This is a genomic window from Arthrobacter zhangbolii (assembly GCF_022869865.1).
GTDB lineage: Bacteria > Actinomycetota > Actinomycetes > Actinomycetales > Micrococcaceae > Arthrobacter_B > Arthrobacter_B zhangbolii.
In genome coordinates, this window is sequence record NZ_CP094984.1 from 1,203,672 (window position 1) to 1,319,014 (window position 115,343).

The window sequence follows — 115,343 nt, forward strand, 5'->3', positions numbered from 1 at the left end:
GGCCGGTGAACAGCACCACGGTGGCCCCGGTGCCGCGCAGCCTGGCGATGGCGCCGTCCATGCGTTCGGCGAGCTTGTCCGGATCCCCTCCGGGCCTGATCACGTCGTTGCCGCCGGCGCAGATGGTGATGAGGTCCGGTTTCAGGGACAGCGCAGGTTCCAGCTGTTCGTCAATGATCTGGTTCAGCAGCCGGCCGCGAATGGCGAGATTGGCGTAAGCGAAGTCCGGGTGTCCTGCCGCGAGTTCCTCGGCTACACGGTCCGCCCAGCCGCGGTTCCCGCCGGGGCTGTCAGGATTCGGATCCCCAATGCCCTCTGTGAAGGAATCTCCGAGTGCCACGAACCGGCTCCAAGGATGAGGCGGGACCTCCGGTGTGGCAGATTCAGCCTGGATGTCCGGGGTATGCGGTGTCGAATTTGTACTCACCGGTCAATACTCGCAAACGGGGTCCGGGCTACGCGACCGTAGGTTGCGCATTCCGGCCGCGGGGACCAAAAGTGCCAGAATAAGGAAATGACTGAACCGAATCCCGTAGTCCTCTGGTCCAAGCCCGAAGCCGAACGCGCCGGCACGCCGCTCCTTGTGCTGTTCCACGGGTATCTGGCCAACGAAGAGGACCTTATGGGGCTGGCGGACTATCTGCCGGAGGACTTCACCATCGCATCGGTGCGGGCCCCGCAGGCCATGGGACCGGGATACACCTGGTTCCCGCTGATGAGCGACGCCGACTACAGCGTGGAATCCGTGGTGGACTCCGTGACTGATGTATCAGCCTGGCTCGACGGCGTCAGCGGCGCCCATTCCAGTGTGAGCCTGCTCGGATTTTCCATGGGCATGGCCGTAGCCACCACCCTGCTGCGGCACCGCCCGCAGGACTTCGCCGCCGTCGTCGGCCTCTCCGGTTTTGTGGTGCCCGCTGAGGAGAATCCGTTCTTCCATGACGGGGAGCTGGCGCAGCACAAGGTGCCGTTCTTCTGGGGCCGGGACCAGGCTGACCCGGTTATCGATCCGCAGCGGATCGAATACACGCATGCCTGGCTCAACGGGCACACGGCTCTGACCAAGATTCTTTACTCAAACATGGGCCACGGCATCAACATGCAGGAACTGGGCCATGTGAAGGAGTTCCTGGCGCACACGGTGCTGCGCGGCGCGCAGAAAGCCTGATCGGGCCGCCGGGGCGGGACATCAGCCTTCGCGGGTAATCCGGACCGTCTCGCCGTTCACGGAAACTTCGTCGCCGGCGTGCAGCTGGCGGCCGCGGCGCTCTTCGATCTCGCCGTTTACCTTCACCAGCCCGTCCTCGATGAGCTGTTTGGCATGGATGCCGTCCTCTGCCAGATTGGCGAGCTTGAGCAGTTGGCCCAGGCGGATCATGTCGTCACGGATGGGCAGGTCTTGGGCCTCGGTAGAACTCATGCCTCCATTCTGCCCGACTTCGGCTGCCGCCCGGCGCAGCACCCCTGCCGCCCGGCGCAGCACCCCTGCCGCCCGGCGCCGATGCGCCCCTGCCGCCCGGCGCCGATGCGCCGGCTGCGGCATGGCGGCGCCGGGGACGGCGGGAGGCAACGGTAGGGTGGTCGGGTGCCAAATGCTGTGCGGATGTCCCCGCTGATCGGTCTGCCCCTGTCCCTGCTTGCCGGCGTCGCCATTCCCTCCCAGGCCCGTGTCAACGGTGCCCTGGGCGAACGCCTGGGCGACGGCCTTGGCGCCGCGCTCATCAGCTTTATCGTCGGGCTTGTGGTGATGGTGGTGATCAGTGCGGCCCTCCCGCGCGGACGTGCCGGCGCAGGCCAGCTGATTCCCGCCCTGAGGGAACGGCGTTTCCCGCGTTATTACGTGCTGGCCGGAATGATCGGCGGGTACTTCGTCCTGTCGCAGACCCTCACCGTGGCGGTTCTCGGCGTGGCTGTGTTTACAGTGGCCACCGTCGCAGGACAGACGCTGACCGGACTCGTGGTGGACCGGCTCGGGATCGGGCCGGCGGGGAAGAAGGCGCTGACCATCATGCGCGTGGTGGGCGCAGTGCTGACCATCGCCGCCGTGGCGTGGGCAGTCAGTCCGAAACTGGGCGCCGGGACAGAGCCCTCTGAATGGCTGCTGCCGGTGCTGCTGCCCCTGACCGCCGGCATGCTGATGAGTTTCCAGCAGGCCATGAACGGCACCACCGGAATGCATTACGGCACGCCGATCACGGCGACCCTGGTGAACTTCATCTCCGGCACCGTCCTGCTGGCAGTGCTCTGGGGCATCAAAGTAGCGGTCTCCGGGCTGGGAAACCCGCTGCCCACAGAATGGTGGCTCTACCTGGGCGGACCGCTGGGCTGCGTTTTCATCGGCGTGGGCGCCCTGCTGGTGCGCAGCCTGGGCGTCCTGCTGACCAGCCTGGGCCTGATCGGCGGACAGCTGATCGGCTCCCTGCTGCTGGACATCGTGTTCCCGGCACCCGGGTCCACCGTGGTCGCAGCCACCGTGCTCGGAACGCTGCTCACGCTGCTGGCCATCGTGGTGGCAACCCTGCCATGGAATATGCCCGGCGCACGCCCGTGGCGCTCCAGAACACCGCGCTAAGGATTGCCTGTTAACAGCAGGGGCCACAGCGGTAGAGACAGCCGAACAGGCTGATCCGGCACCGGTAGCGGGCTTTTACGGTCGTGACCTTAAGCTGGTATCTATAGGTTTTGCCCTCCACAGGCTCCCGGACGTTCATTCGAGCGGGGACACGCGTGGCAGGGATCAGAAGCGGACCGCACCCAGCGGCCTGCGCGACACGAAAAGAACGGCGGTACCATTCCATGGCTTCGACCAAATCCAAGCTGGATCCCATCATCTCCCTGGCCAAGCGCAGGGGGTTTGTCTTCCAGTCGGGTGAGATTTACGGCGGGTCGCGGTCCGCATGGGATTACGGCCCCCTGGGTGTCGAGCTCAAGGAAAACATCAAGAAGCAGTGGTGGCAGCACATGGTCCGCGGCCGCGACGACGTCGTCGGCCTGGACTCCGCCGTGATCCTGCCGCGCCAGGTCTGGGAGGCCTCCGGACACGTGGAGGTCTTCTCCGATCCGCTGGTGGAGTGCCTGAGCTGCCACAAGCGTTACCGTGCAGACCACCTCGAGGAGGCATACGAGGAAAAGAAGGGCCACGCCCCGGAGAACGGCCTGGCCGACATTGCCTGCGCCAACTGCGGCACCAAGGGCCAGTGGACCGAGCCGCAGGAATTCTCCGGCCTGCTCAAGACCTTCCTTGGTCCGGTGGCCAATGAAGAAGGCATGCACTACCTGCGCCCGGAGACGGCACAGGGCATCTTCGTGAACTTCAACAACGTGCTGACCACCTCGCGCAAGAAGCCGCCGTTCGGCATCGGCCAGATCGGAAAGAGCTTCCGCAACGAAATCACCCCGGGCAACTTCATCTTCCGCACCCGTGAGTTCGAGCAGATGGAAATGGAATTCTTCGTCGAGCCGGGCACGGACGAGGAATGGCACAAGTACTGGATCGAAAACCGGTTTAACTGGTACGTGAACCTGGGCATCGACCCGGAGAACCTGCGCCTGTTCGAACACCCGCTGGAAAAGCTCAGCCACTACTCCAAGGGCACCACCGACGTCGAATACCGCTTCGGTTTCCAGGGCAGCGAGTGGGGCGAGCTCGAAGGCATCGCCAACCGCACCGACTTTGACCTCGGCACGCACTCCAAGCACTCCGGCACGGACCTGAGCTACTTCAACCAGGCCACCAACGAGCGCTTCACCCCGTACGTGATTGAACCCGCGGCCGGCCTGACCCGCTCCTTCATGGCGTTCCTGGTGGATTCCTACACCGAGGATGAGGCCCCCAACGCCAAGGGCGGCGTGGACAAGCGCACCGTGCTGAAGCTGGACCCGCGCCTGGCCCCGGTCAAGGCCGCCGTACTGCCGCTGAGCCGCAACGAGGACCTCTCGCCCAAGGCCAAGGACCTCGCCGCGCAGCTGCGCCGGAACTGGAACATCGACTTCGACGACGCCGGTGCCATTGGCCGCCGCTACCGCCGCCAGGACGAGATCGGCACCCCGTTCTGCATCACCGTGGACTTTGACACCCTCGAGGATCAGGCCGTCACCGTGCGCGAACGCGACACGATGGCCCAGGAGCGGGTGAGCCTGGACAAGGTTGAGGGCTACCTCGCGGAAAGGCTGATCGGCGCGTAATGGCTTTGACGTTCCGCGAATGGCGCGAAGACGACGACCTCAAGCTGAACCAGCTCTGGGGCGATCCGGAAGGGGTGCAGGCCGGGCAGTTCCGTGCCGTCCTGCGGCCCTCCTCGGATGAGCCGTGGAGCCGCTGCATTGTGGCCGAGGATGACGGAATTCCGGTAGCGGCCGGGGTGGTCTACGAGACCAGCCTGCACCCGGACCGGCTCTGGGCCTACGTGGAGGTGGCCCGGGAAAACCGGCGCACCGGACTGGGCACCACCCTGCTGGATATGTTGCGCAAGGAAGCCGAAGCCGCGCCGTCGGGCGTCCGGAAGCTGCGGGCCAAGGTGGAGCCGGGAACCCCGGCCGCCGCCTTCGCCGAGGCCGCCGGGCTTTCCCCGATCCAGCGGTCCGCCGTGATTGTGGTGGAGCCGGGCAAGCTCAAGCTGCCCGTCTTCAACGACGACGGTCCCCAGCTGGACGAGGCAGCCACCGGATCGGTGGAACTCACGCAGGCGGTTACCGCGTTCTACAACGCGGTCCACGGCTGGGACCGCGCCGAAATGAGCCTGGGCAAGGCCCAGCAAATGCTGCTCAACGAGGCAACCGGCGCGGCCGGAGCCATTGTCCTGCGGGATAAGCCGAAGAAGGACGGCGGAAAGATCGCAGCCTTCGCGGTGAGCTACACGCAGGAACGCACCGACGAGCCGGCCGATGTGCTGGTGGGCTATGACACGGAGCTGGACGACGCCGAGGCGCAGGCCGCGGTCGAGTCACTGATCGCGATGCTGGCCTACCAGTACCCGGTCCAGCTGGAAGTGGATGAATCCATGACCGCCGTGGTCCGCGCGCTGGAACCACTGATCAGGGCGGGTGTTGCCCGGCAGGCGGGCAGCGAGACGCTGATCCTCAGCGACTAGGGCGCTCAACAAAGAGGCGGTTCCGGCACGGTATTCACGGTGCGAGCCGCCTCTTTTGCATGCCAGGGAGCGTCAGGTATTCAGCCGCCCGGACAGTGCATAAAGCACGGACGAGGCCACGTCCTCGACGGGCCTCTCCGGATCAAAGACCAGCCAGTCCAGGGCCCCCATCAAGGTTGCCCCGAAAACACTGCCGGCAATCAGGGTCAGGCGGTCCGGCCCACCGGCGTCCACCGCATTCCAGCCGCCGGTCTGCCGGATTGGTTCAACAAATTCGGCCAGCGCCTCCTGCCGGAGCAGATGCAGGGAGTGCTGCCAGGTGCGGTCGGTCCGCAGGATTTCCGCGGCCATCAGCTTGGCCAGCGCCCGGTTCTCGGAAAGCAGCTCCAGCAGCGCCCGCACCATGGACTCAATGGCAGTCCACCCTTCCAGACCGCTGCGTGCCGTGCGCAGGCACTGCGTCAGTGCGCCCACGCCTTCGAGCAGGAGGGTTTCGAAGAGCTTGTCCTTCGCGGAAAAGTTGTAGTAGAGGCTGCCCTTGGCCACCCCGGCGCGTTCGGCAACGTCATCCATGGTGGTGCCGGAAATGCCGTTGGCTGCAGCAAGTTCCAGCGCGGCGTCCAGAATGGCCCGCTTGGTACCGGATTCGCGTGGCATGCGGCAATACGTCCTTAGAACCGATGGAAAACTCTCTCCCTCTGATCTTAGATGCCGCCGCGGCAGGTCCCGGCGCCCGGTGATGCCTGGCTCCGTCAGGGGGCGGGTGCTTCCGCCGGGATGACGGGCGGTTCGAAGGTGAAAGTCATGCCCAGGAGCCAGACCAGCAGCAGCACTATGGGCAGATGGATGGTGAACTGCAGGAAGGTGAATCCCACCAGGTCCCTCGCCCGGAGCTTCAACACGGCGAGCAGGGGGAGCATAAAGAACGGGTTGATCAGGTTTGGCAGTGCCTCGGCAACGTTGTAGATCTGTACAGTCCAGCCAAGATTCATTTGCACGTCGGTGGCGGACTGCATGACGTAGGGTGCCTCCACCAGCCATTTTCCGCCGCCGGAAGGGACAAAAATGCCCAGAATTGCGGTGTAAATGGCGATGATCACGGCAAAGCCGCCGCCGGAACCAATGCTGGTGAAGAACTCGGCCAGGTGCGAGGAGATGGTCATCCCGTTGGCTCCCTCAGCCTTGGTGAGGATGGCGGCCATCGCGGCGTACAGCGGGAACTGCACCAGGATCCCGGCTGTGGCGGGAACAGCCTTGGTGACGGCCTGCAGGAACTTGCGCGGAGTACCGTGCAGCACCAAGCCCAGCATCAGGAAAACCAAAAGGTATCCGTTCAGGCTCGAGATGACACTCAGGAACGGTTTGCTGACGAATTGTGAGATCAGCCAGCCGACGGTCAGCAGGCCCAGCAGCGCGGGCAGGATGCGGCTGTATTCCAGCCATTCGCCCGGACGCTCCCGCTTGGCTGCAGGCTCCGGGGCGTCGTTGAGGTCCACATCCAGGTCCTGCGCCGTGCGGATGGCCAGCCCGCGCGGGGCGGAGAAGTGGGCGATTAGGGTGGTGAGGACAATCAGGATGGCGCAGGTCAGCAGGGACTGCCAGGTGAAGATGGTCTTGCCGAAGTCCAGCACGCCGGTGACCTGCAGCAATGCCGGCGGGATTGAGGCCGTCGTCGCCTGCAGTTGAGCTGCGGAGGAGGAGAGCCCCAGTGCCCACACGGCGCCAAGCCCCATAAACGCCGCAGCGCCCAGTGCCCGGTAATCCACCCGCATATCCTGCCTGCGGGCAATGGCCCGGGCCAGCAGGCCGCCGAAGACAAGGCTGAGTCCCCAGTTCAGGAACGAAACGGACATGGACAGGAACGCCACAAAGCTCACCGCTGTGGCGGCGGTTTGCGGAACCAGGGCAAGCCGGGCGATCAGCCGGGCCACCGGCGGGGACGTGGCCACTGTGTAACCCGTCAGCACCACCATGGCCATCTGCAGCGTGAATGCGGTCAGGTCCCAGAAGCCGTTGCCGAAGGAATCAACCACCGCCTGCGGTGAGGAGCCGTTGAGCAGTGCCGCGAGGGCGACAATAACCACACCGCCCAAGGCAAAGACGTAGGCATCCGGAAACCATTTTTCCGTCCAGCGCGCCATGACCTGGGCAACACGGGCCAGGCCTTTCTCGGCAGGGGCAGCGGTACTTGGGGCAGCGGTGGTCATGGGGAAACCTCGTATCTTCGGTTGCGACAGTGAAACCGATGGGCGGCGGTGCGAAAGCCGGAAAAGTGATGCAGGTCACCTGCACGCTAGGGTGTGCAGGGAATCGTGTCAATTTCCCTCACGGGCCGGGCAGGACAGGATTTGCACCGGCTTGCGAGAATAGGGGAGTGACTGTTTTATCTCCGGAACTCAAGCTCGAGCTTCCCCCGCTGCAACTAGGCCCGATCACCGTGGACACGCCGGTGATCCTGGCACCCATGGCCGGCATCACCAACAAGGCGTTCCGCCGGCTCTGCCGTGAATACGGCGGCGGGTTGTACGTGACCGAAATGGTCACCTCCCGCGCCCTGGTGGAACGTTCGCCGGAATCTATGCGGATCATCAAGCACGACGACGACGAAAAAGTGCGTTCCGTCCAGCTCTACGGTGTGGACCCCAAGACCGTCGGTGCTGCCGTCCGCCTGCTGGTGGAGGAGGACCGCGCCGACCACATTGACCTGAACTTCGGCTGCCCCGTTCCCAAGGTCACCCGCAAGGGCGGCGGCTCGGCCCTGCCCTGGAAGCTGGACCTGTTCACCGCCATTGTGCAGACCGCCGTGAAGGAGGCCTCCCGCGGCAACGTCCCGCTGACCATCAAGATGCGCAAGGGTATTGACGAGGACCACCTGACCTTCCTGGATGCCGGGAAGATCGCCCGGGATTCGGGTGTGGCCGCGGTGACCCTCCATGGCCGCACCGCCTCGCAGTTCTACTCCGGCAAGGCCGACTGGTCCGCCATCGCGGAACTGCGCGAAGCCCTGCCGGATATGCCGGTGCTGGGCAACGGCGACATCTGGTCCGCCGAGGACGCCATCCGCATGGTGCGCGAAACCGGTGTGGACGGCGTCGTCATCGGCCGCGGGTGCCAGGGCCGCCCGTGGCTGTTCGGCGACCTCGAAGCAGCCTTCGAAGGCAGTGCCGAACGGCACCGGCCGGGCTTGAAGCAGGTCTCGGACAGTGTCTACCGGCACGCCGAGCTGCTGGTGGAAACCTTCGGCGATGAAGTGATTGCCCTGCGGGACATCCGCAAGCACATGGCGTGGTACTTCAAGGGCTACGTAGTGGGCGGAGACCTCCGCGCTAAACTGGCCACGGTGCCGTCCCTGGCGGTGCTCCGTGAACTGCTGGACCAGCTCGATCCCGAAGCTCCGTACCCCGGCACAGACGCCGAGGGGCCGCGCGGACGGGCCGGCACACCAAAAAAGACAGCTCTGCCGGAAGGCTGGCTGGACGGGCGGGAACTGAACGCCGCCCAGAAGGCCATCATTTCGGCAGCCGAACTCGACGTATCAGGCGGCTAAAGCAACCCATGAGTTTCCCGCAGGCAGTCTCCACCGCAGGCTATACAGAAGTCGATCTGTCCCGCTGGGTTACGGAACCGGCGAAAAACACCAACCGAACCCAGTTCGGCCGTGACCGTGCCCGCGTGCTGCATTCCTCCGCACTGCGCCGGCTGGGCGCCAAAACGCAGGTGGTTGCCCCGGACACGGATGACTTTGTACGCACCCGCCTGACGCACAGCCTGGAAGTGGCGCAGGTGGGACGCGAGCTGGGCAACGCGCTGGGCTGTGATCCCGACGTCGTCGACGCGGCCTGCCTCTCGCATGACCTGGGGCACCCGCCCTTCGGGCACAACGGGGAAACCGCCCTGAACGACATTGCGCACGCGATCGGCGGTTTCGAGGGCAATGCCCAGACGCTGCGCCTGCTCACCCGGCTGGAACCGAAGATCATTGCCCCGGACGGCACCCCGGCCGGCCTGAACCTGACCCGGGCCAGCCTGGATGCCGCCTGCAAATACCCGTGGTCCATCACCGACGCGCCGCTGGTCAACGGGCACCGGACCACCAAGTTCGGCGTCTACGAGGATGACCTGCCGGTCTTTACCTGGCTGCGCGACGGCGCTCCGGCCGGCCGCTCCTGCCTCGAAGCCCAGGTCATGGACCTGGCCGATGATATTTCCTACTCCGTGCATGACGTGGAGGACGCCATCGTCGCCGGCCATGTGCAGCTCAAGTGGCTGGACAATCCGGACCAGCGGGCCCGCGTGGTGGGTTACACCCAGCAGTGGTACCTGCCCGGCGTTGACGCGGCCGCCATCGAAGCAGCTCTTGCCCGCCTCGAGGCCACAGCAGTCTGGGTGCGCGAGTCCGATGGCAGCCGCAAGTCCATGGCTGCCCTGAAGGACATGACCAGCCAGCTGATCGGCCGGTTCTGCAACAGCGCACTGGAAGCCACCCGCGTCATCTACGGCACCGACCCGCTGACACGGTACAACGCGGAAATGGTGGTGCCGGAGGATACGACACTGGAAATCGCCGTGATGAAGGGACTGGCCACCACCTTCGTGATGACCACCGACCAGCGCCAGCCGCTGTACGAACGCCAGCGTGAAATCCTCACTGCCTTGGTCGCCCAGCTGTCCGCCACCGGGGATCGGCACCTCGAGCCGATGTTCGCCGCCGATTGGCGGGATGCAGCCGACGACGGCGCCCGGCTGCGCGTGGTTGTTGACCAGGTCGCCTCGCTGACGGACGGTTCGGCACTGGCACTGCACGAACGGCTGGTGGGGCCGGTTCCGGCGCTCTGGTAGGAGCGGTGTGTGGGCTGAATGAGCGTTTTTCGGGCTGCTCTCTGGCAGGGGACGGCACCGACCGTTAGCGTGTGGCGTTCACAGTCTCCCGGGTCACTCCCGGGGGATGCCGGCCGAACGAGCGCACCTGAGGATCCTGATGAGCCGCCAGCAATCCCGCGTAAACCGTCCCCGCCACCGATTCGGATCCGCTGCCTGGATCCGTAGCCCCCGTTTTCGGAGCGCCCTGGTGTTCCTTATGGGCCTGCTTCTGATGGCGGTCCCGTTGGCAGCACCGGCCCGGGCGGCCGTGGATCCGGAACCGACGCGCAACGAGCTTCCGGCCTCCGACGCCGGAACCGACATTGTGATCACCTCCCTTGGCGAAGGGCGCCGGAACGTCCCCGGGGCGCTGCCGCCGGCCGGGACCACCTGGCCCATCAATGCTTATCCCGCCTCCATTCCACCCGGCTACGAGTCCGAGACTGTCGGTTTTGCGGGGGTTATCAATACCCAGGAAGTGGACGGGACCACCACCGCGCAGATGTACTGCATCGATCTGCGGACGGAGACCCGTGTTGGCATTGGGTATGAAAACGGGACCTGGGACGAGTCCAACGTCCCGAACATCGGATATGTGAACCGGATCCTGAATACCTACTATCCGAGTACCAACCTGCCGCCCGGCACGAACAACAACACGAAGGCAGCGGCGGTGCAGGCGGCCATCTGGTTCTTTACCGACGGCTACGTGGTCAATCCGAACAACAACCTCTATTCCACCGTCGCATCGATCGTGAACTCCACTATCGCGGCCGGGCCGCTTGAGGAACCGGACGCCCCGGACATTTCGATTACCCCCGCCACGGCAGAAGCAGCGGTCACCGGAGTGGCCGGACCATACACGGTGACCTCTGAAGCTGATGAAATCACCGTGACTGTCGACGACGGCTTTGGACTTTTTGCGGACGCCGCAGGAACCATCCCGCTTACCAACCCGGTGGCCAGCGGCACTCAGGTCTGGGTACGGAGCGAGACCGGCGGCACCGGTCCGGCATCCATCAGTGCACGGGCGGTGGTGACCGTTCCCACGGGGAGCGTGTACCTCTACGACGGCGCGACACCGGGAGTGGACGCCGCCCAGAAACTGATCCTGGCGGACACCCGCGAACTGAGTTCCGCAGCCAGTGCCACGGCAAGCTTCTTCGAGGTGGGGTCCCTGACGGTTACCAAGTCGATTGAGGGACCGGCCGCCGGCAGCCAGGACGCGGTGGTCATCAGCATAGACTGCGGGCCCGGATACCAGTTCACGTTCAATATCCCCGCCGGTTCCACCGGGACGCCGTCGGAGACCTTCAACGACATCCCGGCCGGAACGGTCTGCACCATCGCCGAGCCCACCGACGGCACCAATGCAAGTGTCGCGGTCAGCACAACCATTGTGCCCACGGCAGTGACCATCCCCTCGGGTACCGCGGCGACGGCGACCGTTACGGACACGTACACTTTCACCTCCGGGACACTGGTGGTTACCAAAACCAATACCGGAGAGGCAGCCGGCGCCCAGGGCGAGGTGACGATCTCCGTGGTCTGCACTCTGGACGGCGCCACGGTACTGAATGAAACGGTGACTATCCCTGAGGGGACGCTTACGCCGGAGGCAGCGGAATTCCCCAACATCGCCGTAGGCTCCAGCTGTGCGGTGACGGAAACCGCCAGGGGTGAGAGCACTGCCGTGGCGGTCACTGTCGAAGGCGAGGGGACCGTCGTCGTTCCGCCGACAGGCAGCGTTACTGCCGCACTGACCAACACCTACACGTTCAACCCAGGGACCCTTGCGGTGCGCAAGGACATCACCGGGGCCGGGGCCGGGCGACAGGGTGTGGTCACCCTGCAGGTCACCTGCAGTTCCGGCGCTAGCCGAACCATCACCATTCCGGCCGGCACCACCGAACCCACCACGGAGGAAATCTCGGGGCTTCCCGCCGGGACCACCTGCACGGTCACGGAGACCGCCGACGGTGCCACCACGGAGGTCAGCGTCAGCACGGTGATCGATCCGGCCGGGGGAGCAATAACCATCCCCGCGGGCGACGGCGTGGAGGTCACGGTCACGGACACGTACACGGTGAACCCGGGGGCACTGCTGGTGAACAAGAGCATTGCCGGCCCGGGAGCGGGCCAGCAGGGCGAGGTCACCCTTGAGGTGACCTGCACCCTGGAGAGCGCGGTTGTCGCAGAGGGAAGCTTCACCGTCACAGCCGGCACCACCGGAACTGTTCCGGCAGGCACCCTCACGGGGATCCCGGAAGGGGCGAGCTGCGCGGTCACCGAACCCGTCACCGGCGAGAGCACCGAAATAGGCGTGGTGGTGGATCTGCCCGATTCCGTGACCATCGCCGCAGGTGCCACCGCCACGGCAACTGTGACGGATACCTACAGCCAAAACCCGGGGCTCCTGCGGGTGACGAAGGTGATCGCAGGTGAGGCGGCGGGAAACCAGGACGCCGTGGAAGTTGACGTCCTGTGCACCCTGGGCGGCGAAACGGTCTTCTTCGAAACCTCCCAGATCCCGGCCGGCGAGACCGGCGAGGTAGGGGCGCAGTTCCTAAATATTCCAGCGGGCGCCAGCTGTGCCATTACTGAACCGGTCACAGGGGCCACCGAGTTTGTCCAGGTCAGCACCGACCTGCCGGCAGAGGTCACCATCACTCCCGGTGGCATCCAGGACGCCACGGTGACCAATACCTACACCTTCACCCCCGGAACGCTGGCAGTCACCAAGGAGTTTGCCGGCGAGGCCGCAGGAGAGCAGGGCGAGGTGGTGCTGCAGGTGACCTGCGGCCCGGACGGGTCGGTCCTGGATGAAACCGTGACCATCCCCGCCGGAACTGCCGAGACAGTGACCCGGAATTTCGAGGACCTGCCCGCCGGCACGGAATGCACCGTCACTGAAACGGAGAACGGAGCCACAACAACGGTATCCGTGGAAACCGTCATTACGGACCCGGTCACCATCCCGGCCGCAGGCGGTGCGGAAGTGACAGTCACCAACACGTACAGTTTCGTGCCCGGCGCCCTGGCGGTGACCAAGGCCTTCGCCGGCGAGGCGGTCGGCCAGCAGGGCGAGGTTGTCCTGCAGGTCACCTGCGGACCGGACGGATCGGTACTGAATGAAACGGTGACCATTGCGGCAGGCACTGAGGAGAACGTAACCACTACGTTCGAGGACCTGCCGGTGGGCACGGAATGCGCTGTCACTGAAACGGCCACCGGAGCAACCACCGAAGTTTCCGTGACCACGGAGGCGGCGGAGCCGGTCACAGTCCTGGCTGCGCAAACCGTCACCGCCACTGTCACCAACACGTACTCGTTCACCCCGGGAACCCTGGTGGTGACCAAGGTGATCACCGGAGAAGCAGCCGGCCGCCAGGGCGAGGTTGTGCTGCGGGTCCAGTGCGGTCCGGAGGGAACGGTCCTGGATGAGACGGTCAGTATTCCGGCAGGATCACAGGGCGACGTCAGCACCGGCTTTGAGGGCCTGCCCACCGGAACCGAGTGCACGGTTGCCGAAACAGCGGGCGGGGAAAGCAGCACCGTCACTGTGGTGGCGGACCTGCCGGATCCGGTAACCATTCCTGCCGGTGGCGGGGCAGAAGCAACCGTTACCAATACCTACGCACCTGTGGTGCAGCCGAAACCGCAGCCGGCTCCCGCCCCGGCCGGGCCGGACCGCCCCAACCTTCCGTCCACAGGTGCCAACGGTGCCCTCGGCTGGCTCTACGCCGGTGCCGGGCTGCTGCTGGCAGGAGGACTTGCCATGGCGGTCAGCCGCCGCAGGTCAGGCAGCGCGGAGGAAGAGGCTAAACCTCAGGAGTAAAGGGGAGTAGCTGTTCAGAAGGATCCCGTGCGGCCCGACGGCTGCACGGGATCCTCTCTGTGCGGGCCCCGACAGCGCGGCGTCGGCGGGGAAGAATAGACTGGGAGGTATGGCCGGACTGATCAAGCGTGAAGACATCGATGAAGTGCGGCTGCGCACGGACATCAAAGCCGTGGTCGACGGTTATGTAACCCTCAAATCGGCGGGGCTTGGGTCCTTCAAGGGTCTGTGCCCCTTCCATGACGAGCGCTCGCCGTCCTTCCATGTACGGCCACAGGTGGGTACCTACCACTGCTTCGGTTGCGGGGAGAGCGGCGACGTCATCTCCTTCGTGCAGAAAATGGACCACGGTTCCTTCTCTGAGACGGTGGAAAAGCTTGCGGCACGGCTCGGCTACGAACTGCACTACGAGGACGGCGGCACCGGGCCCCGGCGTGAGGATGTGGGTAAACGCCAGCGCCTGCTGGACGCCCACAAGGTGGCTGCGGAGTTCTTCCGGAGCCAGTTGGGCACGCAGGGTGCCGCCGCTGCCCGCAGTTTCCTCCAGGAGCGCGGTTTCGACCCCGCCGCTGCCGAACACTTCGGTGTCGGATACGCCCCGCAGGGCTGGGACTCGCTGCTGAAACACCTTACGGGCAAGGGCTTCACCCGTGCCGAGCTGGCCGAGACCGGCATGTTCTCCACCGGATCGGATGCCTCCCGGTTCTATGACCGGTTCCGCGGCCGGCTCATCTGGCCCATCCGCGACCTCACCGGATCCGTTATCGGCTTCGGTGCCCGGAAGCTCTACGAGGATGACCAGGGGCCCAAATACCTGAACACTCCCGAGACCCCGCTCTACAAGAAGTCCCAAGTGCTGTACGGCATCGACCTGGCCAAACGCGACATCGCCAAAACCCGGCAGATAGTGGTGGTGGAGGGGTACACCGATGTGATGGCCTGCCATCTGGCCGGGATCACCACCGCCGTCGCCACGTGTGGTACCGCCTTTGGCACCGACCACATCAAAATTGCCCGGCGTCTGCTTTCCGACGACGGCACCGGGGGAGAGGTGATCTTCACTTTCGACGGCGACGCCGCCGGGCAGAAAGCCGCCCTGCGTGCCTTTGAGGAGGACCAGCGCTTTACCGCGCAAACCTACGTTGCTGTGGACCCCAACGGCATGGATCCCTGCGACATCCGCCAGACTCACGGCGACGCCGCCGTGGCCGAGCTGATCCATTCGCGCCGGCCGCTGTTCGAATTCGCCATCCGATCCACGCTGCGCAAATTCGACCTGAACACCGTTGAAGGCCGCATTTCGGCGCTGCGGGCGGCAGCCCCGGTGGTGGCGGACATCAGAGACCCCGCGATGCGTCCGGCCTACGCCCGCGAGCTGGCAGGCTGGCTGGGTACCGACGTCGACGACGTCACCCGGGCAGTCAACGCCGCGTCCAAGCGCCAGCATGCCGCCGGGACCGCCAACAGTCCTTCCGGGCAGCCGTCCACCGGCCAGCGCCGGCAGGACGGTGCACAGCAGGGCAGGCCCCCGTATGGCCAGCAGCAGGACCGGCAGCAGCGCGGCGGCCAGCAGCAATACGGCCGGCAGGACCACAGCCGGCAGGAGTACGGCCAGCAGCAATACGGCCGGCAGGAAGCTGTCCCCGACGCCGCACCGCCCGCCTACAGCCGTCCGGACCCCAATGACCCCGCCGCGCGGATGGAGCGCCAGGCATTGGAAGTGGCCCTGCAGCAGCCCGGCCTGCTCGACGCCGGCCAGTGGGAGCGGTTCAAAGCGGCCAGATTCACTGTGCCGGCCTACGTTGCGGTCCATGATGCCATTCGTGCCGCCGGCGACGCCGGAACCGCCCCGGCGGCCTGGGTGGAGCGCGTGCGGCAGGAGCTGCCGGACGCACTGCGCGGTTTTGTGAGCGAGCTTGCCGTGACACCGCTGCCGGCGCGCGATGCCGATGCTTTGTTCCTGTACTGCAGGGACATCCTGAACCGGCTCTTCGAGCTGCAGGTGACGCACTTGAAGGCTGAGAAGCTCGGTCAGCTGCAGCGCCTGGATCCCAACGCCGATCCGGAGCTTTTCCACCAGCTGAACCGGGAGCTGATGGAACTGGAGATGCAGCGCAGGGCCCTGCGGGGAGACCAGTAGCTCGGCGAGCCTGACGGCAGGGCGCCGATTTCGTTTCGGCGGGAAATCTCTGTAAAGTAAAACCTGCCGCTTTCCCCCGTAGCTCAATTGGCAGAGCATTCGACTGTTAATCGAAGGGTTACTGGTTCGAGTCCAGTCGGGGGAGCAAACAGGAAGCCCCTGACCTGCATTACCGCAGGTCAGGGGCTTCTTTTATGCCCGGACAGGCGGTCCGTCCGCTTATCCTGTCCTGGGACTGGCAGGGGAAGGCGGCCCCGTGGCTCCGCCCGGCCCCGGCTTTTGGTTCGGGCCCCTCCTGTCGCCACCGCCGCGACGAAGGCTGCGCTGGCCGTCTGTGCCTGTTCCACCGGAGCGGCGGCGGCTGCTGGTTCGTTAGCACCGCAAACTTGCTGTATAGTTGAGGACGCCGCTTTCCCCCGTAGCTCAATTGGCAGAGCATTCGACTGTTAATCGAAGGGTTACTGGTTCGAGTCCAGTCGGGGGAGCCAGCAAAGGGTCTGCATCCGGGTTTCTGCCGGATGCAGGCCCTTTTTGTTTGGCCGGCCGGCCCGGTTCCCGGCGGCCGCTACATGTAGTCAGGTGTTGCACAGCGGAAACACCCGCGAAACCCCCGCTTCCTAGGGTGGAGCCATGACAGAGCCGATAAGTCCGAAACGCCCTACATTCCTTCACTCGAAGATTTACAAATCGTTATTTGTGCAATTGCTTATTGCCGTAATCCTGGGTGTGGTTGTGGGGTATGTCTGGCCGGATGTCGGTGCTGCCTTCAAAGTCCTGGGTGACGGCTTTATCCGGCTGATTAAAATGATCATTGCGCCTTTGATCTTCCTGGTGATTGTCACCGGTATCGCCCGGATCAGCGATGTGAAGGCAGTGGGGCGCGTCGGCGTGAAGGCACTTGCCTACTTCCTGGCCGCGTCCAGCTTCGCCCTCCTCTTCGGGATGGTGGTGGGCAACGTGGTCCGGCCGGGCGCGGGGCTGAACATTGACCCGTCCGGCCTGGACACGTCGGACCTGGATGCAAAAACCTCAGCCGAAGTGGCATCGCCGGCCGAATTTATCCTGAATATCATTCCGGTCAGCGTCTTTGACGCTTTCGCATCCAATTCCCTGTTGCAGGTTCTTTTCTTCTCAGTCTTTTTTGGCGCGGCAGCCGTGGTTATCGGGCGAGAGACCTGCGAACCGGTCCTGCGGGTGATGGAAGGGACCCTGGAGATTATTTTCAAGGTGATGTCCTGGATCATGCGGCTGGCCCCCATCGGTGCCTTTGGTGCGATGGCCTTCATCATCGGCCAGTACGGCCTTTCAACACTGGGCACCTACGCCAAACTCATTGCCGCCTGCTATGGCGCTGCCCTGCTCTTCATCGGTGTCCTGTTTGTGATCGCCCGGGTTTTCGCCGGGGTGCCGCTCTGGCAGTTCATTAAGTACACCCGGGAAGAGTTCCTCCTTGCCCTCGGGACCGCATCCACGGAGTCCGTGATGCCGAGGATCATGACCAAACTGACCAACGCCGGATGCTCGCGCGCAACCACCGGCCTGGTCATCCCCACCGGATACTCCTTCAACCTGGACGGCGCGGCCATTTATCTGTCCATTTCGGTCGTGTTCCTGGCACAGGCCTTCAACATCGACCTCAGTTTCGAACAGCAGCTTGGCGCTTTGGGGATTCTGCTCCTGACGTCCAAAGGCATGGCAGGGGTTCCCGGCTCATCCTTCCTGGCCCTCTCCGCCACGGCAGCTGCCCTGGGGCTGTTCCCTGTGGCCGGCGTTGCCCTGCTCCTCGGCGCGGACCGGCTGATGGATTCCATGCGGGTGGTGGTGAACCTGTTGGGAAACTGCGTGGCGACGTTTGTCGTGGCTAAGTGGGAAGGGCAGCTGGACCGGCAGGCAATGCTGGAGGCGTTCGCCGGACACGGAACAGCGGTGCCCGCGGGTCTTGCTCTGCATACGGAGGAAGAACCGGCGGCGGCTGAGCGGGCTTCTTCCGCAAAGCTCCCGTAACCCTTCGACGCACAGGTGTCTTTTAGGCAGGCCCGGGCGTGCCGGACTTGCCCGCAGGCCGTGCCGTGCGTTTACACTTTCACTAATCGCACCCGGCAGGGCGGTCCCGGCATCACCGGACCTCCGCCTCTCCGGGTGGAAAAGGCATCCCATCCTGTTGCCTCTGGCCCGGAGCCCTAAGGCTCCCGGTATCCGTTGCCAGCGTGCCCGTGTATCCGAAGGGCAGCCAGCGGACCTTCCATAGGAACCAACAGCAGGAGCACCGCTATGTCCACTACTGAAACGGCCCCCACCATGATGGACGGCAACCCCACCCACGCCAGCGCATCGAACACTGAACCGATCACTACCGACGAGATATTTTCCGCGCACGAAGGCGGGAAGCTTTCGGTGGAAACCCGGCTTCCGCTGGACTCCAAGCGGGCGCTCTCCATTGCTTACACGCCCGGTGTTGCGCAGGTCAGCCGCGCCATCGCAGCTGAACCCGAACTCGCTGCCTCGCATACCTGGGCCTCACGCCTGGTGGTTGTGGTCAGCGACGGCACGGCTGTGCTGGGACTGGGGGACATTGGCCCCGCGGCTTCCCTGCCCGTTATGGAGGGAAAATCCGCACTATTCCGCACTTTCGGCGGCCTGAACTCGATTCCCCTGGTGCTGGACACCACCAACGTGGATGAAATCATCGAAACACTGGTCCGCCTGCGGCCCAGCTACGGGGCGGTGAACCTGGAAGACATTTCGGCGCCGCGCTGCTTCGAGCTTGAGCAGCGCCTGATTGAAGCACTGGATTGCCCGGTTATGCACGATGACCAGCACGGAACCGCCATTGTGGTGCTTGCTGCCCTGCGGAACGCTGCACGGGTAACCGGACGTGAGCTTGCCGGACTGCGCGTGGTGATTTCCGGAGCGGGGGCTGCCGGTGTCGCCTGCGCGAACATCCTGCTCGAAGCGGGGATACCCGACGTCGTGGTGCTGGACTCCAAGGGTGTGGTGGGTTCCGCGCGTACCGACCTGACCAGCGTCAAAGCTGATCTGGCAGCGCGGACAAACCCGCGTGGGGTGGCCGGGGGTGCGGCCGAAGCACTGCAGGATGCAGATGTGTTTATCGGGGTGTCTTCGGGCACTGTCGCTGAAGACATCCTTGCCGGCATGGCTCCCGAAGCCGTCATTTTCGCCCTGTCCAACCCGGATCCCGAAGTGCATCCGGAAACCGCCCGGCGCTATGCCGCCGTCGTTGCAACCGGACGCAGCGATTTCCCGAACCAGATCAACAACGTGCTCGCTTTCCCCGGCGTGTTCCGCGGTGCGCTGGACAGCGGTGCCCGCCGGATCACGGCGGCGATGAAGGTGGCCGCAGCCACCGCCATTGCGGACCTGGTGGGTGAAGATCTGACGGCGGAGTACATCGTGCCCAGCCCGCTGGATCCGCGGGTCGCCCCGGCGGTGGCTGCAGCCGTCGCTGCAGCCGCCACCGCCTAGCGTCAGCCGGCCAGGCCCGCACTTTCACCGGCAAGCCGGAACCGCCGTCCCGGCGGCCGGCCGGCCCTGGAAGGCCTCCGCGGAATGTGATCCGGATTGCTTTTTTACGTACGGCGCCCGCTCCCGCCGCACGTAAAATACCCGGTTTTCCGGGCCGGGCACCCGCTGGAAGGCGGATCGTTAGTCCTGATGCGCCGTCGTTCGCCCCCTTCGGCTACCGTGCTTGAACAAGCATGCTTAGTGTTGTGCGTAGGCTTAAGTGTTTTGACACCAGTCACACGTACGCAGCTAACGGACAGAAATCGAGGAACGGTCGATGGGCGCGACTCAGCCAGGACCTAATCAGGGCGGATCCGAACGGATAGCCCACCCCGGAAAGGTTATCGGCGTTACCGTCGCTGCCGCTGTGGGTGGTTTGCTCTTCGGGTTCGATACCGCGGTTATCAATGGTGCAGTGGATGCCATTGGTGAAGAGTTCACGCTTAGCCCGGGCATCCTCGGCTTCACCGTTGCCATCACTCTGCTGGGCTGTGCCGTCGGCGCATGGTTTGCCGGACAGCTGGCGGATCGGCTCGGACGCAAGCTGGTGATGGTGGGCGCCGCCGTGCTGTTTGCCGCCAACTCCGTTGGTTCAGCCTTCGCCTTCTCCGAGTGGGACCTGATGCTCTGGCGCCTGATCGGCGGCCTCGCCATTGGTACCGCATCCGTCATCGCCCCGGGCTACATTGCAGAAGTTGCCCCGGCCAAGTGGCGCGGCGCCCTGGGCTCCGTGCAGCAGCTGGCCATCACCATCGGTATTTTTGCCGCACTGCTTTCCGACGCGTTCCTGGCCAACAGCGCAGGCAGCGCCCTTGGGGAACTGTGGTGGGGACTGGCTGCCTGGCGCTGGATGCTCCTGGTGGGCGTTCTCCCGGCAATTGTCTACGGTGTGCTGGCACTGACCATCCCCGAATCCCCGCAGTTCCTGGTCCGCCGCAACCGCGACGCCGAGGCGGCAACGGTACTCAGCAGCATCTCCGGGGTGACGGACACTGACCGGAAAATCCGGGAGATCCGGGAAAGCTTCAAGAGCCCCAAACCGACCTTCCATGACCTGCGCGGTCCGAAGTTCGGCCTGCAGCCGATCCTCTGGGTAGGCATGGCCATTGCCGCCTTCCAGCAGCTGGTTGGCATCAACGCGATCTTCTACTACTCCACCACTCTGTGGAAGTCTGTGGGCTTCAGCGAAAGCGATTCATTTACGACGTCGGTCATCACCTCCGTGGTCAACGTGGTGATGACCCTGGTTGCCATCGCCTTCGTGGACCGCATCGGACGGCGCAAGCTGCTGATGATCGGTTCCGCCGGTATGTTCGTGGGCCTGCTCGCTGCCACCGTGTCCTTCTTCCAGGCCGAGGACGTTGCCGGGGAAGTTTCGCTGCCGGGCATCTGGGGCCCGGTGGCCCTGGTGGGTGCGAACCTGTTCGTGGTCTTCTTCGCCGCCACCTGGGGGCCGGTCATGTGGGTCACCCTGGGCGAAGTATTCCCCAACAACATCCGATCCCTCGCCCTCGGGCTGGGGGCCATGGTCAACTGGATCTTCAACTTCATCGTCACCCTTGCCTTCCCGTGGGTAAGCGATAACTTCGGGGTGTGGATCATGTACGGCATCTTTACCGCATTTGCGGTGCTGTCCTTCTGGTTCGTGAAAACCAAGCTTCCCGAACTCTCCGGCCGCGAGCTTGAGGACCGTGAGGGCCTTGAGGCGTCCTGACCGGCGGCTGATACAGATGAGCAGGCTGAGAACACTGAGGAGAATGGTAATTTGGGGTTATGGCTACGGTGAACACTGAACAGGGGACGGAGGCTGGGCGCATGAACCGCTCTGCTAGCACTCGGACACAGCGAACGGCGGGGAGCTCTTCGCTGGTGGGGCTGGCAAAGGTCATGGCTCGCCTGACGCCGCGCCAGTTGAATGACGAGTTTGCCCTCGCCACTGCGGAAATGAAACAGAAGGGCATTAAGGCGGGCATCGCCGCGGCTCTTATGGTGGTGGCCCTCGTGCTGCTCGCAGCCCTGGCCATTTCGCTGCTGGTGGCAGGCATCCTTGCCCTGTCGCTGGTCATGCCCGGCTGGCTGGCGGCACTCCTGGTCGCCGCATTCTTCCTCGTGATCGCGGCAATTGCAGGCCTGATCGGCTTCAGCCGTTTCAAGAAGACCCTGCCGCTGCTGCCCGAAGAGGCCATCCGCGGACTGCGCTACGACGTCGGCGTACTGAAGGAAGGCCGCCGCTTCGATCCGGCCACCTTGGACAAGCCCAAGGAACCGAAGGAGAAGAAGGACAAAAAGGCGGAGAAGGCTGACAAGCCTGAAGGCCCGAAGCAGCCGACCCCTGAGGAACTGCGGACCCGTGCACGCCAGCGGCGCGAACACCTTGCCGCAGTCCGTGACGGACTGGGCGAAAAGGTGGACGTCAAGGCCCGTATCCAGGAGCTGAAGTCCCGCCGTGCGGCAGGCTCCCGCTCCACCGCCAACACCGGCGCCGGTTCCGGCTCCGGGCAGGCAGACGATGTACTGGCCATGATCAGGGAACGCTGGCAGCCGCTGGCGGTCATGGGCGCTTCCCTGCTCGCCATGGTCATAATGTTCCGCCGGCTCGCCCAAAAGTAAGCTGTACTCGTACATCTTTTTGAACGAGGGGAACGGACCGTGATCAAACTCATCGGTGCCGGAACACGTCCCGACATGGAACTGACCGTGTCGGAGAGGTTCTGGACCATACCGAATCTGGTCACGGTCCTTCGCTTTCTGGGCATTCCGCTGTTTGTTTTTTTCATTGCCCAGGACCGCTACGGCAGCGCCTTCCTCACACTGGTCATTGTGGGATCCACCGACTGGATTGACGGCTATCTGGCCCGCCGGCTCAACCAGGTTTCCACCACCGGCCAGTGGCTTGATCCGGTAGCGGACCGGCTGGCCCTGATAATCGTCTCGGCCACGTTTGTGCTGGACGGCATCGCCCCGGCCTGGCTGATCCTCAGCATTGCCGTTCCGGATGCTGTCCTGATCCTCAACGCATTGGTGCTCTTCCGTGGCAGCCCGGACCTTCCGGTGAGTACCATCGGCAAGGTCCGAACCGCCCTTCTGCTGGTGGGCGCCCCGTTGCTGCTGCTGAACCGGGTCCCTGGATTCGACTCACCCGGGCTCGCCGCGGCCGGCACCATCGTGCTGGTCCTTGGCTGCCTCGGGCACATTGCAGCGGCGGGTGGCTATCTCGCTGCCGCCTGGCGAAAATACCAGCACCTGCAGGAGCAGGTCCCGGCCGGAACCGGAACCGGCCATGTTCCCTAGAACCATCCGGGTGCCCGCCGGATTGGGCGCTTCCCGGGCCGGAACTGCGGCAGGACGCTGCTGATGGTAGGGATCGCCGTCGCCTGCGCCCTGGCCAGCGCCTTCTTCCTCGCCTTTGGCGCCCAGCGCCAGGGCAGCGCCGTCCGCGCCGACACCGGCGGACTGGCATTGAACTCTTCCCAGCTCAGCAGGCTGCTGCGCAATCCGCGATGGCTTTTCGGCCTTCTGCTGCTGGGTACGGGCATGGCCCTGAACGTGGCCGCACTCTCCATGGCCCCGCTCACCGTGGTGCAGCCGATCGGTTCGATTGCCCTGGTGATCACCACGGTGGTGAACTCGCGCGACCAGGGGCTGCGGATGAACCGCATCACTGTCGCCGCCATCACCGCCTGCGTCACGGGCAGCATGCTGTTTGTGTCGCTGGCCATCCTGGTCACCCGCAGCCAGCAGGAGGTGGAGCCGGCCCAGGAAGTGACCATTGTGCTGATCCTCGCCGTCGTGGTGGCGTTCTTCGGCACCCTGAACCTGGTGTTCGGCAAGCGGCTCGGCGCCATTGCGCACATCCTCGGGGCGGGGATCCTGTTCGGTTTTGTGGCCGTGCTGACCAAGATCATCGCCGGGGACCTGCTCAACCCCAACGGCCGTTTCCTGCTGAACGTGCCGTGGTACACCATCGTGGGCATCGCTGCGGCCGGCGCACTGGGTTCATGGTTTGTGCAGAACGCATATTCCAGCGGCCCTCCGGACCTGGTGATCGCCGGCCTGACCGTTATTGATCCGATGGTGGGGATCGCCATCGGCATCTCCGTGCTGCATGAATTGCGCCCCGACGTGCCCGCAGTGGCCGCCGTTGCCATGGCTGTTGCAGCCCTGATTGCTATTGTTGGGGTCATAGCCCTCTCGAGGTACCACCCTGATGTTATCCAGCGGCGGAATGAAGAGCGGAGGCGGCAGAAGCTGGCCTCAAAGAATCCGAAACACCGATAAGGACCTCCAACGTGACCGAAACGCCGGTACAAAAACCGCTGACGATCCTGATTGCCTGTGACACCTATCCTCCGCATCTGAACGGCGCTGCACAGTTCGGCTACCGGCTGGCGCGGGGCATGCACGGGCGGGGCCACAACGTGCACGTCCTGGCCCCGAACGACGTCGACGGCGGCAGCCGCACCGATCTTGACGGTGAGTGGGCGGTCCACCGGCTCCGCTCGCACGGCGTCCCGACCCATGAATACTGGCGCATTTGCCTGCCATGGGAGATCAAGAAGGAAATCGCACTGCTCTTTGACCGGGTGCAGCCGGACGTGGTGCACATCCAGTGCCACTACATGGTGGGGGAGTACACGCTCTACGAAGCACGCAAGCGCGGCATCCGGGTCATCGCCACCAACCACTTCATGCCCGAGAACCTGGACCCGTTCCTTCCGTTCCCCAAATGGGTCAAACGGATTGTGGCGAAGAACTCCTGGAAGGACATGGGCAAGGTCATGGGGCAGGCGCAGGTGGTCACCACGCCCACCCCGCTGGCCGCCGAGGCCATGTACCGCCACGCCTTCCTGCATGACGTCATGCCGCTCTCCAACGGCATTGACGCGTCGGTCTATGAACCCCGCCCGGGGGAGCAGATTGAGCCGCATCCGGGACCCACAGTGCTGTTTGTCGGCCGGCTGGCTGAGGAAAAGCACGTGGACGTATTGATCGATGCCGTGGCCAAGACACCGCCGGAGCTGGGCATACGTGCCGAAATTGTCGGCGGCGGGGAAGTCAAGCCTGCCCTGCAGGCACAGGCGCAGCGGCTGGGGCTGGGGGACCGGGTGGTGTTCCGCGGCTTGGTCTCGGACGAGGAACTTCGCCAGGCGTACCTGAAGGCGGACCTGTTCTGCCAGCCGGGCACCGCTGAACTGCAGTCCCTGGTAACGCTGGAGGCCATGTCCGCGTCCAAGCCCGTGCTGCTGGCCGATGCCATGGCACTGCCGCACCTGGTGGAAAAGGGCCGTAACGGGTACCTGTTTACGCCCGGAGACAGTGACGAACTCGCCGGGCGCATTACGGAGATCCTGGAACTCGCGCCGGAGGACCGTCAGGCGATGGGCAGTTACAGCCGGGAGATGGTGGACCGGCACAGCCTGGAGGCCACATTGGCCACCTTTGAGGGTCTGTACCGCGGTGTGCCCGTGGAAGGCATTCCCGCCCGGTGACAAACTGCTGAATTGGTTCCGCGGCGTCCGTACACACTAGGATGGCAACGTTGCCCGTAAGGCGCACCGGTACCTAAGGGGCTGTAGCTCAGCTGGTCAGAGCAGCGGACTCATAATCCGTGGGTCGTGGGTTCAAGCCCCACCAGCCCTACCGGTGGTGATGCGAGTCGTCCGTATGTGACGCATCGGATTGCCGCAAACACACCCTGGTCTTCGGGCCGGGGTGTGTTTGTTTTAATCGACGTTGTGATCCTTGTTACTGATGGGTAACATTGGCTCAGCGGGTTCCCCACGGGGGCCGGCAGATCACCGATGATCAGCAGCGAAGGATATTTCCATGGCAACTATCGACGTCGACAACCTTCCGTACCCGGACGGCGACTTCTACGCATTCGAGGACCTGCTCACTGACAAGGAGCGCGACCGTCTGCATGAAATCCGGACCTGGCTTGCCGCGGAGGTCAAACCGCACGCCGCTGACTGGTGGAACGCCGGTGAATTCCCGCACCACATGATCCCCAAGATCGCCGAACTTGACGTAATGAGCCCGGTTTACCGCCAGGGCTACTCCAACCTCTTCGCCGGCCTCTGCCACGCTGAGGTCACCCGCGCGGACACCTCGTTCGCCACGTTCCTGGGTGTGCATGACGGCCTCTTCACCGGTTCCATTGAGGCACTGGCCTCCGAAGAGCAGAAGGCAGCCTGGCTGCCGGATATCTACGCCATGAAGAAGATCGGCGCCTTCGGCCTGACGGAGCCGCTCGGCGGTTCCGACGTCGCCGGCGGCACCCGCACCACCGCACGCCGCGACGGGGACAACTGGATCCTCAACGGCGAAAAGCGCTGGATCGGCAACGCCACGTTCTCCGACTGGGTTGTCATCTACGCCCGCGACGTTGAAGACAACCAGGTCAAGGGTTTCCTCGTGGACACCAAGACCCCCGGTTACCGCGCCACGAAGATCGAAAACAAGATTGCGCTCCGCACCGTGCAGAACGCGGACATCGTGCTGGACAACGTGGTGGTCAGCGACGATTTCCACCTCAAGGGCGCAAACAGCTTCCGCGACACCAACAAGGTGCTGAAGGTTACCCGCCTTGCCGTAGCCTGGCAGGCCGTGGGCCAGCAGATGGCTGCCTTTGATGTTGCCCGCAAGTACGCGGTGGAACGCCACCAGTTCGGCAAGCCGCTGGCATCCTTCCAGCTGGTGCAGGAACAGCTGGTAAAGATCCTGGGCAACACGGTCAGCTCGCTGGGCATGATGGTCCGCCTGGCCCAGCTGGAAGACCTCGGCCAGGCCAAGGATGAGCAGTCCGCACTTGCCAAGGCTTTCACCACCGCCCGTATGCGCGAATCCGTTGCCCTCGGCCGCAGTATCCTGGGTGGCAACGGCATTGTCACCGACTACGGCATGGCGAAGATCTTCGCCGATGCCGAGGCAATCTACTCGTATGAAGGCACCTACGAGATCAATACTCTGGTTACCGGCCGTGCGATCACGGGTGTAGCCGCGTTCGTCTAAGTAACGCCGCATCCCGTCTTCGGGACCAGTAAAGAACCCCGGCCGGGTCCTGCATAGGACCCGGCCGGGACGTTTAAAACCGGAAACGCGGGATCCGGAACAGCGGCCCGCGTCCCACTGCCGCCGAATTACCGACGGGCAGCAGCACGGACGGCCGCCGGTCCAGGACGTAGTCCAGAGGATTGACGTACTCCTTCTCCAGCCGCACACCCCAGTGAAGGCAGTTGCCGCTGCAGTGCACTTCCGGACTGGACGCCACCGTGCCGACCTCGGTTCCCCGCGCCACGAAGGTACCCGTGCCCACAGACGCTGTCACCGACTCAAAACTGGATTTCAGTCCGCTGCCGTGGTCAATGGTGAGCACCGGGCGGTTCACCACCACGCCGGCGAAAACAACGTAGCCGTCCGCCGGGGCGAGAACCGGAGCGGCCGGCGTCGCTGCCAGGTCAACACCCCGGTGCCCGGCGAGCCACGGCTGGGCGGGTTTATCGAAGTATCTGATCGGTGCGGGATCCGGACTCAGGGGCCACGACCACGGCGCGGCAAACCGGGCACCGCCCACCCGCCCTGTGGAGACAGGGACAGCCGGTGCCGGCTCAGGCGGGGCCGGTAGGAGCACTGCCACCAGAAGGAGCGCCACCAGCGGCAGGGACGGGAATATCCTCATGGGGCCAGCATGCTGTCCAGGTGCAGATAACGTCGCCGGAACCCTCCCCGGGTGGAGCGCGCACCATTGCCGCTGCCATGGGGAGGAATGGTCCGGGACCGTGCGTTTGGTCCCCGGCGCTGTAGTACACTTGACGGAGCAGCTTGCTGTGCCATGTGGCCTGCGTGGATTGAAACCAACGGACTTGTTCTGTTCACTCCGCGGGCTGTCCGGGATCATTGTCCGGGGCAGCACCCATACGCACGGGAATCTGACTACGCGTATCCCAACTATCCCCGTCACGGGGGTGCATCTCCAACGGTCCGGCAATGCCGGCAGGGGAGGCACGCTGGAAGCCCTCACAGGAATTCGGCTGATGGATACCAGGAGCTCCGCCCGCCCGGGCGTACAGCTAAAACCGTCAATAGGCAGTAGGACCAGTGCGCCGTGCGCACGGCTGCTGCCGGAAGGAGTGACGACATGCCCGTCGTTACAATGCGCCAGCTGCTCGACAGCGGCGTCCACTTTGGTCACCAGACCCGCCGTTGGAACCCGAAGATGAAGCGTTTCATCTTCACCGAGCGCAACGGCATCTACATCATCGATCTGCAGCAGTCGCTGTCCTACATCGACCGTGCCTACGAGTTCGTCAAGGCCACCGTTGCCCACGGCGGAACCGTCCTGTTCGTCGGTACCAAGAAGCAGGCCCAGGAAGCCATCGCCGAGCAGGCCACCCGTGTTGGCCAGCCGTACGTCAACCAGCGCTGGCTCGGTGGCATGCTCACCAACTTCCAGACCGTTGCCAAGCGTATCCAGCGCATGAAGGAACTCGAAGAGATCAACTTCGAGGACGTTGCTTCCTCCGGCCACACCAAGAAGGAGCTCCTGCTCCTCAAGCGTGAACTGACCAAGCTGCAGAACAACCTCGGTGGTATCCGCAACCTGACCAAGGCACCGTCCCTGCTCTGGGTTGTTGACACCCCGAAGGAACACCTGGCCATTGACGAGGCCAAGAAGCTGAACATCCCCGTTGTTGCCATCCTGGACAGCAACTGCGATCCCGACGACGTCGACTTCCCGATCCCGGGCAACGACGACGCCATCCGCTCCGTAAACCTGCTGACCCGCGTCATCGCCGATGCCGTTGCGGAAGGCCTGATGGTCCGCCACAACAAGTCCGGGAACACCGAAGCCGCGGCCGAGCCGCTGGCCGAGTGGGAGCGCGAACTGCTTGAAGGCGCTGCAGAGACACCCGCAGCCGAAGCCGCTGCAGAGGCCCCCGCCGCTGAAGCAACAGGAGTCGACGCCGTCGTAGACGCTCCGGCCGCCGAAGTAACTGAGAAGTAAAGAACGAATTCCTTGGTCCGGGTGATCTAACGCCGGGACCGGGTATCTGTTGGTGCGGCTGGCCGGGATTCCCGACCAGCCGCACTGGCGGAACCGCACCAATACTTATAACGGGAGGACTGGAGTCCAAATGGCGAACTACACCGCTGCTGATATCAAGGCACTGCGCGAGCGCACCGGCGCCGGCATGATGGATGTAAAGAAAGCTCTGGACGAGGCCAACGGCGATGCCGACAAGGCCATGGAGCTCATCCGCATCAAGGGCCTGAAGGGCGCTACCAAGCGTGAAGGCCGTTCCACCGCTGAGGGCCTGGTTGCTGCCAAGGTCATCGACGGCACCGTTGGTGTCATGATCGAACTGAACTGCGAAACCGACTTCGTTGCCAAGTCCGCCAAGTTCATCGAACTGGCTGACAAGGTGCTGGCCGCCGCTGTTGAGTCCGCTGCTGCCGACGCCGAAACCCTCCTTGCCTACAACGTTGACGGCAAGCCGCTGTCCGAGGTTGTCGTCGAGGAAGGCGCCATCCTGGGCGAGAAGGTTGTTGTCCGCCGCGTGGCACGCATCGAAGGCAAGACCGTTGATGCCTACCTGCACAAGACCTCCAAGGATCTTCCGGCACAGGTCGGCGTGCTGTTCGCCGTCGACGGCGAAGGCGCAGACGCTGCCACGGCCGCCCACGACGTCGCTGTGCACACCGCTGCCTACGCTCCGACCTACCTGACCCGTGACGAAGTTCCGGCAGAGACCGTCGAGAACGAACGCCGCATCGCCGACGAGACCGCACGTGCGGAAGGCAAGCCCGAAGGCGCGCTGACCAAGATCGTTGAAGGCCGTCTGACCGGTTTCTTCAAGGAAATCGTCCTGCTGGACCAGCCGTTCGCCAAGGACGCCAAGAAGACCGTCGGCAAGGTGCTCGAAGAAGCCGGGGTTGCTCCCGTTGGATTCGCCCGTTTCCGTGTAGGCGCCTAATTCCTTAGGCCATAACGGTTCCGACGAAAACGTCATCATGACAGAGGGGGTGGTCACCACGGGTGACCACCCCTTTTGCCTGTCCAGAACAGCTAACTAGTCTTAAAAGCAGCATCAGCATCTATGCCCGGGAGGCACAATGGCCCACGTATTGAAAGACACCGATTCCCCGCGACGACGCGTCCTGCTGAAACTTTCGGGCGAGGTGTTCGGCGGCGGGAAGCTCGGTGTTGATCCGGATACCGTGCGTGCCGTGGCCAAACAGATCGCGGCAACCGTCGGTGAAGTTGAAGTCGCCATTGTGGTGGGCGGAGGGAACTTCTTCCGCGGCGCGGAACTGTCCACCAGCGGCATGGACCGCTCCCGCGCGGATTACATGGGCATGCTCGGCACGGTTATGAACTGCCTCGCGCTGCAGGATTTCCTGGAGCAGGCCGGCGTCGAGACCCGGGTGCAGAGCGCCATCACCATGGGCCAGGTTGCTGAAGCGTACATTCCCCGGCGGGCCATCCGGCACCTGGAGAAGGGCCGTGTAGTGATCTTCGGTGCGGGCGCGGGCCTGCCCTACTTCTCCACCGATACGGTGGCCGCACAGCGTGCCCTGGAGGTCCACGCAGATGAGGTCCTGATGGCCAAGAGCGGCGTGGACGGTGTCTACACTGCGGACCCCAACAAGGACCCCAACGCGCGGCGCCTTGAGACCCTGACCTACGACGACGCCCTGCGCCAGGACATCCGCGTGATGGACCAGACGGCCATGACCATGTGCAAGGACAATGACCTGGACATGGTGGTCTTCGGCATGGAGGGCGAGGGTAACGTGACCCGCGCGATCCGTGGCGAGAAGATCGGCACCATCGTTTCCAACTAGCTGTGAATGACGGCCCTGCGGCACCTGGAACGGCGGCAACGAAATTCCCTCGGCCGCAGGCGGCCTCCGGAATTTAAAGCCGCCTTCCTCCAGGTCCCGCAGGGCGGGAGAACCGCCCCGGCTGTTGGGACCTGCACCGTAGCGGGTGGATGCCGGGGCGCCGCACCTTGCCACCTGCGTGTTGTGGTCGCTGCGCTCGGTGCAGGGAACCCGCACCCTTGGCTTAGGATGATATAAGAGCCCGGCCGCCAGGCAATATTGCCTGCGGACACTGTTTTATGAGGAGAGACCGTGATTGAAGACACCTTGAAAGAGGCCGCCGACAAAATGGACAAGGCGGTGGAAGTTGCTAAGGAAGACTTCTCCTCCGTCCGGACCGGCCGCGCCAACCCGGCACTCTTTTCCCGGGTGCTGGTGGACTACTACGGTTCCCCGACGCAGCTTCAGCAGCTGGCATCCTTTGCCACGCCGGATGCCCGCACCCTGCTGATCACTCCGTACGACGTAACCGCACTGCGTGCCATTGAGCGTGCGCTCAGCGACTCCGAGGTGGGTGCCAACCCGTCTAACGACGGCAAGGTCATCCGGGTCATCATGCCCGAACTTACCCAGGACCGCCGCAAGGAATACGTCAAGATTGTCCGCGGCAAGGCAGAGGACGCCAAGGTCTCCGTCCGGAACATCCGCCGCAAGGCAAAGGACGGGATTGACCGTCTGGTGAAGGACAGCGAAGTCGGCGAGGATGACGGTGCCCGCGCCGAAAAGGACCTTGATGCCCTGACCAAGGCACACACGGATTCCATCGACGAGCTCCTCAAGCGCAAGGAAGCCGAGCTTCTCGAGGTCTGATGAGTGACACCCAGCCTTCCACCCAGGCTGGCGGGTCACCGTCCGTCGAGACAGTTCCGGCAGCAAAGGCCCAGGATATGAGCGCACCGGAGTCCAGCCAGGCCGGCGGACGCCGCGCCCGCAACCGGAGCGGTAAGGATGCCAAACCGGCCAAAGTGTCACGGGCCGGACGCAACCTGCCCGCTGCCATCGCCGTCGGCGTTATTCTCCTGGGATCTCTGCTTGTAGGCCTGCTGTTCCTGCCGTTCGCCATCGTGGTGATAGCGGTGGCCTTCGCCGCCGTCGGCGTCTGGGAAGTCAGCCGGGCCCTGGAGGTGCGGGGCATGAAGGTGCCCCTGGTGCCCGTACTCGTCGGATCCGTGGGCCTGCCTTTCGCCGCCTACTTCGGCGGTACGGAGGCGCTGGCCTTTGCCACGGTTGCCACGGCAGTGGCGATTCTGCTCTGGCGCAGCATTGATACCGCTGCCGAAGCGATCCAGAGCATCCTCGCCGGCATCTTCGTGGTGCTCTGGGTTCCCTTCCTGCTCAGCTTCGCCCTGCTGCTGCTGCGCGAGCCGGACGGGCAGATCCGGGTGGCCGTGCTGCTTCTGCTGGTGGTAGCCAATGACACCTTCGGTTACCTGGTGGGTGCCTTCTTCGGAAAGCATCCCATGGCCCCGAAGATCAGCCCGAAGAAATCCTGGGAGGGATTCGCCGGGTCGGCGGCCGGCGCTGCCATTGTCGGAGTGGGGGCAGCGGTGCTGTTCCTGGACCAGCCCTGGTGGTTCGGCGTGGCACTGGCGGTCGCAACCGTGGCCGCGGCAACGGCGGGGGACTTCTCCGAATCCATGGTTAAACGTGAACTCGGCGTCAAGGACATGTCCAACCTCCTGCCCGGACACGGCGGGGTGATGGACCGCCTGGACTCGGTGGTCTTCGCCTCCCCGGTGGTCTTCCTTCTTTCGGTGCTGCTGTCGGCGGTGTCCTGACGGGATTCCCCGCTGGTACCGACCGGCGGCCGCCGCCCGGCCATTGGCAGCCGCTGCGGAAACGCAGTAAGCGTAACGGTCCGGCAACAACCGGTGCGCCTGAACCCGGCCCCGACGGCGGCGTCGTAAGATGTTTCAGAGTTTTTCAGGCGTTGGACGCGGAGTGTCCGGTGCCAACACGGCCTCCAGCGGCAATAGCTCCCGAGGCAATAACCACAGAGGAACAGTACATTCATGGACGATGAGCGGCAGGCCAGTGCCCCTTTCGAGCGCGTGGGACGACGGGACTACGGCTACAACATCCGCCAGGTCGATGAGTTCCTGACCAAGGCACGGAACTACTACAACTCGGAATCCAGGACCGCGAAGCCCGTCACCAGTGCGGATGTCCGGTCCATGGCCTTCGACCCGGCCAAGGGCGGCTACGAACCGCAGGCAGTGGACGCGGCCCTGGACCGCCTCGAGGACGTTTTCGCCCAGCGGGAGCGCGACGAGATGATCACCGAACGCGGTGAGGAAGCGTGGCTGCTGCAGATCGGCCGCATGTCAGCCGTGCTGCGGGCAAGGCTGCACCGGAAGCCGGGGGAGCGGTTCCGCCGTCCGGTCAAGAAGCGTGTCCCCAGTTACAACGTTAAGGACGTGGACGCGCTCTGCAACGAACTTCTCGGTTACTTCGAGCATGACCGTCCGCTGAGTGTCGATGTGGTGCGCCGCGCCGTGTTCCGCGAGGCACGGGGTGCCGACGGTTATGAAGAGACCCAGGTGGATGCCTTCCTGGACCGCGTTGTCGAGCTGATGGCGTCCATAGACTAACGGTTGTCCTCGGTGGGGGACCCGGCGCCGGGACGGGGCCGCTCAAGGGGCTCCGGTGTATGCAGTCGGGCCAGGAATTTCGCCGCTCCGCCGGGCAGGGCGCCGGACGTCAGCTTGGACACGATCACGGTGACGGCAAAGGCAGCCGGCACCGTCCAGGCGGCAGGCTGCTCTATCCACGCCGGAATCGAGGCCCCCATCCGGGGTAGGACGGCACCTGCCACCATTGCGCCGCCGCACAGCAGGGCACCGGTGAACATCCCCGCCCCGGCCCCGGCAGCGGTCAGCGGCCGCCACCAGATGCCCAGCACCAGCAGGGGGCACAGTGTGGAGGCCGTGAAGGCAAAAACCATGCCAATGCTTCCGGCCAGGGCCGATGACTCGGTCAGCAGGGCAATGACCAGCGGGACCACGGCGGCCAGGACGGCAGAGAGCCGGAAGCCGCGCACGCTGCCGCGGAAAAACTCCTGGCTGATGACCCCCGCCAGCGAAACCGTCAGCCCGCTGCTCGTGGAGAGGAACGCTGCGAAGGCCCCGGCAGTCACCAGGGCAGCCAGCAAATCACCGGAGGCGCCGTCGAACACGCGCCCGGGAAGCAGCAGCACCGTGGCATCCGTGTTTCCGTCGGCTGCCAGGTCCGGTGCATAAATCCGGCCCAGAACCCCGTATGTGATGGGGAAAATGTAAAACAGGGACAGCAGGCCGAGCACAATCAGTGTGGTCCGCCGGGCCGAGGCGCCGTCCGGATTCGTGTAGAACCGCACCAGCACATGGGGCAGGCCCAAGGTGCCGCAGAGCAGGGCAATGCTGAGGGAGATGTTGCGGTAGAGCGGTGCATGGGTCTGCGGATCCAGGGCTTCGGCCAGGAGCTGCGCTCCGCCCGGACCGGGCGGACCGTCACCGGCCAGGCGGAAAAGGATGAACAGCACGGGAACGCCGATGGCCACCAGTTTCAGCCAGTATTGGAACGCCTGCACAAACGTAATGGACCGCATCCCGCCGGTCACCACGCTGACGCAGACGACGCCGGTTACCACCAGGCAGCCGATCCAGGCCGGCAGGCCGGTGGTGATGCGCATGGTCAAAGCGGCACCGTGCATCTGGGGGACGATGTACAGCCAGCCGACGGCGATCACCAGGAGGCTGGTGAGCCGCCGGACAGGAAGGGACTCGAGCCGGGCATGGGCAAAGTCCGGTACGGTGTAGGCGCCCGAACGCCGCAGCGGTGCGGCCACAAACAGCAGCAGCATCAGATAGCCGCCGGTATAGCCGATCGGGAACCAGAGGGCATCCACACCGGAGGCAACGATGAGCCCGGCCACGCCGAGGAAACTTGCGGCAGAAAGGTATTCCCCGCCGATAGCCGAGGCATTCCACCACGGCTTAACCGTGCGTGAGGCGACGTAGAAGTCGCTGGTGGTCCGGGAAATACGCAGGCCGTAGAACCCGATCAGCAGGGTGGCGGCAGCCACGAAAGCCAGGGCGGCATAACCGATGCCCGGACTCATGCCGGGGTCCAAAGAAAGATCCACGCCGGCGCCTACCGTCCGTCCACCAGATCGCGGTACCGGTTCTCGTTGCGCTGGGCACTGAGGACGTAGAGCATCCCGCAGCCGATCACCAGCGGGTACACCCCCACACCCAGAAGGATCCACGGTGCAGGAACCCCGAACATGCTCAGGTCTGCAATCACGGGAAGGAAGGCCAGCAGTACCGGGACGCTGAGCAGGATCAGGAGAAACCCGCCGCCGACCACCAGTGCCAGCCGGAGCTGGCTGCGGATCAGGGAGCCGATCACGAGCTCTCCAACCTCGGACTGTTCATCCAGCTCCCGGGACACCGGGAACGGGGCTGCTCCGCCGGAGATGCCGGTGGCAGTCACCCGGACGCGGCGCGGTGCCGGCGCTGCGGGGGTCTCGCCGTTCTTCATGATGTGGGCCGGACGCGTCCGGCCTCCAGCGTGTTGCGGACAGCGGGCAGGTGGCGCCGGCTGACCGGCAGATCAACGTCGCCCAGGCGCACGCTGGCCCGGCCTGCGGTCAGCCGCACCTGGCGCAGATGGTTCCTGGCCACCAGATAGGACCGGTGGATGCGCACGAAACCTGCCTCCGCCCACTGCTCTTCCAGGTCCGCCAGCGGCACCCGGATGAGGTAGGAGGCCTCGGCGGTGTGCAGCCGGGCGTAGTCACCCTGCGCCTGAACGTAGCGGATGTCCGCGCGGGGAATGATTTTCGTTGTCGCGCCCTGCACCACGGTGACGACGTCGGCGTCCGGGGCATCGCTCTCGGCACCTAACTCGCAGATCCGGCGCACCGACTCCGAGAGGCGCTCCGGACGCACCGGTTTGAGCAGATAGTCCAAGGCGGCAAGGTCGAAGGCGCGCAGCGCCTGGTCCTCGTCCGCGGTCACGAACACCACGGCCGGCGGACGTTCCCGGCGCGCCAGGGCCTTGGCGATGTCCAGGCCGGAGAGCGCAGGCATGTGGATGTCCAGGAACACGGCGTCGACGTCGCGTGACTCGATCTCCTGCAGGGCCTGGGCTCCGCTGCCGGCCCGGTGCACGGTACCGATCCGTGCGTCCAGGCCGAGCAGGTAGGCAAGTTCCTCAACGGCGGGCGCTTCGTCGTCGGCCACCACAACGGTCAGGGGGCGGGCAGGTTTACGCATGTGAGACAGATTACGCGTTTGTTGGCCGGTTCTCCGGCTGCGACTTGGGCACCCGCATGGTGATCAGGGTTCCGGCACCCGGCGCGGTGTCGATCACCAGACCGTGCGAGTCCCCGTACACCTGGCGCAGCCGCACGTCCACGTTGCGCAGTCCCACGTGGTCGCCCTCGGCATGTCCGGCCAGAACAGACCGGAGATAACCGGGGTCCATGCCAACACCGTTGTCCTCGATGGTGATCACCGCTTCGGCCCCGGCATCCACGGCGGCAATGGTGATCCGGCCCTGTCCGTCCTTTGCCTCCAGGCCGTGGCGGACGGAATTTTCCACCAGCGGCTGCAGGGATAGGAACGGGATAACGGTCGGCAGCACTTCGGGGGCAATCTGCAGGCTGACCTTCAGCCGTTCCCCGAAACGGGCCCGCTCCAGCAGCAGGTACCGGTCCACCGACTGCAGTTCCTCGGCGATGGTGGTGAAGTTGCCGTGCCGGCGGAAGGAGTAACGGGTGAAGTCGGCAAACTCGACCACCAGCTCCCGGGCACGTGCCGGATCGGTGTTGATGTAGGAAGCAATCGCGTTCAGCGAGTTGTAAATAAAATGCGGACTGATCTGGGCCCGCAGCGCCCGGACCTCGGCCTCCATCAGCTGGGCGCGGGAGGTGTCCAGCTCCGCCAGCTCCACCTGGGTGGCAAGCCATCCGGCCACTTCGTTTGCGGCACGGACCAGACCGGCCCGCACCGTCGGCGCGAAAACGGCCACGGTGCCCACCGTCTGCCCGTTGACCGGGAGCGGGGCCACCAGCAGTTCCCGTCCGGAGTGCTCCAGCCCCAGCGCCCGGAGCGCAGCGCCGCGGAACACCCGGGTGCGGCCGGACTCCAGGACCAGTGCCGCCGCGGACTGCAGCCTCTCCCGCCGTACGGCCGTGTCCGGCACGGTGCCCTCCCAGGCGAGCACCGTGGAGGCATCGGTGATCACCAGGGTGTCGCAGTCCAGCAGGTCGCGCAGGTGCCGGCTGGCCTTGCGCGCCCCGGCCGGCGTCAGGCCGGCGCGCAGGTGCGCCGAGGCCAGGGACGCGGTATGCAGCGTGGCATAGGTGGCCCGTTCGGCGTCGGAACCCAGATCCCGCTGCGAGCGGGTCAGCCGGAAGCCGAGCGCGCCCACCACCGCGATGGTCAGGACCGCAATGGCGCAGACCAGGGCAATATCAACGGCGGGACTGAGCATGGCACCACCCTAGCCTCACACCGGAGCGGGAACCGGCGGGGATGCCGTTCACCGCACGGAACTGACCGTTCACCGACGCTGCGGGGCGTCGGGCGGACACGGCCGCCGGGGTGTAGGAAAGTGATGAGCGTCACAGCTTGCACGGCGTCGTGTCCTGACCTTTTCGAGGTGGGCGCAGCGCGCAGGGCGGGCCCCAACAGAGGAGGAACAATGGCTGAAGAGCAGCCGGTTTCACACGCTGCGCACCCTGACCAGGTGGACTTCCGGGAAGTTCAGAGCTCACCCGAGTTCCAGGAACTACGCAAGCGCCAGCGCAGCTTTATTTTCCCCATGGCCGTGGTTTTCCTGGTCTGGTACTTCGCATACGTCCTGCTGGCCGACTACGCGCATGACTTCATGTCCACTCCGGTGATTGGCAACATCAACATCGGACTGATTCTGGGTCTGCTGCAGTTTGTCAGCACCTTTGGCATCACCATGTGGTACGTCAGTTACGCCAACCGCCGGTTGGACCCCATATCCGCGGAGATCCGCGCCGAACTTGAGGCCAAGGGCGTCAGCCGTCCGGAGGAGAACAAGTGAACACTGTGCAGATAGCTGCAGCCGACATTACGGCCGACTCCATCAAGGACACCGGCCTGCTGAACATGATTATCTTCGGCCTGTTCGTGGCCGTGACCCTGGTAGTGGTGCTGCGGGCCAGCCGCAACAATAAAACCGCCGCTGACTACTACGCCGCCGGCCGCTCGTTCACCGGACCGCAGAACGGCACGGCCATTGCCGGGGACTACCTCTCCGCGGCGTCCTTCCTCGGCATTGTCGGCGCCATTGCCATCAACGGCTATGACGGCTTCCTCTACTCCATCGGCTTCCTCGTCGCCTGGCTGGTAGCCCTGCTGCTGGTCGCTGAAATGCTGCGCAACACCGGCAAGTTCACCATGGCCGATGTGCTCTCCTTCCGCCTCAAGCAGCGTCCGGTCCGCATTGCCGCGGCCATCACCACCCTGGCGGTCTGCTTCTTCTACCTCCTGGCACAGATGGCCGGTGCCGGCGGACTGGTGTCCCTGCTCATGGGTATCGACGGCAAGGTGGGCCAGTCACTGGTGATCACCGTCGTCGGCGGCCTGATGATCATTTACGTACTGATCGGCGGCATGAAGGGCACCACCTGGGTGCAGATCATCAAGGCCTGCCTGCTGATTGCCGGCGCCGCCATCATGACCGTCTGGGTCCTGGCACTGCACGGCTTCAACCTCTCCGAACTGCTGGGGGCTGCCGTGGAAACCTCCGGCAATGCCGCCATCCTGGATCCGGGACTGCAGTACGGCAAGTCTGAAACCTCCAAGCTCGACTTCGTCTCCCTGGGCCTGGCGCTGGTGCTGGGCACTGCGGCACTGCCACACGTGCTGATGCGCTTCTACACCGTCCCCACGGCCAAGGAAGCCCGCCGGTCGGTGGTCTGGGCCATCTGGCTGATCGGCCTGTTCTACCTCTTCACCCTGGTGCTGGGCTACGGTGCAGCAGCACTTATCGGCGCAGACGCGATCAAGTCGGCTCCCGGCGGGGTGAACTCGGCAGCCCCGCTGCTGGCCTTCGCCCTCGGCGGGCCGGTACTCCTGGGCCTGATCTCCGCCGTCGCCTTCGCCACCATTCTTGCAGTGGTGGCCGGCCTGACCATCACCGCAGCGGCGTCCTTCGCCCATGACATCTACGCCAGCGTGATCCGCAAGGACCAGGTCGACGCCGACGGTGAAGTCAAGGTGGCCCGCACCACGGTGGTGGTGATCGGCATCGTCTCCATCCTCGGCGGCATCGGCGCACAGGGACAGAACGTGGCCTTCCTGGTGGCTCTGGCCTTCGCCGTGGCAGCCAGCGCGAACCTGCCGACCATCATCTACTCGCTGTACTGGCGGAAATTCTCCACCCAGGGCGCGGTCTGGAGCATGTACGGCGGCCTTGGCTCGGCGATCCTGCTCATCGCTTTCTCGCCCGTAGTCTCGGGTGCCGAAACCTCGATGATTGCCGGGGCGGACTTCGCCTGGTTCCCGCTGAACAACCCGGGTCTGGTATCCATCCCGCTGGCCTTCTTCCTGGGCTGGCTGGGCACGGTCCTGGATAAGAACACCGAATCCGCCACCAAGCAGGCGGAAATGGAAGTGCGTTCGCTCACCGGTGTCGGCGCTGAAAAGGCGGTTGACCACTAAGGCAGCTGCCGCAGGCATAAAGGCAGGGCCCGCTTCGGCGGGTCCTGCCTTTTGTGTGCCACCTAAAAGCATGCACCGGTAAAACCGGCGAAAGGTGCACGCAAAAAACGGGATTCAGCGTCCCGTATTGGTATTGTGTGTGTCTGTTACCACTGTCTTCATCGCCCCGTTGCCCGAAAGGTTAGCGGAATCCGTGTCAACGGAAATGTTCAGCGGATTTCATCGGGCGGCGGAGCCATTGTCTCTAGAGGGGGAAATCCATATGTCACGCGTGTTGTCCACCGAGCAGGCGAAGTCTGCCATCAACCAGGTGCAGTCCATCATCAACGGCGGGTTCACCGACCAGATTCAGGCGCTGGACGCGCAGGGCAAGATCCTGTCAGACCCGAACGTATGGGACGGCCCGCTGGCCGCCCAGTTCCGCGGTTCAACGTGGCCGGAAACCAAGGCAGCGCTGGATAAGGCCCGCCAGGAGCTCGAAGAGCTGCGTACGCAGCTGCAGAAGATTTCGCAGGACATCTTCTCCGCAGGCGGCGGCGCGTAAGCGAGCCGTTCCCGTCCGCGTTGTAAGGGCCGGATAGCTGTTCCGCTGCCGCGGACGGCTATCCGGCCGGCACGCGCTTTGGACCGGCCGGGCAATCCATTCGCCCCGGCTGTTCGGCCGGTGGTCGCTTCCGGCCGGTTTTGACCGGTTTTCCCTTGACGTTCCGGCGCCGGTGTTTCGTCCCCGCAGGTACGCCCAAGGTTGTTTGATTCTTCTTTTCCAGTTCTTGCAGTGGGGGACCCTGATTTATGTCTGAGTCTAAGTTTGTCGAAGTTCCGTTGTTGCCCGAGGATGCGCAGGGACGGTTTGTCTACTCCGTAGCTGAAGAGATGAAGCAGGCGTTTGAGAACGCGGCGGCACGCCTCGAAGGGCAGGCCGGCTCCCGGGCATCATTCGTGTCCACCGGTATCGAGGATTTCAAGGGCGCGTTCGCGGACATCTTCCAGGAGAACGCCGCTACTGCAGCCGTTGACGCGGCGAACCTGGCAACTGCCCTTCGCACTGTGGCCAAATATGCCGGGCAGATGATTCCGCTGGCACGCGAAGAAGATGCCAGGCGCAGGGAAAACAATGAATGGGTGTGGCGGCACAACAACCGCAGCTGGCTGGAGGAAGTCGGAGACTGGATCTGGGGGGAGGGGGAGCGGCCCAACCAGGAACGGGGACCGGCCCCGACGTTCGCACCCGCCACCGCGGTCACCGGCAGCCGCAGAACCCCGCCGTCCGGGAACGCCGGAGGCAACGGAGGCGGGACGTCCTCGGCGCGGCCGTCGAACCTGCGCAGTTTCGCGGTGGGAGCCCGGGGACTGGACGCTGAGCTGGTCGGTGCTCCCGGCAGCCTGGAAAGCCACCTGTCCACGTTTGCTGCCCAGTGCAACTGGGGCACCATCGAGGCCTCGGGGGTCCTGAGGGCCTACCGTGCGTACCTGACCGCCAACGAAAACGACGCCCGGTGGGCCATCACGGTGGCGGATGCCTTTGCCGCAGCCGGGGGAGACGGGAACGTTTCCACCCTTTCGGATGCAGCTCTTGCCGCAGCCCTGGCCGCAGCCGGTGTGGACACCAGCCGGAGCGCCCTCGCCATCGACCCGCCGACCGCGGCCGGGGCCATCCCTACCACCGGTTACGCCAATGACCCGGTGAACACGGCCACGGGTAACTTCATTGAGCCGGAAACGGACCTGGCCTTCGCCGGCAGGGCTTCCAGCCTGGCGCTGACCCGGATGTATAACTCTCTGCCTTCGGGCCTGGAATCTCCCGGCGTGTTCGGCCCGGGGTGGACGTCCGTCCTGGACCAGCACCTGGTGCTGTCGGATGAGGGCTGCCGCTGGGTCCTGGCTGACGGCCGTGCCGTGGACTTTCCCCGCGAAGGCGAGGGCTGGGGCCGCGCCGTGGGAGAGAACTTCTGGGTTGCCCGCGAACCGGCAACCACTACGCCCCTGACGGACCTGGCCCTGCCCGAGGGCAGTACCGAACTGCTGGTGGTGCGCGACAACCAGGGCGCCTGGTGGGCCTACAGCGTTACCGGCGTGTGGCTTGGCGCCGGCGCCGGTCCGGGCCGCACCATCTCCGTCCACCACGAATCTGCAGCCGACGGCGCCAACGACGCCGGTGCCTCCGCCCGGGTGTCCAGGCTTGCCCACGCCTGCGGCCGTTTCCTCGACGTGGACTACAGCGACGGCCGCGCCGCCGTCGTACGGACCTCAGACGGCCGGCGGGTGGAGTACGGCTACGACGACGCCGGCCGTCTCGTCACCGTCACTACGGAAACCGGCACCCGGACGTACCGGTGGAACGAGGCCGGCCTGATTGACGCGGTGTACTCCGCTGCCGGCGTGCTCGAAGCGGAGAACACCTACGACGAGCAGGGCCGGGTGATCCTGCAGCTGACCCAGCATGGCCGCCGCACCCGCTTCGCGTACCTGCCCGGACGGGTCACGGTTGTCTCGGATGAGGACGGCACACGCTCCAACTCCTGGATCGCCGATAGCAAGGGCCGGCTGGTCGGGGTGCTGGACTCCCACGATCAGCGCCAGTCCATGGCCTATGACCGGCACGGCAATCTGGTCTCCCTGACCGAACGCGACGGATCCGTCACCGTCCACGCCTATGACCTGCGCGGCCGCCGCATCCGTACCGTGACGCCCGAGGGTGCGGACCTGACCTACGGGTGGGACGAGCAGGACCGGATCACCACCCTGGTCACCGAATCAGGGTCCGTCGTTACCTATGAATATGCCGATGACCTTTCCCGGGATCCGTCGGTGATCCTCGATCCGCTGGGCGGTCGGACGGAGCTGACCTGGGACCGGGGGCTGCTGACCCGGGTGACCGACCCGGCCGGGGTAACCGTCGAGTTCGACTACGACAACTACGGCGACCTGATTGCCACCCGCAACGCAGTCGGGGACACGGCAAGGGTCCTCCGCGACGCAGCCGGCCGCCCGGTGGCAGCCATTACCCCCTCGGGTGCTGCCACCCGCTTCACGTACAACGCTGCCGGGCTGCTCATCCGGCGCGAGGAAGCCGACGGTGCAGTCTGGTCCTTTGAGCATGATGCCGCCGGACGGATCACGGCGTCCATCGCCCCCGACGGGGGCCGGACGGAACTGGAATACGCGGCCAATGGGGAACTGGTCCGCACCATCGACCCCCTGGGCCGGGCCATTGAGCGGGAGTTTGACGAACTGGGCAACGTCACCGCAGCCATTCTGCCCGACGGTGCCCGCTGGGGTTTCACCCATGACACCCTCTCCCGGCTCACCGGGATCACCGATCCGGCCGGGCACGACTGGATCCGGGAGTACGACAGGATCGGCAACCTCACCGCCGTCGTCGACCCCACCGGCGTCCGCTCAGAGGCGAGTACGGACCGGAAAACGGGCACGGCCACCCTCGCCAACGCGTTCTCCACCTCCACTTACAGCTTCGATGAGTACGGGCGACCCGTCCGGGCCGAAGCTCCCGACGGCTCCGCTGAGCTGATCACCTATGACGCGGCCGGGAACCCGGTGGAGCTCGTGGACGGGGAAGGCGGGCTGACCCTGCTGGGACGGGACGTCTCCGGAAAAATCACCTCCATCACCTCGCCGTCCGGGGCCGTGACCCGGTACGAGTACGACATTTGCGGACGGCCCTGGAAGACCGTCGATCCGCTGGGCGCGGTCACCGAACTGGTCTACGACGCCGACCAGCGGGTGGCAGCCCGGATTCTGCCCACCGGTGAAGCCGAAATGTTCGAGTACGACGCCGCCGGCCGCCTGGCATTACGCGTCACGCCCGGAAACGGTGCAGCCCGCTACGGCTACGACAAGGCCGGCCGGCTGAATTTCTCCCAGGACTCCTGGTACGGCACACGCCGGTTCAAGTACAACACCGCCGGAGAGCTCATCGAGTCGGTCAACGGCCTGGGCGGACGGACCCGGTTCGAGTACGACCTCCGGGGACGCCTGGTGCGGATCACCGACCCGCTGGGCGGCGTCACCGAACGTACGTACACGGAGACCGACAGCATCGCCTCGGTCCGCGACCCGCTCGGCCGGGTCACAACGTCAACCTATGATCCGGCTGGCCGGCAGCTTTCCCACACCGACCCGGACGGGAACACCACCAGCTGGTCCTATGACCGTTCCGGACAGCAGGTCACTACCTCCTACAACGGGAAGCAGCTCGCCCGCATCGAACGTGACCGGTTGTCCCGTCGGGTGGTCATCGCGGACTCAACGGCCGGGAACGGGCTCACCGTGGAGCACGAACTCGGGTTCAACCGCCGCGGCCAGCTGACCTCCCGCACCCGCGGCGCCCAGGGGCTCTCCTGGAACTACGACGCCGACGGGCACCGAATGTCCTTCACCGACACCTCCGGTACCACCACCACTTACGTTCGGGACGCCGTCGGCCGCGTGAAGACCGTGCACAACCCCCGTCTGGGGGAGGCGGCGTTCACCTATGATCCGGCAGGCCGGCTGGTTGCCGCCACAGCTGGTGCCCTGGTGCAGGAATGGCAATACCGCAACGGGTACTCTGCCGAACACAGCCGCACCGATCGGACGGATGACGGCGCGCCCGACACCACGCTGATCGGCCGGGACGGGGACGGGAGGATCACCGGCCTGACCCGTGCCGGAGCAGTGACCCGCTACGCCTATGACAACGCCGGCCAGCTGGCAGCTGCCGCCACCACCCGCGGTGAGGGAGCGGGGGCCTCCGTCCGTGCGCTGGTCTCGGAATGGCAGTACGACGCCGGCGGCCGCCTGGTGCGGGAGATGACTCCGGCCGGGCCGCGGACGTATGCCTATGACGTTGCCGGGGAACTGACCTCCGTCACGGAGCCGGACGGGGCAAGGACTGAATATGTCTATGACGGTCTCGGCCGCCGGTCGCGGCTGATTGGTCCGGACGGGTCCTGGACCGAATATTCCTGGAGTCCCACCGGTTTCCTCCAAGCGGCAGTGGAACGGGATCGCGACGGGAACGAAACCTCCCGGCATGAGGTATGGGTGGATGCTCTGGGTGAGCTGGCTTCCGTGGACGGGTGCCAGGCGTGGTGGGACACCGCGAACCCGGTCCCCACCTTGGCTGGAATTGACGGCGAGCAGGTGCTGAACCTGCCCGGCGGAATCACGGGTATTGGAGAGGCGTGGACCGCGGCGGGCTGGCGGACGGCACGTCCGACGGACCACGCCGATCCGTGGGCGGTGCTCGGAAGTCCGGTACTGCCCGAACCCGCTGGTGCAGCCGGTGCAGCCGGTGTTGCTCCCGGACTGGCAGGGGTACTCTCCGCAGGGATCCGGCTGACCGGCAACGGCGGCCTGGACATAGCGGGCCTGGAGTGGCTAGGTGCCCGCGCCTACGACCCGGCTACACGCGGTTTCCTGTCCACGGACCCGCTCGCCCCGGTCCTGGGTGCGGGCTGGGACGGCAACCCGTATTCCTATGCGGGCAACAATCCGCTTAACACCACTGACCCGACGGGTCTGCGTCCGCTCACCGATGAGGATCTGAAGGCCTACGACGCCGCGAACGGCGGTGCGCTGGCAGCGGCCTGGGACTTCGTGAAGGAGAACAAGGACTATCTGATCGGCGGTGCCATGGTGGTTGTCGGCGGCGCCCTGATGCTCAGCGGGGTCGGCGGCCCGGCGGGCCTCGCCCTCGTAGCTGCCGGTGCCGACACCATCATCCAAAAGGCAACTACGGGTTCAGTGAACTGGGGCCAGGTGGCAGTGTCCGGGGCCGTCGGCTGGATAGCCGGTCCCATCGCCGGCAAGGCCGGCCACGCCGTCGTCGCGGGTCTGAGCCGCGCAGCGGCAACCCAGGCGGGCAAGGCTGCCATCACCAACGGAGCGATTGGCGGAGTCGTCAACACGGGAATGTACCTTGTAACGAATCCCAAGGAAGACTGGTCGTGGGAGGGTGCCGGAGGTGCTCTTGCCGGTGGTGTGGTGACAGGCATGATAAGCCCGCAGGCGGGATACCTCTCCGCTCCGCTGGCGGGCATTGAAGCCAAGCTTGTCCAGTACGCGGTGGCCAGCGGCGGCGCCGTGCTGGGCGGTGGCCTGGAGAAGTACATCACCGGCGATGATTACACGCTTGCGGATATCGGCTTCGACGTTATTGGAGGAAGCGTCCTCAGCCACTTCCCAGGGGCATCACAGCTGAATCCGGGCGTTCCCGGGTGGGTGGATCATTCCCTGGCCGCCTATGCGGGAGGCCACGCATCGATAATTTCCAGCGGGCTCGAATTTGTGGCCCGTGAGATTGTCCCTTAATAAACCCGCATAGCCGCAGTGTGGGCCCGGTCTGATGTTCCCGGGACCACACACCGTTTCCGCTATTCTTGAAGGCATGAAATCGTCATGGGCAAAGTCAGGAAGTCGCCGTGGAAACTGAGAAGCAACCGGCGCCCGGGCCTGAACGCCCTGCCAGAGAGCTGAGCGAAGTGGATCTGCTGCTGGGGAAGAAAACGGTCAGGGTCATCGAAATCATGTGCCTGGCTGCCATTGCGGTCTGCGCAGGTATTGCGGTTTTTGTTTTTGCGAGCGTCCCGTTGGATACCAAATTGCCGTACAACGGGCAGTTCGGCAGGAACGGAATTCCCATGCCCATCGCGATGCTTGCCGTCTTCCTGGTCCTCACGGGCCTGTGGAGGGCAACGAAGAAGCCGGATGCACACCACCTGAGCAAGGGCGCCCGTGTGAGGGTACCGATCCTCGGAGCTGTGCTCATCCTCGCTTTCGTCGGGGCGCAGTGGGCCATGGCGCATGCAATCCTCGTTGAAGGCGGCGCCCTTCCGGCATAGCCGCCGTCCGGAGGCTAAGGAATGGCACTGAACCAAAAGAATGATGAACCGCCGGGCCATCTGACCCCTCAGGACCTTGTGCTGGGCGCGAAGGCCAGCCGATATCTTGACCTGCTGTGTCTGGCCGCCATAGCGGTCTGCGCGGGCATAGCTGTCTTCGTGGCATTCAGCGTTCCGCTCGGGACACGCATGCCTTACAGCGGGCAGTTCAGCCGGAGCGGTCTTCCCTGGCCCGTCGCTTTGGGTGTGACGCTGCTTGTCCTCTTTGGGCTCTGGCGGTCAGGTAAGAAACCGGACGCGCACCATATGGGAAAGAAGGCGCGTTTCGGCGTGTACACCCTCGGAAGCGCAATGGTGGTCGCCTGCGTTATCGGCCAGTGGATGATGGCCCGGTCGATACTCATTCAAGGCGGCGCCTGGTAAAAACGCAGGCAATGGCCCCGGATGAGAGCCGGGCCAGGGGCTTCCGCCCGATTAGCGCCGGGATCCGGGCTGCAGCAGGGGAGTGGCCCGCAGCGGGATCAGCTCACCCATGGCCAGATTGGTGTCGCAGCGCTGCACGCCGTCCACCGCCAGTATCTGCTTGTTGATCCGGAACAGGTCCTCCGCATCGGCAGCGACCACCCGCAGCAGGATGTCCGCGTCCCCGGTAAGCCCGTGCGCCTCGGTCACTTCAGGAACTTCCGCCAGATCCGCGGTAATCCGGGCCAGCGCCGGCTGATGGACATGCACGTGGACAAACGCCATCAGCGGATATCCCAACGCCGCCGGGTTGATCCGGCGTTCGAACGGCAGGAACGCCCCCTTGCGCTCCAAGCCTGCCAACCGGGCCTGCACAGTGTTGCGGGAGAGGCCAAGCACAGCAGCCAACGCCACCGCTGTGCGTTGGGGATCTTCTGCCAGCGCCAGAAGCAGGCGGCGGTCGGTGGCGTCAAGGAGCATAGTGCGCAACGCTAGCACGCCCCTTGACCGCTTTATAGGGCAGGATGCTCGGTCTTTCGGGAAATGGTTGTGCCACCTGCCGGGTGTGAGTAGGGTCACATTACCCGGGCAATGGAGCGCGGGATCAGTTCGGCCCCGCCAACCCTGGGGCCCAACCCGGAAGGATACGAATCCCAGTGTCCCTGCATACCCCGGTGCGGCACCCGGAAAACTCCGGCAGTTCCCCCACCGACCCCTATGTCCAGCTTGTTACACCGGACGGCATCCGCGTCCCCGATCCGATCTACGACCGCTGGGTCGACGATATTGACGGCGCCCGCCTCCGCGAGCTCTACCTCGACATGGCGGTCATCCGGCGCATCGATACCGAAGCCACCGCCCTGCAGCGCCAGGGTGAGCTGGGCCTGTGGCCGCCGCTGCTCGGGCAGGAAGCGTCGCAGATCGGCTCGGCCCGGGCCCTGCGCCCCTCGGACTTTGTGTTCTCCAGCTACCGCGAAAACGGAGTGGCGTACTGCCGCGGCGTGGGCATGGAGGATCTCATGCGCGTCTGGCGCGGCAACGCCGCCGCCGGCTGGGACCCGTATGCCGTGAACATGGCCCCCACCCAGGTGATCATCGGGGCCCAGGCCCTGCACGCCGCGGGGTTTGCCATGGGCATCACCCGTGACGGCACCGACGACGCCGCCATCAGCTACTTCGGTGACGGTGCCACCAGCCAGGGCGATGTCAACGAAGCCATGGTCTTCGCCGCGAGCTACAGCTCGCCGGTCATTTTCTTCTGCACGAACAACCAGTGGGCCATCTCCGAACCGGTGACCCTGCAGGCACAGGTGCCTATTGCCAACCGTGCCCCCGGATTTGGGATTCCCTCCACCCGGGTAGACGGCAATGACGTCCTGGCCGTCATGGCCGCCACCCGGGAGGCGCTGGAACGTGCGCGCTCCGGACACGGCCCGACCTTCATCGAGGCCGTCACCTACCGGATGGGCCCGCACACCACGGCCGATGACCCCACCCGGTACCGGGACGCAGCCGAGCTGGACGACTGGAAGGCCAAGGACCCGCTGACCCGGATCGAGGCGCTGCTGACGCAGATGGGACTGTTCGGCGCTGACTTCACCGCCGACGTCGCCGCAAAAACGGATGCCGCAGCGGCCGAGCTTCGGGCGGCCTGCCTGGGCATGCCTGACCCGGCGCCTGCCGATGTCTTCGCCCACGTCTATTCCGAGCCCAACTCCTGGCTGGACCGCCAGCAGGAGCAATACTCGCGCTACCTCAACGGTTTCGCGCCAGAGGAGAACCGCGCATGACCACCATGACTTTCGGCAAAGCCATCACAGCGGGTCTCCGGCGCGCGATGGAGAAGGACCCCAAGGTCCTGGTGATGGGCGAAGACGTCGGCAAGCTCGGCGGCGTTTTCCGGATTACCGACGGATTGCAGCAGGATTTCGGGCCCCAGCGCGTAGTGGACACCCCGCTGGCCGAATCCGGCATCATGGGTACCGCCGTCGGACTTGCCTTCCGCGGCTACCGTCCCGTGGTGGAGATTCAGTTCGACGGGTTCATCTATCCGGCCTTTGACCAGATTGTGTCCCAGGTAGCAAAAATGCACTACCGCACCAGGGGCGCCGTCTCACTGCCGCTGACCATCCGGGTGCCCTTCGGCGGCGGCATCGGTTCCCCGGAGCACCACTCGGAATCCCCGGAGGCGTACTTCACCCACACTTCCGGGCTGCGTGTGATCAGTGTGTCCAACCCGCAGGATGCCTACACGATGATCCAGCAGGCCATCGCCTCCAATGACCCGGTGCTCTATTTCGAGCCGAAGCGCCGCTACCACGTTAAGGGAGAAGTGGACCTGGAAGCGGAACCGGAGCTGCCCATGGGCTCGGCCCGGGTACTGACCGCCGGTACCGACGTCACCCTGGTGACCTACGGACCGCTGGTACCCACCGCGCGCGATGCGGCCGTGGCTGCCTCCGACGAGGGTGTGTCAGTGGAGGTCATCGACCTGCGCTCGCTGGCGCCCATCGACTTCGACACAGTGGAGGCCTCCGTACGGAAGACCGGCCGCCTGGTGATCACCCATGAAGCCGCGCAGTCCGGCGGCCTGGGTGCAGAGATTGCCGCCAGCATCACCGAGCGCTGCTTCAACTACCTCGAGCATGCGCCCGTGCGGGTCACCGGCTTCGACATCCCGTATCCGCCGGCACGGCTCGAATCTCACCATCTGCCGGATCTGGACCGGATCCTGGATGGTGTGGACTGTGTGCTGGACCGGCCCAGCTCCCTCTCCGCCCCCATCCTCAGCGCTGTGCCGGCGGTGGGCTGATGCTGCGCGAATTCCGCCTCCCGGATCTGGGGGAGGGGCTCACCGAGTCCGAAATCGTGAACTGGTATGTCGCCGTGGGGGACAGCGTGCAGCTGAACCAGGTGATCGCCGATGTGGAGACAGCCAAGGCAGTGGTCGAACTGCCCTCGCCGTACGCGGGTGTGGTGGCACGGCTGCACGAGCAGCCCGGGACCGTAGTGGAGGTGGGGTCACCGATAGTCTCCTTCGAAGTGCCCGCCGGAGACACTCCCGGGGATACGGACCCTGCGCCGGCAGGTGGAGCCCCCGCCAAGCGGGAGCCGAACCTGGTGGGCTATGGCGCCCTGCCCGACGCGGCCGGACGCCCGGCCCGGCGCCGGCGGTCGGTTCCGGTAGCGGCGGCATCCATGGCGCCGGCTGAACCCGTGGCGCCGGCGGCAGTTGATACGCCGAAGGACGAACCGGCTCCCGCGCCGGTGTCCTTCCCGGCCGCGGCACCCGCCGGGCCGGAGAACCCCGTGCAGGAACGTCCCCGCTCCACCCCGCCGGTCCGCAAGCTGGCCCGGGATCTCTCCGTGGACCTCACCTTGGTGCGCGGAACGGGGCCAGGCGGGCTGGTGGTGCGGGCCGACGTCGTGCGCGCCGCCTCACCGGCAGCCACACCCGACGCCGCTCCCGCCGCCGGAGTGGAGACGGTACCGGCGCCCGTGCAGGCCGTGGAGCCGGGCCGGGAGGAAAGAGTACCGGTCTCAGGTATCCGCAAGCACACCGCCGCGGCCATGGTGGCCAGTGCCTTCACGGCCCCGCACGCAACGGTTTTCCTGACCGTGGATGTCACTCCCAGCATGGAACTGCTGGCCCGGCTCCGTAAGCAACCTGCCTTCGACGGGGTCAAGCTGTCCCCGCTGACCCTTGCAGCCAAGGCTGTCTGCCTGGGATTGAAGCGTTTCCCGGCGCTGAACTCGCGGTGGGATGAGCCGGCCCGGGAGATCATCCGCTACAACTACGTCAACCTGGGTATTGCTGCTGCCACACCGCGGGGGCTGATGGTTCCCAACATCAAGGACGCGCACGCGCTTAGCCTGCACGGGCTCGCCTCAGCGGTGACGGAACTGGCGCAAACGGCACGGGAGGGGAGAACAACGCCTGCCGCGCTGAGCGGCGGAACCATCTCGATCTCCAACGTGGGGGTGTTCGGAGTGGATGCCGGAACCCCGATCCTGAATCCAGGCGAAGCCGCGATTTTGGCACTCGGGGCTGTCCGGCGGCAGCCGTGGGAGTACAACGGAGACATCGCGCTGCGGCAGGTCATGACGCTGAGCCTCTCCTTCGACCACCGGCTGGTGGACGGGGAACAGGGAGCAGGGTTCCTCAGTGAAGTGGGCGCGGTGCTGGCCGAACCGGCGCTGGCACTGGCCATGATGTAACCCGCCGGCACGGCAAAGACGAAGGGTCCGTTCCTGTGCGGAACGGGCCCTTTCGTTTTGCGGGCGCCTGCCCGGGAACTTCGGAACTAGCTCAGTTCGAGCTCGAGTTCGCGGACCACGGTGCCGCGGGCATTCGCGAAACCGCGGGTCTCACCGATAACCGTGAAGCCGTACTTTTCCAGAATGCGGATGGAGCTGACATTGTCCGCCACGGCGCGGGCACGGACCGGGCGCTCGGTGAACTCCTCAAGGAACAGGCCGACGGCGGCCGTGGTGATGCCCTGGCCCCACCGCGCCTTGTCGATCCAATAGCTGATCTCGGGAACGTCACCGTCCCGGTAGGCCAGGATGCTGCCCACTACCTCGCCGTCGGACACGATGGTCCGTACAGTGATGCTCTCGTCATTGAGGATGCTCTGCCAGTGGTGGTCAAAGACCCCGCGGTCCGCCGGGTTCTTGGCGGTGAAAGCCGCCATATGGTTGGCGCTGGGGTCCAGCTGGTGGGAGAAAAACTCCTCCAGGTCGGCGGGAACTACGGCACGAAGCTCGATCACAGCAGGTCTTTCTGCTCGGGGGATTTGTTGTCAGCCTACAAGGAGATGTGCCCGGGGAGGGCGCAAGGAAAACTACTTGGCGTTCAGGGCCGCCCACGCCATCTTATCGAGGAGCGAGCGCAGCTTCGCCGTCTCGCGGGCACCGGTGCGCCCGTGGACGGTGTGGGAGGTGGAATTGATCAGTCCGAACACGCCCTGCGCACGGTGGCGCAGCAACGGCAGGTCCGAACCGGGGTGCAGGGCTGAGAGTGCGTCCACCCACACTTCCACGTACTGGCGCTGCAGGGAACGCACCGTCCGTTCATCATCTTCAGGCAGGCTGCCAAGATCCCGGTCCTGGACCCGGATGACATCCGCCTGGCGGAGTGCAAAGTCCACCTGGAACTCCACCAGCCCGCGGAGGGCGATCTCCGGCGTCGCTGATTCGGCGACCACCGCCTTGCCGCCTTCGAGCAGGTCCCGGCTGACCCCCACCAGCAGGGCGGACAGCACGGCGGGTTTGCCGCTGAAGTGCCGGTACACCGCGGGGCCGCTGACACCGGCTGCGGCGCCCAGCTCCTCAATGGATACGCCGTTGTAGCCGCGCTCCGCAAAGAGGGAAGCAGCCGCATCAAGCATGGCGGCCCGTCGTGAGGCCTTGGCCAGGCTGCGCCCCGTCACGCGGGGCACCTCCTTTTCTGCGTCATTCTTCGCTGCGTCCATTCCCACCCTTCCGATTGGAGCGCACATTTCTTTCCATTCTGGTGGACAGACCAGTTAATAACCAATAACCTAACTTGGGTTAGGGGTTATTAACTTAGGCTTGAGGTCCGGTTGACCCTCGCAACTCGGCAGAAAGACGTCAATGGAGACACTGAAATCCGGGCTCGACACGGCAGGCAGCGGGTTCGCCAAAAACGCCGCTGCACAGCAGGAACTGGCGGCGGAACTGCGCTCGCGGCTGGCAGCGGCAGCGCTGGGCGGACCCGAGCGTTCCAGGGAACGGCATACCGGCCGCGGCAAGCTGCTGCCCCGGGACCGCGTGACCCGGCTGCTGGACCCCGGCAGCCCCTTCCTGGAAATCGCTCCGCTGGCCGCCGAAGACATGTACGACGGCGAGTGCCCCGGTGCCGGGCTGATCGCCGGTATCGGCCGGGTCTCCGGCCAGCAGGTGATGGTGCTCTCCAATGACGCCACGGTCAAGGGCGGCACCTATTACCCGATGACCGTCAAAAAACACCTCCGCGCACAGGAAATTGCGCTGGAGAACCGGCTTCCCTGCATCTATCTGGTGGACTCCGGCGGGGCATTCCTGCCCCGGCAGGACGAGGTTTTCCCGGACCGGGAACATTTCGGCAGGATTTTCTTCAATCAGGCACAGATGTCCGCGCGGAAAATTCCGCAGATTGCGGCTGTGCTGGGGTCCTGCACGGCAGGCGGCGCCTACGTTCCGGCCATGAGCGACGAAACCGTTATTGTGCGCAACCAGGGCACGATCTTCCTGGGCGGGCCTCCGCTGGTCAAGGCAGCCATCGGTGAGATTGTGACGGCAGAGGAGCTGGGCGGCGGCGAGGTGCATTCGCGCACCAGCGGCGTCACCGACCACCTGGCCGAAAACGATGCCCATGCCCTGGAGATCGTCCGCAGCATTGTGGAAACCTTCCCGCAGCAGCGGCCCGCGGAGGATCTTATTGAGACGCGGCCGCCGGCCGAAGATCCGGCCGGGATCTACGGGGCGGTCCCCACCGACCTGCAGACCCCCTACGACGTCCGTGAGCTGATTGCCCGCCTGGTGGATGCCAGCGAGTTCCACGAATTCAAAAAGGAATACGGCACCACACTGGTCACCGGATTCGCCCGGCTGCACGGCCACCGGATCGGCATTGTGGCTAACAACGGCGTGCTGTTCAGTGAATCAGCGCTCAAAGGTGCCCATTTCATCGAGCTCTGCGACCAGCGCGGCATTCCCCTGGTGTTCCTGCAGAATATTTCCGGCTTTATGGTCGGGCGGGATTACGAGGCAGGCGGCATCGCAAAAAACGGCGCCAAAATGGTCACCGCCGTGGCCACGGCCCGGGTGCCGAAGCTGACAGTGGTGGTGGGGGGCTCCTTCGGGGCCGGCAACTATTCCATGTGCGGGCGGGCCTACTCGCCGCGCTTTATGTGGATGTGGCCCGCTGCCCGCATATCCGTAATGGGCGGGGCACAGGCTTCCTCGGTCCTCGCCACGGTCAAACGCGACCAGCTCGAGGCCCGGGGTGAGGACTGGCCCGTGGAGGAAGAGGAAGCCTTCAAGGCCCCCATCCGGGACACTTACGAAACACAGGGGAGCCCGTATTACTCCACTGCGCGTCTTTGGGACGACGGCATTATCGATCCGCTCGACACCCGCACCGTCCTAGGCCTGGCACTTGATGTCTGTGCCAACGCCCCGCTGCCGGAGACCTCCTTCGGCCTGTTCCGGATGTGAGTCCCATGAGACCTCTAGAGAATCCGCTCTTTGACACCGTGCTGGTAGCCAACCGCGGCGAAATTGCCTGCCGCGTGATCCACACCCTCCGGCAGCTGGGCATCCGCTCCGTTGCGGTCTACAGCGACGACGACGCCGGTGCCCGCCACGTCCGAGAGGCAGACACGGCGGTCCGGCTGGGCCCGGCGCCCGCACGGCAAAGCTACCTGTCCGTGGACGCCGTGCTGGCCGCCTGCCGCAGCACCGGGGCGCAGGCCGTGCACCCCGGCTACGGGTTCCTCAGCGAAAACGCCGACTTTGCCCGGGCATTGGAGGACGCCGGCATCACCTTCATCGGCCCGGGAGTCCACTCCCTGGACCTGATGGGGGACAAGATCCGGGCCAAGAACCACGTCCAGGCGCACGGGGTGCCGGTGGTCCCCGGCATCGCTGAGCCGGGCCTGGATGACACCCGGCTGCTGGCAGCCGCAGCCGACGTCGGATATCCGATTCTGATCAAACCCTCCGCAGGCGGGGGAGGCAAGGGCATGCAGGCGGTCGAGCATCCGGAAGACCTGCCGGCGGCCCTGCAAACCGCCCGCCGGGTGGCCGCCTCCGCCTTCGGCGACGACACCCTGTTCCTGGAGCGCCTCGTCTCCTCGCCCCGGCACATCGAAGTGCAGGTCCTTGCGGATACGCACGGCAACGTTATCCACCTGGGCGAGCGGGAATGCTCGCTGCAGCGCCGGCATCAGAAGGTCATCGAGGAAGCTCCCTCGGTGCTGCTGGATCCCGCCACCCGGGAACGCATCGGCCAGGCTGCCTGCGACGCGGCCCGTTCCGTGGACTACACCGGAGCCGGGACCGTGGAATTCCTGGTCTCGGACGCGTCTCCGGACGAGTTCTTTTTTATGGAAATGAACACCCGGCTGCAGGTGGAACACCCGGTAACGGAAATGGTCACCGGGGTGGACCTGGTCGCGGAGCAGGTCAGGATTGCCGCCGGGCGCCCACTGTCACTGAAGCAGGAGGACGTGGTCCTCACCGGGCACGCCGTGGAGGCCCGCATCTACGCAGAGGATCCGGCCCGGGACTTCCTGCCGACGTCGGGCTCCGTGCAGTGGCTCAGCGAACCCTCCGGCGAGGGCATCCGGGTGGATTCCTCCCTGCTGCCCGGACTGGCGGTGTCCTCCAGCTATGACCCGATGCTGGCGAAGGTCATCGCCTGGGGACCGGACCGTGCCGCCGCGCTTGCGCGCCTGGACACGGCCCTGGCCGGCACCGCCGTCCTGGGCATCGGCACCAATGTGGAGTACCTGCGGCTGCTGCTGGCGGACCCTGACGTGCGGGCCGGACGGCTGGACACCACGCTGATCCAGCGCCGCCTGCCCGGGCTCCGCTTCCGCGCTGTGCAGGACCCGGAACTGGCGGCGGCCGCACTGCTGCACCTGCACTCCCTGGCCGGCTCTGCCTCACCGTGGCAGCGGGCCGACGGATGGCGGGTGGGTGGAGCGGTCGAACTTCCACTGACCTTCGCCGCACCGTCTCCGGAGGGCGCGGACGTGGAGGTGGGCGTCACCGGAACTGCGGCACAGGCCCGCCTCCGGATCGCCGGCGGCCCGGTACGCAGCGCCGCGCTGCTGGACGCGCCGGGGACACCGACCTCCCATCCCCTCGCACCGGGCAGCCGGGTGCAGCTGAGCCTGGACGGTGTGCAGCACACCTTCACGGTCGCGGCTGAACCTGGCTCCGGGGCGCTCTGGCTTGCCGGCGACGCAGACACCGGACCGTTCACGGTCCGCCTGCGGGTTCGCTCGCGCCGCGAACAACTGGACCGCCAGCTCGCGGAGGCAGGACGGGAAGCCGGGACAGCGGACCCGGTGGTGCGCTCGCCGATGCCCGGCACCGTGGTGGCCGTCGCCGTGGCAGACGGCACCCGGGTGAGCGCCGGGGACCCGCTGCTGAGCGTGGAGGCCATGAAGATGGAACACCAGCTGCGCGCTCCGGTGGACGGGGTTGTCAGCATCAGCCTCGCTCCGGGGGACCTGGTCAAGGCGGACCAGGTCCTGGCCACCCTCACACCCGAGCCGGTTCCCGCCGGCGACGAACCCAGTACAGGTCCTGCCACGGCCGTAACCCCCGAAGGAGCAGACAATGCCCGACTTTGAACTCAGCGAGGAATACCAGGACCTTTCCGACACGGTGCGTGATTTCGCCGATGAGGTCATAGCTCCCGTCTCCGCCCAGCACGACGCCGAGCACAGCTTCCCCTACAAGGTGGTGGCCCAGATGGGCGAGATGGGCCTGTTCGGGCTTCCCTTCCCGGAGGAGTACGGCGGCATGGACGGCGACTACTTCGCTCTGGCGCTCGCGCTGGAGCAGATTGCCCGGGTGGACCAGTCGGTTGCCATCACCCTGGAAGCCGGAGTGTCGCTCGGCGCGATGCCCATCTACCGCTTCGGCAACGAGGAGCAGAAGCAGCAGTGGCTGCCCCTGCTGGCCAGCGGAGAGGCCCTCGCCGGCTTCGGCCTGACCGAACGTGAAGCCGGGTCCGACGCAGGGGGGACCAAAACCACGGCCCGGCTGGAGAACGGTGAATGGGTAATCAACGGCAGCAAGGAGTTCATTACCAACTCCGGCACCGACATCACCCGGCTGGTCACCGTCACCGCCGTCACGGATACGGTGACGGAAGCGGACGGTACCTTCCGGAAAAAGATCTCCACCATCCTGGTGCCCACCGACACCCCCGGCTTCACCGCTGAAAAGCCGTACAACAAGGTGGGCTGGAATGCCTCGGACACCCACCCGCTGACCCTCACCGACGTCCGGGTCCCCGAAGCGAACCTGCTCGGAGCTCCGGGCCGCGGGTTCGCCAATTTCCTGCAGATCCTCGATGAAGGCCGCATTGCCATTGCCGCGCTGGCCACCGGCGCCGCCCAGGGCTGCGTTGAGGAATCCCTGAAATACGCCAAGGAACGCTCCGCTTTCGGGGCGCCCATCGGCACCTATCAGTCCATCTCCTTCAAGATCGCCCGGATGCAGTCCCGTGCCCACACTGCCCGGCTGGCCTACTATGACGCCGCCGCCCGGATGCTGGCCGGCAAGCCGTTCAAGACCCAGGCCGCCATGGCGAAGATGATCGCCGGCGAAGCGGCCATGGACAATGCCCGCGATGCCACCCAGATTTTCGGCGGCTACGGCTTTATGAATGACTTCCCGGTGGCCCGGCATTACCGGGATTCGAAGATCCTGGAAATCGGCGAAGGAACTACTGAGGTGCAGCTGATGCTGATTGCCCGCAGTATGGGCCTGTGAGGATGAGGAACAAGGAAGGGAACAGGGCATGATCGACAAGGTGTACCCAAGCGCGGCAGCAGCCGTGGCGGACATTCCCGACGGGGCTTCCCTCGCCGTGGGCGGCTTCGGCCTGTGCGGCATCCCGGTGGCGCTGATCGACGCACTGCACCTCCAGGGCACCACGGACCTGGAGACCGTGAGCAACAACTGCGGCGTGGATGACTGGGGCCTGGGCCGGCTGCTCGCAGACCACCGCATCCGCCGTACCGTCAGTTCCTACGTGGGGGAGAACAAGGAGTTCGCCCGTCAGTTCCTCTCCGGGGAGCTTGAAGTGGTCCTCACGCCCCAGGGCACGCTGGCGGAGAAGCTGCGCGCCGGTGGTGCGGGTATCCCGGCGTTCTATACGCCCGCCGGAGTGGGTACGCAGGTTTCCGAAGGCGGCCTGCCGCAGAAGTACGACGCCGAGGGCCTCGTGACGCTCGCCTCGGAACCAAAGGAGGTGCGCAGCTTCAACGGGGCGGACTATGTGCTGGAGGAATCCCTGACCCCGGACTTCGCCCTGGTGCATGCCGCCAAGGGGGACCGGCACGGGAACCTGGTCTTCCACGCCACGGCCATGAACTTCAACCCGCTCTGCGCCACCGCAGGCCGGATCACCATTGCCGAGGTGGAGGAACTGGTGGAACCCGGAGAGCTGGATCCGGAGCACGTTCACGTCCCGGGAATCTTTGTCCAGCGCGTGGTGCTGGCCCCGGACGTGGAGAAGCGCATTGAGAAGCGCACCGTGAGCACCCCGAACAACAAGGAGGCCTGAGATGGCACTGAGCAGGCATGAACTGGCCGCCCGGGTGGCGCGGGAGCTGCACGACGGCGAATACGTCAACCTGGGAATCGGCATGCCCACCCTGATCCCCAACTACATCCCCGACGGCGTCGAGGTGGTGCTGCACTCCGAAAACGGCATCCTCGGCGTCGGCCCCTATCCCTCCGAGGAGGCCCTGGACCCGGACCTGATCAACGCCGGCAAGGAAACAGTCACCGTCAACCGCGGTGCCTCCTTCTTCGATTCGGGTGCCTCCTTCGGCATGGTGCGCGGCGGCCACGTGGATGTGGCTGTGCTCGGAGCCATGGAAGTGGCCGCCAACGGGGACCTGGCCAACTGGATGGTTCCGGGCAAGATGGTCAAGGGCATGGGCGGGGCCATGGACCTGGTCTTCGGCGCCAAGCGGGTGATCGTGATGATGGAACACGTGGACCGGTCCGGCCGGCCCAAGATCGTGTCCGAGTGCTCCCTGCCCCTGACCGGGAAGGGGTGCGTTGACCTGATCGTCACGGACCTGGCCGTCATCGAGGTGGGGCCGGAAGGGCTGGTCCTGCGCGAGACCGCCCCGGGCGTCAGCGTTCAGGACGTGCTGGCCGCCACCGGAGCGCCGCTGGAGGTCAGTCATGGCCTCTGAGCAGACCGCCCGGAACGGCAGCGGCCCCGGGACCCAGCCGAAGGTGGTCATCCAGCGGGGGCTGTTCCTGGACGAACTCGAGGCGGGTACGGTCTATCAGCACCGGCCGGGCCGCACAGTCACCGAGGCGGACAACGTCCTGTTCACCACGCTGACCATGAACACCCAAGGCCTGCACCTGGACGCCGCCTTCAGTGCCACGGCGCCGTTTGGGCAGCGGCTGGTGAACTCCATGCTGACGCTCTCCACCATTGTGGGACAGTCCGTGGGCCAGCTGACCCAGGGCACCCTGGTGGCCCAGCTGGGCATGACGGACATCAGGTTCCCGCATCCGCTGTTCCACGGCGACACCTTGTACGGCGAAACCCTCGTGGCCGGTACCCGGCTTTCCGCCTCCCGGCCCGGGCAGGGGATCGCGGAGTTCGAGCACACCGGGCGGAACCAGGACGGTGAGGTGGTGGCAACCTTCCGCCGAACGGCACTGATGTGGACCTCCGAGGGTTTTGCCGCGCAGGAACAGGCCGCCGGACCGCGATAGGTTGTAAAAGCACAGCCGTGACAGGAGTAACTGCTGTGGAAGAAACCGGTAACCGGAGTATCAAGGAGTTCAGCCAATGACGACCTTCCCCATGGGACCCGCACTGCTTTTCTGCCCGGGGGACCGCCCGGAACGTTTCGGCAAAGCCGCCGAGCGGGCCGACGCCGTCATCGTGGACCTGGAGGACGCCGTGGCGCCGCGGGACAAGGACGCCGCCCGGAAGAACCTGCTGGCTGCGGACCTGAACCCGGCAACCACCATCGTGAGGGTCAACCCGCTGGGTACCGAGGACTTCGCCAAGGACCTTGCCGTCCTGCAGGAAACCCCGTACCGCACCGTCATGCTGGCCAAGGCAGAGGACGCCGCTGCCGTGGCCGAGGCGCTCGCAGGCTTCACCGTGGTGGCACTGCTGGAAACCGCCCTCGGCGTTGTGCGGGCGGCTGAGATCGCTGCCGCGGAGAACGTGGCGGCGCTGATGTGGGGTGCGGAGGATTTGCTGGCCTCCCTCGGCGGGGAGTCCAGCCGCCGGGAGGACGGGTCCTACCGCAGCGTTGCCGTCCAGGCCCGGTCCACCGTGCTGCTGGCCGCCGGGGCCTTCGGTAAGGGTGCCATTGACTCGATCTACGGAAACATCCCGGACGTGGAAGGGCTGGAACTGGAGGCCAGGGACGCCGTCGCCTCGGGCTTCGCTGCCAAGGCCTGCATCCACCCGGGACAGGTCGCGGCAGTACGAGCCGCCTATGCTCCGGACCCCGCGGACGTGACCTACGCCGAACAGGTCCTCGCCGAAGCCAAAAACCACGGAGGAGTCTTTAACTTCCGCGGGAACATGATCGACGGGCCGCTGCTGAAGCAGGCCGAGCAGACACTGCGCCGTGCCCGCCCATAGCGCGCCGCCGGGCGTAGGGAATCATCCGCGGACGGGAGCCGTTGAGTTGTCATGCGCATAGTCATAGCCGGAGCCCACGGAAGGATCGCCCGCGAACTGGGCCGCCTGCTGGCCGCAGACGGCCACGATGTTGCCGGCCTGATCCGCAATCCGGAGCAGGCAGCTGACCTGGAACACGACCACGTTGCCCCGGTTATCCTGGATCTGGAAAACAGCACCCTGGAAGACCTGGTGCAGGTGCTGACCGGTGCTGACGCCGCAGTGTTTGCCGCCGGGGCGGGCCCCGGCAGCGGCGCCGCCCGCAAGGACAGTGTGGACCGTGCAGCTGCCGTGCTGCTGGCTGAAGCCGCGGAGCAGGCCGGTGCCGGCCGTTTCCTTCAGGTGTCCTCCGCCGGACTCGATGCCGTCCGGGACGGCAGGCGCCGGGAGGAGCTGGACGAGGTGATGTATGCGTATCTGGTGGCCAAGCTGGCCGCCGAGGAAGACCTGATGGCACGCAGCCAGCTCGACTGGACCATTGTGCGCCCCGGCATTCTCACCAATGACGCAGGGGAGGGGCTGGTAGAGCTGGCACCGGAGGTGCCGTACGCATCGATCCCGCGCCACGACGTCGCCGCGGTCCTGGCGGAACTGCTGCGCACCGGTGCCGGCGTCCACCAGGCACTGGGCCTGGTCACCGGCACCACTCCCATCCCTGACGCCGTGCAGGCACTGCAGCCCGGCAGATAGGGAAAGGGCCCCGGCAAGCGGCTCGGCGGCCCGGGACCCGGTATCCCGCCCCAGCCGGCCCGCTGGGGGATACTGGAAGCATGCAGCAGACGCCCAGCACCGCATCCAGCACCACATCCAGCCCGGCACCGGCCAGCACGGCCTATGACTACGTGCTTGACCACCGGCCGGCGCCGGACGGCGGAGCTCCCCGGCGGGTGGTGCTGCTCGGGTCCACCGGCTCCATCGGCACGCAGGCCATCGACGTCGCAGACGGTGCACCGGAGCGGTTCCGCATTGTGGCCCTGGCCGCCGGCGGATCCAACCTGGACCTGCTGGCCCGCCAGGCCGTACATACCCGGGCCGAAGCCGTCGGCTGCGCCGCCGTCGACCTGCCCACGCTGCGCCGGCATATCGGCGAGGCCGCTGCAGCCGCCGGCGTCACCGGCTATGACCCGGACCTTTTTGTCGGCGGGTCCGCGGCCACCGCTGTTGCCGCCTGGCCCGCAGCCGACGTCGTCCTGAACGGCATCACCGGCTCCATCGGCCTGGAGCCGACGCTGGCTGCCCTGGCCGCGGGCCACCTGCTGGCCCTGGCCAATAAGGAGTCCCTGATTGTGGGCGGTGAGCTGGTGAAGCGGGCGGCGGCTCCCGGGCAGCTTGTCCCGGTGGACTCCGAGCATTCAGCCCTCGCCCAGGCGCTTCGCTCGGGCACCTATGCGGAGGTGGACCGGCTGGTGGTCACGGCGTCGGGCGGACCCTTCCGGGGACTGAAGCGCAGCGACCTGGCCCATGTCACCCCGGAACAGGCGTTGGCCCATCCCACCTGGAAAATGGGCCGGATGGTGACCACCAACTCGGCCACCATGGTGAACAAGGCACTCGAGGTTATCGAAGCGCATCTGCTCTTCGACATCCCGCTGGAACGGATCGACGTTGTGGTCCATCCGCAGTCGATAGTGCACTCCATGGTCCAGTTCGTGGACGGATCCACCCTTGCCCAGGCATCCCCGCCGGATATGCGGCTGCCGATTGCCCTGGGCATGGGCTGGCCGCACCGCGTGCCCGGCGCTGCCACGCCGTGTGACTGGACCAAAGCCGCTCAGTGGACGTTCGAGCCGCTGGACGAGGAAGCATTCCCCGCCGTCGCCCTGGCCAAACGCGCCGCCGCAGCGGGCGGAACCGGCATGGCGGTCTACAACGCGGCGAACGAGGAAGCCGTGGACGCTTTCCACGACGGACTCATCGGATTCACAGACATAGTTGATACGATCGCCGCCGTGCTGGAAGAGTCCCCGGACTCCGGGCCGCTTACCCTGGAGTCGCTGCTGGCAGCGGAGACGTGGGCACGCGGCGCTGCACGGGCGCGTTGTGGAAGATAGCGACCCTGCGACCTCCCGGCACGCGTTGGAACCAGGTGCAGTTCAAATGAAGGAAGCCCGTTGACCATTCTGCTTTTCATCCTCGGCGTACTCTTCGTGGCGGTGGGCATCGCCGTGTCCATCGCCCTGCACGAGGTAGGACACCTGCTGCCGGCCAAGGCCTTCAAGGTGCGCGTTACGCAGTACATGATCGGCTTCGGGCCCACCGTTTTCTCCCGCACCCGGGGAGAAACCGAATACGGCGTCAAGGCACTGCCGCTGGGCGGCTACGTCTCCATGGTCGGGATGTTCCCGCCCAACAAGGAAGCCGCCGAGGACGGCACCGTGCGTAAATCCAGCACCGGAATGTTCCAGCAGCTGGCCACCGAGGCACGCCAGGCCGAAACGGACCGGCTGGTGGAAGGCGATGAGAACCGGGTCTTCTACAAACTGCCGATCTACAAACGCATCATCATTATGCTTGGCGGGCCGCTGATGAACCTGCTGATCGGCGTCGTGCTCTTTGCGGTGCTGCTGATGGGCTTCGGCACCGCGCAGACCACCACCACCCTGGCCTCCGTGAACCAGTGCGTGATTTCCGCCGAGCAGCAGGCCGCCACCGGGCAGACCGAGTGCACGGCCGAGGACCCTGCAGCCCCGGCTTACGAGGCCGGCCTCCTCCCGGGGGACACCATCACGGTGTTCGACGGCAGGGAAGTCACGTCCTGGGATGAACTCTCATCCTGGATCCGTGACGCCGCCGGGCGGAGCGTCCCGCTCACCTACGTCCGCGACGGTGAGGAACGGCAGACCAGCATTACCCCGCTGCTCACGGAGCGGCCGGTGGTGGGCGAGGACGGCACCGCGCAGACGGACGAGGACGGCAAGTACCTCACGCAGGAGGTCGGGTTCATCGGCGTGGGTGCTGAACAGGCACTTGTAAACCAGCCTGCCAGCGCAGTGCTGCCGGCGGTGGGGGAGAACCTGGTCAACATCGGCGGCGTGGTGATCAACCTTCCGCAGCGGCTGGTGGATGTGGCGCAGGCCGCCTTCTCCTCGGAGGAACGGGACCCGAACGGACCCATGAGCGTGGTGGGCGTTGGACGCATCGCCGGCGAAATCTCCTCGCAGGACGTCATTCCGGTGGAATCCCGGGTGGCGACACTGATCGGGCTGGTGGGCAGCGTGAACCTGGCGCTGTTTGTGTTCAACCTGATTCCGCTGCTGCCCCTGGACGGCGGCCACGTAGCGGGAGCGCTCTGGGAAGGCCTGCGCCGGCGTGTCGCCAAGCTTTTCCACCGGCAGGATCCGGGGCCATTCGATATGGCCAGGATGCTGCCCGTGACCTACGCCGTGGCCGTGCTCCTGATGGGTATGGGGGCACTGCTGATCTATGCGGACATTGTGAAGCCGGTGAGCCTGTTCAACTAGGTGCGTTGGCCGCTTTTCGGCCCCGTCCGCTTCGGTGCCCGGAACGGCGGCAACGAAATCCCTTGCTCGCAGAGTTCGCCGGGATATTAAAGCCGCCTAACCCGGGTGCCTGCGCGGTCCTGTGGGCCTGCTGATAGCGGTGGTGTTCGCTGCCGTCGTGCTATGCCGGCCCGGGTACGGGTGGGACCGACCCGAAAGCGTACAGATCCGGCCGAGCGCCGTGCTGGCGTCCTGCCGGGAACCGGACCGGCCCCTGGCATGCCTGGCCGGGCAGGGAGTACCCACAGGGTAGTCCCCGTCTGCAGGGATCGACCTTGGCGCACAGCGTCCCACTGACTGGGGCTGGAGAGCACGAGCGGGAACTCAAGGGCCACAGCAGCCCCACTGCGTGGGAAGCTGTGTCCGCCTTCCGCCGCCGGGTCCGTCCCCCGATGCACAGCCTATGGTTCAATAGCGAATGAACCCGTAAGAGGTTGCAATTTGAATTACATACGCTTACGGTTGCAAAATGTTTGTCCTCACGATTGATCAGCGCAACAGCCAGGGAAGCGGAGACCGCGTCCCGGATCTTTTGGCTGCCTTGGCGGACCTGCCCATGGTGCTGGGTTTCGAGCGGTCGGTGGGAGATGAGATCCAAGGTATATGCGGCAGCGCTGAAACCGCCGTCGACGCCACACTGCAGGTCCTGCGGTACGGGAACTGGTACGTGGGAATCGGCGTGGGCGCGGTCCACGAACCCTTGCCGCACAGTCCCCGTGAGGCGGGTGGCCCGGCCTTGGTTGCCGCCCGGCGCGCCGTCGACCGGGCCAAGAAAACGGGGGACCGGCCAGCGGTCGCGGTGGAAGGTTCGCCCGGCGCTCCGGAGGCGGAAGCGGTGCTGGTTCTCCTGGGCAGGCTGGTAACCGGGCGCACCGAGGCTGAATGGCGGATCCTGCAACACGTCGAGCCCGGCAAATGGGGAGCTCAGACCGCGGCCGCCCGTATGCTCGGCATCAGCTCCCAGGCGGTGAGCAAGGCGGTAGCGCGCTCCGGCTGGCAGGAAGAATGGGCCGCCCGGCCGGCTGCCGCCGTCCTCCTGCAGCGCGCGGAGGAGCTCGCTGCAGCCCCTGCTGAGAGTTCGGCCGCGGGGCCGACAGGAGACGGAACGGATACGAAGGTGGACAGGCAGTGACTTTCCTGTGGGTGGTACTCGCACTGCTGGCCGCAGCAGCGCTCGGCTGGCCGGTGACTGCCGGCGTGCTCCGGCTTGCCCGCGACGTCGGTAACCCGCCGCCCCCGCCCCCCGCCGTCCTTCGCGGCGGGCTGGCCATCGGCATGCTGGAACGGCTGGCCGTAGCCGCTGCCGTCCTGGCCGACGAACCGGTGGCCATCGCCTACGTCGTGGCGGTCAAGGGCCTGGGGCGCTATGCGGAGCTGAAGGAAACCCCCGCCGCGGCGGAGCGCTTCATTATCGGCACACTGACCTCCATGCTCTGGGCTGCGGCTGTAGCAGTGCCCGTCCGGCTCTTTCTGCTGCAGGCCGCCTGACCGGCACCGGCCCGGGCATCCCTTAGGCTTGTGGCTATGAGTATTTTTGCAGTTGAGTATGTCTACGACGCCGATTCCTCCGAACTGCGGAACGAGCACCGTCCCGCCCACCGTGAGTGGCTGCAGCGGCTGGCAGACGAAGGCCGCGTACTCTCCGCCGGCGCTTTCGAAGACGGCGCCGGTGCGCTGCTGCTGGTGGCAGCTGCAGATGAAGCAGGCCTGCATGAGCTGCTGAAGGAAGATCCGTTTGCCAGCGTGGGAGCCATTTCCGGCATGAAGACCACCGCGTGGAAGCCGGCGATCGGCGCCTTTGCCGATCACGCCTAACCGGGCCGCTAAGCCCTGAGTGATATTCGCCCCTGCACCGCCGTCCCGGTCCGGGCCGGGGTGATAATAGGAAGGGCGCGTTTTTCAACGCGCGTTTCACAGCCAAATACCTGCCGTTTCGGCACATGGAGGACGTTTTGACCTCGGTCAACCTTGGAATGCCAGCTGCACCGCCGCCCACTCTCGCGCCGCGACGCAAAACCCGTCAGATCAAAGTGGGATCGGTAGGAGTTGGCTCGGACTCGCCCATCAGCGTCCAGTCCATGACCACCACCCCCACCACGGACATCAACGCCACGCTGCAGCAGATTGCCGAACTCACGGCATCCGGCTGCGACATTGTCCGGGTGGCCTGCCCGAGCGCCGACGACGCCGCCGCGCTGCCGATCATCGCGAAGAAGTCGCAGATTCCGGTCATTGCGGATATCCACTTCCAGCCGAAGTACGTTTATGCGGCGATCGAAGCCGGCTGCGCCGGTGTCCGCGTGAACCCGGGCAATATCCGCAAGTTCGATGACCAGGTCAAGCAGATCGCCAAAGAGGCCAAGGATGCAGGCGTGTCCATCCGCATCGGCGTCAACGCCGGTTCGCTGGACCCGCGCCTGCTGGCCAAGTACGGCAAGGCCACGCCCGAGGCACTGGTGGAATCCGCCGTCTGGGAAGCGTCCCTGTTCGAGGAACACGACTTCCACGACTTCAAGATTTCGGTCAAGCACAATGACCCGGTGGTCATGGTCCGCGCCTACGAGCTGCTCGCTGAACGCGGCGACTGGCCCCTGCACCTGGGCGTCACGGAAGCCGGCCCCGCCTTCCAGGGCACCATCAAATCCGCCACCGCTTTTGGCGCACTGCTCTCCAAGGGCATCGGGGACACCATCCGCGTGTCCCTCTCCGCTCCGCCGGTGGAGGAGATCAAGGTGGGCAACCAGATTCTGCAGTCGCTGAACCTGCGCCCCCGCAAGCTGGAAATCGTGTCCTGCCCCTCCTGCGGCCGTGCCCAGGTGGACGTGTACACCCTCGCCGAAGAGGTCACCGCCGGCCTCGAAGGGATGACCATCCCGCTGCGCGTCGCCGTGATGGGCTGCGTAGTAAACGGACCGGGTGAGGCACGCGAAGCCGATCTGGGTGTAGCCTCCGGTAACGGCAAGGGACAGATTTTCGTCAAGGGCGAGGTCATCAAGACCGTCCCCGAAGACCAGATTGTGGAAACCCTTATCGAAGAAGCGATGAGGATCGCGGAAGAGATGGGGGAAACCGAAGGTGAGGATGCTGGGACGGGTGGCCCCATGGTTACCGTCAGCTAAGCCGACGAGCGATATCCGCAGCGCCGCCTCCAGTGCGGCGCTGCGGATCCTGCGCGACGAAGACACCGTTGCGCTGTGGGACCTGGCCGCCGCCGACCCGGTGGCCAATATTTTTATGCTCTCCCATTTGGAGACCGCCCGAACCGCAGCACCCACGGCTGCCGGCGGGAAGGTTGTCGGCGTGTTCGACGCCGGCACCCTGATCGGTGCCTGCTGGTTCGGCGTCAATGTGGTGCCTGTGGGCCTGGATGCCGAGACCGGACCCGAAGTAGGACGCTACCTTGCCCGGTCGAGGAACCGCTTCTCATCCATCTTCGGTCCCGCCGAGGCCGTCCTCTCGATCTGGTCCGAGCTGCGGCATTCCTCCGCAGAGCCCTTTGACGTGCGTCCGGACCAGCCGCTGCTGCAGATGACCAGGGCCTCCGATATTCCGCCGGCCCCGGGCCTGCGTCCGGCCCGCCCCGCCGAACTCGACGTCCTGCTTCCCGCCTGCACGGCCATGTTCGAGGAAGAAGTGGGCTACTCGCCGGTCTCGAACGGGGACAGGCACTACCGCCAGCGGGTGAAAGGCCTTATCGAGCGCAGCCAGTCCCTGCTGGACCTCGACGCCGCCGGGCACGTGGTTTTCAAAGCCGAACTGGGCACGGTATCCAGCCAGGCAGTGCAGGTGCAGGGCGTCTGGATGAACCCCGAATACCGCGGACAGGGCCTGAGCCGTTCCTACATGTCGGCAGTGGTGTCCGCAGCCCTCGACGTAGCCCCGGTCACCAGCCTCTACGTGAACTCCTACAACACACCCGCCCGCGCCACCTACGAGGCCGTCGGGTTTGAGCAGGTCGGGACGTTCGCCACCATCCTCTTCTGATCCCCGTTTCTGAAGCCCGTTCCTGAAGTCCGCCGCAGCCGGCCGGCGCTGTGTCGTTATCCTCACCTGTCCGGCCCCGGCAGCGGCACGCGCTAGATTAGTAGGGAATACATCCCCTGAAGATGCAGCCGTACAGCTGCAGAAACGGATTCCTCGCGTGGTCCTTCGACTCTCCACCCTTTTCCTGCGCACCCTGCGCGAAGACCCGGCCGACGCCGACGTCGCCAGCCACCGGCTCCTGGTCCGGGCCGGCTACATCCGCCGCGCTGCTCCGGGCATCTATTCCTGGCTCCCGCTGGGCCTGCGCGTGCTGGGCAAGGTCGAGACCATCATCCGCGAGGAAATGGCAGCGATCGGCGCCCAGGAAGTCCACTTCCCGGCCCTGCTGCCGCGCGAACCCTATGAAGCGACCAACCGGTGGACGGAATACGGCGACAACCTGTTCCGGCTGCAGGACCGCAAGGGCGCCGACTACCTGCTGGCCCCCACGCATGAGGAAATGTTCGCGCTGCTGGTCAAGGACCTGTACAGCTCCTACAAGGACCTGCCCGTCTCCCTGTTCCAGATCCAGAACAAGTACCGCGACGAAGCGCGCCCCCGCGCCGGCCTGCTCCGCGGCCGCGAATTCATCATGAAGGACTCCTACTCCTTCGACATTGACGACGAAGGCCTGGAAGCCAGCTACCAGGCGCACCGCGGCGCCTACCTGCGCATTTTCGAGCGCCTGGGCCTGGAGATCGTGGTAGTCTCCGCCGTCTCCGGCGCCATGGGCGGATCCAAGAGCGAGGAATTCCTGCACCCGACCCCGGTGGGTGAGGACACGTATGTCCGTTCCGCCGGCGGTTATGCTGCCAACGTGGAAGCGGTCACCACCGTTGTTCCGGCCGACATCGATTACGCCGGGGCGCCCGAAGCGAAGGTGGTGGACACCCCGGACACCCCCACCATCGAGACCCTCGTGGCGGACGTCAACGCCCGCTTCCCGCGCGCGGAGGGGGAGTGGACCGCTGCTGACACCCTCAAGAACGTGGTCCTGGCCGTGACCCTGCCGACCGGCGAACGCCGCGTCGTCGTCGTCGGCGTGCCCGGTGACCGTGCAGTGGACCTCAAGCGCATCGAAGCGAACATTGCCGCGCACGTGGAGATCGGCGGCGAGCTGGACGTCGAGGCAGCCACCGACGAAGACATCAGGAAGCACCCCGGCCTGGTCAAGGGCTACATCGGCCCGGGCCTGTCTGTGGAAGAGCGGCTGCTGGGCACCGAGTCCGCCACGGGCCTGCTCTACCTGGTGGATCCGCGCGTGGTCTCCGGCACCAGCTGGATCACCGGTGCCAACCAGCCCGGTAAGCACGTCATTGGCCTGGTGGCCGGCCGCGACTTCACCTGGGACGGCGTCATCGAGGCCGTGGAGGTCCGCGAAGGCGACGAAGCCCCGGACGGATCCGGAGCCCTTGAAGCTGCCCGCGGTATCGAGATGGGTCACATCTTCCAGCTCGGCCGCAAGTACGCCGAGGCCCTGGGCCTGAAGGTCCTGGACAAGAACGGCAAGCTGGTGACCGTCACCATGGGCTCCTACGGCGTGGGTGTTACCCGTGCCGTGGCCGCGCTGGCCGAGTCCAACCATGATGAGAAGGGCATTATCTGGCCCCGTTCCGTGGCTCCGGCGGACGTCCACGTGGTGGCCACCGGCCGCGGCGAGGAGATCTTCACTGCCGCTGCGGAGCTCTCCGAAGCGCTGGAGGCCGCCGGGCTGGAGGTTATCTACGATGACCGTCCCAAGGTCTCCCCGGGCGTGAAGTTCGGTGATGCCGAGCTCATCGGTGTTCCGACCATCCTGGTGGTTGGCCGCGGACTGGCTGACGGCGTGGTGGAGATCAAGGACCGCGCCACCGGTGTCGCCGAGAACGTGCCGGTGGCCGAAGCGGTGGAGTACGTGCGCCGCGCCGCCGCGCAGTAGCCTCGGGTGGTTTCCGGTCTCGAGGAAGTCACGCTTGCCACCATCGCGCTAGTGCTGGTGGCAGGCCTGGCCGCCGGCTGGGTTGATGCCGTAGTAGGCGGGGGAGGGCTGATCCAGCTCCCGGCCCTGCTGCTGGTACCGGGCATCAGTCCGGTCCAGGCGCTGGCGACAAACAAAATGGGGTCAGTGTTCGGCACCACCACCAGTGCGGTGACGTTCTACCGGCGCGCCCATCCGGACCTGCGGACAGCACTGCCCATGGCCGGCGTTGCCCTCGCCGGAAGCATGGGCGGCGCCGTGGTGGCGGCGTCGCTGCCGTCATCGGTCTTCAAGCCGATCATTGTGGCGGCTTTGGTGGCCGTAGCCATCTTCACCGCGACCAAGCCCACCGTGGGCGAACTGACGAAGCTCCGGCATTCCGGCCGCCGCCACTATGCGACGGCTGCCGGGATCGGGCTGGTGATTGGCTTTTACGACGGCATGATCGGGCCGGGCACCGGCTCCTTCCTGATCATTGCCATGGTTGCCCTGCTGGGCTACAACTTCCTCGCAGCCAGCGCCAAGGCCAAGATCGTCAACATGGCCACCAACATCGGAGCGCTGGCATTTTTCCTGCCGCACGGCTCCGTGCTGTGGGGCTTGGGACTGGTGCTTGGCCTGGCCAACATGGTGGGCGGCTACATTGGCGCCCGCATGGCAGTGACGCAGGGCAGCAGGTTCATCCGCGTGGTTTTCCTGATGGTGGTGGGCGCGCTGATCATCAAGCTCGGCCACGACGTGTGGGTGGAGAACTTCGGCGGGTGAGCCCGGTCTACCGTCCGGCCGGGCAACAGCCCGGCCGGACCCGCCTACGGCGCCGGCAGGTCCCGAACCGCCGGAAGGCCCGGATGGCGGCGGCCGGATAACGCCGAGGCCACCCACACGGAACGGGCGGCATCTGCCCTCAATCCGAGCCGGACATACTCGAGGGCGTTGGCGACCTCGCGCAGGATGCTCCAGTCCACCGCCGCACTCCGGTCCAGTCCGGCGGCTGCACAGAGCCCTTCCAACCGCGCCAGCAGGGCATCTTCGGGCGCCTCCGGGTCAAGATCCTGCAGACGGTTCCACAACATAGGCGCCACCGCATACTCCGGCTCGCCGAACACCGCCTGCGGGTCAATGGCGGCATAATCCCCGCCGGCACCCGGCCTGGCCAGCACATTGGCGTAGTGCAGGTCCGCATGCACCAGCACATCCGCGGCGGAGCGCCTGCCCACGGCACCGCGGGTCTGGCACACCTCAAGGGCGGCCTCCAGCAGCCAGCGCTCAAAGGGCCGGTCCAGGGCGTCCCAGTCGGCCGGCAGTTCATCGGACAGCTGCTCGGCCCGTTCAGCCAGTGACGGAATGGCGGCCCACTGCGGCGACTCGGTTTCCGGCAGGCTCAGCACCCGCACCAGCGAACCCCAAATGCGCACCGCCTCAGGCAGATCCACATCCAGCAGCGTCCGCTCCGGGTTCAGGCGTTCGAGCACCAGGCAGGTCCCCGCAGCGTCCTGGTCCAACAGCCGGACGGCGCCGCGGCCGTTCCACAGCTGCAGGGCAGCAGCCTCCGTCGCCGCCTCCGGATGCGGAAACGGGAGTTTGAGGACAGCCGGACTGCCGGCCGTGGAGAGTACGGGAAGCACCAGGGCGCCGTGCCCGTGCCACGCCTGCCCGCCGGCGGCTGGATCCGGCACCAGCCGGAAGGCGGCCAGCCCCGCCTCTACGCGGTCCGGCAGCTCCTGAAGCCACGTGCGCCCGGCCCTGCTTCCGAGATAACGCCGGCGCAGGGCATCAGGTACGACGACGGCCGGTGCCATATGCGCCTCCTGGCAGTTGGGGACGGGAAATCAGTTCCACGGCAGATCATCGGGCACTGCCGCCAGGCCCGGGGCGGCCGGAACGGCTTCCGCATCACGGTACAGGTCCGTGGAGACAGTGCCCAGCCGCGAGATGGCCCAGCCACGCAGCGCGCCCTCGGACAACGCCACCAGGTCAGCGTAGACGGAGGGCAGACGCTCTTCCAGCAGCGGCAGGGAACCTGCGGGATCCTGCAGGAAATCCCCGTCCAGGCGATAGGCTGCCACCGGCGCGACCACGGGCAGGCAGACATCGGCCAGGAAGGGTACCGCAGCCGTCCCGCCCGCTTCATGGGCCTGGGCCAGCCGGCGCCATTCCGCGCCGTATTCACCCGCCTGCGGGTCCTGTGCCAGCGCCACCTCATAGGCGTAGGCGGTGCCCAGTTCCGCGTCGATGACCGCGTTCAGTGCTGCCGCGGCGTCGACCTTCTGCGGTGCCGCCGCAACGGTGCCGGACCCGGCCTGGTCCGGACAGTCCTTCCCGGAACTGTCGGATCCGTTCAACGCCTTCGAAGCAGCAGTCCCTGCGCCGGCCGGGGCGGTGGACGTCCCGGTGAGGCCGGCATCCGGGCCTGCCTCGGGGACATCGAGGGCGTATAGGTCCGCCGTCCGCTCAGCCAGGACCTGCTGGGCTGCCCCGGTGGAGGCAAGCAGGCGTGCGGTGCCGGCATCGGCCCGCCAGGCCGAATGCAGGCTGGTCCGGGCCGACGCTGCGAGCTGACGGAGATAGCGTTCGGCGGCCTGTGTTTCCGCGTCCGGAGAATCCACTGCCTGGCGTCCCGCCGCCGGTTCGGAGGTGGCCCCGGAGGGAAACAGGGGTTCCTCGGTACTGGACCGGTGTCCGCCGCCCGTATCCCTGCCCGGACCGGCCAGCAGAGCGGCCTGTTCCCGCAGTACGTTCACCTGCCCTTCCAGCTCTGCCGCGGTGCGGCCGGACGCGCCCTCCGCCAGCACCCGGGCTTCAGCGGCCAGGCTGCGGGCCGAGGCGCGGGCCTCGGTGAGCGCGGTCTCCGAGAAGGTGCGGGGAGCATCCCGCGCGCCCGGGGTCCCGGCCACCATGCCGAAGCTGAGGATCACGGCCGTCAATGCGATAAACAACACAGCGCGGGCCAGGACGGCACCCGCCCGGGACCGGGTACGGGTGTGCCCCGGCTGGTTCACGGGGCGTTCGGCAGGCTTTTTCACAACACCTGATGATGTCACGAAGCCGCTCCGGTCTGCATCGATGCCTAACCGGTCGCGGAAAGTCGGTAGTCTAGGTATTACAACAACATCTAGTGGGAGGCAGCTATGGCGGTTCGGCCCAACCCCAAAAAAGACACGTCATCGGATTATCGGAAGAATGCGATGCGTGCGGAAGTAGCCGCAGAGACGCAGCGGCTCAAGACTTACCTGGCTCCCACGGTTCAGATGCAGGGCCTTTTCCTCGAAGACATCGAAATCAAGATGGCCGGTGCCCACCGCACGGTCCATGTTGTGGTGGATCTTCCGGAGGACCAGTCAGGCGGCGTGAGCCTGGACGCGATTTCCGTAGCGGCGCAGGCCGTTTCAGACGCGATGGACAATGACCCCCACGACGACGGCCGGCCCTACAGCCTTGAGGTTTCGTCCCCCGGGGTCTCCCGGCCCCTGACCGAGCCGCGCCACTGGCGCCGGAATGTCGGACGCATGGTCTCGGTCTCCGCAAGCCGCGGGGACGACATGATGGGCCGCATAGTTTCCGTCGATGACGACGGCGTGACGTTAATACCGGAAATCCCGGTCAAAAAAGGGATGAAGGCCAAGCAGGGGGACCCGGTCCACCTGCCGTTTGCCAACATCCGCAAGGGGCGCGTTGAAGTTGAATTCGCCCACCTTGAAGACGACCCGGCAGGCGAGGACGCCCCGGATGAAACCACAGCTGAGGAGGCCTAGATGGATATAGATATGAGTGCACTGAGGCTGCTGGAACGCGAACGGGAGATCCCCTTGGATCTGCTCATTCCGACCATTGAGCAGGCTCTGCTGGTTGCCTACCACAAGACCACCGGCGCGCAGGACACTGCACGCGCGGAACTGGACCGCAAGACCGGCCACGTGACCATTTGGGCCACGGAGGTCGACGACGACGGCACCGCCGTGGGGGAGTTCGATGACACCCCGGCCGGGTTTGGCCGCATTGCCGCCAGCACCGCCCGCCAGATCATCCTGCAGCGCCTGCGAGATGTGGAGGATGACAACATCCTCGGCGAGTTCAAGGGCCGCGAAGGGGAGCTGGTCTCAGGCCAGATCCAGCAGGGCAACAACCCGCACATGATCCAGGTCAACCTCGGATCAGTGGAGGCGCTCCTGCCGCCGCCCGAGCAGGTGCCGGGGGAGAAGTACACCCACGGTTCCCGCCTGCGTGCCTTTGTAGTGGATGTGCGCCGCGGCTTTAAGGGCCCGTCCATCACGCTCTCCCGCTCCCACCCGGGACTGGTACGCAAGCTGTTTGAACTGGAAGTTCCGGAGATCGCAGACGGCAGCGTGGAAATCGTGGCCCTGGCCCGTGAAGCCGGACACCGCACGAAGATTGCCGTCAAGGCAAACGTCCCCGGCATCAACGCCAAGGGTGCGTGCATCGGTGAGATGGGTTCGCGTGTGCGTGCCGTTATGAACGAGCTGCACGACGAGAAGATCGACATTGTCGACTTCAGCGAGGATCCGGCGACGTTTATTGCCAACTCGCTCTCGCCGTCGCGCGTTAACTCGGTGACCATCACGGACGAGGACATGCGTGCGGCGCGTGTGGTGGTCCCCGACTACCAGCTGTCTCTGGCCATCGGCAAGGAAGGCCAGAACGCACGTTTGGCCGCCAAGCTGACCGGATGGCGGATCGACATCGTTTCCGACGCCAAGGCCTCCTAGGCCGGCAGTGCCGGAAGCCGATGCGGCGCCGGGCAGGAAAGGCGCTAGAATGTATAAGGCCGGATCACTTTCCGCCGCTCAGGCACCGGCAGCCGCTTCGGCCGCTGCCCCGGAAACCGAGCAGCGCCGGCGCCCGCATGTTCCGCAGCGAACATGCATCGGGTGCAGGAAAAAAAGTGATCAGGCTGTTCTGCTGCGGCTGGCGCGTGTCAGCATGGAAGGCGTTTACGCCGTCCGTGTCGATGAACGTCGCCGCGTGTCTGGCAGGGGTGCCTGGTTGCATCCCGACCCAGCATGCCTGCGACTGGCAGTGAAACGATCGGCATTTCCCCGGGCCTTCAAGGGCCCGGCGGGAATAACGGACGTTGAACGGTGGTTCAAGGCCCTTGAGAACGTTCCGACCGGGAACGGCCTCGAAACCGTCCAACCTGAAAGCGGGTCAGAAATCTGATGGAAACCCGATGAGTACCCAGCGATGAGTGCTTTGTTGTGCTCTGTGATGGGCCCCGCTGTAACTGCAGTGGAAGCCCGCAGCAAATAGACGGTTCGTACCTGGCTCGGTGCGGACCGAGACAGGAGAAATGTGGCCAAGGTCCGCGTACACGAGCTTGCTAAAGAGCTCGGCATTACCTCAAAGGATGCAGTTGCAAAACTGCAGGAACTGGGCGAATTCGTCCGTTCCGCTTCCTCCACCATTGAGGCCCCGGTAGTAAAGAAACTTCGAGGCGCCTTCCCGGCGTCTGACAACAAGGCCGCCGCATCACCGGCGACCGATGCCAAGCCTGCCGCCGGCGATTCCACGCCGCGTCCGGCAGCATCTTCATCTCCCAAGCCCGGCAAGCCGGCTCCGGCAGCACCGGCCGCCGAGCAGGCAGCCGCTCCGGCAGCCCCTGCACCCGCAGCTCCGGCTCCGGCAGCACCCGCTCCCGCAGCGCCTGCCGCTGAAACGGCTGCACCGGCCGCACCCGCACCGGCTACGGAAACCCCTGCACCGGCAGCCGAGGCTGAGAAGCCCGCCTCGCAGGCACCCCGTCCCGGAAGCACACCGCGTCCCGGCGCCGGTGGTCCCCGTCCGGGCAACAACCCGTTTGCCACCTCCCAGGGAATGCCCCGGCCACGCGGCCGGGGTGAAGGCGAACGTGGAACCGGCGCACCGCGTCCGGGCAACAACCCGTTTGCCACCTCCCAGGGCATGCCGCGTCCGGGTGGACGCCGTGACGAGACCGAACGCCCGGGTACGCCCGGTGCCGCAGGCCCGCGTCCCGCTGCCGGTGCAGGTGGACCCCGTCCCGGTGCGCCGCGTCCGGGTGCACCGCGTCCCGGCGCACCCCGTCCGGGTGCACCGCGTCCGGGTGGCGCACCCCGTCCGGCCGGTGCCGGCGGAAACCGGCCTACGCCGGGCATGATGCCCAACCGCACCGAGCGTCCGGCAGCCCCGGGCCGTCCGGGTGCCGGTGGCGGACCCCGCCGCGGACCGGGCGGAGCCCCGGGTACCGGTGGCGGCGCACCCGTTGGCGGCGGCTTCGGCAAGGGCGGCCGCGGACGCGGCGGCACTGCCGGTGCTTTCGGCAAGGGCGGCGCAGGCCGTGGCAAGCAGCGCAAGTCGAAGCGGGCAAAGCGGCAGGAACTGGAGCAGATGTCAGCTCCGTCGCTGGGTGGCGTTTCGGTACCCCGCGGCGACGGCAACACTGTTGTCCGTCTGCGCCGCGGTGCGTCCATCACGGACTTCGCTGACAAGATTGAGGCAAACCCGGCTGCACTGGTGACCGTGCTCTTCCACCTCGGTGAAATGGCAACGGCCACCCAGTCCCTGGACGAGGAGACCTTCGGTGTCCTCGGCGAGGAGCTGGGCTACAAGATCCAGGTTGTTTCCCCCGAAGACGAAGAGCGCGAACTGCTGAGCAGCTTCGACATTGACTTCGAGGCCGAGCTGGAAGCCGAAGGCGACGACGAGCTTGAAGCACGTCCTCCGGTAGTCACCGTTATGGGTCACGTTGACCACGGTAAGACCCGCCTGCTGGACGCCATCCGCAACTCCAACGTTGTTGAGGGCGAACACGGCGGCATTACCCAGCACATCGGCGCCTACCAGATCGACTTCGATCACGAGGGCACCGAACGCGCCATCACCTTCATTGATACCCCGGGCCACGAGGCGTTCACCGCCATGCGTGCCCGTGGTGCCAAGGTCACCGACATTGCGGTCCTGGTTGTCGCAGCCGACGACGGCGTTATGCCGCAGACGGTGGAAGCACTGAACCACGCACAGGCAGCCAACGTGCCGATTGTGGTGGCAGTGAACAAGATCGATAAGGAAGGCGCCAACCCGGAGAAGGTCCGCGGCCAGCTGACCGAATACGGCCTGGTTCCCGAAGAATACGGTGGCGACACCATGTTCGTTGAGGTCTCTGCCCGCCAGAACCTGAACATCGACGCCCTGCTCGAGGCCGTTCTGCTGACCGCAGATGCTGCCCTGGACATGCGCGCCAACCCGGATAAGGATGCCCGCGGCATCGCGATCGAAGCGAACCTGGATAAGGGACGCGGCGCGGTGGCAACCGTGCTGGTCCAGTCCGGCACGCTGAAGGTCGGCGACACGATCGTGGCAGGCACGGCCCACGGCCGCGTCCGTGCCATGTTCGACGAGAACGGCGACAACGTCACCGAGGCAGGGCCTTCACGCCCGGTCCAGGTGCTCGGCCTGTCCAACGTTCCCCGTGCAGGCGACACCTTCTTCGTTACCGACGACGAGCGGACCGCCCGCCAGATCGCTGAAAAGCGTGAGGCAGCGGACCGCAACGCCGCCCTGGCCAAGCGCCGCAAGCGCATCAGCCTTGAAGACTTCGACAAGGCAGTGGCCGAGGGCAAGGTTGACACCCTCAACCTCATCCTCAAGGGTGACGTCTCCGGTGCCGTTGAAGCCCTGGAAGACTCGCTGCTCAAGATCGACGTCGGCGAAGGCGTGCAGCTGCGCGTCATCCACCGCGGCGTTGGTGCCATCACGCAGAACGACGTCAACCTGGCGACCGTGGACAACGCGATCATCATCGGCTTCAACGTCAAGCCGGCTGAGCGTGTTGCCGACCTGGCCGAGCGCGAAGGCGTGGACATGCGCTTCTACTCGGTCATCTACGCAGCCATCGATGACATTGAGCTCGCCCTCAAGGGCATGCTCAAGCCCGAGTACGAGGAAGTCCAGCTCGGCACCGCCGAGGTCCGCGAAGTCTTCCGTTCCTCCAAGTTCGGAAACATCGCCGGCTCGATCGTCCGCTCCGGTGTCATCCGCCGCAACGCCAAGGCGCGGGTTACCCGCGACGGCAAGCTCATCGGTGAGAACCTCACCGTGGACTCGCTCAAGCGCTTCAAGGATGACGCCACCGAGGTCCGGACGGACTTCGAATGTGGTATCGGTCTTGGCTCGTTCAACGACCTGCGCGAAGGTGACATCATCGAAACCTTCGAAATGCGCGAAAAGCCGCGCGTCTAACAACCGTGGCCGGGGCCGCCGGGAAACCGGCGGCCCCGTACCGGCCGGTTGTCCGGCCGTGGTGCGGCCCACCGCAAACGCACACAACGCCCGGCCTTCGCCGGCGCCGTTGTGCGCCCGATTGTTCTCAGGTAAGGAGAGGTAATGGCAGATCCAGCACGCGCTGCGAAACTCGCTGACCGAATCAAGGTAGTAGTTGCCCAGGCGCTCGAACGGCGGGTCAAGGATCCCCGGCTGGGCTTCGTCACCATCACCGATGCCCGGGTCACCAATGATCTGCAGCATGCCACGTTGTACTACACCGTTTTTGGCGATGAAGCACAGCAGGCTGACACGAAGGCCGCCCTGGAATCGGCGCGCGGAATCCTGCGTGCGGAGGTGGGCAAGAACATCACTGTCCGGCTGACGCCTACGCTCGAATTCGTGGCTGACGAGATTCCGGTCAACGCCGGGCACCTCGAGGAGCTCATCCGTGCGGCGAAGGAACGCGACGCCGAACTGGCGGCGCTGAAGGAAGGCGCCACGTACGCAGGCGACGCCGATCCGTACCGCAAGGATGAGGAAGACTTCGACGAGGATCTCGAGTCCGACGCTTCGGTGGACACCGAGTCAAAGTAGTTCCTGATGTCCCCGGCCCGCCCAGGCGCCGGGCCCAAAAGGGGTAGGAAACCGCTGACGGTTTCCTACCCCTTTTGGCGTTAAGCCGCTGAGCGTTTCCCCGCCGGCTGCGGCAGTGCCGGGCGCCCGGGGAGCCGGCCGAGCCCTTCGAGCAGTTCGGCCCGGTCCCCGCACAGTGCAATCCGGATCCAGCCTTCACCGATTGAGCCGAAGGCCGTCCCCGGTGCCACCGCCACTCCCTGCCGGTCCAGGAAACGCAGTGTCCAGTCCCGTACGTTTCCACCGGATACATGGGATACATCAGCCCAGAGGTAAAAAGCCCCCTCGGCCTGCAGATAATTGATTCCCTTTTCATCCAGCACCGTGCAGGCTGCGTCCCGGTTGGCGCGGTAGTGCGCGGACGCCTCCTCTACATAGTCCTGCGGGCCGGTAAGGGCAGCCAGCGCCGCGTACTGGGACGGGGAGGCGACACAGGAGACGATGGATTCCATAACGGTGTTCAGGACCGTCTCCATTCCGGCCGGAAGCACCAGGGCACCGATGCGCAGGCCGGTCAGACCGTACGTCTTGGACAGCGTCAGGGAAGTGATCACGCGTTCCCCGTCCACGCCGTCGAAAGCCAGCGGACTCACGTGCGGCACGTCGAAGGTGAATGCCTCGTAGCATTCGTCGGAAATGATCCACAGATCGTGCCGCCGGGCCAGATCAACCAGGTCCCGCGTCAGGTCGGCACTGAACACGGCGCCCAGGGGGTTGGAGGGGGAGTTGAGCAGGAGCACCCTCGTGCGCGGCGTCAAAAGCGCTTCAATGTCCTCAATGCGGGGCTGGAACCCGTGTTCGGGGTAGAGCGGATATTCCACGGGGACCGCGTGCAGCAGTGCGGCAGTCATGGCGAAGGTGGGATACCCCGGGTTGGGGACCAGGATCTCGTCCCCGGCGTCCAGCAGCACGCTCATGGCCAGATGCAGTCCCTGCTGGGCCCCGGAGGTGATGAAGACCCTGCCCGGGTCAACCTCCCGGCCAATGCCGGCACCTGTACGCTGCGCGAACGCCTGCCGCAGCGGCGCAATGCCGGCGTTGGGGGTGTATCCCGTTTCGTCGCGGTCCAGCGTGGCCCGCGCGGCATCCAGAATATGGCCCGGGGTAGGAAACCCCGGCTCGCCGATACTCAGCACAATGGAGTCCGGCCGGGCCCACGCCGCCTGGGTGATCTCCCGGATCTGGTTCGCCGGGACGCTTCGGACGTGAGGTGCAAGCTGTGCCATAGTCGAATGCTATCGCCGCTGCCCGAAAGCGTGCGTGCCCCGGAGGCAGTGCGTCGCAACATATACTGAAAGGCGTGAATTCAGGGCAGGTCCGTTCAGGACTGATTATTGTGGACAAGCCGCAGGGATGGACGAGCCACGATGTGGTCGGACGCCTGCGGAGGCTCGCCGGTACGCGGAAGGTCGGACACGCCGGCACCCTGGACCCGATGGCCACCGGAGTGCTGGTGGTCGGGATCAACAAGGCCACGCGCCTGCTGACCTATATAGTCGGCACCACCAAGACCTACGAGGCCACTATCCGGCTGGGTCAGTCCACGGTGACCGATGATGCCGAGGGGGACATCACTGCCGAAACCATTGCCGCAGCGGTGACCGATGAGGACATTCGGGCTGCCGTGCAGAACCTGACCGGCGACATTGAGCAGGTGCCCAGCAGCGTCAGCGCCATCAAGGTCAACGGTGAACGCTCCTACGCCAAGGTACGTGCCGGCGGCGAGGTTAACCTGCCGGCCAGGCCGGTCACCGTCTCGAGGTTCGAAATCCATGACATCCGCCGGGAGAACGGCGGCAAGCTGCGCGACGTCGATGTGACCGTGGAATGCTCCTCCGGCACCTACATCCGGGCCCTGGCCCGGGACCTGGGCGCGGAGCTGGGCGTCGGCGGGCACCTGACGGCACTGCGGCGCACCCGGGTGGGCCCGTTCGGCATCGAAGCGGCCTCCACGCTGGAGCAGCTGGCCGAAGAGCTGCGGGTCACGGACCTCGACGACGCCGCCGCGGACCTGTTCCCGGTCCGGCACCTCAGCGCCGCGGAGGCGGATGACCTCTCCCACGGCCGCCGGATCAGTGCCACCGGAAGCGGCGTGCCGGCACCGGTTGCCGCCATGGACCAGCAGGGCCACGTGGTGGGCCTGCTGGAAGACAAGGGTGACCATGCCAAGGCCCTGCTGGTGTTCGCCCCCGGAAACGAGAAAGCATAGATGGCCGTGGATCCGCTTTTTATTATTGGTTCCCTGGTCTGCCTGGTGTCGGTGGTGCTGTGCATCGGCGCGGCCATCCTGAAGCAGGGCCCGAATGACCTGACCATTCTCTCCGCGGCAGCCGTGGAACTGTTCCTGCTGGTCTATGGCGTTGTTTCGCTGGTCCGGCTTGCCGGCGGGCAGGGGATTGCCGGGGAGGCGTGGGAGTTCTGGGGCTACCTGCTGACGGCCATGGTTATTCCCGTGGGCGCAGTCTGGTGGTCACTGATGGACCGCAGCCGCTGGAGCAACATAGTGCTCTCGGCTGTGGGGGTCACCGTATTTGTCATGCTGTTCCGCATGGAGCAGATCTGGGATGGAGTAAACCTGCTATGAACCGCAACACCGGATCCCGGAAGATCACCGGACTCCCCGACGGGGAGAACCCGGAGCCCGCAGCACGCAACGCCGGGCCGGGACGCCTGCTGGTTGCCGTGTATGCGATTTTCGCGCTGGCTGCCAGTGCACGGGCCGCCTTCCAGATCGCCACCAAGTTTGACCATGCCCCGCTGGCCTACCTGCTCTCGGCCTTCGCGGCAGCGGTCTACATTGTGGCGACGGTAGGCCTGGCCCGCTCCGGTCCCACCGCCTACAAGGTGTCGGTTGTTGCCGTAGGGGTGGAAATGGCGGGCGTGCTCGCCGTCGGATTCCTGGGCCTGTTCGATCCCTCCGCGCTGCCGGACGATACCGTCTGGTCCGGGTTCGGCAGCGGGTACGGGTATGTTCCGCTGGTGCTTCCCGCAATCGGTCTCTGGTGGCTCTACCGGCACCGGAGCGACGCCCGGCACTAGGGATAAGCATGCTTACCTGATTGGTGCGGCGGCGTGAGACGATGGCAGGAACAAGCAGCAGTGCCGATTTCGTCAGGGGAAGCCATGAGCAACGCAGCGCCAACGCCCGGAGAAACGCCACGGGAAACACCACCCGGCCGTCAGACCCCGCAGGACGGCGGCAGGGGAGCCGCACGGCCGCAGTCCCGGGACGCGGTAGCCGCAGGCAGCCGCACGGACTCGGAGCCGGGCGGAACCGCAAGCCAGGGGTCTGCGCCCGCCCGCCCCTCCAAGGGTGGCGGGCAAAGCCGTACACGCACCAAGGCAGCCAAGCCCTACAAAACCAGCGATGACTGGGGTGTGTTCCGGACGGTGGTCATCGGCGTCGGTGTCCTGGTGGCCGGGTTCGGTCTCTACAACCTGATTACCGGAACGGCCGGACTGCCGGACGGCAGCGGGGGAGAGGTCAACCCCACACTGGAAAGCCAGTTCCGGTTCTTCTCCGCCATGATGGTGGGTGTGGGCGCCGCATTTGTCGCCATTGCCGTGAAATTCCAGTGGGCCAACATGCTGTGGCTGGTCTGCCTGATGGTTTTCCTGGGCGGCATCGGCCGGGTACTGTCCTGGGCGTTCTCCGGCACACCGCACTTCACCTTCATTGTGCTCATGATCGTTGAACTCGCCTTCCCGCCGGCGCTGCTCGTCTGGCACCGATTCATAGCCAAGACCAGCGAACTGCGCCGCGAATACAGCGGGCAGGGACCCCCGGAAACCGGGGGCTCCGAGCCCGGAGCCGCCGGCGGTGCCCGCTGACCGGCATTGATCGGACATAATGGATAGGTCCCGGCGCGGCCAACGCCCCGGTGGCTGAACCGGCCGTTGGACCGGCACTGGAGAATTCTGAAGGAGCCTGTGTGTACTACTGGAATGACCTGGCGGAGGTACCGGCCGGCATTGGTCCGACAGTAATCACCATCGGAAACTTCGACGGCGTGCACCTGGGTCACCAGCATGTCCTGGCCCGGCTGGTGAAAGCTGCCCGCGAGCAGGACGCCGCGGCGGTAGCCATTTCCTTTGACCCGCACCCCGCCCAGGTCCACCGTCCGGATACCGCCCCGGAACTGATCATGGGCACAGTGGACCGGGTCCAGGCGCTGGCGGACACCGGCCTGGACGGACTGCTGATGATGCACTACAGCCTCGACCTGGCCGCGCTCACTGCCGAAGAATTTGTCCGCACGGTCCTGGTGGACGCCCTGCACGTCAAAACCGTGGTCATAGGCCATGACGTCCGGTTCGGCCGGGGCAACGCCGGAGACCTGGAGACCATGCGCGAACTGGGCCGGGAACTCGGCTTTGGCGTGGAGGCCGTGGATGATTTCGGCGCCCTGCCGGACGGGCCGGAGTCCGGCCGGCGCTGCTCCTCCACCTGGATCCGCGAAGCCCTCCGCGAAGGGGACGTCAGGACTGCCGCCCGCCTGCTGGGCCGCACGCACCGGATGCGCGGAGAAGTGGTGCACGGTGCAGCCCGCGGCCGGGAACTGGGTTTCCCCACAGCCAACCTTGCCACCGATGCCTCCGGGCTGATCCCGGCAGACGGGATTTACGCAGGCTGGCTGGTGGACGAGTCCGGGGCCCGCTGGCCCGCAGCTGTGTCCGTCGGATCCAACCCGACGTTTGAGGGCGTAAGCCGGCAGGTTGAAGCGCACGTTATCGACCGCCCCGCGGAGCAGGTTGAGGACTTTGATCTGTACGGCCAGCATGTAGTGGTGGAATTCGTGGAGCGGCTGCGCGGCATGGTGGCCTACACCGGACCGGAGGCCCTGGTGGAGCAGATGCGTCTGGACGTGGAACGCACCCGCAGCGTCCTTTCGACAGAAAGCGGCATGGCCGGGTAAACTGGATTCAAATTCGGCTGCGGTCCGTGGCGGCTGAATTTCTTTGTGTCTGAGGACGTGAGTCCGAGGAACACGAAGATTCCCGGCAGCGAAGTGCTGACTCGGGCCTCACGGCACAACTCTAGGAGTTACATTGGCACTCGATCCCGCCGTCAAGCAGGAGATCATCCGGGAATTCGCTCGGGCTGAAGGGGACACCGGTTCCCCCGAGGTTCAGGTTGCTGTGCTTTCACGGCGCATCCTCGACCTGACCGAGCACCTGAAGACCCACAAGCATGACCACCACACCCGCCGCGGCCTGATGGCCATGGTTGGTCGCCGTCGTCGTATGCTGACCTACCTGCGCGAGACCGACATCGCCCGCTACCGTGCGCTCATCGAGCGCCTCGGCCTGCGTCGATAGTCTTTGTGGAAGGCGGCACCTGTGCATCCGCACGGGGAGCCGCCTTTTGCGCAGGCAGGCATGGACACCGGGAAAGCCGGAAGCGCACCTGTCTGAATCGCGAACGGTCCCTGCAGTACAGCTGCGGGGACCCGCAAAGAAGTACCTAAGCAGTAAGCAGTAAGCAGTACAGCAAAACACCATAGGAGTCAGCCAGCATCGCAGCATTCGCGGTCCTCGGTAGTGGTCTCCGGGAGATATCCGCCCGTGGACCTCGATCGAAGACCGGGTGTTGAACGTACGGCCCATGCCGTGCGGAAGGAAGTTTTGAAACGATGCTGGGTGCCTCCGCCCACAGAAGAAACGGAGGTGGCTCTCATATGGAGGGTCCCGAAATTCAGTTCTCAGAAGCCGTCATTGACAACGGCAAATACGGCAAGCGCGTCATCCGGTTCGAAACCGGCCGCCTTGCCCAGCAGGCAGCCGGCGCGGCAATGGTCTACATCGACGAAGACACCGCACTGCTCTCGGCTACGTCCGCCGGCAAGTCCCCGCGTGAAGGCTTTGACTTCTTCCCGCTGACCGTGGACGTCGAGGAGCGTATGTACGCTGCCGGCCGCATCCCGGGCTCGTTCTTCCGCCGCGAAGGCCGTCCGTCCACCGAAGCCATCCTGGCCTGCCGCCTGATGGACCGCCCGCTGCGCCCCGCCTTCGTCAAGGGCCTGCGCAACGAGGTCCAGGTAGTCGTCACCGTCCTGGCAATCAACCCGGACGTGCTCTACGACGTCGTCGCGATCAACGCTTCGTCCATGTCCACCCAGCTGAGCGGCCTGCCGTTCTCCGGCCCGATCGGCGGCGTCCGCGTTGCCCTGGTCGACGGCCAGTGGGTTGCCTTCCCGAAGCACTCCGAACTGGAGCGCGCCGTCTTCTCCATGGTGGTTGCCGGCCGCATTGCCGGTGACGACGTCGCCATCATGATGGTCGAGGCCGAAGCCACCGACAACGCCTGGAACCTCATCAAGGACGAGGGCGCCACCGCCCCGACCGAAGAGATCGTTGCTGAAGGCCTTGAAGCGGCGAAGCCGTTCATCAAGGTCCTGTGCGACGCCCAGTCGGACCTGGCAGCACGCGCCGCCAAGCCCACCGTCGAGTTCCCGATCTTCCTGGACTACCAGGATGACGTGTACGAGGCCGTTGAAGCCGCAGCCGCAGCCAAGCTGGCCCAGGTCTTCTCCATTGCCGACAAGCAGGAGCGCGACGCCGCAGCCGACGTCCTCAAGGACGAAGTCAAGGCCGAGCTGGCCGAGAAGTTCGAAGGCCGCGAAGGCGAAATCTCCGCTGCCTTCCGTTCCGTCACCAAGCAGGTTGTGCGCCAGCGCATCCTCAAGGAGCAGGTACGCATCGACGGCCGCGGCCTGACGGACATCCGCCAGCTCACCGCCGAGGTTGAGGTTCTGCCCCGCGTGCACGGCTCGGCAATCTTCGAGCGCGGCGAAACCCAGATCCTGGGCGTCACCACGCTGAACATGCTGAAGATGGAACAGCAGATCGACTCGCTGTCCCCGGTGACGCGCAAGCGCTACATGCACAACTACAACTTCCCGCCGTACTCCACCGGTGAGACCGGCCGCGTGGGTTCGCCCAAGCGCCGCGAAATCGGCCACGGTGCCCTCGCCGAGCGCGCCCTGGTTCCGGTGCTGCCTTCGCGTGAAGAGTTCCCGTACGCCATCCGCCAGGTCTCCGAAGCCCTGAGCTCCAACGGCTCCACCTCCATGGGTTCGGTCTGCGCCTCGACGCTGTCCATGCTTAATGCCGGTGTCCCGCTGCGCGCTCCGGTTGCCGGTATCGCCATGGGCCTGGTCTCCGACCAGGTTGACGGCGAAACCCGTTACGCCGCCCTGACCGACATCCTCGGCGCCGAAGATGCCTTCGGCGACATGGACTTCAAGGTTGCCGGTACCTCCGAGTTCGTCACGGCCATCCAGCTGGACACCAAGCTCGACGGTATCCCCGCCTCCGTGCTGGCAGCAGCGCTGAAGCAGGCCCGCGAAGCACGCCTGCACATCCTGGATGTTATGCAGGCCGCCATTGACGCTCCGGACGAACTCTCCGAGTTCGCTCCGCGCATCATCTCGGTGAAGATCCCCGTGGACAAGATCGGCGAGGTCATTGGCCCGAAGGGCAAGATGATCAACCAGATCCAGGAGGACACCGGCGCTGACATCTCCATCGAAGATGACGGCACCGTCCTCATCGGTGCAACCGACGGCGGCTCCGCCGAGGCTGCCCGCTCGGCGATCAACGCGATCGCCAACCCGCAGGTCCCCGAGATCGGCGAGCGTTACCTCGGTACGGTAGTGAAGACCACCACGTTCGGTGCCTTCGTCTCCCTGACCCCGGGCAAGGACGGCCTCCTGCACATCTCCGAGCTGCGTAAGCTCGCCGGTGGCAAGCGCGTGGACAACGTCGACGACGTTGTCTCCGTGGGCCAGAAGGTCCAGGTGGAAATCACCAAGATTGATGACCGCGGAAAGCTTTCGCTCTCCCCGGTGGTTGCCGATGACGCCGAAGGCGCCGAGGCAGCAGAAACCGAGTCTGCAGAGTAAATGCCGGACTTTTCCGATGGAAACCGTCCCGTGACTCCTTCTTCGAAGGAGCACGGGACGGTTGTCCAGCTTCCGCTGACCACCCTGCCCTCCGACCCGACCCTGGTGGTCGGCACTCCGGGAGGCGCCGTTGTGCGCCGATCGGTGCTGCCCGGCGGTGTCCGGGTCCTGACGGAGGAAATGCCGGGCCAGCGCAGCACGGCCATCGGATTCTGGGTTGGTGTCGGCTCGCGGGATGAAGCCGCGGGCCGGCACGGCTCCACACACTTCCTTGAACACCTGCTGTTCAAGGGCACCACGCGTCGTTCGGCGATGGATATCGCCTCGGCTTTTGACGAAGTGGGCGGCGAGTCCAACGCCGCGACTGCCAAGGAAAGCACCTGCTACTACGCACGCGTGCTGGACACTGATCTGCCCATGGCCATCGACGTTATTACCGACATGGTCACCTCCGCGGTCCTGGATCCCGAAGAGCTGGAGCAGGAACGCGACGTCATTCTTGAAGAGATCGCTATGGACAATGACGATCCGGCTGATCTCTGCCACGAAAAGTTCTCCGAGGCCGTGCTGGGGGATCACCCCCTGGGACGCCCCATCGGCGGCACCCCGGAAGCGATCCGCAGCGTCTCGCGCGAGGCCGTCCTGGACCACTACCGGCGTTATTACCGGCCGGACGAGCTGGTGATCACCGCCGCGGGCGGCCTGAACCATGACCAGGTCTGCGACCTCGTCCTGCAGGCACTCCGCACGGCCGGATGGGAACTGGACCCGGCCGCCACCCCCTCGCCGCGGCGCAACACCGAACCGGCGCAGATCTCGGGCACCGCAGGTGTGCACGTGTTCAACCGGCCGGTGGAGCAGGCCAACATTGTGATGGGCTGCCCATCCCTGACCGCCACCGATGACCGCCGCTTTGCCATGAGCGTGCTGAACACCATTCTGGGCGGTGGTATGTCATCCCGCCTGTTCCAGGAGATCCGCGAAAAGCGCGGCCTGGTGTATTCCACGTACTCCTTCTCGGCGTCGTACGCGGACGCCGGCTACTTCGGCATGTATGCCGGCTGCTCGCCCGCCAAGACCCGCCAGGTCATCGACCTGCTGGGCAGCGAGCTCGAACGGCTCGCTGCCGACGGCGTGGAACCGGGCGAACTGGCCAAGGCACTGGGCCAGATTTCCGGTGGCATGGTGCTGGGCCTGGAGGACTCCGGCTCGCGGATGTCCCGGCTGGGCCGCGCCGAGCTGGTGAGCGGGGAGTTCATCGACATTGATGAGTCGCTGCGCCGGATCCAGTCCGTGACTGCTGAGCAGGTTCAGGCCCTGGCCGCCGAGCTGGCCGCTGCACCCCGGACCATCACCGTGGTGGGCCCGTTCGAGTCTGCGGCGGAACTGGGCTTCTAACTCTCCTGCAGGAGGCACACCCGGAGCCAGGCGCTCCCGGGTGTGCCTTTTTTGTGTGGTGAAGCCGCCAGCCTAGCCGCCGGCGAACGGCGGAAGGATATCCACGACGTCGTCAGGGCCGAGCAGGCGGGACCTGTCCCTTGCCGCCACTTCGTTGACCAAAAACGTGCTGCGCCCTATGACCGTTGAGAGGACCGGCGTTCCCTCCGGTGCGTCCGGGTGCAGAGCGGCCAGCTTCTCCAGCATCTGGTCCAGCTGCAGCGGTCCTTCGTTGAGGGTTTCTTCTTCTGTGCCGGCTGCCGCTTTCGCAGCGCCGAAGTATCGGATCAGCACCTAGCCGCCTATCGCGCTCATGGTTCGTTCGGGTTGTACATAATCCGCTGCCCCCAGCCCGGCATGGCCCATGCCGTGGGCCTTGGGCTTGCCCCACATGGCTTCCTGCCAGCGGCGCAGCACGGCGTCATCATCCGCGCCGCTGCGCAGCAGCGCCAGCAGATCGGTTTCCTCGTGGGAGAAGAGGCAGCTGCGCACCTTCCCTTCGGCGGTAACCCTGGTCCGCACACAGTCGGCGCAGAAGGGCTCCGTTACGGAGGCAATGATGCCCACGGTGCCGGCGACGATGTCCGGGGTTGCCCGCCGCCGCACTTCCCAGCGCTCGGCCGGGGCACCGTTGCGCCGGCGCGGATCAGGGGTCAGCACAAAATCCCGTTCCAGCAGGGAACGCATTTCGGCGGCGGTGATCATCCCGTCCCGTGTCCAGCCGTGGTCTGCGTCCAGGGGCATCTGCTCAATGAATCGCAGTTCGAAGCCGCGGCTGACGGCCCATTCCAGCAGGTCCGGCGCCTCGGCGTCGTTGATTCCGCGCATCAGGACGGCATTGATTTTCACCAGGCCGAGTCCGACCCGCGCCGCCTCTTCCACGCCGCGCAGGACGCGGTCCAGGAACGGGCGGCGGGTGAGCTGGGCAAACGTGTCGGGATGCAGTGAGTCGAGGGAAACATTGATCCGGGTCAGGCCCGCGTCCTTGAGCGCCTGTGCCTTCTTATCCAGCCCCAGAGCGTTGGTGGTCAGTGAGATCGGCAGGTCCGGATGATTGGCGCGGATCCCGGCCACAATCTCCACCAGGTCGGCACGCACCAACGGTTCGCCGCCGGTCAGGCGCAGCTCGCGCACCCCCAGGCGGTCCACGCCGATACGCACCAGACGGACTATCTCATCGCGGGAGAGGACCTTGTCCCGGGCCAGCCAGTCCAGCCCTTCGGCCGGCATGCAGTACGTGCAACGCAGGTTGCATTTATCCGTCAGGGACAGCCGCATATCAGTGGCGCGCCGCCCGTACCTGTCCAGCAGACCGTCCGCGGGGGAGAGCGCAGGCGATACGCCGTGCCCGGCGGCCGGCGGACTGTCTGGTGTACTGGTTTCTGCGGGATTGGATCCCGCAGGCAGGCGGGAAGGTCCAACGGCAGGCATTCCCAGCTGTATTCCCATCCCTCGAGGTTACGCCCTTTCACAGTTAGGCTCTATAAATGCGCTTTGTAATCCGGCCCCGCCGGACCATGGCCCTGTGTGCCGCGCTGATGCTGGCCACGACGGCCGCTGGCTGTGCCGGCTCCGGGGCCCGCCCGGGGGAGGGGCCCGGAGGGATCACGGTCTTTGCCGCGTCGTCGCTGACCGATGTGGTGGAGACCTTTGACGCTGCTTACGACGGCGGCGGACGGCTCCGCGTCAACGTGGGCTCCAGCAGTCAGCTGGTGGCCCAGATCCAGTCCGGCGCCAAAGCCGACGTCGTCATCACCGCCGATAACGAGGCACTGGAGCCAGTGCGCCCGGAGCTGGCCCGGGAGACCGTGTTGGCGACCAACCAGCTCGTACTGGCCCTGGCACCGGGCAACCCCGCTGGCGTCGCAGTGTTACGCGATGTGACGGCGGACGGCATCCGCACGGCGCTGTGCGCCCCGGCAGTTCCATGCGGCAGGGCAGCGGACCACGTGCTCGAAACCGCGGACCTGCACCTGGCCGAACCGAGCCTGGAAGACAGCGTGCGGTCGGTGCTGACCAAGGTATCCAGCGGACAGGCGGACGCCGGGTTTGTCTACCGCACCGATGCGCTGGCCGCGGCGGACTCCGGCGTCACCTATCTCGCCCTTCCCGAGGCTCCGCCCAACCCGTATCCGGCAGCCCTGACATCCGTTGGCGCCGGCAACGATGCCGCGGCTGCCTTCTATGAATGGCTGCGCGGCCCGGAGGCGGCTGCCATCCTCGAAGAAGCCGGGTTTGTGCCCGCCGGGGACGGTGCCTGATGTCCCTGAAACCGCTGCGGGATGAACAGGTCCGTGACAGCATGCCCGGCCGTTCCGTCTCCGGGAAGAGTGCGCCGCTCAGCCGGGAGGCACGCGCCACCACTCCGGGCTGGCTGTGGATTCCGGCCTCAATGGCGCTGCTGCTGTGCGCCGGCCCCGTTGCGGCGCTTCTGCTCAACGTGCCGTGGACCTCGCTGCCCGAACTGCTGGGCTCCGGGGCGGCACGCACCGCGCTGGGGCTGTCCCTGGCCACGTCGCTGTGCTCCACGCTGATCTGCGTACTGCTGGGGCTGCCGCTTGCCGTCCTGTTCAGCAAGCTGCAGGGGCCCTGGATCCAGCTGATGCGGGGGGTGCTGCTGATACCGCTAGTGCTCTCACCGGTGGTCTCGGGCATAGCCCTGCTCTATTTCTGGGGACGGCAGGGGATTGCCGGGAAACTGCTGGGCGCCGCCGGGGTGGATGTGGGCTACTCGCCGGCCGCCGTCGTTATTGTCCAGGTATTCGTCTCGCTTCCGTTTTTTGTGGTGGCCTCGCTGAACAGCCTTTCAGCCGTGGACAAGGACATTGAGATGGCCGCTGCCACCTCCGGCGCCGGCCCCACTGCCATCCTCCGGCACATCACGCTGCCGCTGGCGCTGCCGGGAATTGTGGCCGGGGCGCTGCTGGCCTTCGCCCGGTCGCTGGGCGAATACGGTGCCACCATCACCTTTGCCGGCAGCATCGAGGGACGCACCCGGACGCTGCCCCTGCAGATAGAACTGAGCCTGAACTCCAACCAGCCGCAGGCGGCTCTGGGGATCTGCCTGATGCTAATTGCCCTGTACCTGCTGGTGCTGCTGCTCGCGCGGCTGGGCACCGGACGGCTGCTGCCGCGATGACCTTTACCGCCAGGAACGGCCTGCGTTCCACCGTGACGCCTCCGGGAATGCCGGCCTGCAAACGAATGGACCAGCCATGAACCGAACCCGGCGGGGCGGGCCCACCCCGCGTCCCGCCCCGCGGCACACCAAGGGATGGGCCATCGCCGCAGGGCTGGTGGCCGCAGCGGTGGGGGTGGCTGCCGGTGAACTGCTGGCAGCGATCCTGAGCCCGTCCCTGTCACCGGTCTCCGCCGTCGGCTCCGCAGTGATTGATGCCGTTCCCGGTCCGGTGAAGGACGCCGCGATCGCCCTGTTCGGCACGGCCGACAAAGCCGCGCTCCTGACCGGCATGGCACTGATTATTGCCCTCGCCGCCGTCGCCGCGGGATGGCTGGAGCTCCGCCGCCCGCCGGCCGGGTCGCTGATCCTCGGTGCCTTCGGCGCTGCCGGCCTGGTTGCCGTGCTCAGCCGGCCGCAGGGCGGGCTGCTGGCGGTACTCCCGCCGGTGGCCGCCGGCGTCGTCGCCGTCCTGATCCTGCGCGCACTGGCCGCGCGCGTCCGTCAGCTCGCGGACGCGAGGACCCCCGAGGCCGTCGGGGCCGGACGGCGCGCCGTCCTTGCCGCTGTGGGCGGGGGAGCGGCAGTGGCCCTGCTCGGCACGGCGCTCTCCGCCGTGGCCAGGGGCGGCCAGGCGGGGGTGCTGGCACTGCGTGACGCTGTGCGGCTGCCGGTTCCGGCCCGTGCGGCAGCGCCTGTTCCGGCCGGTGCCGAACTCGCCGTGCAGGGGCTGCCGCCGCTGGTGACACCGGCCGCGGACTTCTACCGTATTGACACTGCCCTGAGCGTGCCGGTCATCGATCCGGACAAGTGGCGGCTGCGGGTCACGGGAATGGTGGACCGCGAGGTGGAGCTGACGTTTGCTGACCTGCTGGCCAAGCCGCTGCAGGAAAGCTACGTCACGCTGGCCTGCGTCTCCAATGAAGTGGGCGGGAACCTGATCGGCAACGCCCGGTGGCTGGGCTGGCCCGTGCGCGAGTTGCTCGCTCAGGCCGGCATCCGGCCGGGTGCGGACATGGTCCTGTCCACGAGCAGGGACGGCTGGAGCGCCTCCACCCCGCTGGAAGCGCTGACCGATAACCGCGATGCCCTGCTTGCCGTTGGAATGAACGGGAACCCGCTGCCGCTGGAGCACGGTTTCCCCGTCCGGCTGGTGGTCCCGGGACTGTACGGCTACGTCTCCGCCACCAAATGGGTCACCGAGCTGCGTGTGACGCGCTTTGCCGATGAGACGGCGTACTGGACCGAACGGGGCTGGGGCGAGCGCGGACCGGTCAAGCTCTCCTCCCGCATTGACGTCCCCGGGCGGAACCCGGTGTCTGCCGGCACGGTTACCGTGGCCGGGGTGGCCTGGGCGCAACACACCGGCATCAGTGCCGTGCAGGTCCGGGTGGACGACGGCGAGTGGCAGGATGCGCAGCTGGCGCCGGGCATTTCGGCGGACACCTGGCGGCAGTACTCGCTGCCGGTGGAGCTGACCCCCGGCGGACATGACCTGAGCGTCCGCGCCGTGGATGCCAACGGTACAAGGCAGGCGGAGGAGAAACGCCCCGTGCTGCCCGACGGCGCCACCGGCCTGCATACAATTCGGGTGACGGCACGGTGAGGCACGGAACCGCCCGGCCGGATACCGCATCAGCTAGGAGGACAATGTCCGGACAATCCGCCCCGCAGGGAACCGAAGGAACCGACACCGGCACGGACGCTGTGCCCGGTCCCGGTCCGCGGAGTGTTGCGGCGCACCAGGCGGCCGTCGCGGAGCTGCTGCGGCACTGGTTTGAAGCACACCCGCCGGCTGCCGAAACCGTGCCGGTGGCGGAGGCCGCGGGCCGGGTCCTGGCCGCCGATGTGCATGCGCCGGGAAACCTTCCGCCGTTTACCAATTCCCAAATGGACGGGTATGCCGTTCGCTCAGCGGACCTGGCAATGCCGGCCGGGGAATCGGCCGGAGAATCCGCGGCCGCCGGTCCGGGCGGGCCCGCAGCGGGATCCGCCGCCGGCATCCGCCTGGCGACAGCCGCCCACATTCCGGCCGGCAGCGCCCCGCCGCCGCTGCAGCCCGGCACCGCCGCACCCGTTATGACCGGTGCCATGCTGCCCGAGGGGGCGGACGCCGTGGTTCCCATCGAAGCCTGCGATCCCGACCATTTCCTGCCCGCGGGGACCGCGGGCAGTGTGCAGCTTCCCGCCGGTATTCCGCCCGGCCGGTTTGTGCGCCGGGCCGGGAGCGACATTGCCGCAGGCGCACTGGCCCTGTCCGGTGGAACCGTTCTGGGTACTCTGCAGCTGGGACTGCTTGCCGGCTTGGGGCTGGACCGCGTTGCCGTGCGTCCGCGCACCAGGGTGCTGCTGCTGACCACCGGTGACGAAGTCCGTGAACCGGGCCAGCCGCTGGGCCCGGGGCAGATTCATGACGCCAACACCACCCTGCTCCGTTCCTCCTTGGAAGCCGCCGGCGCCCGCGTGCTGCGGTCACGGATCCTGGCCGATTCTCCGGCGGAATTCCTCGAACGGCTGCGGGCGGACATCGCCGCAGACGCTCCCGATCTGGTGCTTACCTCCGGCGGGATCAGCAAGGGTGCCTACGAGGTGGTGCGCCAGGCGCTGGCGGCTGCGGAGGTCCGGTTCCTGTCCGTTGCCATGCAACCCGGCGGCCCCCAGGGGATCGGCACCGTGGACGGGGTGCCCTTCCTGGGCTTCCCCGGGAATCCGGTCAGCTCCCTGGTGTCCTTTGAAATGTTTCTGCGCCCGGCCCTCGCAGCGGTCACCGGCACGCCGCGCCCGCGGGTGCAGGTGCAGGCACGGCTGACCGAACCGCTGCAGAGTCCGCCCGGGAAGCACCAGATCCGCCGCGGCCGGTACTGCCCGGACGGGACCGTGGTGCCGGTGGGCGGCCCCGGCTCGCACCTGATGCATGCCCTGGCCTCATCCAATGCGCTCATCTTGGTTCCGGTGGGCACCGAAAAGCTCCCCGAAGGCGCGGAAGTGACAGTATTGCTTGTGGACTAACAGCTGAACCATCCCGCAGTGCCCTCATCCGGGCGCCGCATGCCGAAAGGACGCCCCGTGAGCGCCGAACCTGATAACCACCAGACCGCCGGATTAACGCATGTCCGCGATGACGGCTCAGCACACATGGTGGATGTCTCCGGCAAGCCCGAAACCACGCGGCAGGCCACAGCGCAGTCCGTGCTGGTTACCACCGCCGACGTCCTGCGGCTGATCGCCGACGGCGGCCTGCCAAAAGGCGATGCCATCGCCGTCGCCCGGGTGGCCGGGATCATGGCCGCGAAACAGACCTCCAGCATCATCCCGCTCTGCCATCCGCTGCCGCTCACCAAGGTCACGGTGGACTTCACTCCGCGGGACCAGGACGTCCTGGTGCAGGCCACCGTAAAGACCAAGGGGCTTACCGGCGTGGAAATGGAGGCCCTCACTGCCGCCTCGGTGGCCGCGCTGACGCTCTACGACATGATCAAGGCGGTGGATAAGCACGCCCGGATCACTGACACCATGGTGCTGGCCAAGTCCGGCGGCAAGAGCGGAGACTGGAAGCTGTGAGCACCCCCGTACCCGCGGCCCCGCGCCGCACCGCGGCCGTCCTGATCGCCTCCACCCGGGCAGCTGCCGGTGTCTACGAAGACGAATGCGGCCCGCTGATCGCCGATTGGCTGTACGCCCTGGACTATGACCTGGTGCTGGCGGAAGTAGTGCCCGACGGCGATGAGATTTCCGCTTCCCTGCGGCGGATCCTCGCCCTGGCCCCGTCCGTCCTGCTGACCAGCGGGGGCACCGGCCTGAGCCCGGATGATGTCACCCCGGACCTGACCGAACCGCTGCTGGACCGGCAGCTTCCGGGGGTCATGGAGGCCATCCGTGCCAAGGGGCTCGCATCCACACCCATGGCGGCGATCAGCCGCGGATACGCAGGCACCGCCGGCGGCACCTTTATTGTGAACCTGCCCGGGTCCCCGTCCGCCGTCGCCGACGGGCTGGCCGTGCTGGAACCGATCATCGGCCACATCTGCGGCCAGTTGGAAGGCAAGCGTGAACACTAGCGAAGTCCTGCGGGCCACAGTCTCCGCCGAACCCCTGAGCACCGCCGAGGCAGAACGCCAGGCCTGGTCACCCGAGTGCGGAGCCGTAGTGCTCTTCAGCGGCATTGTCCGCAACCACGACGACGGCAAAACGGTGACTTCCCTCGGCTACAGTGCCCACCCCACCGCCGCAGCGGTCCTGGCGCAGGTGGCGGGGGAAATCGCGGCGGCGTACGACGGCGTCCGCATCTGGGTGGGACACCGCACCGGAGCCCTCGAGATCGGTGACGCCGCCCTCGTGGCCGCCGTCGCCTCGGCACACCGCGGCACCGCGTTCGCCGCCTGCTCGGCACTGGTGGACGCCGTGAAGGCGAATGTGCCCATCTGGAAGGAGCAGGGCTTTACCGACGGCAGCACCGAGTGGGTGGGCGTCAGTGACCGGCCGTGAGCACCGGTAATCTTGAGGCTATGAAGGAAAAACTTGCCGTAGCGGTGCTCGGCGCCTCGGGCCGGATGGGATCCGAAGCCGTGGCCGCCGTCGAGGCAGCCGAAGACATGGAACTGGTGGCGGCCCTGGGCCGGACCGATCCGCTGGAAACGCTGGTCTCCGCCGGTGCGCGTTGCATGGTGGACCTGACCGTGCCGGACAGCACCGAAGCCAACGTCCGTTTCGCCGTCGAACACGGCATCCACGCCGTAGTGGGCACCACCGGGTGGGATGCTGGCCGGCTGGCCCGGCTGCAGGAGCTGCTCCAGGCCTCCCCGGGTACCGGTGTGCTCATTGCCCCGAACTTTGCGCTCGGCTCGGTCCTGGCAACTGCCTTCGCCGCGAAGGCCGCACGCTACTTCGAATCAGTGGAACTGATCGAACTGCACCACCCGGACAAAGTGGACGCGCCGTCGGGCACAGCAGTCCGCACCGCCTCGCTGATCGCACAGGCACGCGAGGAGGCAGGGGTGGCACCGTCCCCGGACGCCACTACCAAGGAGCTCCCGGGAGCCCGCGGCGCCGAAGTGAACGGTGTGCACGTGCACTCGGTCCGGCTGCGCGGGCTTGTGGCCCATCAGGAAGTACTCCTGGGCGGTCCCGGCGAGCAGCTCACCATCCGGCATGACTCCTTTGACCGGGCGTCCTTTATGCCCGGCGTCCTGCTGGGACTGCGGCAGGTTGCAGAGCATCCCGGACTGACCGTCGGTCTTGACGGCTACCTCAACCTGAACGACTAAGGATCACGTTGTCTTTCTTCTCCGGCCTCTTTTCCAACCGTGCCAAGCTTGGTGTGGCGCTGGTGACCCTGCTGCTGCTTTTTTACCTGGTGGTATCCGCGCAGCGCGGCTGGCTGCTGCTGACCTCCCCGGAAATCCCGGCCAAACTCATGGGCGCCGCCTACCTGGTACTGCCGGTGGTGGGTGCATGGGCCCTGATCCGTGAATTGACCTTCGGTGCCCGGACGGAAAAGATGGCTTCCATCCTGGCCGAGGAGGGCCGGCTCCCGGTTGACGACCTGCCCCGGACACCGGGCGGACGGATTGTTCGCGCCGCTGCCGATGCGCAGTTCCCGCAGTACAAGGCGGAAACGGAAGCGGCCCCGGAGGACTGGCGCAGCTGGTTCCGGCTGTCCTGCGCCTATGACGCCGCGGGGGACCGGACCCGGGCACGGCGTGCCATGCGGCAGGCCGGCAAGCTGTTCGGCTCAAAGGGCAACTGACCCGCTCCGGATTCCTCCGGCATTTCCTTTCTACCGTTAATCCGGCGGGTCAGCGTTTGCGCGCCGCCGTGCCCGCCCCTGACTTTCCGCGGGCCAGCCGGGATGCACCGGAGGTCAGGAACTCCAACGGCCCGCGTGCTTCGATACGCTGGAACAGGATGGCCAGCACCACGTAGATCGTGGCCTGGATCCAGAACACCGGCATCGGCTCCAGCGGCGGAACCTGCAGGTCCACCACGCTCATGACCCACACATGCAGGCTGTAGAGCGTCAGCGTCATGGCGCCGGCGGCGGAGAGCGGCAGCAGCAGATTCGGGCGTGCCCGGGTGAGCAGCAGGCAGGCGCCCAGCACCGCGGCCGCGGTGCCGGCTGCGTGCAGCATGTCCAGGCTCGTATTGGAATGCGGCCCGGCCAGCGCCAGCCACCACCAGGACCCGGTCTGTTCCACCGGGCTGAGATTCACTTCCAGCATGCGGGCCAGCGGCCACCGCTGCCCGGACGCGGTTGCCTGCAGGGCATCGAAGCCGCCCAGTGAACCCAGCAGGTAATAGGAAAGGAACTTGGAGGTAACCGCTGCGAAAATACCGGCGGCGAGCAGCCCGACCTGTACCGGCAGGTTTGTCAGCGTCAGCCGGCCGATGACCATGCCCAGCAGGATGTAGCTCAGCCACTGGAGTACGGGGTAGAAACCGGTGACAAACACATCCGCCGCCAGGGTTGCCGGGGCGAGGAAGGAATCCCACGTGAGGTTTCCGTCAATCTCCGCCGGCGATAGATTCTCCAGCAGCCAGCCGCGCAGCAGGTAGGCGAGCACGGGGGAGGCGAGCAGCCATGCTCCCGTCCAAACGGCCAGGCGCCGCAACGGCATCCCCACGAACGGCAGCGCCAGGAGGAACAGCACCGCGTAGTGGAAGAGGATGATGGCGATGCTGGTCTGCAACCCGCCCAGGGCCAGCCCGACGAGGGCAATAATCAGCGCACGGACCGCGATGCCGCGCCGGTCCCGGTTCACTGCCTTCGCTTCATGGGGCTGGCTGCCGCCCGTGAGCAGCGCCAGCCCGACGCCGGCCACCACGGCGAACAGGGCCGAGGACCGGCCGGAGAAGACCAGGCCGGTGAGCGTGCCGTACCCGGTTTCCTGGTTGTACAGCGGCAGGGTGTGGGTGGCGATCATACCCAGCAGGGCTATCCCGCGGGCAGCGTCGATGCCGGTGAGGCGGCGTTGGATCATGCACAGAATCGTCTCACGCACCGTCCAACCGGTTCACCTGCCCGCACCGGCGGCCGGCCGCGGGGGCGTTGTCCGTTTGCGCCACGTTGCGGGTAACGTTTTACTCATGGATTCACTAAACCGCACGCTTCCCTTCGGCACCCTCGTCACCGCCATGGTGACCCCGTTTACCGAGGACGGTGCAGTGGACTTTGACGCCACCGCCTACCTTGCGAACAAACTTGTCGAAGACGGCTGCGACGGCCTGGTGGTATCCGGGACCACCGGTGAAACCTCCACCCTGGAGGACAGCGAGAAGGAAGATCTGTTCCGGGTGGTTGCTGAAACCGTGGGCGGCCGGGCAAAGGTTATTGCCGGCACCGGCACCAACCACACATCCCACTCGGTGGAGATGGCCCGCCGCGCCGAGCGCGCCGGAGCCGATGGACAGCTCGTTGTGACTCCGTATTACAACAAGCCCACACAGGCCGGCGTCCTGGCGCACTTCGACGCCGTGAGCGCAGCTACGGACCTGCCAATCATGATTTACGACATTCCCGGCCGTGCCGGCATCGCACTGAGCACCTCCACCCTCATCCGGCTGGCGGATAATCCCAAAATCCTCGCCCTGAAGGACGCCAAGGCGGACTTTGCCGGAATTACCCGCGTGCTGGCCAACACCACGCTGGATGTTTACGCCGGAGATGACGGGCTGACCCTGCCATGGATGGCCGCCGGCGCCGTGGGCGTGGTGAGCGTCTCCGCCCACATCGCCACGGCTCAGTTCCGTGCACTGGTCGACGCCGCTGCCGCCGGGGACTTTGCCACCGCCCGCCGGATCCATTTCGAACTCGATCCCCTGATCCGTGCCGTGATGACGCATATCCCCGGTGCCGTCTCTGCCAAGCAGATCCTGGCCCTGCAGAAGGTCATTCCCAACGCAGTTGTCCGCCTGCCGCTGGTGGCGCCGGACGCCATCGAAATGGAGGCCGTCTACACTGACCTGGCCGAAGCCGGCATGGATTTCTCCCGGATCGGGGCGTAACGGACATGAGCGTAACCCCGGGCAGCGCGCTGCTCACCCCGCCGGCCCTAGAGCCCGGAACCCTGCGGATCGTCGCCCTGGGCGGACTGGGGGAGATCGGCCGGAACATGGCCGTGTTCGAGATCGACGGCAAGCTCCTGATCGTTGACTGCGGCGTGCTGTTCCCGGAGGAAACCCAACCCGGAGTCGACCTCATCCTTCCGGACTTCTCCTACATCGAGGACCGCCTGGAGGATGTGGTGGGCGTGGTGCTCACGCACGGCCACGAGGACCACATCGGTGCCGTGCCGTACCTGCTGCGCCTGAAGAATGACATTCCCCTGATCGGTTCGCAGCTGACCCTGGCCCTGGTCGAAGCCAAGCTCCAGGAACACCGCATCAAGCCCTTCACCCTCACCGTCAGGGAAGGGCAGGTGGAACACCTCGGTCCCTTCGAATGCGAATTCGTGGCCGTCAACCACTCCATCCCCGACGCCCTGGCCGTGTTCATCCGCACCGAGGCCGGCACCGTGCTGCACACCGGCGACTTCAAGATGGACCAGCTGCCGCTGGACGGCCGGATCACCGACCTGCGCGCCTTCGCCCGGCTCGGCGAGGAAGGCGTGGACCTGTTCATGGCGGACTCCACCAACGCCGACGTCCCCGGCTTCACCACCGCCGAACGCGAAATCGGCCCCGTGCTGAACGAGCTCTTCGGCAAGGTCAGCAAGCGGATCATCGTTGCCTCCTTCTCCTCCCACATCCACCGTGTGCAGCAGGTCCTCGACGCGGCCGCGGCCCACGGACGCTACGTATGCTTTGTGGGCCGTTCCATGGTCCGCAACATGGCCATTGCCGAGAAACTGGGCTACCTGAACGTGCCCGAGGGCATCCTGGTGGACCTGAAGAACGTGGATGACCTGCCTGATGACAAGGTGGTGCTGATGTCCACCGGCTCGCAGGGCGAACCCATGGCCGCCCTGTCCCGGATGGCCAACGGCGACCACCGGATCAGCATCGGCAAGGGAGACACGGTCATCCTTGCCTCATCCCTGATCCCGGGCAATGAGAACGCCGTCTTCCGGGTCATCAACGGACTGATGCGCCTGGGCGCCGATGTTGTGCACAAGGGCAACGCGAAGATCCACGTCTCCGGGCACGCCGCAGCGGGGGAACTGCTCTACTGCTACAACATCCTGCGGCCCAAAAACGCCATGCCGGTCCACGGCGAAACCCGGCACCTGATTGCCAACGGGCGGCTTGCCGCTGCCACCGGCGTGCCGGAACAGAACATCATCCTGGCCGACGATGGCACTGTGGTGGACCTGCGCGGGGGCAAGGCCCGCGTGGTTGGCGAGGTTGAATGCGGATTCGTCTATGTGGACGGCTCCAGCGTCGGCGCCATCACCGATACGGACCTGAAGGACCGGCGGATCCTGAGCGAGGAAGGATTCATCTCCATCATTTCCGTGGTGAACCGCAGCACCGGGACCATCGTCTCCGGTCCTGAGATCCACGCGCGCGGGTTCGCTGAAGGGGACGCGGTCTTCGACGAGATCATTCCCAAGATCAGTGCGGCACTGGAGGAAGCGGTGCGGTCCAACACCGACCACACCACCTACCAGCTCCAGCAGGTGGTGCGGCGGGTAGTCGGCACCTGGGTCAACCGCCGGCTGCGCCGCCGGCCGATGATTGTGCCGGTAGTCGTCGAGGCCTGATCCTGCCCGTGCCGATCTAAGCGGATGCGGCCGGGAAACCCTGCCAAAGTGCTGCCCGGCCGCGTAAATTCAGGGGATCGGGCAGCCGATCAGGTAGCGTGGCTCCTATGGCGACTCGTACTTCCCCTGCCGCACGCAGCGGTGCTTCCGGCCCCACAAAGGCCCGCAGCACCGGCGGCAGCACCAGCAAGACATCAGGCAAAGGCAACCCGCGCGGCGGAACCGGGGGCCGGGGGAGCTCCGCGTCACGCCAGTCACCGCCGCAGGAGCAGCTGCCGCTGCCGCTGCGGGCCATTGAAAGCGCCTGGATGGGCGTGGCGCGGATCGCCGGAGCAGGCATCCGCAAACTCGGCACTGATGTCTCCCCGGAGCGGGCAATCCGCCGCGACGGCACCGGTTTCTTCCTGATCCTGCTGGCACTGGCCGTAGCTACCGTTGAATGGTGGGCACTGCGGGGTCCCGTCGCAGATGTTATCCACGCCGGAGCGGCCGGCACCTTCGGCTGGATGGCCCTGGTCCTCCCGTTTATGCTCCTGACCGGATCGGTCCGCCTGTTCCGGTACCCCGAACGCCACCGCGCCAACAGCAGGATCAGCATTGGGCTGGTCATTATGCTGCTTTCCGGCTCCGGCATCACCCACATTGTCGGCGGTTCGCCCGCCCTCTCCGACGGGTTCGACCGGCTGTGGGCCTCCGGCGGCATTGTCGGTTTCCTCGTGGCTGGGCCGCTGTCGGCAGCCCTCACCACCTGGCCGGTGGTGATCCTGCTGTCCTTCCTGGTCTTCGTGAGCATTCTGATTGTCACCGCCACCCCCTTCCGGCACATTCCGCTGCGCCTGCGTGCCCTCTACGAGCACCTGATGGGCCAGGACCTGGCACCGGATGATCCCGAGGCCCACGACCAGAGCTACCTGTACGGAAATTCTGCACCGGAGAAGGTCAAAAAGCCGCGCAGGAGCCGGCGGGAAAAGCAGGCCGAAGCTGCCGCCGCCGCTGCGGCTCAGGAAGGGTTTGCCGGAGATGAGGCCTTTGAACGGGCCCTGCTGCAGGATGAGGAAGACGAAGCGGCTGCAGCTGCCGCGGCCGCTCCTGCGGTCCCGCCGGGAGTGCGGCGGCCCACCCAGGCGGAACTGGCCACCCAGAAGATCCGCCGCAACCAGGGGCTTCCGGTGGACGGCAGCCCTGTCGCGGACTCCGCCGAGCCGCCCACCGAAGCGATCAGCATGGTCCCGGGTGCCACCGAAGTGCTGAACCTGGCCTCCGCCGGCGCCCCGGTTCCGCCGGTCCCGTCCAAGCCCGTGGCGCACACGCCCCCGGCCGCGCCCATTCCGCAGCGCACCGAACAGCTGCAGCTCTCCGGCGACATCACCTACACCCTGCCGCCGTCGGACTTCCTGCCGCCGGGCCCGCCCGCCAAGGAACGCTCCGAAGCCAACGACGCCGTCGTCGCCGCCCTGACACACACGCTGGAACAGTTCAACGTGGATGCCAAGGTCACCGGCTTCTCCCGCGGCCCCACGGTCACCCGGTACGAGATTGAACTTGGCGAGGGCACCAAGGTGGAACGGGTTACCGCCCTGTCCAAGAACATTGCCTACGCGGTGGCCAGCTCCGATGTGCGCATCCTTTCGCCCATTCCCGGTAAATCCGCCATCGGCATCGAGATTCCGAACGCGGACAAGGAAGTCGTGGCCCTGGGCGATGTGCTGCGTTCCAACTCCGCCCGCAAGACCGAGCACCCCATGGTGATGGGTGTGGGCAAGGATGTTGAGGGCGGGTTCGTTGTCGCGAACCTGGCCAAGATGCCCCACCTGCTGGTGGCCGGTGCCACGGGTGCCGGTAAATCCTCGTTTGTGAACTCCATGATCACCTCCATCCTGATGCGCTCCACCCCGGACGAGGTGCGCATGGTGATGGTGGACCCCAAGCGGGTGGAACTGACCGCCTACGAAGGCGTGCCGCACCTGATCACGCCCATCATCACCAACCCGAAGAAGGCCGCCGAGGCCCTGCAGTGGGTGGTCCGGGAAATGGACACCCGCTATGACGACCTGGCGAACTTCGGGTTCAAGCACATTGACGACTTCAACAAGGCCGTCCGTAACGGCAAGGTGGTGCCCCCGGCCGGCTCAAAGCGGGTCATCCGCGCCTACCCGTACCTGCTGGTGATCGTGGACGAGCTGGCGGACCTGATGATGGTCGCCCCGCGGGACGTGGAAGACTCCATTGTCCGCATCACCCAGCTTGCCCGCGCCGCCGGCATCCACCTGGTGCTGGCCACCCAGCGTCCCTCCGTGGACGTGGTGACCGGCCTGATCAAGGCCAACGTGCCCTCCCGGATGGCCTTCGCGACGTCCTCGGTCACCGACTCCCGCGTGGTCCTGGACCAGCCCGGCGCGGAAAAGCTGCTGGGCCAGGGCGACGCCCTGTTCCTGCCGATGGGTTCCAACAAGCCCATCCGCGTTCAGGGTGCCTGGGTCACCGAGTCCGAGATCCACCGGGTGGTGGAGCACGTCAAGAACCAGCTCCAGGCCGTCTACCGTGAAGACGTCACCGTCACCGCGCCGAAGAAGCAGATCGACGACGACATCGGAGATGACCTCGATGTTCTGCTGCAGGCCACGGAACTGGTGGTCACCACCCAGTTCGGCTCCACGTCCATGCTGCAGCGTAAGCTGCGCGTGGGCTTTGCCAAGGCCGGACGCCTGATGGACCTGCTGGAGTCCCGCGGCGTCGTTGGTCCCTCCGAAGGATCCAAGGCCCGCGACGTGCTGGTCAAACCCGACGATCTGGCAGCCACCCTGGCCGCGATCAGCGGCGGGGAAGCCCCGGCACCGGCCGGCGGCGCGGATACTGCCGCGCTGGCTGACAACGCCAACGTGAACCACGGGTTCGAGCCCGGCGGACCGGTTGACCTGGTGGCCGCGGATCTGGAGAGCCGCCCCCAGGCAACGGAATACCATGACGGCGACGACGACGCCGACGGCTCCGAAGACGCCTGGAGCCTCACCGGCCGGTGAATGTTCGCTACGCTGGAGGCGTGAGCAATTCTCCTACGGACAGAGTCCCCACCCTCAACATCGCCAACGCACTGACGGTGGTGCGGATCCTGATGGTTCCGCTCTTTATCTGGTTCCTGGCACTCGACGACGGCCAGGGGGGACTGTTCCGCTGGCTCGCCGTGGCGACATTCGCCGTTGCCATCTATACGGATAAGCTCGACGGCGATATTGCCCGCAGCCGCGGCCTGATCACCGACTTCGGCAAGATCGCCGACCCGATCGCGGACAAGCTGCTGATCGGCTCCGCCCTGGTGATGCTCTCGCTGCTGGGCGAACTCTGGTGGTGGGTCACCATTGTCATCCTGGTCCGGGAGCTCGGCATCACCCTGATGCGTTTTGTCGTCATCCGCTACGGCGTTATGGCGGCCTCCCGCGGCGGCAAGCTGAAGACCGTGGTGCAGACCTTCGCGATCTTCCTCTTCCTGCTGCCGCTCTCCACCTGGCTGGGTGGCTGGGCGTGGTGGATCGGCGCCGTCGTGATGGCTGCTGCGCTGGTGATCACCGTTGTCACCGGCATTGACTATGTACTCCAGGCCGTCCGGCTGCGCCGCGACGCCAGGCGGGCCTGACCGGTATGGAGCCGGGAACCGCGGCTGCGGTCCTCGACGCGGCACGTGCCGCCGGCAGGACAGTAGCCACCGCGGAGTCCCTGACCGCCGGCATGCTCTGCGCTGAACTCGGAGCGGTACCGGGGGCTTCGGCCGTTTTGCAGGGCGGGGTGGTGGCGTACCAAAATGGCATCAAGCACTCCGTTCTCGGAGTTCCGGCCGGGCTCCTGGCCGAAGCCGGTTCCGTGGACGGACGGGTGGCCGAACATATGGCCTCCGGAGCGCGGCGCGTCCTGGGCGCCGATATCGGGGTCTCCACCACCGGAGCCGCGGGGCCCGAAGCCCATGACGGAAAACCGGTGGGCACGGTGTTCGTGGGTATCGCTACGGCCTCAGGCAGCAGCGTCCGGGAGTTCCATTTCTCCGGGGACCGGGCAGCCATCCGGGCCGCAACCTGCCGGCAGGCGCTTCTGATGCTGGCCACCGAGCTGGAAGCGGACTAGCGTAGCGGACGGAGCGGGAAGCGTCCGGATATAAGCGGGAACAAATCCGGCAGGGTGTCAGTTGTTAGTATCAGGAACCGCCAAGGTTCTTTTATTACGATCTTTGGACAGTCTGCGGTATCGCCGCAGCCGTACTCATAGGGAGCAGGACGATACACATGGTTAAGCAACCCGTGTCCGTGAACGGCGTGATCCGCTGGCGGGATGTAGGGTTGGCGGAAGACGCACACCGGGAGCCAAAGGAGCGCAAGATGGTAGTTCTTCGTCACGAGATTGGTGATGTTCTCCGCGACGTGCGCCAGCGCCAGGGCCGTACCCTGCGCGAGGTCTCACATAGCGCCCGCGTTTCCCTCGGCTACCTCAGCGAGGTTGAACGCGGACAAAAGGAAGCATCGTCAGAACTGCTGTCTTCCATCTGCACTGCCCTCGATGTGCCCCTGTCCCTGATGCTCCGTGAGGTCAGTGACCGGGTGGCCAACGCTGAAGGCGTGGCCATTCCAGATACCGTGCCATCGGAGTTTTCCCGGGAATTTGCACGTGAGTTCCCGGAAGACCTGGCCCGGGACCTGGCCCGCACACCCTAGGACCCACCCCACGACCTGCCGGTCGGGATGCCCCTGAACGGATCCGGACCGGAAGCGACTTGAAAACCCCCGCAGGCGCGGTGCCTGCGGGGGTTTGTTCTGTCCGCGGCTCTAACTGCCGGGCCCGGCTTCCCCCTCCCGGCCGTCCGCAGGCAGCGGGATGGCGGGATCTCCGCCCGGCGGCAGCACCGAGGTGTTCAGCTTGTGCAGCAGCTTTGCCAGAGTGAGCAGATCCTCGGTTTCCCAGCCTGTCCAGGTGCTCCGGAAATGCGCCTTACGCGCCGCGGCCGTACCTTCCAGGCGGGCAGAGCCTGATTCGGTGAGGCTGATGGGCTGGGCCCTGCCATCGATCGGATCAGTATGTTTTTCAACGAGCCCCAGCGTCTGGAGCATCGACACCTGCCGGCTCAGTGACGGCTTTCCCACCCCTACGGCGGAGGATAGCTCCGTCAGGCGCATCGGACCCTGCTGGTGAAGCAGCACCATGAGGCCATAGGCGGACGGCTCCATATCCGGGTGGACTTCCCGGGCCATGCGGTGCGAACTGGCCCGGGCCCTGCGCCAGAGGACACTTAGTTCCTGCTCCAGGTCCTCAATGGCAGTATCTCCCTCAGGCCCGGTGCCCGGCCCGGCAGCCGGGAATATCCCGACGGGCCCTGCACTCGGAAAGCCTGCAGCCGGAAAGCTTGCGTCCGGAAGGCTTGCGCCCCGAAGGCCATCACCGGAAAGCGGACTCTGCGGATGCGTGCCGTGCTTCGGAGAACCGGCCGTGCCGGAAATCTCGGTCATCCCTCATTGTAGGTTCGTGCCGCGGCACCTGCCCCGGCCTGCGCCGTTTTTATGTCCGTCAAGCGGCTGGATTCGGGTGCCGGGCCGGACCGGTGCAGAGGCGGCTTCGGTCGGTGGGGGCTTGACCGCTATCGGATCCGCTGGCAGAGTCCCCGGCATGATCGTCAATGGGTCCGTAGGGAGTGCTCCGTGGGGACTTGACCTTCTCGATGTGGCCGCACCACCGTGGGAAGAGGACCTGCTGGTCACCGCCCGGCCCAAGGGAGTCGTCGACGTGTGGTCACTGGTGCGCGGTACGCGGTGCACCACGTTCGAAACGATGTGGGGCTCCGGAGGCTGGCGGGGGGGGGGCACTAGTGCCCGGCGAGCACCCCGTGGTGGTGGCCGGCGCGTGGGAGCGCCACGGCATATGCGGGTATGACCTGACGGGACAGCGGCTGTGGCAGGACCCCAGCCGCACGAACGTAGAGGCGGTGACCGCCCTGGCCGGAGGCCGTGTAGTCGTCACTCACCTCCGCAGGGCCACCCGTGTGCTGGAGGCAGCGACCGGGGAGGAAGTGGGTACCCTGCGGGGAGCGTTGAGAGTAATTGCGCTGACTTCGGACCTCTCGCTTGAAGCGGGTGGCGGCTGGTGCCGTCTGCTGGATCGTTCGCTGGATCCGCTCGGGTCCCGGATCGCGACCGGACTGAACACGGTTTGGTGTGCAGCCAGCGACGGGGAGCACCTGGCGATCACCGAGATAGGCGGACCCTTACGCATCCTCGACTCCGACGGGCGAGAACGAGCGAGGATAGCTGAGCACTTCCGTCATGTCCTCCATGACCCGGTGACGAACTCCTGGATCGCGGTCCACGAGCCCTCCGATGGGAAGAACTCCCTGTTCCGGTTCAGCAATGAGGGGGAGCTTCTGGAGCGCCGTCCCTGGGACCTCCGCATCCGCGGCACAGCGACGATGCGCGGAGGCAGGACGTTGATCCTGATCACGGATCAAGGCGGTCAGGTCGTGGACTGCGCAGACTGGAGCGCCCGAGGACTCCAGGTGACGTGAGCCTGAACGCTGAGTAGCCCGTGGCGCACGTGTACGCCTCCGTGCGCCGTGCGTGAGACGATTAATTGATGCGTATCAGTGACTTCTGGCGGCTTATGGATGACGAGTTCGGTTCGGCCTATTCACGGGTCCTTGCCGCTGACCTGGTCCTTGCCCCGCTGGGCGGCGTCACCGCTGCGCAGGCACTGGATAAAGGGATTGAACCGAAGGCGGTGTGGCTGGCGGTATGCGATATCCAGGATGTTCCGCAGGAACGCCGGCTGGGCCGGGATATAAAACCCAAGGCCACCTGACGGCGCAGCCGGCGTATTCGAGCGGAACACGCCGGGAACCTTATTCGAATCTTTGTTCGGATAAAGATATGCTCCTACACAGGGGTCGGTCCGAGCCGATGCGGCCCGGAGATATCCACAAGACAATGAGCAACAAGGTCCGGTCAGCCGTTTTGTCAGTGCCGCCGGATAGGGTCGTTATTAGAAAAGGACGACCGGCCTACGGGCCGCTTACTACCACAACACGAGGTGAAGAATGGCTGCTCCAGCCGACCGCGCAAAAGCCCTAGAGGCAGCGCTGGCCCAGATTGACAAGCAGTACGGCAAGGGGTCGATCATGCGGCTGGGCGACGAAGTGCGCGCCCCCGCCGAGACCATCTCCACCAGCTCGGTCGCGTTGGACGTGGCGCTGGGCATCGGCGGGCTGCCGCGCGGCCGCGTCGTGGAGATCTATGGACCGGAATCCTCCGGTAAGACCACCCTGGCGCTCCACGTGGTGGCGAATGCACAGAAGAGCGGCGGCATCGCCGCGTTCATTGACGCCGAGCACGCCCTGGACCCCATCTACGCTGCCAAGCTTGGGGTGGACACGGACTCACTCCTGGTCTCCCAGCCGGACACCGGTGAGCAGGCCCTCGAAATCATGGACATGCTGATTGGCTCCGGTTCGGTTGACGTTGTTGTCATTGACTCCGTTGCCGCTCTGGTGCCCCGCGCCGAAATCGAAGGCGACATGGGCGACAGCCATGTCGGACTCCAGGCCCGCCTCATGAGCCAGGCGCTGCGTAAGATCGCCGGCCGCCTGAGCCACACCAACACCACGGCTATCTTCATCAACCAGCTGCGTGAAAAGATCGGTGTCTTCTTCGGTAGCCCGGAAACGACCACGGGCGGCAAGGCGCTGAAGTTCTACGCCTCGGTCCGCATCGATGTGCGGCGCATCGAGACCCTCAAGGAAGGCACCAACCCGGTTGGTAACCGGACCCGGGCAAAGATCGTCAAGAACAAGATGGCTCCGCCCTTCAAGCAGGCAGAGTTCGACATCATGTACGGGGTCGGCATTTCCCGCGAAGGCGGCCTCATCGACATGGGAGTGGAGCACGGCCTGGTCAAGAAGTCCGGCGCCTGGTTCACCTATGACGGTGACCAGCTGGGTCAGGGCAAGGAAAATTCGCGTAACTTCCTCAAGGACAATCCCGACCTTGCGGACGAGCTGGAGCGCCGGATCCGGGAAAAACTTGGCATCGGCGTTCCGGCCGCAGAAGCGCCCGCCAACCCCAAGCTGAAGGCAGTGGGGAAGGACTCCTAAGGTTCGGGTGCCCTTCGGGCCGGTCCGTTGTAAAGACACGGTCTCCGGAGGGCACCGGCCTTGGCGCCCCCGGCAGAGACAGCTATGGATACTCCGCAGCAGAACAACCGGCAGCAGAACACCCCCCAGCAGAGCCCGCCCCGGTCCGGGACCGGACAGGATGAGACGCTGGCGCAGCTGAGACAGCGCCTCGCTGACATCCAGGCCGGAACCGCGCAGGCCTCCGCAGACGACCCCGCAGGAGCTCCTGCCAACGAACGAAACCGGCCCGGCAGAACCGCGGGACGGCGGAAGGCTGCCGGGAGCAAAGACTCATCGGGTGAAAGCGACCCGGAAGCCGGCTGGGAAGCATTCAAGGAGGACGGGTTCGGGGAAGAGGCGACAGCTGACGAACCCTGGGCCGAAGCGGATGCCGCAGGAATAAGCTCCGGCAGGCGCCGGAACAAGCGCGGCAAACCGGGAGGAACCGGGGGGTCCGGGCAGCAGGCGGATGCCGAAACGCTGACACCGGAAGAGGCGTACAGCGAAGCCAAGGCCATTGTCCTGCGCCAGGTCACGGCATCCCCCAAGAGCCGGAAACAGCTGGAAACGAAACTCGCCGAACGGGACATTCCTGCGGAATCGGCGGCGGCCGTGCTGGACCGTTTCGAGGAAGTGCAGCTGGTTGACGACGCCGAGTTCGCCCAGCTCTGGGTCCGCAGCCGGTCCCAAAGCAAGTCACTTGCCCGCGGAGCGCTTCGGCGGGAACTGGCAGAAAAGGGTATAGCCCCGGATCTTGCGGCCGAAGCACTGGAGCAGGTCAGTGACGAGGATGAACTCGAGGCAGCCAGGGAACTGGCGCGGCGCAAACTCCAACGGTCAGCCGATCTGGCGGACCGCACGGTACGCGACAAGCAGACGCGGCGCCTGGTTGGCATTCTCGCCCGCAAAGGTTATTCACCCTCCCTGGGCTTTCGCGTGGCCAGTGAAGTCATCGCCGCTGTCCGGGAGGAACGCGGGGACTCCGTCTAGCACGGCCGGTGCCGCGTTGTCCGCCGGTAACGGCTCAGCCTTCTCGTCTGGAAGCCGGTGTCCAATCAGCGCGCCGTACCGTATGCTGTGCGAACTATGTTAAAGATGAGGTTTGCGGGGCCCCTGGTGCATTCGGGACGGGAGCGGCCCCGTCGGGCGGCGTCGTTGTCCGCAGTGATCCTGACAGCAGTGCTGGCTTCAGCCGTGCTCAGCGCAGCTCCGGCACCCGCCGCCGAGTCCTATCCCTCCTGGGAGGACATCCGCGCGGCCCAGTCCTCGGCGTCGGCAAAAGCCGCTGAAGCGGACCGGGTGGAGGGCTTCCTCACCGAGCTGAGGGAGGAAGCGGGCAGCCTCGGAGATGCCGCCGTCTCTGCGACCAACCGTTACAACGCTGCCGTGGAAGAGCTTGCCGCCAATGAGCAGCTGTTAATTTCGCTCGCTACACAGCGGGAAGCGGCCGCCGGACACGCCTCGGACCTGATGCGCCAGGTGGCCGCCTTGGCAGCCCAGACCTATAAGACCGGCGGGGCAGCCGCAGACAGTGCCGCGCTGATGCTGCTGGACGCCGACGGATCCGTGGACGCCCTGCACGGTGCCGATCTGATGGACCGGGTTTCCTCGCGGGCAGGCAATCTGTATGCGGACGCCCTGGCGTCGGAGAAGGTCGCAGCCGGGTTCAGCGAACAGGAGCAGCAGGCCCGGGATGCCCGGGCAAAACTGGTCGCCGAAGCCGAACGCTACGTTGAGGAAGCGGATTCGTCCGCCGCTGCCGCTGCTGCTGCCATCCGCGAGGAGGAAACGCGGAAGTCCGTACTTCTGGCCCAGCTTGCCGAACTCCGGGACAGTACCGTCGAGGCAGAGGAAGCGCGGATACGGGGGATAGCCGCGGAGAAGGCTTTTCGGGATCAGGAAGCGGCAGCGGAGCGTTCCGCACAGGAATCGCCCCGGCCCGGGGCCGGGCAGGCGGCGGGAGGCGAAGCATCGCCCGAAACGGCACCGCCGCCTGTGACATCCCCCTCAATACCCGCCCCGGTAAAACCCGCGCCCGTCGCACCGGCCCCGGTAGCACCCGCGCCCGTCGCACCGGCCCCCGTCGCGCCTTCGCCGGCCCCGGTGGCGCCGGCTCCGGCGCCTCCCGCACCCGTAGCACCGGTGAACGATCCGGCGGGAGCACAGAACTACGCCGCGGGCAGAATGGCGAGTTTCGGGTGGGACGGGAACGAGTTCCGTTGCCTGGTCAATCTCTGGAACCGCGAGTCGAACTGGCGCACCAACGCCGCCAATCCCTACAGCGGCGCCTACGGCATTCCGCAGTCCCTGCCCGGCAGCAAAATGGCAACCCACGGTGCTGACTGGCAGACGAACTATCGGACGCAGATTAACTGGGGGCTGGACTACATCAAGTACAGGTACGGATCGCCCTGCGCCGCCTGGGCTCATTCCGAAGAGGTCAACTGGTATTAACCCCGGCGTTCTGCCCCGCCCACGCCAGCCGGATGTTGTCAAGAGCTGCCGTTACCGTTTTGAGACTTTTCCCAGAAAACTCCGGTAGCGTCCAGCGCTTGTGACTTCACTTGATTCTTCACGCCGCGAACAGACCCGTATCCGCCGCGCCCTGCGCCGGCGCCGCCGCCTTCGGGCGGGAGCCGCCGCCACCCTCGGATCGGTAGCCGTACTCGGGGTGTCCGGTGCGGCCCTGGGAACGGCTGCCGGCGCCAGCCTACGATCTTCGGCCGGGGTGCAGCTGGTGAGCCTGGCTGTACCGCTGCTTGCTTCCGAAGACACCCCGGATCCCGCCGGCTATGGCCCGGCATCCGGCTCCGGGCAGAGCGAGCCATCGGACGACCGCGGGAACGACGGCGGCGCCCCCGCCTCCGGGGACGAAGCCGTGGAGACCGGTGCTCCGGTGGCTGAAGCTGCCGGGGAACCTGGCACGGGAAATCCCGGCACCGACCAGACTGAGGCAGCGGCGGCAGCGGCGGCAGCAGCCGCCGAGGCAGAAGCAGCTGCAGCCGCGGAAGCTGAAGCCGCGGAGGCCGCGGCCCGCGCCGCCACCCCCGTGGATGATCCCGCCGCCGCGAAGGCCTATGCCGCCTCCGCCCTGGCACAGCGCGGCTGGGAGGCATCCCAGCTGAGCTGCCTGGATACGCTCTGGACCAAGGAATCGGAATGGCTCACTAGCGCCACCAATGCCAGCAGTGGAGCGTACGGCATTGCGCAGTCCCTGCCGGCGGAGAAGATGGCATCGGCCGGAACCGACTGGCAGACCAGTTACCGGACGCAGATCAACTGGGGCCTGGACTACATCTCCTCGCGCTACGGCACACCCTGCAGCGCCCTGAATTTCCACTACGCCAACAACTGGTACTGAGAATAATCCGCGGCGGTATTCGGGGCCGGAGCATGGGTGGACGTACCCTAGGAGGGTGAGTCTGACTGTTTCTTCCCCTGCCCCCGATGCACTGCAGCCAAGCCCGCGCACCTATCAGGTCCGCACCTTCGGCTGCCAGATGAATGTGCACGATTCCGAACGTATCTCCGGCCTGCTCGAAGACGCCGGATATGTTGCCGCCGACGGCGACCAGGCGGACATCGTGGTCTTTAACACCTGCGCAGTCCGCGAGAACGCAGACAACAAGCTCTATGGAAACCTGGGGCTGCTGGCGCCCGTCAAGGAACGCCGCCCGGGGATGCAGATTGCCGTGGGAGGGTGCCTGGCACAGAAGGACCGCGAGACCATCCTGCGCAAGGCGCCCTGGGTCGATGCCGTCTTCGGCACCCACAACATCGGCTCGCTGCCTGCCCTGCTGGAGCGGGCCCGGCACAACGCCAAAGCGGAACTGGAAATCCTGGAATCCCTGGATGTCTTCCCCTCCACGCTGCCCACCAAAAGGGACTCGGTGTACTCGGGCTGGGTGTCCATTTCCGTGGGCTGCAACAACACCTGTACGTTCTGCATTGTCCCGTCCCTGCGCGGCAAGGAACGCGACCGCAGGCCGGGGGAGATCCTGGCTGAAATCAAGGCACTGGTGGACGACGGCGCCATCGAGGTGACCCTCCTGGGCCAGAACGTGAACTCCTACGGCGTGGAATTCGGCGACCGCGGCGCCTTCGCGAAGTTGCTGCGTGCCTGCGGCGAGATCGAGGGCCTGGAACGGGTCCGGTTCACCAGCCCGCACCCGGCAGCCTTCACCGATGACGTCATCGAGGCGATGGCCGAAACGCCCAATGTTATGCCCCAGCTGCACATGCCGCTGCAGTCCGGCTCCGACAAGGTCCTCAAGGACATGCGCCGCTCCTACCGGTCCAAAAAGTTCCTCGGGATACTGGACCGGGTCCGTGAACGCATGCCGCACGCCGCTATCTCCACCGACATCATTGTGGGCTTCCCCGGGGAAACCGAAGAAGACTTCCAGGCCACTCTGGACGTGGTGGAGCAGTCCCGCTTTGCCACCGCGTTTACCTTCCAGTACTCCAAGCGCCCGGGCACCCCGGCGGCTGACCTGCCGGACCAGCTGCCCAAAGCGGTGGTGCAGGAACGCTTTGAACGGCTCACCGCCCTGCAGGACCGCATTGCCGCCGAGGAGAACGCCAAGCAGGTTGGCACCACCGTTGAGGTCATGGTGACCGCCGGTTCGGGGCGCAAATCGGAAGAAACCGGCAGGCTTTCGGGCCGGTCCCGGGACCAGCGCCTGGTGCACTTCTCCGTGCCCGAGGGCGCCCCGGTTCCCCGTCCGGGTGATCTGGTAACGGTTCCGGTCACCGCGGCCGCTGCCTTCCACCTGATTTCAGACCCGGCAACCGCGGCGGATTACTCACTGCGCCGGTCCCGGGCAGGAGACGCATGGGACAGGGTCCAGGCGGATTCCTGCGGTGTTCCGGCAGGGCCCGCGGGCACCCGCAAGGGCGTGTCGCTGGGCATGCCTGTCCTGCCGCCGCGTTCCTGAGGCACCCATGAACTCTGCGCAGCCGGCCGGGCTGCCGGTCATCGCCGTCGTCGGTCCCACAGGATCGGGGAAATCCGATCTGGGGGTGGCCCTGGCACTGGAACTGGGCGGCGAGGTGATCAACGCCGATTCCATGCAGTTCTACCGTGGTATGGACATCGGCACCGCCAAGATCACCGAAGCCGAACGGCGGGGCGTGCCGCACCACCTGCTGGACATCATGGACGTGACTGAGGAAGCCAGTGTTTCGGCGTTCCAGACGCAGGCACGTGAGCTCATCCGGGACATCAGTGCCCGCGGCAGGTTCCCCATCCTGGTGGGCGGTTCCGGGCTGTATGTCCGCGCGGCTCTGGACGTGCTGGAATTCCCGGGCACCGATCCGGCAGTCCGTGCCCGGATTGAAGCCGATCTGGAAACGCTGGGACTGCCGGCGCTCCGGGCCCGGCTGCAGGAAGCGGACCCGGTTTCGGCAGAACGGATCAGTGACGCGCGGCGGGTGGTCCGGGCGCTGGAAGTCATCGAACTGACCGGCCGCCCGTTCAGTTCCTTTATGCCGGTGCGCGAGTACGTGCGGCCAACCATCCAGCTCGGACTGCGGGTGGAGCGTCCCGTCCTGCATGAGCGCCTTGCCCGCCGCGTGGATGCCATGGTGGAGCAGGGCCTGCTGGAGGAGGTCCGCCGGCTGGAGCCGCAGGGACTGCGCTCCGGCCGGACCGCGTCGCGGGCCCTGGGGTATGCCCAGTTCCTGGCGGTACTGGACGGGAAGTTATCCGTGCCGGACGCGGCAGACGCTACGGTGGTGGCCACCAGGCAGTTCGCCCGCCGCCAGCTCACCTGGTTCCGTGCCGATCCGCGTATCACCTGGCTGGACCATGACGACCCGCAACTGCTCCACCGGGCAACCGAGGCCGTCCGCGGGTGGGGCCGGCCCAGTATCCTTGGTGAGTGACCAATACTTCTGCTGCTTCGAGCCCTGCCGCTTCCCTGTCCGCTTCCGGCCTCCCGGCGTCCCTCGCCGGACTTCCCTTCGCGAAGGGGCACGGTACCGGAAACGATTTTGTCCTCATCGCCGACGTTGACGGTTCCCGGAACCTGACGGCTGACGAGGTTGCAGCGGTCTGCGACCGGCACCGCGGGGTCGGGGCCGACGGGTTCATCCGGGCGGTCCGCTCCGAATTCGTCGCCGAGGGCCGAGCCCTGCTGGAGACGGCGCCGGAGGCGGAATGGTTCATGGATTACCGCAATTCCGACGGCAGTGTCTCGGAGATGTGCGGCAACGGAGTGCGAGTATTCGTCCACTTCCTGCTTGAAGAACACCTGCTGGAACTCGGCGAGGGGGAGAGCCTGGCCATCGGCACCCGTGCAGGGCTGAAGACGGTGAGCCGCATCTCCGGCGGCTACGCCGTGGACATGGGACCGTGGGAATTCATCTACCCGGACCACGCCGCTGCGAAGGCCATGGACGCCGTCGTAAACGCCGGGGGACTCGAGGTGCCCCGCCCGGGGCTGTCGGTGAATATGGGCAACCCGCACACCGTGGTTGCCCTCGCCGAGCTCAGCGAACTTGCCGGCACCAACCTGACCGCGCCGCCGTCGGTACAGCCCGAACCGGAGCACGGCACCAACGTGGAATTCGTAGTCCCCGCGGAGCCGCTGGTTGAAGACGGCGTGGGCCTGGTGACCATGCGCGTACACGAACGCGGCGTGGGGGAGACCCTGTCCTGCGGCACCGGTGCCTGCGCGGCTGCCGTGGCCGTCCGTTTCTGGGCCGGCGCCCAGGCTCCGGACAGCTGGGCAGTGACCGTCCCGGGCGGCGTCGTCGGCGTCCGGTTCCTGGCCGGCCCGGAAGGCCGCGAACACGTGGAACTCAGCGGTCCGGCAGTGCTGGTGGCCCGGGGGATGCTGCTCTAGGCAGCGTCGGAGCGGTGCACCTTCAGGATCCTGAAGGTTTTTGCGGTG

General features: G+C 66.0%; 105 protein-coding genes and 3 tRNA genes (2 of these 108 cut by a window edge). 88 read left to right on the top strand and 20 right to left on the bottom strand.

What is annotated here, in order from left to right; genetic code table 11:
* Positions 1-394, bottom strand: the start of a protein-coding gene (locus MUK71_RS05590) for an SGNH/GDSL hydrolase family protein (protein WP_227904584.1). It extends 440 nt beyond the left edge of the window; the window shows 394 of its 834 coding nt (coding positions 1-394); it begins with the start codon at positions 392-394; the stop codon falls past the left edge of the window.
* Between the two features lie 120 nt (positions 395-514).
* On the opposite strand from MUK71_RS05590, the gene MUK71_RS05595 reads away from it, so the two are divergent.
* Positions 515-1,168, top strand: a complete 654-nt coding sequence (locus tag MUK71_RS05595; RefSeq protein WP_227904350.1) for an alpha/beta hydrolase — start codon at positions 515-517, stop codon at positions 1,166-1,168.
* Between the two features lie 21 nt (positions 1,169-1,189).
* On the opposite strand, the gene MUK71_RS05600 is transcribed toward MUK71_RS05595, so the two are convergent.
* Positions 1,190-1,420 carry an RNA-binding S4 domain-containing protein gene (locus tag MUK71_RS05600; RefSeq protein WP_227904351.1) on the bottom strand — a complete coding sequence of 77 codons (231 nt, stop codon included), beginning with the start codon at positions 1,418-1,420 and terminating at the stop codon, positions 1,190-1,192.
* 165 nt (positions 1,421-1,585) lie between these two features.
* Between MUK71_RS05600 and MUK71_RS05605 the strand changes: the two genes are divergently transcribed.
* From MUK71_RS05605 to MUK71_RS05615, 3 genes are all read left to right on the top strand, one after another.
* Positions 1,586-2,572, top strand: a complete 987-nt coding sequence (locus MUK71_RS05605) for a DMT family transporter (RefSeq protein ID WP_227904352.1) — start codon at positions 1,586-1,588, stop codon at positions 2,570-2,572.
* A 224-nt stretch (positions 2,573-2,796) separates the two neighbouring features.
* Positions 2,797-4,185 (top strand): glycine--tRNA ligase, encoded by a 1,389-nt coding sequence (locus tag MUK71_RS05610; RefSeq protein ID WP_227904353.1) that lies wholly within the window; start codon positions 2,797-2,799, stop codon positions 4,183-4,185.
* Positions 4,185-5,090 (top strand): GNAT family N-acetyltransferase, encoded by a 906-nt coding sequence (locus MUK71_RS05615; RefSeq protein ID WP_227904354.1) that lies wholly within the window; start codon positions 4,185-4,187, stop codon positions 5,088-5,090. The genes MUK71_RS05610 and MUK71_RS05615 overlap by 1 nt, the downstream gene beginning before the upstream one ends.
* A 72-nt stretch (positions 5,091-5,162) precedes the next feature.
* Here the strand turns inward: MUK71_RS05615 and MUK71_RS05620 are convergent, their stop codons facing one another.
* Positions 5,163-5,747 carry a TetR/AcrR family transcriptional regulator gene (locus MUK71_RS05620; RefSeq protein ID WP_227928967.1) on the bottom strand — a complete coding sequence of 195 codons (585 nt, stop codon included), beginning with the start codon at positions 5,745-5,747 and terminating at the stop codon, positions 5,163-5,165.
* Between the two features lie 95 nt (positions 5,748-5,842).
* Positions 5,843-7,297 (bottom strand): short-chain fatty acid transporter, encoded by a 1,455-nt coding sequence (locus MUK71_RS05625; RefSeq protein ID WP_227928968.1) that lies wholly within the window; start codon positions 7,295-7,297, stop codon positions 5,843-5,845.
* Between the two features lie 167 nt (positions 7,298-7,464).
* Here MUK71_RS05625 and dusB point away from each other — a divergent pair, with 167 nt between their 5' ends.
* From dusB to MUK71_RS05700, 15 genes are all read left to right on the top strand, one after another.
* Positions 7,465-8,637 (top strand): tRNA dihydrouridine synthase DusB, encoded by a 1,173-nt coding sequence (gene dusB, locus MUK71_RS05630; protein WP_227928969.1) that lies wholly within the window; start codon positions 7,465-7,467, stop codon positions 8,635-8,637.
* A gap of 8 nt (positions 8,638-8,645) precedes the next feature.
* Entirely contained in the window at positions 8,646-9,929 is a 1,284-nt protein-coding gene (locus tag MUK71_RS05635) for a deoxyguanosinetriphosphate triphosphohydrolase (protein ID WP_227928970.1), read from the top strand.
* Between the two features lie 139 nt (positions 9,930-10,068).
* Positions 10,069-13,788: a thioester domain-containing protein gene (locus MUK71_RS05640; RefSeq protein WP_227928971.1), complete on the top strand. Its 3,720-nt coding sequence runs from the start codon at positions 10,069-10,071 to the stop codon at positions 13,786-13,788.
* 109 nt (positions 13,789-13,897) lie between these two features.
* Positions 13,898-15,928, top strand: a complete 2,031-nt coding sequence (gene dnaG, locus MUK71_RS05645; protein WP_227928972.1) for a DNA primase — start codon at positions 13,898-13,900, stop codon at positions 15,926-15,928.
* A gap of 72 nt (positions 15,929-16,000) precedes the next feature.
* A tRNA-Asn gene (locus MUK71_RS05650) sits at positions 16,001-16,073 on the top strand.
* A 267-nt stretch (positions 16,074-16,340) separates the two neighbouring features.
* Positions 16,341-16,416 (top strand) — tRNA-Asn (locus MUK71_RS05655).
* A 142-nt stretch (positions 16,417-16,558) separates the two neighbouring features.
* Positions 16,559-17,932, top strand: coding sequence for a cation:dicarboxylate symporter family transporter (locus MUK71_RS05660; protein WP_227928973.1), 1,374 nt, complete (start codon positions 16,559-16,561; stop codon positions 17,930-17,932).
* A 294-nt stretch (positions 17,933-18,226) separates the two neighbouring features.
* Complete coding sequence (locus tag MUK71_RS05665; RefSeq protein WP_227929049.1) at positions 18,227-19,411, top strand: NAD(P)-dependent malic enzyme; 1,185 nt, start codon at positions 18,227-18,229, stop codon at positions 19,409-19,411.
* A 316-nt stretch (positions 19,412-19,727) separates the two neighbouring features.
* Positions 19,728-21,164 (top strand): sugar porter family MFS transporter, encoded by a 1,437-nt coding sequence (locus MUK71_RS05670; protein WP_227928974.1) that lies wholly within the window; start codon positions 19,728-19,730, stop codon positions 21,162-21,164.
* Between the two features lie 101 nt (positions 21,165-21,265).
* Positions 21,266-22,060 carry a phage holin family protein gene (locus MUK71_RS05675; RefSeq protein ID WP_227904363.1) on the top strand — a complete coding sequence of 265 codons (795 nt, stop codon included), beginning with the start codon at positions 21,266-21,268 and terminating at the stop codon, positions 22,058-22,060.
* Positions 22,061-22,099: 39 nt separating this feature from the next.
* Positions 22,100-22,741, top strand: a complete 642-nt coding sequence (locus MUK71_RS05680) for a CDP-alcohol phosphatidyltransferase family protein (RefSeq protein WP_341482040.1) — start codon at positions 22,100-22,102, stop codon at positions 22,739-22,741.
* A gap of 63 nt (positions 22,742-22,804) precedes the next feature.
* Positions 22,805-23,728, top strand: coding sequence for a DMT family transporter (locus tag MUK71_RS05685; RefSeq protein ID WP_227904364.1), 924 nt, complete (start codon positions 22,805-22,807; stop codon positions 23,726-23,728).
* An 11-nt stretch (positions 23,729-23,739) separates the two neighbouring features.
* Positions 23,740-24,939: a glycosyltransferase gene (locus MUK71_RS05690; RefSeq protein WP_227928975.1), complete on the top strand. Its 1,200-nt coding sequence runs from the start codon at positions 23,740-23,742 to the stop codon at positions 24,937-24,939.
* A 77-nt stretch (positions 24,940-25,016) separates the two neighbouring features.
* Positions 25,017-25,090 (top strand) — tRNA-Ile (locus MUK71_RS05695).
* Positions 25,091-25,276: 186 nt separating this feature from the next.
* Complete coding sequence (locus MUK71_RS05700; RefSeq protein ID WP_227904366.1) at positions 25,277-26,461, top strand: acyl-CoA dehydrogenase family protein; 1,185 nt, start codon at positions 25,277-25,279, stop codon at positions 26,459-26,461.
* Between the two features lie 73 nt (positions 26,462-26,534).
* Here the strand turns inward: MUK71_RS05700 and MUK71_RS05705 are convergent, their stop codons facing one another.
* The gene (locus tag MUK71_RS05705; protein ID WP_227928976.1) at positions 26,535-27,128 is read right to left on the bottom strand and encodes a M23 family metallopeptidase; all 594 of its coding nucleotides are present in this window, start codon (positions 27,126-27,128) and stop codon (positions 26,535-26,537) included.
* 459 nt (positions 27,129-27,587) lie between these two features.
* On the opposite strand from MUK71_RS05705, the gene rpsB reads away from it, so the two are divergent.
* From rpsB to MUK71_RS05735, 6 genes are all read left to right on the top strand, one after another.
* Positions 27,588-28,454 carry a 30S ribosomal protein S2 gene (rpsB, locus tag MUK71_RS05710; RefSeq protein ID WP_227904368.1) on the top strand — a complete coding sequence of 289 codons (867 nt, stop codon included), beginning with the start codon at positions 27,588-27,590 and terminating at the stop codon, positions 28,452-28,454.
* A 130-nt stretch (positions 28,455-28,584) separates the two neighbouring features.
* Complete coding sequence (gene tsf, locus MUK71_RS05715; protein WP_227904369.1) at positions 28,585-29,424, top strand: translation elongation factor Ts; 840 nt, start codon at positions 28,585-28,587, stop codon at positions 29,422-29,424.
* 139 nt (positions 29,425-29,563) lie between these two features.
* A complete protein-coding gene (pyrH, locus tag MUK71_RS05720; RefSeq protein ID WP_227904370.1) occupies positions 29,564-30,295 on the top strand; it encodes a UMP kinase in 732 nt (243 codons plus the stop codon).
* A 291-nt stretch (positions 30,296-30,586) separates the two neighbouring features.
* On the top strand, positions 30,587-31,144 hold the full coding sequence (gene frr / locus MUK71_RS05725) for a ribosome recycling factor (RefSeq protein WP_227904371.1): 558 nt from the start codon (positions 30,587-30,589) through the stop codon (positions 31,142-31,144).
* A gap of 77 nt (positions 31,145-31,221) precedes the next feature.
* Positions 31,222-32,112: a phosphatidate cytidylyltransferase gene (locus MUK71_RS05730; protein ID WP_423723773.1), complete on the top strand. Its 891-nt coding sequence runs from the start codon at positions 31,222-31,224 to the stop codon at positions 32,110-32,112.
* Between the two features lie 234 nt (positions 32,113-32,346).
* Positions 32,347-32,925 (top strand): DivIVA domain-containing protein, encoded by a 579-nt coding sequence (locus MUK71_RS05735; protein ID WP_227904373.1) that lies wholly within the window; start codon positions 32,347-32,349, stop codon positions 32,923-32,925.
* Here MUK71_RS05735 and MUK71_RS05740 read toward each other — a convergent pair.
* The 4 genes from MUK71_RS05740 to MUK71_RS05755 are packed head-to-tail and all read right to left on the bottom strand — an operon-like array spanning position 32,922 to position 36,814.
* Positions 32,922-34,433 carry a sodium/solute symporter gene (locus MUK71_RS05740; protein WP_227929050.1) on the bottom strand — a complete coding sequence of 504 codons (1,512 nt, stop codon included), beginning with the start codon at positions 34,431-34,433 and terminating at the stop codon, positions 32,922-32,924. The genes MUK71_RS05735 and MUK71_RS05740 overlap by 4 nt on opposite strands.
* 32 nt (positions 34,434-34,465) lie before the next feature.
* Positions 34,466-34,855, bottom strand: coding sequence for a DUF485 domain-containing protein (locus MUK71_RS05745; RefSeq protein ID WP_227928977.1), 390 nt, complete (start codon positions 34,853-34,855; stop codon positions 34,466-34,468).
* A complete protein-coding gene (locus MUK71_RS05750; protein WP_227928978.1) occupies positions 34,852-35,592 on the bottom strand; it encodes a LytR/AlgR family response regulator transcription factor in 741 nt (246 codons plus the stop codon). Before MUK71_RS05750 ends, MUK71_RS05745 begins: the two co-directional genes overlap by 4 nt.
* Before the next feature lie 10 nt (positions 35,593-35,602).
* Complete coding sequence (locus tag MUK71_RS05755; RefSeq protein ID WP_227904376.1) at positions 35,603-36,814, bottom strand: sensor histidine kinase; 1,212 nt, start codon at positions 36,812-36,814, stop codon at positions 35,603-35,605.
* A 210-nt stretch (positions 36,815-37,024) separates the two neighbouring features.
* Here MUK71_RS05755 and MUK71_RS05760 point away from each other — a divergent pair, with 210 nt between their 5' ends.
* The 6 genes from MUK71_RS05760 to MUK71_RS05785 all read left to right on the top strand — a co-directional run bounded on the left by MUK71_RS05760 (position 37,025) and on the right by MUK71_RS05785 (position 46,283).
* A complete protein-coding gene (locus MUK71_RS05760; RefSeq protein ID WP_227904377.1) occupies positions 37,025-37,396 on the top strand; it encodes a DUF485 domain-containing protein in 372 nt (123 codons plus the stop codon).
* 65 nt (positions 37,397-37,461) lie between these two features.
* Entirely contained in the window at positions 37,462-39,018 is a 1,557-nt protein-coding gene (locus MUK71_RS05765; RefSeq protein ID WP_231710030.1) for a solute symporter family protein, read from the top strand.
* A 262-nt stretch (positions 39,019-39,280) separates the two neighbouring features.
* Complete coding sequence (locus MUK71_RS05770; protein ID WP_146363391.1) at positions 39,281-39,562, top strand: pyrophosphorylase; 282 nt, start codon at positions 39,281-39,283, stop codon at positions 39,560-39,562.
* Between the two features lie 248 nt (positions 39,563-39,810).
* Positions 39,811-45,330 carry a DUF6531 domain-containing protein gene (locus MUK71_RS05775; RefSeq protein ID WP_227928979.1) on the top strand — a complete coding sequence of 1,840 codons (5,520 nt, stop codon included), beginning with the start codon at positions 39,811-39,813 and terminating at the stop codon, positions 45,328-45,330.
* A 110-nt stretch (positions 45,331-45,440) separates the two neighbouring features.
* Positions 45,441-45,860: a hypothetical protein gene (locus MUK71_RS05780; RefSeq protein WP_227904380.1), complete on the top strand. Its 420-nt coding sequence runs from the start codon at positions 45,441-45,443 to the stop codon at positions 45,858-45,860.
* A gap of 21 nt (positions 45,861-45,881) precedes the next feature.
* Positions 45,882-46,283 (top strand): hypothetical protein, encoded by a 402-nt coding sequence (locus MUK71_RS05785; RefSeq protein WP_227904381.1) that lies wholly within the window; start codon positions 45,882-45,884, stop codon positions 46,281-46,283.
* Positions 46,284-46,334: 51 nt separating this feature from the next.
* Here MUK71_RS05785 and MUK71_RS05790 read toward each other — a convergent pair whose 3' ends face one another.
* On the bottom strand, positions 46,335-46,802 hold the full coding sequence (locus tag MUK71_RS05790; RefSeq protein ID WP_227904382.1) for an Lrp/AsnC family transcriptional regulator: 468 nt from the start codon (positions 46,800-46,802) through the stop codon (positions 46,335-46,337).
* A gap of 182 nt (positions 46,803-46,984) precedes the next feature.
* On the opposite strand from MUK71_RS05790, the gene pdhA reads away from it, so the two are divergent.
* Genes pdhA through MUK71_RS05805 form a run of 3 tightly spaced genes read left to right on the top strand, consistent with a single transcriptional unit; the run spans position 46,985 to position 50,540 of the window.
* Positions 46,985-48,112, top strand: a complete 1,128-nt coding sequence (gene pdhA, locus MUK71_RS05795) for a pyruvate dehydrogenase (acetyl-transferring) E1 component subunit alpha (protein WP_227929051.1) — start codon at positions 46,985-46,987, stop codon at positions 48,110-48,112.
* Entirely contained in the window at positions 48,109-49,134 is a 1,026-nt protein-coding gene (locus MUK71_RS05800; RefSeq protein WP_227928980.1) for an alpha-ketoacid dehydrogenase subunit beta, read from the top strand. The genes pdhA and MUK71_RS05800 overlap by 4 nt, the downstream gene beginning before the upstream one ends.
* Positions 49,134-50,540: a dihydrolipoamide acetyltransferase family protein gene (locus MUK71_RS05805; protein WP_227928981.1), complete on the top strand. Its 1,407-nt coding sequence runs from the start codon at positions 49,134-49,136 to the stop codon at positions 50,538-50,540. The genes MUK71_RS05800 and MUK71_RS05805 overlap by 1 nt, the downstream gene beginning before the upstream one ends.
* An 86-nt stretch (positions 50,541-50,626) precedes the next feature.
* On the opposite strand, the gene MUK71_RS05810 is transcribed toward MUK71_RS05805, so the two are convergent.
* Positions 50,627-51,094: a GNAT family N-acetyltransferase gene (locus MUK71_RS05810; protein ID WP_227904385.1), complete on the bottom strand. Its 468-nt coding sequence runs from the start codon at positions 51,092-51,094 to the stop codon at positions 50,627-50,629.
* 72 nt (positions 51,095-51,166) lie between these two features.
* The gene (locus MUK71_RS05815; RefSeq protein WP_231709982.1) at positions 51,167-51,796 is read right to left on the bottom strand and encodes a TetR/AcrR family transcriptional regulator; all 630 of its coding nucleotides are present in this window, start codon (positions 51,794-51,796) and stop codon (positions 51,167-51,169) included.
* Positions 51,797-51,938: 142 nt separating this feature from the next.
* Here MUK71_RS05815 and MUK71_RS05820 point away from each other — a divergent pair, with 142 nt between their 5' ends.
* From MUK71_RS05820 to MUK71_RS05900, 17 genes are all read left to right on the top strand, one after another.
* Positions 51,939-53,543: a carboxyl transferase domain-containing protein gene (locus MUK71_RS05820; protein ID WP_227928982.1), complete on the top strand. Its 1,605-nt coding sequence runs from the start codon at positions 51,939-51,941 to the stop codon at positions 53,541-53,543.
* Between the two features lie 5 nt (positions 53,544-53,548).
* Entirely contained in the window at positions 53,549-55,690 is a 2,142-nt protein-coding gene (locus tag MUK71_RS05825) for an ATP-binding protein (RefSeq protein WP_227928983.1), read from the top strand.
* Complete coding sequence (locus MUK71_RS05830; RefSeq protein ID WP_227904388.1) at positions 55,677-56,840, top strand: acyl-CoA dehydrogenase family protein; 1,164 nt, start codon at positions 55,677-55,679, stop codon at positions 56,838-56,840. Before MUK71_RS05825 ends, MUK71_RS05830 begins: the two co-directional genes overlap by 14 nt.
* Before the next feature lie 28 nt (positions 56,841-56,868).
* Complete coding sequence (locus MUK71_RS05835) at positions 56,869-57,636, top strand: CoA transferase subunit A (protein ID WP_227928984.1); 768 nt, start codon at positions 56,869-56,871, stop codon at positions 57,634-57,636.
* 1 nt (position 57,637) lies between these two features.
* Positions 57,638-58,279 carry a CoA transferase subunit B gene (locus tag MUK71_RS05840; RefSeq protein ID WP_227928985.1) on the top strand — a complete coding sequence of 214 codons (642 nt, stop codon included), beginning with the start codon at positions 57,638-57,640 and terminating at the stop codon, positions 58,277-58,279.
* Positions 58,269-58,817 carry a MaoC family dehydratase gene (locus tag MUK71_RS05845; protein WP_227928986.1) on the top strand — a complete coding sequence of 183 codons (549 nt, stop codon included), beginning with the start codon at positions 58,269-58,271 and terminating at the stop codon, positions 58,815-58,817. Before MUK71_RS05840 ends, MUK71_RS05845 begins: the two co-directional genes overlap by 11 nt.
* A 76-nt stretch (positions 58,818-58,893) precedes the next feature.
* Positions 58,894-59,706, top strand: a complete 813-nt coding sequence (locus MUK71_RS05850) for an HpcH/HpaI aldolase/citrate lyase family protein (RefSeq protein WP_227904392.1) — start codon at positions 58,894-58,896, stop codon at positions 59,704-59,706.
* A gap of 51 nt (positions 59,707-59,757) precedes the next feature.
* Positions 59,758-60,435 carry an NAD(P)H-binding protein gene (locus tag MUK71_RS05855; protein ID WP_227928987.1) on the top strand — a complete coding sequence of 226 codons (678 nt, stop codon included), beginning with the start codon at positions 59,758-59,760 and terminating at the stop codon, positions 60,433-60,435.
* Between the two features lie 80 nt (positions 60,436-60,515).
* Complete coding sequence (gene dxr, locus MUK71_RS05860; protein WP_227904394.1) at positions 60,516-61,796, top strand: 1-deoxy-D-xylulose-5-phosphate reductoisomerase; 1,281 nt, start codon at positions 60,516-60,518, stop codon at positions 61,794-61,796.
* A 60-nt stretch (positions 61,797-61,856) separates the two neighbouring features.
* Positions 61,857-63,206 carry a M50 family metallopeptidase gene (locus MUK71_RS05865; RefSeq protein WP_227928988.1) on the top strand — a complete coding sequence of 450 codons (1,350 nt, stop codon included), beginning with the start codon at positions 61,857-61,859 and terminating at the stop codon, positions 63,204-63,206.
* Between the two features lie 508 nt (positions 63,207-63,714).
* Complete coding sequence (locus tag MUK71_RS05870) at positions 63,715-64,377, top strand: MarR family transcriptional regulator (RefSeq protein ID WP_227928989.1); 663 nt, start codon at positions 63,715-63,717, stop codon at positions 64,375-64,377.
* Positions 64,374-64,733: a hypothetical protein gene (locus MUK71_RS05875; protein WP_227928990.1), complete on the top strand. Its 360-nt coding sequence runs from the start codon at positions 64,374-64,376 to the stop codon at positions 64,731-64,733. The genes MUK71_RS05870 and MUK71_RS05875 overlap by 4 nt, the downstream gene beginning before the upstream one ends.
* A gap of 36 nt (positions 64,734-64,769) precedes the next feature.
* Positions 64,770-65,060 (top strand): YciI family protein, encoded by a 291-nt coding sequence (locus tag MUK71_RS05880; RefSeq protein WP_227904398.1) that lies wholly within the window; start codon positions 64,770-64,772, stop codon positions 65,058-65,060.
* A gap of 137 nt (positions 65,061-65,197) precedes the next feature.
* The gene (gene ispG, locus MUK71_RS05885; protein WP_227904399.1) at positions 65,198-66,364 is read left to right on the top strand and encodes a flavodoxin-dependent (E)-4-hydroxy-3-methylbut-2-enyl-diphosphate synthase; all 1,167 of its coding nucleotides are present in this window, start codon (positions 65,198-65,200) and stop codon (positions 66,362-66,364) included.
* Positions 66,339-67,229: a GNAT family N-acetyltransferase gene (locus tag MUK71_RS05890; protein ID WP_341482041.1), complete on the top strand. Its 891-nt coding sequence runs from the start codon at positions 66,339-66,341 to the stop codon at positions 67,227-67,229. Before ispG ends, MUK71_RS05890 begins: the two co-directional genes overlap by 26 nt.
* A gap of 157 nt (positions 67,230-67,386) precedes the next feature.
* Complete coding sequence (locus MUK71_RS05895) at positions 67,387-69,186, top strand: proline--tRNA ligase (RefSeq protein WP_227928991.1); 1,800 nt, start codon at positions 67,387-67,389, stop codon at positions 69,184-69,186.
* Positions 69,187-69,192: 6 nt separating this feature from the next.
* Positions 69,193-69,990: a sulfite exporter TauE/SafE family protein gene (locus MUK71_RS05900; RefSeq protein WP_227928992.1), complete on the top strand. Its 798-nt coding sequence runs from the start codon at positions 69,193-69,195 to the stop codon at positions 69,988-69,990.
* A gap of 44 nt (positions 69,991-70,034) precedes the next feature.
* On the opposite strand, the gene MUK71_RS05905 is transcribed toward MUK71_RS05900, so the two are convergent.
* Positions 70,035-71,024: an aminoglycoside phosphotransferase family protein gene (locus MUK71_RS05905; RefSeq protein WP_227928993.1), complete on the bottom strand. Its 990-nt coding sequence runs from the start codon at positions 71,022-71,024 to the stop codon at positions 70,035-70,037.
* A gap of 30 nt (positions 71,025-71,054) precedes the next feature.
* The gene (locus MUK71_RS05910) at positions 71,055-72,248 is read right to left on the bottom strand and encodes a DUF4439 domain-containing protein (RefSeq protein ID WP_227928994.1); all 1,194 of its coding nucleotides are present in this window, start codon (positions 72,246-72,248) and stop codon (positions 71,055-71,057) included.
* A gap of 105 nt (positions 72,249-72,353) precedes the next feature.
* On the opposite strand from MUK71_RS05910, the gene rimP reads away from it, so the two are divergent.
* The 5 genes from rimP (at position 72,354) to rbfA (ending at position 78,054) form a co-directional block, all read left to right on the top strand.
* Positions 72,354-72,977 carry a ribosome maturation factor RimP gene (gene rimP / locus MUK71_RS05915; RefSeq protein WP_423724618.1) on the top strand — a complete coding sequence of 208 codons (624 nt, stop codon included), beginning with the start codon at positions 72,354-72,356 and terminating at the stop codon, positions 72,975-72,977.
* On the top strand, positions 72,978-73,949 hold the full coding sequence (nusA, locus tag MUK71_RS05920) for a transcription termination factor NusA (RefSeq protein WP_227904405.1): 972 nt from the start codon (positions 72,978-72,980) through the stop codon (positions 73,947-73,949).
* A 49-nt stretch (positions 73,950-73,998) separates the two neighbouring features.
* A complete protein-coding gene (locus tag MUK71_RS05925; protein ID WP_227904406.1) occupies positions 73,999-74,400 on the top strand; it encodes a YlxR family protein in 402 nt (133 codons plus the stop codon).
* A gap of 132 nt (positions 74,401-74,532) precedes the next feature.
* Positions 74,533-77,436 (top strand): translation initiation factor IF-2, encoded by a 2,904-nt coding sequence (gene infB / locus MUK71_RS05930; protein ID WP_227928996.1) that lies wholly within the window; start codon positions 74,533-74,535, stop codon positions 77,434-77,436.
* Between the two features lie 144 nt (positions 77,437-77,580).
* Entirely contained in the window at positions 77,581-78,054 is a 474-nt protein-coding gene (gene rbfA / locus MUK71_RS05935; RefSeq protein WP_227904408.1) for a 30S ribosome-binding factor RbfA, read from the top strand.
* A gap of 80 nt (positions 78,055-78,134) precedes the next feature.
* Here the strand turns inward: rbfA and MUK71_RS05940 are convergent, their stop codons facing one another.
* Positions 78,135-79,319: a pyridoxal phosphate-dependent aminotransferase gene (locus MUK71_RS05940; protein ID WP_227928997.1), complete on the bottom strand. Its 1,185-nt coding sequence runs from the start codon at positions 79,317-79,319 to the stop codon at positions 78,135-78,137.
* A gap of 74 nt (positions 79,320-79,393) precedes the next feature.
* On the opposite strand from MUK71_RS05940, the gene truB reads away from it, so the two are divergent.
* The 8 genes from truB to MUK71_RS05980 all read left to right on the top strand — a co-directional run bounded on the left by truB (position 79,394) and on the right by MUK71_RS05980 (position 87,395).
* The gene (gene truB / locus MUK71_RS05945) at positions 79,394-80,302 is read left to right on the top strand and encodes a tRNA pseudouridine(55) synthase TruB (RefSeq protein WP_227928998.1); all 909 of its coding nucleotides are present in this window, start codon (positions 79,394-79,396) and stop codon (positions 80,300-80,302) included.
* On the top strand, positions 80,303-80,677 hold the full coding sequence (locus MUK71_RS05950; protein ID WP_227904411.1) for a hypothetical protein: 375 nt from the start codon (positions 80,303-80,305) through the stop codon (positions 80,675-80,677). It begins immediately after the preceding gene.
* On the top strand, positions 80,674-81,132 hold the full coding sequence (locus MUK71_RS05955) for a hypothetical protein (RefSeq protein WP_227928999.1): 459 nt from the start codon (positions 80,674-80,676) through the stop codon (positions 81,130-81,132). The genes MUK71_RS05950 and MUK71_RS05955 overlap by 4 nt, the downstream gene beginning before the upstream one ends.
* A gap of 84 nt (positions 81,133-81,216) precedes the next feature.
* Positions 81,217-81,924, top strand: coding sequence for a DUF4345 domain-containing protein (locus MUK71_RS05960; protein WP_227929000.1), 708 nt, complete (start codon positions 81,217-81,219; stop codon positions 81,922-81,924).
* A gap of 101 nt (positions 81,925-82,025) precedes the next feature.
* Entirely contained in the window at positions 82,026-83,009 is a 984-nt protein-coding gene (locus tag MUK71_RS05965) for a bifunctional riboflavin kinase/FAD synthetase (protein ID WP_227929001.1), read from the top strand.
* Between the two features lie 133 nt (positions 83,010-83,142).
* Positions 83,143-83,412, top strand: coding sequence for a 30S ribosomal protein S15 (rpsO, locus tag MUK71_RS05970; protein WP_227904415.1), 270 nt, complete (start codon positions 83,143-83,145; stop codon positions 83,410-83,412).
* Between the two features lie 359 nt (positions 83,413-83,771).
* Positions 83,772-85,997 (top strand): polyribonucleotide nucleotidyltransferase, encoded by a 2,226-nt coding sequence (locus MUK71_RS05975; RefSeq protein WP_227904416.1) that lies wholly within the window; start codon positions 83,772-83,774, stop codon positions 85,995-85,997.
* Positions 85,998-87,395 (top strand): M16 family metallopeptidase, encoded by a 1,398-nt coding sequence (locus tag MUK71_RS05980; protein ID WP_423723769.1) that lies wholly within the window; start codon positions 85,998-86,000, stop codon positions 87,393-87,395.
* Positions 87,396-87,467: 72 nt separating this feature from the next.
* Here MUK71_RS05980 and MUK71_RS05985 read toward each other — a convergent pair whose 3' ends face one another.
* Both MUK71_RS05985 and moaA read right to left on the bottom strand, forming a co-directional pair.
* Positions 87,468-87,728 carry a MoaD/ThiS family protein gene (locus MUK71_RS05985; protein WP_227904417.1) on the bottom strand — a complete coding sequence of 87 codons (261 nt, stop codon included), beginning with the start codon at positions 87,726-87,728 and terminating at the stop codon, positions 87,468-87,470.
* The gene (gene moaA, locus MUK71_RS05990; RefSeq protein WP_227929002.1) at positions 87,729-88,883 is read right to left on the bottom strand and encodes a GTP 3',8-cyclase MoaA; all 1,155 of its coding nucleotides are present in this window, start codon (positions 88,881-88,883) and stop codon (positions 87,729-87,731) included.
* A 38-nt stretch (positions 88,884-88,921) separates the two neighbouring features.
* Between moaA and modA the strand changes: the two genes are divergently transcribed.
* The 9 genes from modA (at position 88,922) to MUK71_RS06035 (ending at position 96,358) form a co-directional block, all read left to right on the top strand.
* Entirely contained in the window at positions 88,922-89,695 is a 774-nt protein-coding gene (modA, locus tag MUK71_RS05995) for a molybdate ABC transporter substrate-binding protein (protein WP_227929003.1), read from the top strand.
* Positions 89,695-90,573 (top strand): molybdate ABC transporter permease subunit, encoded by an 879-nt coding sequence (modB, locus tag MUK71_RS06000; protein WP_227929004.1) that lies wholly within the window; start codon positions 89,695-89,697, stop codon positions 90,571-90,573. The genes modA and modB overlap by 1 nt, the downstream gene beginning before the upstream one ends.
* A gap of 76 nt (positions 90,574-90,649) precedes the next feature.
* Positions 90,650-92,218, top strand: coding sequence for a molybdopterin-dependent oxidoreductase (locus MUK71_RS06005; protein ID WP_227929005.1), 1,569 nt, complete (start codon positions 90,650-90,652; stop codon positions 92,216-92,218).
* Between the two features lie 44 nt (positions 92,219-92,262).
* Positions 92,263-93,621: a molybdopterin molybdotransferase MoeA gene (locus MUK71_RS06010; protein ID WP_227929006.1), complete on the top strand. Its 1,359-nt coding sequence runs from the start codon at positions 92,263-92,265 to the stop codon at positions 93,619-93,621.
* 39 nt (positions 93,622-93,660) lie between these two features.
* Positions 93,661-94,173: a cyclic pyranopterin monophosphate synthase MoaC gene (moaC, locus tag MUK71_RS06015; RefSeq protein WP_227929007.1), complete on the top strand. Its 513-nt coding sequence runs from the start codon at positions 93,661-93,663 to the stop codon at positions 94,171-94,173.
* The gene (locus MUK71_RS06020) at positions 94,170-94,670 is read left to right on the top strand and encodes a MogA/MoaB family molybdenum cofactor biosynthesis protein (RefSeq protein WP_227929008.1); all 501 of its coding nucleotides are present in this window, start codon (positions 94,170-94,172) and stop codon (positions 94,668-94,670) included. The genes moaC and MUK71_RS06020 overlap by 4 nt, the downstream gene beginning before the upstream one ends.
* Complete coding sequence (locus MUK71_RS06025; RefSeq protein WP_227904427.1) at positions 94,660-95,097, top strand: molybdenum cofactor biosynthesis protein MoaE; 438 nt, start codon at positions 94,660-94,662, stop codon at positions 95,095-95,097. The genes MUK71_RS06020 and MUK71_RS06025 overlap by 11 nt, the downstream gene beginning before the upstream one ends.
* Positions 95,098-95,117: 20 nt before the next feature.
* Positions 95,118-95,876, top strand: a complete 759-nt coding sequence (dapB, locus tag MUK71_RS06030) for a 4-hydroxy-tetrahydrodipicolinate reductase (RefSeq protein ID WP_227929009.1) — start codon at positions 95,118-95,120, stop codon at positions 95,874-95,876.
* 8 nt (positions 95,877-95,884) lie between these two features.
* Entirely contained in the window at positions 95,885-96,358 is a 474-nt protein-coding gene (locus tag MUK71_RS06035; protein ID WP_227904431.1) for a hypothetical protein, read from the top strand.
* Between the two features lie 49 nt (positions 96,359-96,407).
* On the opposite strand, the gene MUK71_RS06040 is transcribed toward MUK71_RS06035, so the two are convergent.
* Entirely contained in the window at positions 96,408-97,589 is a 1,182-nt protein-coding gene (locus MUK71_RS06040) for a heparan-alpha-glucosaminide N-acetyltransferase domain-containing protein (RefSeq protein WP_227929010.1), read from the bottom strand.
* Positions 97,590-97,695: 106 nt separating this feature from the next.
* Between MUK71_RS06040 and dapA the strand changes: the two genes are divergently transcribed.
* The 6 genes from dapA to MUK71_RS06070 all read left to right on the top strand — a co-directional run bounded on the left by dapA (position 97,696) and on the right by MUK71_RS06070 (position 105,007).
* Complete coding sequence (gene dapA / locus MUK71_RS06045) at positions 97,696-98,613, top strand: 4-hydroxy-tetrahydrodipicolinate synthase (protein ID WP_227904437.1); 918 nt, start codon at positions 97,696-97,698, stop codon at positions 98,611-98,613.
* Positions 98,614-98,618: 5 nt separating this feature from the next.
* Entirely contained in the window at positions 98,619-100,310 is a 1,692-nt protein-coding gene (locus tag MUK71_RS06050) for a ribonuclease J (protein ID WP_227904440.1), read from the top strand.
* Between the two features lie 107 nt (positions 100,311-100,417).
* Positions 100,418-103,330 (top strand): FtsK/SpoIIIE family DNA translocase, encoded by a 2,913-nt coding sequence (locus MUK71_RS06055; RefSeq protein ID WP_227929011.1) that lies wholly within the window; start codon positions 100,418-100,420, stop codon positions 103,328-103,330.
* A 20-nt stretch (positions 103,331-103,350) separates the two neighbouring features.
* Complete coding sequence (gene pgsA, locus MUK71_RS06060; protein ID WP_227904444.1) at positions 103,351-103,941, top strand: CDP-diacylglycerol--glycerol-3-phosphate 3-phosphatidyltransferase; 591 nt, start codon at positions 103,351-103,353, stop codon at positions 103,939-103,941.
* Between the two features lie 5 nt (positions 103,942-103,946).
* Positions 103,947-104,423 carry a CinA family protein gene (locus MUK71_RS06065; RefSeq protein WP_227929012.1) on the top strand — a complete coding sequence of 159 codons (477 nt, stop codon included), beginning with the start codon at positions 103,947-103,949 and terminating at the stop codon, positions 104,421-104,423.
* 158 nt (positions 104,424-104,581) lie between these two features.
* Positions 104,582-105,007, top strand: a complete 426-nt coding sequence (locus MUK71_RS06070; RefSeq protein WP_269436336.1) for a helix-turn-helix domain-containing protein — start codon at positions 104,582-104,584, stop codon at positions 105,005-105,007.
* Positions 105,008-105,118: 111 nt separating this feature from the next.
* On the opposite strand, the gene MUK71_RS06075 is transcribed toward MUK71_RS06070, so the two are convergent.
* A complete protein-coding gene (locus MUK71_RS06075) occupies positions 105,119-105,541 on the bottom strand; it encodes a MarR family winged helix-turn-helix transcriptional regulator (protein WP_227929013.1) in 423 nt (140 codons plus the stop codon).
* Between the two features lie 611 nt (positions 105,542-106,152).
* Between MUK71_RS06075 and MUK71_RS06080 the strand changes: the two genes are divergently transcribed.
* From MUK71_RS06080 to dapF, 9 genes are all read left to right on the top strand, one after another.
* Positions 106,153-106,845: a hypothetical protein gene (locus MUK71_RS06080; RefSeq protein WP_227929014.1), complete on the top strand. Its 693-nt coding sequence runs from the start codon at positions 106,153-106,155 to the stop codon at positions 106,843-106,845.
* A gap of 68 nt (positions 106,846-106,913) precedes the next feature.
* Complete coding sequence (locus MUK71_RS06085; protein WP_227904456.1) at positions 106,914-107,138, top strand: DUF3046 domain-containing protein; 225 nt, start codon at positions 106,914-106,916, stop codon at positions 107,136-107,138.
* A gap of 235 nt (positions 107,139-107,373) precedes the next feature.
* The gene (recA, locus tag MUK71_RS06090) at positions 107,374-108,426 is read left to right on the top strand and encodes a recombinase RecA (RefSeq protein WP_227904458.1); all 1,053 of its coding nucleotides are present in this window, start codon (positions 107,374-107,376) and stop codon (positions 108,424-108,426) included.
* Between the two features lie 84 nt (positions 108,427-108,510).
* Entirely contained in the window at positions 108,511-109,437 is a 927-nt protein-coding gene (locus MUK71_RS16280) for a regulatory protein RecX (RefSeq protein WP_341482042.1), read from the top strand.
* Between the two features lie 174 nt (positions 109,438-109,611).
* Positions 109,612-110,901: a coiled-coil domain-containing protein gene (locus tag MUK71_RS06100; protein ID WP_227929015.1), complete on the top strand. Its 1,290-nt coding sequence runs from the start codon at positions 109,612-109,614 to the stop codon at positions 110,899-110,901.
* Positions 110,902-111,001: 100 nt separating this feature from the next.
* Positions 111,002-111,808, top strand: a complete 807-nt coding sequence (locus MUK71_RS06105) for an aggregation-promoting factor C-terminal-like domain-containing protein (RefSeq protein ID WP_227929016.1) — start codon at positions 111,002-111,004, stop codon at positions 111,806-111,808.
* Positions 111,809-111,863: 55 nt separating this feature from the next.
* Positions 111,864-113,384 carry a tRNA (N6-isopentenyl adenosine(37)-C2)-methylthiotransferase MiaB gene (gene miaB / locus MUK71_RS06110; RefSeq protein WP_227929017.1) on the top strand — a complete coding sequence of 507 codons (1,521 nt, stop codon included), beginning with the start codon at positions 111,864-111,866 and terminating at the stop codon, positions 113,382-113,384.
* A gap of 7 nt (positions 113,385-113,391) precedes the next feature.
* Entirely contained in the window at positions 113,392-114,333 is a 942-nt protein-coding gene (gene miaA / locus MUK71_RS06115; protein ID WP_227904466.1) for a tRNA (adenosine(37)-N6)-dimethylallyltransferase MiaA, read from the top strand.
* Positions 114,334-114,368: 35 nt separating this feature from the next.
* Positions 114,369-115,295 (top strand): diaminopimelate epimerase, encoded by a 927-nt coding sequence (dapF, locus tag MUK71_RS06120; protein WP_227904609.1) that lies wholly within the window; start codon positions 114,369-114,371, stop codon positions 115,293-115,295.
* On the opposite strand, the gene MUK71_RS06125 is transcribed toward dapF, so the two are convergent.
* Positions 115,292-115,343: the end of a class I SAM-dependent methyltransferase gene (locus MUK71_RS06125; protein ID WP_227904468.1), read on the bottom strand. It continues 566 nt past the right edge of the window; the window shows 52 of its 618 coding nt (coding positions 567-618); its start codon lies off the right edge, out of view; it ends in the stop codon at positions 115,292-115,294. The genes dapF and MUK71_RS06125 overlap by 4 nt on opposite strands.

What these genes read in the sequence shown, in the direction of transcription:
- MUK71_RS05750 (WP_227928978.1), bottom strand. Translation starts at nt 35,592, where the DNA reads ATGCGTAAACCTGCCCGCCCCCTGACCGTTGTGGTGGCCGACGACGAA.
- MUK71_RS05700 (WP_227904366.1), top strand. Translation starts at nt 25,277, where the DNA reads ATGGCAACTATCGACGTCGACAACCTTCCGTACCCGGACGGCGACTTC.
- moaA (WP_227929002.1), bottom strand. Translation starts at nt 88,883, where the DNA reads ATGGGAATACAGCTGGGAATGCCTGCCGTTGGACCTTCCCGCCTGCCT.
- MUK71_RS05685 (WP_227904364.1), top strand. Translation starts at nt 22,805, where the DNA reads ATGGTAGGGATCGCCGTCGCCTGCGCCCTGGCCAGCGCCTTCTTCCTC.
- MUK71_RS06010 (WP_227929006.1), top strand. Translation starts at nt 92,263, where the DNA reads ATGTCCGGACAATCCGCCCCGCAGGGAACCGAAGGAACCGACACCGGC.
- MUK71_RS05790 (WP_227904382.1), bottom strand. Translation starts at nt 46,802, where the DNA reads ATGCTCCTTGACGCCACCGACCGCCGCCTGCTTCTGGCGCTGGCAGAA.
- MUK71_RS05800 (WP_227928980.1), top strand. Translation starts at nt 48,109, where the DNA reads ATGACCACCATGACTTTCGGCAAAGCCATCACAGCGGGTCTCCGGCGC.
- MUK71_RS06005 (WP_227929005.1), top strand. Translation starts at nt 90,650, where the DNA reads ATGAACCGAACCCGGCGGGGCGGGCCCACCCCGCGTCCCGCCCCGCGG.
- recA (WP_227904458.1), top strand. Translation starts at nt 107,374, where the DNA reads ATGGCTGCTCCAGCCGACCGCGCAAAAGCCCTAGAGGCAGCGCTGGCC.
- MUK71_RS05665 (WP_227929049.1), top strand. Translation starts at nt 18,227, where the DNA reads ATGATGGACGGCAACCCCACCCACGCCAGCGCATCGAACACTGAACCG.
- MUK71_RS05615 (WP_227904354.1), top strand. Translation starts at nt 4,185, where the DNA reads ATGGCTTTGACGTTCCGCGAATGGCGCGAAGACGACGACCTCAAGCTG.
- MUK71_RS05640 (WP_227928971.1), top strand. Translation starts at nt 10,069, where the DNA reads ATGAGCCGCCAGCAATCCCGCGTAAACCGTCCCCGCCACCGATTCGGA.
- moaC (WP_227929007.1), top strand. Translation starts at nt 93,661, where the DNA reads ATGCCGAAAGGACGCCCCGTGAGCGCCGAACCTGATAACCACCAGACC.
- MUK71_RS05610 (WP_227904353.1), top strand. Translation starts at nt 2,797, where the DNA reads ATGGCTTCGACCAAATCCAAGCTGGATCCCATCATCTCCCTGGCCAAG.
- MUK71_RS05740 (WP_227929050.1), bottom strand. Translation starts at nt 34,433, where the DNA reads ATGAGTCCGGGCATCGGTTATGCCGCCCTGGCTTTCGTGGCTGCCGCC.
- MUK71_RS05785 (WP_227904381.1), top strand. Translation starts at nt 45,882, where the DNA reads ATGGCACTGAACCAAAAGAATGATGAACCGCCGGGCCATCTGACCCCT.
- MUK71_RS06085 (WP_227904456.1), top strand. Translation starts at nt 106,914, where the DNA reads ATGCGTATCAGTGACTTCTGGCGGCTTATGGATGACGAGTTCGGTTCG.
- MUK71_RS05820 (WP_227928982.1), top strand. Translation starts at nt 51,939, where the DNA reads ATGGAGACACTGAAATCCGGGCTCGACACGGCAGGCAGCGGGTTCGCC.
- MUK71_RS05850 (WP_227904392.1), top strand. Translation starts at nt 58,894, where the DNA reads ATGACGACCTTCCCCATGGGACCCGCACTGCTTTTCTGCCCGGGGGAC.
- MUK71_RS05830 (WP_227904388.1), top strand. Translation starts at nt 55,677, where the DNA reads ATGCCCGACTTTGAACTCAGCGAGGAATACCAGGACCTTTCCGACACG.
- MUK71_RS05635 (WP_227928970.1), top strand. Translation starts at nt 8,646, where the DNA reads ATGAGTTTCCCGCAGGCAGTCTCCACCGCAGGCTATACAGAAGTCGAT.
- MUK71_RS05735 (WP_227904373.1), top strand. Translation starts at nt 32,347, where the DNA reads ATGGACGATGAGCGGCAGGCCAGTGCCCCTTTCGAGCGCGTGGGACGA.
- MUK71_RS05620 (WP_227928967.1), bottom strand. Translation starts at nt 5,747, where the DNA reads ATGCCACGCGAATCCGGTACCAAGCGGGCCATTCTGGACGCCGCGCTG.
- MUK71_RS05765 (WP_231710030.1), top strand. Translation starts at nt 37,462, where the DNA reads ATGATTATCTTCGGCCTGTTCGTGGCCGTGACCCTGGTAGTGGTGCTG.
- modA (WP_227929003.1), top strand. Translation starts at nt 88,922, where the DNA reads ATGCGCTTTGTAATCCGGCCCCGCCGGACCATGGCCCTGTGTGCCGCG.
- rbfA (WP_227904408.1), top strand. Translation starts at nt 77,581, where the DNA reads ATGGCAGATCCAGCACGCGCTGCGAAACTCGCTGACCGAATCAAGGTA.
- MUK71_RS05730 (WP_423723773.1), top strand. Translation starts at nt 31,222, where the DNA reads ATGAGCGCACCGGAGTCCAGCCAGGCCGGCGGACGCCGCGCCCGCAAC.
- MUK71_RS05670 (WP_227928974.1), top strand. Translation starts at nt 19,728, where the DNA reads ATGGGCGCGACTCAGCCAGGACCTAATCAGGGCGGATCCGAACGGATA.
- MUK71_RS05775 (WP_227928979.1), top strand. Translation starts at nt 39,811, where the DNA reads ATGTCTGAGTCTAAGTTTGTCGAAGTTCCGTTGTTGCCCGAGGATGCG.
- MUK71_RS05675 (WP_227904363.1), top strand. Translation starts at nt 21,266, where the DNA reads ATGAACCGCTCTGCTAGCACTCGGACACAGCGAACGGCGGGGAGCTCT.
- MUK71_RS05770 (WP_146363391.1), top strand. Translation starts at nt 39,281, where the DNA reads ATGTCACGCGTGTTGTCCACCGAGCAGGCGAAGTCTGCCATCAACCAG.
- MUK71_RS05705 (WP_227928976.1), bottom strand. Translation starts at nt 27,128, where the DNA reads ATGAGGATATTCCCGTCCCTGCCGCTGGTGGCGCTCCTTCTGGTGGCA.
- MUK71_RS06075 (WP_227929013.1), bottom strand. Translation starts at nt 105,541, where the DNA reads ATGGCCCGGGAAGTCCACCCGGATATGGAGCCGTCCGCCTATGGCCTC.
- MUK71_RS05940 (WP_227928997.1), bottom strand. Translation starts at nt 79,319, where the DNA reads ATGGCACAGCTTGCACCTCACGTCCGAAGCGTCCCGGCGAACCAGATC.
- MUK71_RS05805 (WP_227928981.1), top strand. Translation starts at nt 49,134, where the DNA reads ATGCTGCGCGAATTCCGCCTCCCGGATCTGGGGGAGGGGCTCACCGAG.
- MUK71_RS05745 (WP_227928977.1), bottom strand. Translation starts at nt 34,855, where the DNA reads ATGAAGAACGGCGAGACCCCCGCAGCGCCGGCACCGCGCCGCGTCCGG.
- MUK71_RS05600 (WP_227904351.1), bottom strand. Translation starts at nt 1,420, where the DNA reads ATGAGTTCTACCGAGGCCCAAGACCTGCCCATCCGTGACGACATGATC.
- MUK71_RS05815 (WP_231709982.1), bottom strand. Translation starts at nt 51,796, where the DNA reads ATGGACGCAGCGAAGAATGACGCAGAAAAGGAGGTGCCCCGCGTGACG.
- MUK71_RS05855 (WP_227928987.1), top strand. Translation starts at nt 59,758, where the DNA reads ATGCGCATAGTCATAGCCGGAGCCCACGGAAGGATCGCCCGCGAACTG.
- MUK71_RS06065 (WP_227929012.1), top strand. Translation starts at nt 103,947, where the DNA reads ATGGAGCCGGGAACCGCGGCTGCGGTCCTCGACGCGGCACGTGCCGCC.
- tsf (WP_227904369.1), top strand. Translation starts at nt 28,585, where the DNA reads ATGGCGAACTACACCGCTGCTGATATCAAGGCACTGCGCGAGCGCACC.
- dapB (WP_227929009.1), top strand. Translation starts at nt 95,118, where the DNA reads ATGAAGGAAAAACTTGCCGTAGCGGTGCTCGGCGCCTCGGGCCGGATG.
- MUK71_RS05845 (WP_227928986.1), top strand. Translation starts at nt 58,269, where the DNA reads ATGGCCTCTGAGCAGACCGCCCGGAACGGCAGCGGCCCCGGGACCCAG.
- MUK71_RS05925 (WP_227904406.1), top strand. Translation starts at nt 73,999, where the DNA reads ATGTATAAGGCCGGATCACTTTCCGCCGCTCAGGCACCGGCAGCCGCT.
- miaA (WP_227904466.1), top strand. Translation starts at nt 113,392, where the DNA reads ATGAACTCTGCGCAGCCGGCCGGGCTGCCGGTCATCGCCGTCGTCGGT.
- MUK71_RS05835 (WP_227928984.1), top strand. Translation starts at nt 56,869, where the DNA reads ATGATCGACAAGGTGTACCCAAGCGCGGCAGCAGCCGTGGCGGACATT.
- MUK71_RS05905 (WP_227928993.1), bottom strand. Translation starts at nt 71,024, where the DNA reads ATGGCACCGGCCGTCGTCGTACCTGATGCCCTGCGCCGGCGTTATCTC.
- MUK71_RS05755 (WP_227904376.1), bottom strand. Translation starts at nt 36,814, where the DNA reads ATGCTCAGTCCCGCCGTTGATATTGCCCTGGTCTGCGCCATTGCGGTC.
- MUK71_RS06070 (WP_269436336.1), top strand. Translation starts at nt 104,582, where the DNA reads ATGGTTAAGCAACCCGTGTCCGTGAACGGCGTGATCCGCTGGCGGGAT.
- pyrH (WP_227904370.1), top strand. Translation starts at nt 29,564, where the DNA reads ATGGCCCACGTATTGAAAGACACCGATTCCCCGCGACGACGCGTCCTG.
- MUK71_RS05840 (WP_227928985.1), top strand. Translation starts at nt 57,638, where the DNA reads ATGGCACTGAGCAGGCATGAACTGGCCGCCCGGGTGGCGCGGGAGCTG.
- MUK71_RS05980 (WP_423723769.1), top strand. Translation starts at nt 85,998, where the DNA reads ATGCCGGACTTTTCCGATGGAAACCGTCCCGTGACTCCTTCTTCGAAG.
- dnaG (WP_227928972.1), top strand. Translation starts at nt 13,898, where the DNA reads ATGGCCGGACTGATCAAGCGTGAAGACATCGATGAAGTGCGGCTGCGC.
- dapA (WP_227904437.1), top strand. Translation starts at nt 97,696, where the DNA reads ATGGATTCACTAAACCGCACGCTTCCCTTCGGCACCCTCGTCACCGCC.
- MUK71_RS06050 (WP_227904440.1), top strand. Translation starts at nt 98,619, where the DNA reads ATGAGCGTAACCCCGGGCAGCGCGCTGCTCACCCCGCCGGCCCTAGAG.
- modB (WP_227929004.1), top strand. Translation starts at nt 89,695, where the DNA reads ATGTCCCTGAAACCGCTGCGGGATGAACAGGTCCGTGACAGCATGCCC.
- MUK71_RS05955 (WP_227928999.1), top strand. Translation starts at nt 80,674, where the DNA reads ATGAACCGCAACACCGGATCCCGGAAGATCACCGGACTCCCCGACGGG.
- MUK71_RS05660 (WP_227928973.1), top strand. Translation starts at nt 16,559, where the DNA reads ATGACAGAGCCGATAAGTCCGAAACGCCCTACATTCCTTCACTCGAAG.
- MUK71_RS06040 (WP_227929010.1), bottom strand. Translation starts at nt 97,589, where the DNA reads ATGATCCAACGCCGCCTCACCGGCATCGACGCTGCCCGCGGGATAGCC.
- MUK71_RS16280 (WP_341482042.1), top strand. Translation starts at nt 108,511, where the DNA reads ATGGATACTCCGCAGCAGAACAACCGGCAGCAGAACACCCCCCAGCAG.
- MUK71_RS05760 (WP_227904377.1), top strand. Translation starts at nt 37,025, where the DNA reads ATGGCTGAAGAGCAGCCGGTTTCACACGCTGCGCACCCTGACCAGGTG.
- rimP (WP_423724618.1), top strand. Translation starts at nt 72,354, where the DNA reads ATGGCGGTTCGGCCCAACCCCAAAAAAGACACGTCATCGGATTATCGG.
- MUK71_RS05870 (WP_227928989.1), top strand. Translation starts at nt 63,715, where the DNA reads ATGTTTGTCCTCACGATTGATCAGCGCAACAGCCAGGGAAGCGGAGAC.
- MUK71_RS05880 (WP_227904398.1), top strand. Translation starts at nt 64,770, where the DNA reads ATGAGTATTTTTGCAGTTGAGTATGTCTACGACGCCGATTCCTCCGAA.
- dxr (WP_227904394.1), top strand. Translation starts at nt 60,516, where the DNA reads ATGCAGCAGACGCCCAGCACCGCATCCAGCACCACATCCAGCCCGGCA.
- MUK71_RS05825 (WP_227928983.1), top strand. Translation starts at nt 53,549, where the DNA reads ATGAGACCTCTAGAGAATCCGCTCTTTGACACCGTGCTGGTAGCCAAC.
- MUK71_RS05950 (WP_227904411.1), top strand. Translation starts at nt 80,303, where the DNA reads ATGGCCGTGGATCCGCTTTTTATTATTGGTTCCCTGGTCTGCCTGGTG.
- MUK71_RS05960 (WP_227929000.1), top strand. Translation starts at nt 81,217, where the DNA reads ATGAGCAACGCAGCGCCAACGCCCGGAGAAACGCCACGGGAAACACCA.
- MUK71_RS05595 (WP_227904350.1), top strand. Translation starts at nt 515, where the DNA reads ATGACTGAACCGAATCCCGTAGTCCTCTGGTCCAAGCCCGAAGCCGAA.
- rpsB (WP_227904368.1), top strand. Translation starts at nt 27,588, where the DNA reads ATGCCCGTCGTTACAATGCGCCAGCTGCTCGACAGCGGCGTCCACTTT.
- MUK71_RS06055 (WP_227929011.1), top strand. Translation starts at nt 100,418, where the DNA reads ATGGCGACTCGTACTTCCCCTGCCGCACGCAGCGGTGCTTCCGGCCCC.
- MUK71_RS05625 (WP_227928968.1), bottom strand. Translation starts at nt 7,297, where the DNA reads ATGACCACCGCTGCCCCAAGTACCGCTGCCCCTGCCGAGAAAGGCCTG.
- MUK71_RS05975 (WP_227904416.1), top strand. Translation starts at nt 83,772, where the DNA reads ATGGAGGGTCCCGAAATTCAGTTCTCAGAAGCCGTCATTGACAACGGC.
- nusA (WP_227904405.1), top strand. Translation starts at nt 72,978, where the DNA reads ATGGATATAGATATGAGTGCACTGAGGCTGCTGGAACGCGAACGGGAG.